Source organism: Pseudomonas sp. A25(2017), assembly GCF_002001065.1.
Taxonomy (GTDB): Bacteria; Pseudomonadota; Gammaproteobacteria; order Pseudomonadales; family Pseudomonadaceae; genus Aquipseudomonas; species Aquipseudomonas kilonensis.
In genome coordinates this window covers 1-91,410 of sequence record NZ_MUOA01000054.1, presented here as the reverse complement: position 1 = coordinate 91,410, position 91,410 = coordinate 1, and the positions used below count along the sequence as shown (strand labels likewise).

The window sequence follows — 91,410 nt, the reverse complement described above, 5'->3', positions numbered from 1 at the left end:
GTCTAGGCTAGGCGCTAGCCGTTTACCGAGGATGCCTGCATGTCCACTCCCAGCATGACGCTGTTCCACAACCCCGCTTCGCCCTTCGTTCGCAAGGTCCTGGTGCTGCTGCACGAAACCGGCCAGCAGGACCGCGTGGCGTTGCAGCTCAGCCAGCTCTCGCCGGTCAAGCCGGACCGGGCGCTGATCGATGACAACCCGTTGAGCAAGATCCCGGCCCTGCGCCTGGCCAACGGGACGGTGATCCACGACAGCCGCGTCATCCTCGACTACCTCGATCACCAGCACGTCGGCAACCCGCTGATCCCCCGGGACGGCGCGGCCCGCTGGCGGCGCCTGACCCTGGCCTCCCTGGCCGATGGGATCATGGATGCGGCCGTGATGATCCGCTACGAAACCGCGCTGCGCCCTGTGGAAAAGCACTGGGACGAATGGCTCGATGCGCAGCGGGACAAAATTCGCCGGGCCCTGGGCATGCTCGAAGCCGAAGCGATTGCCGAGCTGGCCTGCCACTTCGACGTGGCCTCCATCAGCGTGGCCTGCGCCTTGGGCTACCTCGACCTGCGCCATCCCGACCTGGAATGGCGCAAGGCCAATCCGCAACTGGCGGCGTGGTTTGCCGAGGTCAGTCTGCGGCCTTCGATGGTCGAGACGGTGCCCAGGGTTTAGCTTTGCGTTAGCCGTGCCGGCCTTATCGCGGGCAAGCCTTGCTCCCACATAGACCCCGCTCAACCTTGGGAGCAGGTTAGCCCCCACATAGACCCGCTCAACCTGTGGGAGCAGGTTAGCCCCCACATAGACCCGCTCAACCTTGGGAGCAGGTTAGCCCCCACATAGACCCGCTCAACCTGTGGGAGCAGGTTAGCCCCCACATAGACCTGCTCAATCTTGGGAGCAGGTTAGCCCCCACATAGACCCGCTCAACCTGTGGGAGCAGGTTAGCCCCCACATAGACCCGCTCAACCTGTGGGAGCAGGTTAGCCCCCACATAGACCCGCTCAACCTGTGGGAGCAAGGCTTGCCCGCGATGGCAGTGCACCGGATCCAGCGGAAACAACCCAGCAATCTGCATCACCAACACCTCCCGCACCCGCTGGTCCTCACGCAACCCCAGCGACCGGCTCATTTCACCTCTCCCAGATCAAAGCTCATCGCCGCCGCCGGCTTCGACCCGACCCCGTACCAGTCCAGCTTGCGGGTCAGCACCATGAACACGCCCAGCAGGCCGAACAGCAACAGCGAGCCCATCAACAGCGCGTAGTCCTCGGCGCTCAACAGGCCGTAGAGCAAACCGTACAAGCCCGCCAGCCCCACCGAGAATCCCAGGCCGTGGCTCACGCTGCGCAACACATGGCAGACATAGAACCCGATCAGCAATACACAGGCGCTGGCCGACACCAAGTACGCCAGGGTGAAGCCGATGTGCTCCGACAGCGACAACAGCAGCAGGTAAAAGAACGCCAGCGCCACGCCCACCAAGGCGTACTGGACCGGGTGCACCGCCAGGCTCTTGAGTACCTCGAAGAGGAAGAAACCGGCGAAGGTCAGGGCGACAAACAGCAGCGCATATTTGATCGCCCGGTCGCTCTTGAGGTACTGGTCCACCGGGTCGATGAAGCTCACCCCGAAGGCCCGGCTGCGGAACGCTTCACAGCTATCGCTCGGTTCGCAGGCTTGCAGTGTTTCCAGGAGGTTGGTGGAGAAAAACGACGTCTGCCAGTCGGCACTGAAACCCTGCTCATTGATTTCACGATTGGTCGGCAGGTAGTTGCCGATAAAGCTCGGATGCGGCCAGTCAGCCGACAGGTGCACCTTGGTGGATTTGCCCACTGGCAGAATCTGGAACTCGCCAGTGCCTTGCAGGCGCAGGTCGAAACCGAAGGTCAACTCAGGGCCGCCCTGGGCGGTGATCATCGGCAGCGGCACATGCACACCCTGCCCCAGCCAACCGAGCCGCGAGCCAGGCAGGAAGTCGACGGTCTGTTGGTTGAGCGTCAGGGTCAGCGCATTCTCGATGCCGCGAATGTCGCTGATGCCGACGCTCAGGTACGGCTCATCGAAGCGGTAATCGGCAAAATCCTTGGCGGCTACACCGTAGCGCTCAGGCACCTTGAAACGGCCATCGATCCGGTTATCGGCATGGAACAAGCGCGCTTCGTAGATGCCCCGGGCACGGGTTTCGGTGCGGATCTGGCCGTCGAGTTCAAACTGCTCCGGTAAAAAATACAACTCGCCCGCTCGCTCGACGGTTTCCAGGAAACGCACGCCGGTCTTCTCGTTGGTATTCCAGACCTTCACGCTCTTGCGAAACGGCACCACGATCATCGGCCCGATCAGTTGCTGGTTGTAGCTGGAGCTGCGGGCGATGTCCTGCAGCACACCGTCACGCAGTTCCTGGCGCTCATCAATGAGCCCGTTGATCATCAACAACGGGATCATCAACAAGAGAATCAAGAGGGCGATCATGCCCAGTTTTATGGCGAGGCTGCGGTTCATGTGGGGCTCTCCCTGTTCGAATGAGGGAGAGTCTGGGGTGGCTGTGTGTTGGGCTTATGGAGCGATTGTGGAGATTGTGTGGAGACTGCCATCGTCGTGTCGAGCACGAACGCCGGCATCCGCCACGTCCACGGCCTGGAAAGCTTCGCGCAGGGAGTCCTCCATCAGCTGCCAGGCCTCCTCGGCCGACTCGTCCGGTCCCAGGTGGGTGAACATATGGTCGCAGCCTTCAAACATTCGCTGGCGCACCGGCACGCCGGCCTGGCGTAACTTCTCGGCGTAGGCCTCGCCTTCGGCACGCAAGATATCGTATTGCGCCGTGATCACCGTGGCAGCCGGCATCCCCGCCAGCGCCTCGACCGGCGCCAACAGGGGTGAGGCCAACGGATCGAGCGCCTGTGCCGGATCGCTCAGGTAGCAGCTATTGAAGAAGCGCATCAGGCCGGCATTGAGCAGTGGCCGGGCACTGGTGGACGTCTTCAAGGCTGGGTCCTGGTGCAGATCCAGCGCCGCATAGTCGATCAACTGATGCACCACCTTCAACGCCTGATGCCCTCGCGCCAGGCCCGCCACGGCGGCGGCCAGATTGCCGCCGGCGCTATGGCCGCCGACGGCGAAACGCTGAGGATCGATGCCCAGCGTTTCGGCTTCGCTGGCCAGCCATTCGAGCACCGCGAAGCACTGCCGCGGGCCTGCGGGGAAGGCGTGCTCCGGCGCCAGCACATAGTCCAGATTGACCACCAGGCAGTTCAGGTTATGGGCCAGTCGACGGCAATAGCTGTCGTCGTGTTCGGGCGTCCCCGCGACAAAGCCACCGCCATGGAAATTCAGGTACACCGGCAGATTTGCCGAGGACTGCGAATGGGGCCAGTAAAACAGCGCCCGCGCAGGCCCCCAAGGCGTCGGAATGGTTTGCTCGACAACGGCGCGCAACGGAAACAACGCAGCGTCGTAGGTAAACTTCGCCTTCATTCTCTTGGCGAAGGCGCGCAACAACTTGGCCTGCAGTTTTTGCCAGAGGCTCACCATGCTCATGCTCCCGGTTGTGTATCCACGAATAGGACCAGCCGACCGAAAGTCATCTCGCCGTAAGGCATGGCTTGCTGACAGGTCTACAAAATTGTTCGCCGGTGCTGAGGGGAAATTAAACCTAAAAAATGGTTATGTAAATTAATCAATAATAAGATTAACCAAGTTCCCTCAAGGCAACCTCAGCACCACCTCAACCCCACCCACGATATTGCCAATACTGAATTGCCCCCCATGCAACTGCACCACCTCCTCCACGAAGTTGAGCCCCAGGCCAGTGCTCTTGCGGCCGCTGTCCGGGCGCGGCAGGGAGTAGAAGCGCTCGCTCAGGCGTGGCAGCGCGTAGTCGGGAATCGGCGCGGCCTGATTGAACAAACGGATCTCGACGCGGTTCCCGTTGCGCTCGGCGCTGATACGTAGCCGACCGTTGACGGGGGTGAAGTCCAGGGCGTTTTCCAGCAGATTGCCCAAGGCCTGGCGCAACAGGAACGGCTCACCGGTCAGCGTCAGGTCGGCAGCGATATGCTGTTCAACCGTCAACTGGCGACTTTCAATCCAGCCGCCACGCGCTTCCAGCAGCTCGTCCATCAACGCTGCCAGCGGCACCGCGACTTCTTCTTCCAACCCCTGGCGCTGCTCGATCTGGGCCAGGTTGAGCAACCGTTCGATCAACTGCTGCATGCGCACACTTTCGTTGTCGATGTTATTGACGAAGCGTTGGTGCTGGGCGGCGGGCATGTCGCTTTGCAGCAGCTCGGCGGCCCCGCGAATCGCCGCCAGCGGGCTCTTGAGCTCGTGGGTCAGCGTATGCACATAACGCTCGACGTAAGCCTTGCCTTCCAGTTGCGTGCGCATGTGCTCCACAGCGCCCGCCAGTTGCTCGAACTCGCCCCCACGATAATGCGGCACTTCCACCCGACGCCCCTGGCTGACCGCCTGGGCATAGCTCGTCAAACGCCGCAATGCCGCGCTGAGCCACCAGGACAACAAGCCGCCCAGCAACAAGCCCAGGGCCACCAACCCGGCGCCATAGATCAACAGGCGCCGCTCGGTGCGATCGACATAAGGCTGCAAGGAACTGTTGGGTTTGGCGACGGTGACGACCCCAATGATGCGGCCGTTGTCGCGGATCGGCGCGCCGACGTGCATCACCGAAGACGTCGGATCATCGGCAACGCTGCGGGTCGAGCGGGCGCCGTAGTGGCCGCGCAGGGTCAGGTAAACGTCGTTCCAGCGCGAATAATCCTGGCCCACCGCCACGCCACTGGAGTCGAGCACCACGATGCCGTTGGCATCGGTGACATAGATGCGATGGCTGACCTGGTTTTTCGGCAAGCCCCAGATCGTCGCCGCCGGCTGGCGCTCGCCGTAGGCCTTGAGCAACTGCGGCCAGCGATTCTGGTTGAGGGTGCCGGCCTTGAAATCGTCCCGCAGGATCTCGGCCATCAGGTTGGCCGTGTCCACCAGGGTTTCTTCGGTGGACTGGCGCACGCCGGGGCGGATTTCCTCCATGACCGTGTTGAGCACGAAGTAACCGGTCAAGGCGATAAACAGCACATACACCAGGAAAATCCGGATCCCCAGCGACATCAGCTGTGCCCCGGGCTGTAGCTGTAGCCCAGGCCCCGATGCGTCTGGATCGGCTCGGCCTCGGCCCGGACCAGGCGCAGCTTGGCGCGCACGCTCTTGATGTGGCTGTCGATGCTGCGCTCGTAGCCGGCATCGCTGGCCACGCCCAGGGCATCGAGCAGTTGCTCACGGCTGAAGACCCGCTCAGGTTGCTCCAGCAGACAATTGAGCAGGCGGAACTCGTGACGGGTGAGGTTAAGCGGTGTGCCGCGATAGTTGATCTGCACACGGTCGGCATCGACCTGAAACAACGCCGTGCCCACCTCCGCCGCCGGACGCGGCGCCACGCGTTTGAGAATCGCCCGGACCCTGGCCGCCACCTCGCGGGGGCTGAAGGGTTTGACCACGTAATCGTCGGCACCGATTTCCAGGCCCACGATCCGGTCGATCTCGCCATCCCGAGCTGTAAGAAAGATGACCGGAACGTCGCTGAAACGTCTGATTTTTTTACAAGTCTCGAATCCACTGATATCCGGCAGGCCCACATCGAGAATGATCAGGTCCGCCGGGGTGTTTTTCTGGTGTTCGAGGGCGGCTGCGCCAAGGCTCAACCAGGTGGTGTCAAACCCCTCCCCTTGCAGGGCAAACACCAGTGTATCGGCGATGGCGGCTTCGTCTTCGACAATCAGGATATGAGGCATGGCTTGCGGGCCCGGCAGTAAAGTTGCCGGAACGGTGCCGCAAGGTTTGGGGTACGTCAATCGGCAGTCGAGTTGGTCGGTGGTTGGCGGTCACGACTAACAGTTCTGATAGTTGGCAAGCGCTGGAAAACGGCTGATGCTGAAGACCGGTTTTTTTTGGACTTCAGATGGAGCTCAGTCGATGCCGGCCTCCCCTCGCGAAACCGTATTGTGCCGCTACCGCTACGACCCGCTGGATCGCCTGGTCGACTGCGCACCTTCCGCTGAGGCGGGTATTCAGCGCTTTTATTGCAAGAGCCGATTGGCGACGGAGATACAGGGGGCGGTGCAGCGTAGCGTGTTTCAGCACGACGATCAGTTGCTGGCGCAACGTCGGCGCGAGGATGCGAAGGTGAAGACCGCCCTGCTGGCGACTGATCAGCAGCGGTCGGTGTTGAATGTGCTTGATGCGAACCGGGTTCATCCACTTGCCTATAGCCCTTACGGACATCGTCCGGCGGAAAGCGGGCTGCTCAGTTTGCTTGGGTTTAACGGCGAACGACCGGATCCGGTGACGGGGCATTATTTGTTGGGGAATGGGTATCGGGCATTCAATCCGGTGTTGATGCGGTTTAATAGTCCGGACAGTTTGAGTCCGTTTGGGGAGGGTGGGTTGAATGCTTACGGGTATAGCGTAGGAGATCCGATTAATTGGACGGACCCTACAGGACATATAAATCTCCCAATAAACATGTCACTCATCACACCTCAGATCGATGATTTCCTTAAGAGTTTGATTGCACCTCCAGGGGCGATATCAAGATCAGCTAAAAATCATAGCAGGCTTATGACACATCGGGCCAGGCAAAGAGAATATCTTACTTCATTAAAAAATAGAAAAAACACCATAACCGCCAACGAAAAACTATTAAAAAATCAAAACAGCTACACCATAAACAACAACATAACCGATCTAGAGCAAAGCTCAAAGGCATACGAACTCGCAAAACAAGGCTATGGCTTTGAAACATATCCGGACCCAAGCGTTAAACATGAAATCCAGATCAACGGAAGCACACTACTCGACACGTCCCATTTTGACGCAACCATAGCCCACTTTAAAAATGCAAACAGTAGTCACAAGATCAAAAAATTTAACCTCAAAAACCCAAGTACGCCGATCAAAAAAACACACTACGATTACGTTTATCGAGCCAATATCAAGCGTGCCGAATATATAAAAAACTTTACCGGCATTGATTTACTCAAGGAAATCCGCCAATAACGTCCCTCGCACTAAAACATCAACATCAGGTCGCCCAAGCCCCGAAATATCTATCATTTCTCAGGGCCTCGCTCGCATTCTGACTACCCCATCAGCAGTCCGGCTTATCTGCCGTAAACCGCCGCGCCGGGTTCACCGCCGCGCCAAACTCACGCAGCGCCTTGGCCCCGATCAACAGCGGATAATTGAAACTGCTGCGGTCGGTCAGGTTGACCTCGACCGTGCGCTTGACATTACCCAGGCACAACTCCAGATCGACCACCGGGCGCTTGGTGGGGGCGATCTTTTCGTCGTCGTCCTCATCCTCTTCGGAACGGGTCTTGATCTTGCTGATGCGGGCGATCTTGTGTTCGTAGACCTTGTTGCTCGCGCCCTTGGTCGCCAGGCGGAACCGCACCCAGTCATCGCCGTCGCGGGTGAAGGTCTCGATGTCCTTGGCCGACAACGAGGCGGTCAGGGCGCCGGTGTCCATCTTGGCCTTGAGCACTTCACCGCCGATTTCCGGCAGCGCGATGTATTCATAGCGCCCGTACAGGGTCGGCTCGGCGGCCAGCACTGGAAGGGCCACCAGGGAAAGCAGGGCTAGAACTGATTTCATGTAGTTAGGGCTTCCATTGTGGGAGTGGGGTTTTAGACCGTTGCTGATGAATTCGTTCGGTTGACTTCGATAGCAATGGCTAAGAGAAACTCCAGCCAAGCGCTACCTCTGTGGCGAGGGGATTTATCCCCGCTGGGGTGCGAAGCAACCCCAAAACAGTCAGCTCAATCAGTCTGGCGCACCGAGATATCAGGTTTCAGGGGCGCTTCGCACCCCAGCGGGGATAAATCCCCTCGCCACAAAAGCCCATCCAGTTTAGCCAAGCCCAAGTGAAACTTTCGTCCACACCGATTTGGCCTGCCGCCCGAAGCCTGCTTATCATGGCCCGCCCACCTGTTTGCAAGAGTCATCTATGCGCCGCCTGCTCACCGGCTGTTTCGTCACGCTGCTGTTATTGCTCAACACCCTGGTGCTGTTCGGGCCGCTTCTGGTGTTCGCCGTGCTCAAACTGATCCTGCCCGGGCGCTTTCGCGACTATGCCTCGTGGGCGGTGATGTGGATCGCCGAGACCTGGGCCGAAATCGACAAGCTGATCTTCGCCCTGTGCATCCCCACCCACTGGGACATCCGCGGCGGCGCGAACCTGCGCGGCGATACGTCTTACCTGGTGATCAGCAATCACCAATCCTGGGTGGACATCCCCGCCCTCGTCCAGACCCTCAACCGGCGCACGCCGTTTTTCAAGTTCTTCCTCAAGAAAGAGCTGATCTGGGTGCCGTTCCTGGGGTTGGCCTGGTGGGCGCTGGACTACCCGTTCATGAAGCGCTACACCAAGGCGTTCCTGGCGAAAAACCCGGAACTGGCCGGCAAGGACCTGGAAATCACCAAGGCCGCCTGCGAGCTGTTCAAGCGCCAACCGGTCACGGTGGTCAACTACCTCGAAGGCACCCGCTTCACCGCCGCCAAAAGCCAACAACAGCAATCCCCCTTCACCCACCTGCTCAAGCCCAAGGCCGGTGGCGTGGCGTTCGTGCTGGCGGCCATGGGCGAACAGCTGGACGCGGTGCTGGACGTGACAGTGGTCTATCCGCAGCAACGCATCCCCGGGTTCTGGGACTTGATCAGCGGCGCGGTGCCCAGGGTCATCATCGACATCCAGACCCGCGAACTGGACCCGACGCTGTGGCAGGGCGACTACGAAAACGACCCGGTGTTTCGCCAGCAAGTGCAGGATTGGGTTAATCGGCTCTGGACTGAAAAGGACCGACGCATCGCCGAATTGCGCAACGAAAGGAGTGGAACCTAACAGTTCTGATAGTAGGCAGCGGCTGAAAAAGCTCCGATGCTGGAGGTCCGGATGTTTGGACCTTGCACGGAGTTCGGAGCATGCCTGCTGCCCCTCGTGAGACCGTATTGTGCCGCTACCGCTACGACCCGCTGGATCGGCTGGTCGATTGTGCGCCTTCTGCTGAGGCTGGAATTCAGCGGTTTTATTGCAAAAGCCGATTGGCGACAGAGATACAGGGCGCGGTGCAGCGCAGCGTATTTCAGCATGAAGACCAGTTGTTGGCGCAACGTCGGCGCGAGGATACGAAGGTTGATACCGCCCTGCTGGCGACCGATCAGCAGCGGTCGGTGTTGAATGTGCTCGATGCGAACCGGCTTCATCCCCTTGCCTATAGCCCTTACGGCCATCGCCCGGTAGCGAACGGTCTGCTCAGTTTGCTCGGGTTTAACGGCGAACGGCCGGATCCGGTGACGGGGCATTATTTGTTGGGGAATGGGTATCGGGCATTTAATCCGGTGTTGATGCGGTTTAATAGTCCGGATAGTTTGAGTCCGTTTGGGGAGGGAGGAATAAACTACTATATGTATTGTGGAGCTGACCCAATAAACCGAACAGATCCAACTGGGCATATACTCACGAAATTCACTCAATTCTTCAAAGGATTCTGGCAAACTTCTCCAGCGAGCAAAACGCAGCTCACTGATTTGAATTTCGACACCTTTCAGGAAATATCAAAGCATCTATCAAGCACGGACATGAACAACTTAAGACTCGCATCCAAACAAACAAAACACATGGCCGACCAAGCCTCAGGCCACAACTTTAACTCTTACTTAAACGAACAAATCTCTCATTTTCCCGACGGCCCTCCAAAGACCCAGCTAGACAAACTAATAGCGGTCGGTCTAGGTCGACAATCTGGAATCAGCAGCTCCGAAGCTAGCAAGTTAATGACCCTTAACAAGGCCCAACAGCTTTTTCCTAAGCATTCATCAGTTGGCTATTCATATATGACTCCCGACTTCATAACTGGCAGATGGGTACAATTCGAGAGGAGGCCGGGTCATGGGCTGGGGAATACAATAGTGCGTCGTCATTCCTTCAGCCTAGGCGATAAATTAGGCAAATTAGGCCCATTACCTTTAGACATACGCAACATCCGCCGTGAAAGTTTATAACGCACAACCAAAAAATAACTAGCAACAATAATCATAAAGAATAAAAACCTTAGCAATAATTCCAAATAAGCATAAAAAACTGTCAACCCTGACAGTACCCCTCACCAGCCCCAGCCGTAACCATGTCGCCGGGACATCATACGGAAGCACACCCATGCGAAACTTCATGACGGGCGGCGGCGGAATAATTCTGCTGATGATCGGCCATGTCCACGCTGGAGAAGTCACTTGTCCAGCCGTGACACAACTCCATGACCACACTGAAACGGTAGAAATGCAGGATGACCCCGAATGGCAAAGCCAGAGCCCCGTGCAGGAGCTCAACCCGGCGGTGCTGCCCTTCAACGACGCCGAGTTCGCGATCCATGAACCCGACGAAGATGAGCAGGTAACGAGGAGGGTGAGCATCACCTGCAATTACGGCGAGAACAATCTCACGCTGGATTATCAGCCGATGTCTTTACCCTCGGCCGCCGACCATTGCGCCAGCCGGGACACCAACACCTGCAGACGAGTGAACACCGACTACTTCAGCTTGAGGTTCTGATGGTTGCGTGGCGGATTTTCGATGTCGCCACACCCTCATCAAACACCCGCACTACTCCCCCAAATCCCCCCCAGATTCTGCAGCAACGAACCCGCCACGCCCTGTTGACCGAGGTACTGCAAGATGATCGGGGCAAACTGGCCGATCATGCCACTGTCCATGCCCAGCGCACTGAAGGCGTTGTTCAGGTCGCCGGTGTCCTTGACGTTGCCCAGCAAGCCGTCGAGCAGTGCATTCTTGTCCGACCCGCCCCCGAGCAAACCGCCCAGGCCATTGAGCCCGCCGATGGCACTGTTCCCAGCGATCTGATCCAGGCCCGGGACACTTTTGCTCAACTCGGAAAACTGCGGCTCACTGAGTCGGTTCTTCGCCAGCCCCAGCATCGCACCGGCACCACCGATGGCCTGTTCCGGCGTGATCTTGAGTTCCGATCCCAAGGTGTTGAGCAGGCCGGCGGCTTTCGGCGCGGCGGCCACGGCGCCCTCGCCCTGCTCGCCTTGGTTGCCCTGCATCGCCGACACCACATTGGCTGCATCACTGAGGCTGAACTGCGCGAAGGCTGGGCTGGCAGCCAGCGTCAACAGGCAAGACAGAGCAAAACCACGTGAAACCTTCATCCGGGACATCCTCTAGACCATGAAAAAGCCGCTCATGAAGAGCGGCGTAAAGCGAGCGTTGGACTGGCGCGGACGCAGATTGTTCCTAAACGTATTACATAAATGGCCGATAGCCATTACAGAAAATTCTCCAAAGGCCGTCAGAAGTGTCTGATTCAACGAAAACTGCGCTTTTTAATATATCTAAAAGTTACCAAACATCCATATACAGTTCTAAATTGACATAAATAACTGCCTACATTGACAGTAGCCCGCCCGACCAAAGCCGTGAATCGTTGAACGGAGACTTTTGGAGCCTGGCAGATGAAAAAAATACTGGCTGGACGCACGGTGTTACTTTTACTGATTGTCGGCCACGCCCATGCCGGTGAAATAACCTGCCCTGCCGTCACTGACATCCATAGAAACATTGAATCGGTAGAGGATATTTTCTTCGTCGAGATACAGGACGACCACGAATGGGAGAGCGAAAGCCTCGTGGACGTGGTCGACCCGGCATCGTTGCAGTTCGAAGGTGCCGAGTACGTTATCCATGAAGCCGACGAGGAAATACAGGCAGCCACAAGGGCGACCATCACGTGCCGGTACGGGGACATAAATCTGAATATGGAGTATCAGCAGATCCTGGAACCGGCCTTTTCAGGGTGGGTGAACAATCGCTGCGAAAGCCCGAACACCAGAATGTGCAGGTTAATGGACGGCGACTACTTCAACCTGTTTCTTTGATCGGGAATGGCAACCGCGTCACTGTTCCTGCACAGCGTTTCAAGGCGCCCTGCCATCGCCTGCACCGTTACCGTACAGTGCGGCTTCCTCCAGCAGAGTTTGCCCATGAACGTAAAAATCGGCGGCGCGACCCTCGCCGTTATCCTGACGGGCATGCTCATTGTCCTGGGCGTCAACGAATGCCAGCGCGGCCCGCTGAATCCGGAACTGGCCGACGGCACCAGCGAAGAACAAAAGACCTGGCTGACCATCGAACACCGCATCAAGCGCTCCGACCCGACGCTTACCGATGTGACCCGCGACCAGCAAACGCTGACGGTGCTTTACCGTCCAGGTGCTTGCGCGGATGACTGCGAGCCCTGGGTCCCGCATCTGCTGCGCGTTGTCGGCCATGGCCTGGCAGCGCTCAACGGCGCGCCAGGGGGCAAGCAGTACACACAAGTGACGGTCAAGGCGCGGATCCTTGCCGATGATGATGTGGAACTGGTCTATGACATGCCAGGGTTCGACGCCATCAAGACCCAACAAGGCGGCTACGAAACCTTTGCCGGCATGCCCCGCAGCCTGAAATTCAGCAGCGACGCCCTGGCCCAGGCGCAGGACTATTGCCAAGGCCCTAGCGCCAAAGGGTTCTACCCTGAATTCTGCGAACGGGTCGAGACTGCAACGGCCCATCGCTAACCGTGGCGAGGGCACTTGGACCCTGTAGGAGCTTGGCGAAGCCTGCGATCTTTTGATCTTTCGCTTGAGACTCAAGTGTCTGGGGAAAGATCGCAGCCTCGTTTCACTCGGCAGCTCCTACACAGTGTCCACAACCCGACGCGTGCAATTTCTGGCCACAACCGGCGCTCGATCACCGTCGACTAAAAATCTTACAACTACTTGGGAAATCACCCGCAACAGCGAGCCTTGCCCAAGCCAATCCGCGATGCCTATAGTTTGTCCCGTCGTCCACATGGCGACTCGGGTTTGGCGACTCGGAACACTGCGGTCAGAAGTCCCAATTTAACTAAATGAGGCTCCACCCAATGAACCGATACATGCCCCTCACCGGCGTCGACTGCTCCCCCGCCGCCCTGCTCATCGATACCCAAGCCCCCCTCGACGTCCTCCACGAAACCGCCGCCTACCGCATCCGCGCCGTGACCCAACTGTTGGAAAACATCGCCTTTCGCGAAGAGCTCAGTTCCGACGCCGTCGTCCTCCACGATTTCGCCCTGCTCCTGGCGATTCCGTTGCGCGATGGCTGCGATGTGCTGGACGTGATCGGCCGGCGCTTGCAGGCACACGCCATGGCCTGACCGCGGCGCCAGTCATCCGACTATCAACGCGCAAGCCGTTATTTCCTCTCGGTATTGCCTACTGTCAACGTTGACAGTAGGCAGCTGTTCGTTCGGGTTCTAACCTGCAGCCGTGACAACGACAAACAAGGCTCTGGGCAAACCACAGTCCCTGTGCCTTGCTTCATTCGGGCAAGCAGGAAGAATAAAAATGAGCGACCGAATCAAAGGAACCGTGAAGTGGTTTAACGATGCAAAGGGCTATGGCTTCATCACTTGCGGCAAAGGAGGCGAGGAATTGTTCGTTCATTACTCGGCCATCGCCGGCGAGGGTTATAAAACATTGAAACAGAAGCAAACGGTCTTTTTTGAAATCGAAAAGGGCGACAAAGGCATGCAGGCCACGAGAGTGACGCCGGAGTAACCCTCGGCTCACGCAGGAGTCAATTCATGTCGGCAAACCGCAAAACGCTGCTCTGCCGCTACCACTACGACCCACTGGATCGCCTAGCCGACTGCACACCCTCGGCCCAGGCCCACACCCAGCGCTTCTACCTGAAAGAGCGCCTGACCAGCGAAATCCAGGGCTCGGTACAGCGCTCGATTTTCCAGCAGGACGGCCGACTCCTGGCGCAACAACAGCGCCAGGATGGCGGCGTCGAAACCACCTTGCTCGCCACCGATCAGCAACGCTCGGTGCTGCACGCGCTCGATGCCACACAGCCTCATCCCCTCGCCTACACACCCTACGGCTACCGCCCTGCGGAAAACGGTTTACTCAGCCTCCTCGGCTTCAACGGCGAACGGCCGGACCCGGTGACGGGGCATTATTTGTTGGGCAATGGGTATCGGGCGTTCAACCCGGTGTTGATGCGGTTTAACAGCCCGGACAGTTGGAGTCCGTTTGGGGAGGGTGGGTTGAATGCTTATGCCTATTGTGAGGGGGATCCAGTGAATCGAAGTGATCCGAAGGGGCACACTTGGCAATGGATAAAGGCTTTCCTGAGGTCACTTAATGTCATGAAGCCGTCAGCTGGCGGAGTTACAAGTGCAAGCTCCTTGAACTCTGCGCTGAAGGTGAACGCTGTAAAAACCGGTTCTCTATCTCATCCATTCCGAAGGTCTATTTCCTCGCAGTCCTCCACCGCTACTATCGCTTCAATTCATTCTCAGGATTCAATTTACGCTGACATCTCAAACAGTGCCGCAGCTGGACAAAGACCTCCACGAATTGGACCTTTACCAGCACCGCCACCTAATGCACGACTTCATACCGAATGGTCATTTCCTCAAGTGAAGGTCCGTCCCCACAATATTTACCACTTACCTCAAGGTCAGGTTTATAAACCCCGGCTCGTCAAAACAGCACCGGGAAGGGTTGAACCTGTTCTGTCAGGCGATCTCCCTATGGACACTATTTATGAGCTTCCAAGACAAAGCCTCCGGTATCTGGCTGCCCAAAAAATCATTGAAAGAGGCAAATCGATTCGATACACATAAAAAAGGGCGACATCAAGTCGCCCTTCTTGTTTTCCGAACCGCCCTTACGCCGCACTAAACAACTTATGCGGATCAATCACAAACTTCTTCGGCACGCCCGCATCGAACTCGCCATACCCCTTCGGCGCGTCATCCAGGCTGATCACCTGTACGCCAACGATTTCAGCAATGTTGATACGGTCCCACATGATCGCCTGCATCAACTGGCGGTTGTACTTCATCACTGGCGTCTGGCCGGTGTGGAAGCTGTGGGATTTGGCCCAGCCCAGGCCGAAGCGGATGCTCAGGCTGCCCATTTTCGCCGCTGCATCGACAGCGCCCGGGTCTTCGGTGACGTAGAGGCCGGGGATGCCGATTTTGCCGGCCACGCGGACCACGCCCATCAATGAGTTGAGCACGGTGGCCGGGGCTTCGTGCTTGACGCCGTCATGGCCGTGGCCGCGGGCTTCGAAGCCGACGCAGTCGACGGCGCAATCTACCTCTGGCTCGCCCAACAGTGCGGCGATTTGCTCGTGCAGCGGGGTGTCGGTGGACAGGTCGACAATTTCGAAGCCTTGAGCCTTGGCGTGGGCCAGGCGGATGGAGTTGACGTCACCAATGATCACCACGGCCGCGCCCAGCAGACGGGCGGAAGCGGCGGCCGCCAGGCCAACCGGGCCGGCACCGGCGATGTAGACGGTGCTGCCAGGGCCAACACCAGCCGTCACGGCGCCGTGGTAACCGGTGGGCAGGATGTCGGACAGGCAGGTCAGGTCGCGGATTTTCTCCATGGCCTTGTCGCGGTCCGGCAGTTTCAGCAGGTTGAAGTCGGCGTACGGCACCAGTACGTATTCAGCCTGGCCGCCAGTCCAGTCGCCCATGTCCACGTAACCGTAGGCACCGCCGGCACGGGCCGGGTTGACGGTCAGGCAGACACCGGTGTGTTGCTCTTTGCAGGAACGGCAGCGCCCGCAAGCCACGTTGAACGGCACCGACACCAGATCACCGATTTTCAGGTTCTCGACGTCGCTGCCCTTTTCGATCACTTCACCGGTGATTTCGTGACCCAGGACCAGACCGGTCTGGGCGGTGGTACGGCCGCGCACCATGTGCTGGTCGGAGCCGCAGATGTTGGTGGAGACCACGCGCAGGATGACACCGTGCTCAATCTTCCTGCCGCGCGGGTCCTGCATTTTTGGATAGTCGATTTTCTGTACTTCGACCTTGCCGTTGCCGAGATACACGACACCACGATTACCAGACATGCTTTCACCTCGCTGTTGTTTTTGTGGAACTGCGTTGCCCAGGCAGGCAGCGCGTTGATTGCTCGGGTTAGTGCTTGTGTCTTGCTTCTGTGTTGTTTGGGAGGGCCTCATCGCGAGCAGGCTCGCTCCCACATTGGAATCTGTGTGCTCCCGTATTTTGTGGGAGCGAGCTTGCTCGCGATGTCGGCCTAAAGAACGACAGTGCGATTGGCGTTCAAGAACACCCTTCGCTCGATGTGATACCCCACGGCCCGGGCCAGGGTGAGCCCTTCGATGTCCCGGCCCTTGGCGATCAGGTCTTCGGGATAGTGGCTGTGGTCCACCACTTCCACGCCCTGGGCGATGATCGGACCTTCATCCAGGTCGTTGTTGATGTAGTGCGCCGTGGCGCCCACCAGTTTCACGCCTTTGTTGTAGGCCTGGTGATACGGCTTGGCGCCCTTGAAGCCCGGCAGCAGCGAGTGATGGATGTTGATCGCCTTGCCGTCGAGCTTGCGGCACAACTCCGGCGACAGCACTTGCATGTAGCGGGCAAGGATCACCAGCTCAGCACCGGTGTCTTCGATCACCTGCCACACCTGCCGCTCCTGGGAGGGCTTGTCGTTCGGGTCCAGGGGGAAATGGTAGTAGGGAATCTGGTGCCAGTCGGCCAGCGGCTTGAGATCAGGGTGGTTGGACACCACGGCCACCACGTCCATGGACAACTGGCCGATGCGCTGGCGGTAGAGCAAGTCGTTGAGGCAGTGATCGGCCTTGGAGACCATGATCACCACTTTGGGCCGGTAGTTGGGCGGCGTCAGTTCGAACACCATGCCGAAGGCTTGCGCGCGTTCGGCCAGGCCGGAACGGAAATTCTGCTCGTCAAAACCGTCGGGTTGACGAAACTCCACGCGAATGAAGAAGCGCCCCGAGAGTCGGTCGTCGAAGGAGTGGTGCTCGGTGACGTAGCAGCCCTGCTCGAACAGAAAGCGGGTCACCGCGTCCACCGTGCCGAGCACGCTGGGGCAGTCGGCAGTCAAGATCCATGTGTCTGGGGCGCGGCTCATTGCGGTGACTCCTGTTTGTTATGGATACCCCCGCCGGACACAGAACCTGTGGCGGAGGATTTATCTGTGGGAGCAAAGCTTGCTCGCGATAAAAACAACGCGGTCTATCTGGAACTCAAGCGCCTGCATCGCGAGCAAGCTTTGCTCCCACAGTCTTTCTTCCACTGTCTTGCTTCCACAGTCTGGCTGCATCAAGGACTGCGGTGTTTCAGGCCTGCACGCTCAACCCATACTCAGCCGCGGCATCCTGCAACCACAGCCACCAGTAATCCGAGAAGCTGCGGCGGATCACCAGTTCCCAGGTGTCTTCGCCCGTGTGGCGGATCACCAGTTGCGACTTGGCGAACACCGTGCCCACGGCCTTGCCCACCGGGAAGTTGCTTGGGTGAACGTCATAGCTGGTGGACTTCATCAGCACGTCGCGCACGTTCGGGCCGGACAGTTCGAGGATCTGCTGGCCACCGCTGACGTTGACGATCTGGATGTGCAGGTCGCCCAGGGCTTCACGCAGTTTCTGCTCGGCGGCAAACTCTTCGCCCGTGGGCACCACCAGCAGCCATTCGTCCGGGCCGAGCCATTGCAGGCTGGTTTCACCCTTGACGATGACGGTCAGGGCGCCCGGCAATTCCAGGCCCAAGGCCTTGTGCACGCCGGCGGCGAACGCCGGGTCGTGACCGTCGCCACGAAGGGTCAGGTGGCCCAGGAGTTTTTTCTCGCGCACGGTCACACCGGCGTTCTTGCGGCCCTTGCCCACCAGGCTGGCGAGGTCGGCATGGTGCAGCGACGACTCGGCCTTGGCCCCGGTGGTTGGGCGTTGTGGGTACACGTTGACTGCGGTCATATGGAGCACCTGTCTGAATGCTTGTTCGACCTGCCGGTGGGTGGCGCTGTGGGAGCAAGGCTTGCCCGCGATGAACGATAACTCGGTCTGATGGCTACCGTGTCGCCTGCATCGCGAGCAAGCTTTGCTCCCACACGCCCCCACCACAGGGCTTAAATGTTAGATATTCTGCCGATCCCCCTTCGGATCGAAGAACACCGAAGAAACAATCTCTGCCTCGATCACGCTGCCGTCGGCCAATGGCGCGAACACGCGCTCGCCCATCCGCTTGAGGCCGCCCTTGACCACGCCCATGGCAAATGAATAACCCAGGGAGTTGTGGGCATAGCTGGAGGTCACGTGACCAACCATGGTCATCGGGATCGCCTGCTTGGTGTTGAACACCAGTTGCGCACCCTCCGGCAGCCAGACATTCGGGTCGATCGGCTTGAGGCCCACCAGTTGCTTGCGCTCTTCACGCACGCAATCTTCGCGATTCATGCCGCGCCAGCCGATCCACGAGAACGGTTTGGTCCGGCCTACGCACCAGCCCATGTTCAGGTCGTCCGGGGTCATCGAGCTGTCAGTGTCCTGACCGACGATGATGAAGCCCTTCTCGGCCCGCAGTACGTGCATGGTCTCGGTGCCATACGGGGTCAGGTTGTACTTTTTGCCGGCCTCGACGATCTGCTCGAGCACGCCCATGGCGTAGTCGGCCTGCACGTTGATTTCGTACGACAGCTCACCGGTGAACGAGATGCGGAACACCCGCGCCGGTACGCCGCCCACCAGGCCTTCCTTCCAGGTCATGAACGGGAAAGCGTCCTTGTCCAGGTCGATGTCGGTGACGTCGCTCAGCAGCTTGCGGCTGTTGGGTCCCGACAGGGTCATGGTTGCCCAGTGGTCGGTGACCGAGGTGAAGTACACCTTCAGGTCCGGCCATTCGGTCTGGTGATAGATTTCCAGCCATTGCAGCACGCGCGCCGCGCCGCCGGTGGTGGTGGTCATCAGGAAGTGGTTGTCCGCCAGACAGGCCGTTACGCCGTCGTCGAAGACCATGCCGTCTTCCTTGCACATCAGGCCGTAGCGGGCCTTGCCCACGTCGAGCTTGGTCCAGGCGTTGGTGTAGACGCGGTTGAGGAACTCGCGAGCATCCGGACCCTGGATGTCGATCTTGCCCAGGGTCGAGGCGTCCAGCAGGCCAACGCTGTCACGCACGGCCTTGCATTCGCGCTTGACCGCGGCATGCATGTCTTCGCCGTTCTTCGGGAAGTACCAAGGACGCTTCCACTGGCCGACGTCTTCGAACTCGGCGCCGCTTTTCACATGCCAGGCATGCAGCGCGGTGAAGCGCACTGGCTCGAAGATGTGCCCGCAATGCCGGCCCGCCACCGCGCCGAAGGTCACCGGCGTGTAGTTCGGACGGAACATGGTGGTGCCCATCTGCGGGATGCTCACGTTCAGCGAGCGGGCCGCGATGGCCAGGCCGTTGACGTTGCCCAGCTTGCCCTGGTCGGTACCGAAGCCCAGTGCGGTGTAGCGCTTGACGTGTTCCACCGACTCGAAGCCTTCGCGGGTGGCGAGCTCGATGGCGGCGGCAGTGACGTCGTTCTGCAGGTCGACGAATTGCTTCGGCGCCCGTGCAGTGGATTTTTCGTGGGGCACCTGGAACAGCGCCAGGGTTGGCTCTTCATGACGGCTCAGGGCTTTGGGCAACACACCCTCCACCGCTTTGAAGCCGGCTTCGTTGGCCGCGCGCACGCCGCCTTCAAAACCGTCAGCCAAGGTATCACCGAGGCTGTAGACACCGTTCACACCACCGACGCAGACACGCTTTTGCGGTGCTTCGCCCGGTACGAAACCGAGGATGTCTTCACGCCAGATCGGCTTGCCACCCAGGTGCGAAGCCAGGTGAACCACCGGGCTGTAGCCGCCGGAGCTGGCCACCAGGTCGCAGTCCAGCCATTCGCCGGGGCTGGTGACTTTGTGGGCACGGACGTCGATCGCGGCAACACGTGCCCCGCTGACGCGCTTGCTGCCACGGGCCTCGATCACGGCGCTGCCGGTGAGGATGCGAATGCCCTTGGCGCGGGCTTCTTCCACCAGCGCACCACGCGGGTTGCTGCGCGCATCGGCGACAGCCACCACTTGCAGGCCGGCGTCGAACCAGTCCAGGGCCACGCGATAGGCGTGGTCGTTGTTGGTGCTCAGCACCAGTTTCTTGCCCGGTGCCACGCCGTAGCGACGCACGTAGGTGGACACCGCACCCGCCAGCATGTTGCCCGGCACGTCGTTGTTGCCATAGACCAGCGGGCGCTCGCAGGCGCCGGTCGCCAGGACCACGCGCTTGGCGCGGACGCGGTTGATGCGCTGGCGGACCTGGCCGATCGGTGCGCGGTCGCCGAGGTGGTCGGTGAGGCGCTCGTGGATGGTCAGGAAGTTATGGTCGTGGTAACCGTTCACCGTGGCGCGAGGCAACAGCAACACTTGCGGCATCGATTGCAGTTCAGCCACCGCAGCAGCGACCCACTCGGTCGCCGGCTTGCCGTCCAGGCTCTCGCGGGATTCGAGTAGGCTACCGCCGAACTCTTCCTGCTCATCGGCCAGGATAACGCGCGCCCCGCTGCGGGCCGCGGCCAGTGCGGCGGCCAGGCCAGCGGGGCCTGCGCCGACGATCAGCACGTCGCAGTGACGGTTCATGTAGTCGTAGGTGTCCGGATCGTTCTCGGTCGGCGAGCGACCTAGCCCTGCGGCCTTGCGGATGTACTTCTCGTAGGTCATCCAGAACGATTGCGGGTACATGAAGGTTTTGTAGTAGAAGCCCGGCGGCATCAGCTTGCCGCCGACCTTGCCGAGAATGCCCATCATGTCGTTGTTCACGTTCGGCCAGCCGTTGGTGCTGGTGGCGACCAAACCCTGGTACAGCGCCTGTTGCGTGGCGCGCACGTTCGGAATTTGCGTGGCTTCGGTGGCACCGATCTGCAGCACCGCGTTCGGCTCTTCGGCACCGGCGGCGAAGATGCCGCGCGGACGCGAATACTTGAAGCTGCGGCCGATGATGTCGACACCGTTGGCCAGCAACGCGGCGGCCAGGGAATCGCCCTCGAAGCCTTTGTAGGTCTGGCCGTTGAAGGTGAAGCTCAGCGCTTTGTTGCGGTCGATCCGTCCGCCGTTGGACAGGCGATTGATCTGGCTCATACCTTCTCTCCCAGAGCCTGCGCGGCCGCTTTCGGACTGTCAGCCTTGTCGGTGAATTGCGGCTTTTGGCCGATCTTGTAGGTTTCGAGAATCTCGTAGGTCACGGTGTCGCGGGTCACGTTGAAGTACTGGCGGCAACCGGCGACGTGATCCCACAGCTCGTGGTGCAACCCGCGTGGGTTGTCACGGAAGAACATGTAGTCGCCCCACTGTTCGTCGGTGCAGGCATTCGGATCCAGTGGACGCGGGATATGCGCCTGGCCGGATGCATGGAATTCCTCTTCGGAGCGCAGTTCGCCGCAGTGAGGACAGAAGATGTGCAACATAGGGATTTCTCCTGTTAGTGGGCGACGGCAGCAGCGCCGTGTTCGTCGATCAGTGCGCCGTTGTGGAAACGGTCGATGGAAAACGGTGCGGCCAGCGGGTGCATTTCACCCTTGGCCAGGCTTGCAGCGAAGACGTTGCCCGAGCCCGGGGTGGCCTTGAAGCCACCGGTGCCCCAACCGCAGTTGAAGAACATGTTCGGCACCGGGGTCTTGGAGATGATCGGGCAGGCGTCCGGCGTGGTGTCGACGATGCCGCCCCACTGGCGGTTCATGCGTACGCGGGACAACACCGGGAACATCTCGACGATGGCCTGGACCGTGTGTTCGATCACCGGGTACGAGCCACGCTGGCCATAGCCGTTGTAGCCGTCGATACCGGCACCGATCACCAGGTCACCCTTGTCGGACTGGCTGATGTAGCCGTGCACGGCGTTGGACATGATCACGCTGTCGATGATCGGCTTGATCGGCTCGGACACCAGCGCTTGCAGCGGGTGGGATTCGATCGGCAGGCGGAAGCCCGCGAGCTTGGCCATGTGCCCGGAGTTACCGGCGGTCACCACGCCGACGCGCTTGGCACCGATGAAACCCTTGTTGGTTTCCACGCCGATGCACACGCCGTTTTCCTTGCGGAAACCGATCACTTCGGTCTGCTGGATCAGGTCCACGCCCAACGCGTCCGCCGCCCGGGCAAAGCCCCAGGCCACGGCATCGTGACGGGCCACGCCGCCGCGACGCTGGACGGTGGCGCCCATCACCGGGTAGCGGGTGTTTTTCGAGCAATCCAGGTACGGGATCTCGTCGGCCACTTGCTTGGCGTTGAGCAGCTCGCCGTCCACGCCGTTGAGACGGTTGGCGCTGACGCGACGCTCGGAATCACGGATGTCCTGCAGGGTGTGGCACAGGTTGTAGACGCCACGCTGGGAGAACATCACGTTGTAGTTCAAGTCCTGGGACAGGCCTTCCCACAATTTCATCGCGTGTTCGTACAGGTGGGCCGATTCGTCCCACAGGTAGTTGGAGCGCACGATGGTGGTGTTGCGCGCGGTGTTACCGCCGCCCAGCCAGCCCTTCTCGACCACGGCCACGTTGGTGATGCCGTGTTCCTTGGCCAGGTAGTAGGCGGTCGCCAGGCCGTGCCCGCCACCGCCGACGATGACCACGTCATAGACCTTTTTCGGGGTCGGCGTGCGCCACATCCGCTGCCAGTTTTCGTGATGGCTGAGAGAGTGTTTGAAGAGGCCGAAGCCCGAATAGCGTTGCATAGTCATTACTCCAAAACCGACTCAGCGATAAACCGGGAAGTCCGCGCACAGGGCCGCCACTTGCTGCGCGACATTGGCCTCGACATCGGCATCGCCGAGGTTGTCGAGAATGTCGCAGATCCAGCCGGCCAGCGTGACGCACTGGGTCACCTTGAAACCACGCGTGGTCACCGCCGGGGTGCCAATGCGCAGGCCCGAGGTCACGAACGGCGATTGCGGGTCGTTCGGCACGGCGTTCTTGTTGACGGTGATGTGGGCGCGGCCCAGGGCAGCATCGGCGTCCTTGCCGGTCAGGCCCTGACGGATCAGGCTGACCAGGAACAGGTGGTTATCGGTGCCGCCGGACACTACATCGTAGCCGCGCTTGATGAACACGCCAGCCATGGCCTGGGCGTTATCGATCACTTGCTGCTGATAAGCCTTGAAGCCAGGCTCCGCCGCTTCCTTGAAGCACACCGCCTTGCCGGCGATCACGTGCATCAACGGGCCGCCCTGGGCGCCGGGGAATACGGCGGCGTTGAGCTTTTTCTCGATCTCTTCGTTGGCCTTGGCCAGGATCAGGCCGCCACGTGGACCACGCAGGGTCTTGTGGGTGGTGGTGGTGACCACGTCGGCGTAAGGCAGTGGATTAGGGTACAGACCCGCGGCGACCAGACCGGCAACGTGGGCCATGTCAACGAACAGCAGGGCACCGACCTTGTCGGCGATCTGGCGGAAACGTGGGAAGTCCAGGGTCTTGGAGTAAGCGGAGAAACCGGCAACGATCATCTTCGGCTTGTGCTCGACCGCCAGGCGCTCGACTTCGTCGTAGTCGATCAGGCCGGTGGTGGTGTCGATGCCGTATTGCACCGCGTTGTAGAGCTTGCCCGAGGACGACACCTTGGCACCGTGGGTCAGGTGACCGCCGTGGGCCAGGCTCATGCCCAGGATGGTGTCGCCAGCCTGCAGCAGGGCCAGGTACACGGCGCTGTTGGCCGAAGAACCGGAATGCGGCTGGACGTTGGCGTAATCGGCACCGAACAACTGCTTGGCGCGCTCGATGGCCAGGGCTTCGACTTTGTCGACGTGCTCGCAGCCACCGTAGTAGCGCTTGCCTGGATAGCCTTCGGCGTACTTGTTGGTCAGGCCGCTGCCCTGGGCCTCCATCACGCGCTTGCTGGTGTAGTTCTCTGACGCGATCAGCTCGATGTGATCTTCCTGGCGTTGCTCTTCGGCGTTCATCGCCGCCAGCAGTGCATCATCGTAGCCTTGGATTTGGTCTTGCTTGCTGAACATCGCGTCTCTCCCAGCGGCGGCGGTGCGCCTTTCGTCTCGGTGAGGCACGGACCATTCGGTCGTGCCCTTTGGATGCGATGGTATGGCTGGCGCAGGCATGTCAAATGCCTATGGACGCCACGCAAAGGTGCGTTTACGACATGGGACCAAAGAGTCGGAGAGCAAGGCCTGCGCGATAGCACTGTGGGAACTGAGATTTGTGGGAGCAAAGCTTGCTCGCGATCCAGGCGCCTCGGTCCACGGGAGACCGCGGCGTTTTCATCGCGGGCAAGCCTTGCTCCCACAGGCCTTGCTCCCACAGGTATTGTTCCCACAGCTTGGCTCCAAAAATGCTGCTCCCACAGGGCTATGCGGCGATCTGGCGAACCGCGAGCAACAGTAGAAAATGCGCGGGATAAAGGCCATACGCCCAGCGCCGCATCGCCGGTGGATGAAAACGACCCGCCTGTCGCAAAAGCATCAGCCCAAGCCATGGCGCGATCAGGCAAGCCACCAACCCGCCGATCGCCACTGGCTCCCCCAGCCACGCCGCGCCATACAGCACCCGCCATTGATTGGCCGCCACGCAGACCAATCCCGGCAACAAGGCCATGTACAAGGGACGCTTGAATACCAGCAACATCGCCAGCGGCAGCAGCACACCAAAGAACCCGAACATCAGTTGCGATGAAAACAGCGCCGCCAACAACAACGCCACCGCGGCCAGACATCGCGCCTCCAGGGTGGGCGTCTGCCAACAGCGCGCCACCAACAAGCCCAGCATCAGGGTTGGCATCACATTCAGGGTGGCGGGGACGGGAATGAACAAGCGGTAGGGGATTTCGCTGACGGCGCTGAATAGCAGCAGCCAGCCCAGGTAACGCCAGGGGGCGGTGCTGGCGTCGTTGCGCGACAGGTTCGCCGCCATCGCCAGGCAGAACCACGGAAACGCCAGGCGTCCCGGCACATATAGCCAATCGACGGAGAAACCGACATATCGCAGATGATCGAGCACCATCGCCAACAGAGCCAGCCACTTGAGCAGGTCCAGCGCCCCGTCACGCCGGCTCATGTGTAAAACGACTCGATGAGTTTGATACTTTCCGACAGAAACATCCGGTGTGTTCCCCCGCTAATCTTGGGTAAAGTGCGCACCAGTATCGATCACGGCGTTGCGGACTCAAGCGCGCGAACCATGATCGACCACGGCGCTGTGGACCCAAACACGCCGAACCATGGAACGCCCCACCCGGGCATTCCGCCAGGGATCTCTTTACCCAGGACTCTCTATTCAAGGAGCAAGGCCATGACCGACAAGAGTCAACAGTTTGCCAGCGACAACTATTCCGGCATTTGCCCCGAAGCCTGGGCGGCCATGGAAGAAGCCAACCAGGGTCACCAACGCGCCTACGGCGACGACGAGTGGACCCACCGCGCGGCGGACGATTTCCGGGCCTTGTTCGAAACCGACTGCGAAGTGTTCTTCGCGTTCAACGGCACGGCGGCCAACTCGTTGGCGCTGTCCTCACTGTGCCAGAGTTACCACAGCGTGATCTGCTCGGAAACCGCCCACGTCGAAACCGACGAATGCGGCGCACCGGAGTTCTTCTCCAACGGTTCCAAGCTGCTGGTGGCGCGCACTGAAAACGGCAAGCTGACCCCCGAGTCGATCCGTGAGATCGCCCTCAAGCGCCAGGATATCCACTACCCCAAGCCCCGGGTCGTGACCCTGACCCAAGCCACGGAAGTCGGCAGCGTCTACACCCCGGAAGAAATCCGCGCCATCAGCGTCACCTGCAAGGAACTGGGGCTGAACCTGCACATGGACGGCGCGCGTTTTTCCAACGCCTGCGCCTTCCTCGGCTGCTCCCCGGCCGACCTGACCTGGAAGGCCGGCGTGGACGTGTTGTGCTTTGGCGGCACGAAAAACGGCATGGCGGTGGGTGAAGCGATCCTGTTCTTCAACCATGACCTGGCCGAAGACTTCGACTATCGCTGCAAACAGGCCGGGCAACTGGCCTCGAAGATGCGCTTCCTCTCCGCGCCCTGGGTCGGTTTGCTGCAAAACCAGGCCTGGCTCAAGCACGCCCGCCACGCCAACCACTGCGCCCAATTGCTGGCAGAGCTGGTCAGCGACATTCCCGACGTGGAACTGATGTTCCCGGTCCAGGCCAACGGCGTGTTCCTGCAACTCTCGGAACCGGCCATCGCCGCGCTGACCGCCAAGGGCTGGCGTTTCTACACATTCATTGGCAAAGGCGGCGCACGCTTCATGTGCTCGTGGGATACCGAAGAAGCGCGAGTGCGGGAATTGGCGGCGGATATTCGGGAAGTGATGGCGAGCTAGGAAAGCCGCCCCGGCCTGTCATGCCCGCCGTGGTGAAAGAGGCTTACTGTGGGAGCAAAGCTTGCTCGCGATGCAGACGGCTCGGTCCATGGGAGACCCCGTCGCTTTCATCGCGAGCAAGCCTTGCTCCCACAGGCTTTGCTCCCACAGCAAGCTTTGCTCCCACAGGCCTTGATCCCACAGGGGGCGGCTCACCGCCACTAGGATGGGCAGATCAGAAATCGATCCGCACATCCCCCTTCGGCACGCTGCAGCACGACAGGATATACCCCTCGGCCTCGTCGTCCTCGGTGATCCCGCCGTTGTGGTCCATTTCCACTTCCCCGCCCAGCTTCAGCACCTTGCAGGTGCCGCAGATACCCATACCGCAGGCCTTGGGGATCATCATGCCGAGCTTGGCAGCCGCGGCGTGCACGGTTTCGCCCGGCCCCACGCGAATGCTCTTGCCCGAGGAGGTGAACTCCACCAGGTGCAGGTCCGCCGCATCGACTTGCGGGGCGTCGGCCGCTTGTTCGGCCTGTTCCACGGCGTCGGCGCGGGCTTCCGGTGGCGTGGCGCCGAAGGATTCCTCGTGGTAACGCTTCATGTCGTAACCAGCCGCTTCCAGCAGGCGCTTGACCGCGGTCATGTACGGGGTCGGGCCGCAGCAGAACACCTCGCGCTCGAGGAAGTCGGGCACCATCAGTTCCAGCATCTTGTGGTTCAGATAACCGCGATAGCCGGCCCAAGGCTCGCCCAGGCCGTGTTTTTCGCAGATCAGGTGCAAGCTGAAGTTGTCGATCCGCGACGCCATGTGCTCCAGCTCGCGGTGGTAGATGATGTCCTTGGGCGAGCGGGCGCTGTGGATAAAGGTCATGTCGACATTGGCGTTGGTGTCGTAGAACCAGCGCGCCATGGACATGCACGGCGTGATCCCCACGCCACCGCTCAGGTACAGGACTTTCGGGCTCGGGAAATCGATGGCGTTGAACAACCCCACCGGCCCGTGCACCGCCAGCTCCTGGCCTTCATGCAGGGTGTCGTGCAGCCAGTTGGAAACCTTGCCCCCCGGCACGCGCTTGATGGTCACCGAGAAACTGTAGGGCACCGACGGCGAGCTGGAGATGGTGTAGGAGCGCATGATCGGCTGGCCTTCGATTTCCAGCTCCAGGGTGACGAACTGCCCAGGCTTGAAAAAGAACAGGATCGGCTGGTCGGCCATGAAGCAGAAGGTGCGCACATCCCAGGTTTCCTGGATGACTTTGACGCAACGTACGATATGTCGGCCATTGGCCCAGGTCTGGGTCGTGACCGGGTTCAGGAAGTTATTGGACATGCTGATCTCCACGGCCGACTGTCGGCCTTCATGAGGGCGATTGTGCGCAGGCGCCTGGGTGACCATTTACCTATCTGCGACATTCACATACTTATCGCGACCAGCCCCCAACTACCGGGGCTAGCGCGTCGGGAACAGATTGGGCCATGTCGCCCATGGATAAGGTTGCGCCCCTGCGCGGCCCCACACTCGCCCCAACAGATAAACAAAGTTTTCTGCCTTGCGTAGCACAACCGATTAGTCATTTTCACCGGCTCCGCTTAGAGGGCCACGAGGATAAAACGATGGACACCACCACCCTGAGCCTGGGCGATCCGCTGGAACCCGCACGCAAGGCCACCGCGCAAATGCTGCAAGAGCGCGAGCGCACCTTTTCGCTGCCGCAGCCGTTCTACTCCGATGAGCGCCTGTTTGATATCGATATGCAGGAAATCTTCCAGAAAGAATGGTTGATCGCCGGCATGACCTGCGAGATCCCGGCCAAGGGCAATTACCTGACCCTGCAAGTCGGCAAGAACCCGATCATCGTGATTCGCGGTGCCGAGGGCGTGGTGCACGCGTTCCATAACGTCTGCCGCCACCGTGGTTCGCGGCTGTGCACCAGCGACAAGGGCAAGGTCGCCAAACTGGTCTGCCACTACCACCAGTGGACCTACGAGCTGGACGGTCGCCTGTTGTTCGCCGGCACCGAGATGGGCGCCGACTTCGACATGAAGCAGTACGGCCTCAAGCCTGTGAACGTGAAGACCGCGGGTGGCTACATCTTCATCAGCCTGGCCGAGAACCCGCCGGCCATCGATGACTTCCTGTCGACGCTGAACCATTACATGGAACCGTACGACATGGAGAACACCAAGGTGGCGGTGCAAACCACCTTGATGGAAAAGGCCAACTGGAAACTGGTGCTGGAAAACAACCGCGAGTGCTACCACTGCAACGCCTCGCACCCTGAACTGCTCAAGACCCTGCTGGAATGGGACGACGTCACCGACCCGCGGGCCGACCAGGCCTTCAAGGACCACGTGGCTGCCTCCGCCGCCGCCTGGGATGCCGAGAAGATCCCTTACGCCCACGCCAGCTTCGGCCTGCGTAACCGTATCGTGCGCATGCCGCTGCTCAAGGGCACCGTGTCGATGACCATGGACGGCAAGCAAGGCTGCGCCAAGCTGATGGGCCGCATCAAAAATCCGGACCTGGGCTCGATGCGCATCCTGCACCTGCCGCACTCGTGGAACCACTGCATGGGCGACCACATCATCGTGTTCACCGTGTGGCCGATCAGCGCCCAGGAAACCATGGTCACCACCAAGTGGCTGGTGCACAAGGACGCGGTCGAAGGCGTGGACTACGACGTGGCGCGCATGCGCGAAGTCTGGGACGCCACCAACGACCAGGACCGTCGCCTGGCCGAAGAAAACCAGCGCGGCATCAACTCCACCGCCTACCAGCCAGGCCCGTACTCCAAGACCTATGAGTTCGGCGTGGTGAACTTCGTCGACTGGTACAGCGAGCGCATGCTCAACAACCTGGGGGCCGAGCCGGCGCCGTACCTCAAAGGCGTTCCGGTCCAGGGCTAAAATCCAAAGCATCGCGAGCAGGCTCGCTCCCACATTTGATCTTCGGTGCGCCAAAGATCCCTTGTGGGAGCGAGCCTGCTCGCGATAGCAGTCTCCCATTCACCCAATTACTGCGAAGACCACCGCACCGACCCATCCTCCCCATAAAACGTCTCGACAATCTCCTCCCCCTTCAGCCGCACCTTCACATACCCGTTCAACACCCGCAGCGGATACGCCTCGTCACCCGCCAATTGGGTCTCCGACCACAATACCCCGGCATGCCCGTTCAATTCGCTGGTGGTGCCATAGGGGATCGCCCCGTGCCCGGCGCAGCGCGCATGCAATCCGCCTTGCGGTGCGTAGCAGATGCCGTTGTGCAAATGCCCCCAGTACCAGTAGTCCGGTTCACGCCCCAAGGCATCGCACACCGGTTGGTAAAGCGCCGTCTTGTTGTGCCCGGAAATATCAAAACCCTGGTGATGACTGAGCACCATGAGTTTCTTGCGCTTGGGCAGGGTTTTCATCCACTCGATCTGCTGGGTGTTGAGGGTGCCGTCCATGTACAGGTTCATGGCGTCCGAGGCGTAGGCGCTGTCGAGGCCAACCACCAGCCAGTCGTCGTTGTACAAGGCAAAGTAACTGGTGCCCTGCTGCACCGGGAAACGCTTGGACAGTTCCTTGAAATAGCCGTGGGCACCGCTGTACATCTCGTGGTTGGAGTTGAGGGTGAACGCGCCGTGCTTGCCCTGGGGCCAGCCAACCATGTCGACGTCTTCCTGGGAATGGGTGCCGGCGTAATACACGTCGCCCAGATGGATGGTGAAATCGGCCAGGGCCAGTTGCATCTGGTTGGCCACCGCCACCGCCGGGGCATGACTGTCGAACGGCCCGGTGCCCCAGTCGCCAGCGATGGCCAGCACCACGTCGCTGTCCATTTTCACCAGCGCCGGGTTGGTGGCGAACGGCGCGTGGTGGCGCAGGTTCTCGATCCACTTGAGCAGCGCCTCGCTCCACAACAGATCCAGCAGTTCCCATTTGCGGCAGCCGAGCAAGGTGCCGTCCTTGAGTACCCGGGTGGGCATCTCGTCGACAGTTTGCGGCAAGGGGCTGGGATTGCCGATTTTAAGGATCGACAGGCCGTGGGCCAACTCCCACGGCACGGCCGGTTCGTCGTCCGGCGGTTCGCCATGTTTGATCGTATATTGTGCCTGGTCGTGACCTCGCTGCAGCAGCTTGACGATGGCCTGGAACTCCTCGGGCTCCAACTCGTTGACGAGTTTCTGCCAGGACATTTCCAGCCGCGTGACCAACCCATGCAGGCGGACCTTGACCTTGTCGAACTCATGTTCCCAATGGTGCAGTAATGACATGTGAACGCTCCTTCGCAGTTCCCTGGGCTACAGGGTCTTCATGAATTCGATCAGGGCCCGTTTATCGACGTCCGACAGCTGCGTGCCATACAGGTGACCACCGTTGTGGTTGCCTTCCAGGCGGGTGTCGTATTTGAAATCCGCCGACGCCTTCATCTGCGCGCCGCGGGTGATGAAGCCGACCTTCTCCTGGTCGTAGATGTCGGAGCCGGTGTAGAACACTTGCGGACGTTGCTCTGGCGGTTGCAGCAAATCCCACAGGGTCGGCACCGAACCGTTGTGCAGGTACGGCGCGCGCAGCCAGATACCGTCGGTGGGGGTGTTGCTGTAGCTCTGGGTCTTGCGGTAGGCGCCAAAGTCGAACGGCGGTTTCTTGAAGCCGTGGAACGCCGTCACCAGGCCGGTGGTGAAGGAATTCAAGCGATGGGGATCGGTGCCCAACTGGTCGATGTTGGTGGTGACCTGACCGGTGTCGCTGCGGCCAAAATCGTGGCAGCTGGCGCAGTTTTTCTCCCAGATCGGTTTGCCTTGGGCGACTTTCGCCTGGTCCAGGGCGAACGGCCAGGCCGGCGCCTTGTGGCCCAGCAGCCAGTTCGTGACGCGATTGAAACTCGGTGGCAGCACCGATTGCGGCGTCGCGCCCACGGCCATGGCCGCTGCGTAGTTGCGTTCGTGGATCTTGTTGTTATTGCCGTCCCAATGCAGGTACATGGACTCGCGCGGTTTCTGGTTCCAGACCTGCGGCAGATCCACGGTGCCGATGGTGGAGTCATCCGGGAAGCCGAACACCACCATTTTGGTCGGATTGAAGGTGTCGGTCCGCCCTGGCCCCTGGGCCGGACGCAGTTTCTGCCAGGCATACGCCTGCTTCTGCTTGAGCAGCGCACTCTTGGCCATCGGAATGATCAGGTAACGGTTGTACAGCTTCTCGAAAAAACCCAGTTGGAACTTGCCATTGATCGCCGCCATCACCGCGTCGGGGGTGAATTTCGGGTCGCTGGCGCACTCGTAGGCGAACCACTGGAAGGCCTGCAGTTGCAGGGTATTGGCCGGCGCGCTAGCGACCGGAACCGCTACGTCACTGGCATTGGCCCGATAGGAGCCGGTGTGACACAGGGCACAGTTGGGTTCCACCGTGGGGTAACCGAGCTGCCGCTTGGCCATGCCGATGGGCAGGTCTTTGCCGTTTTCATAGAGAAAACCGAACACCTCGTAGCCGCCCGGCTTGGGCAGTTTTTCCGGGCACATCTGCGGCAGCACGGCGAACAGGTAGTAGGGAATCCGCGCCTCGATGCCCAGGCCGATGGCGGCGTATTTGTAATGGTCTTCGTCGGAGGCGAAGTCCGGTTGCGGGACTTCCCGGATCATCTGGTACCAGGTCTGGTAGCCGATGAAGCCCAGCACCAGCAGCACCACCAGCGTGCCGACCTTGAAACCGTGGCTCCGCCAGCGCAGCGCCCAGCCGGCGCGCCATTCCCGCCAACCGGCGCAGAGCAAGGCCAGCGGACGATTGGCCACCGGGCTGCCCAGGTACAGCAGCACGCCCAGGATCAGGAACATGCTCAGGTCGCCCATCAGCATCGGCACGAACAGCTGGCCCTGGTTGTTGGTGTTGATCAGGTAGATCCAGAACACCACCGCCACCAGCCGCGACAGCACGCACAACCATGAATGCACCACGAAACGCGGCGCGTTGAACCCCGAGGGCATGTAGAACAGGCTGATCCCCACCAGCAACATGCCGGCGTTCTCCAGCCAGGGATCGGACAATACGGGGGGCAGGCCGATCATGGACGTCAGCAACGCCGGCGCGAACAGCGCCGGGATCGCGAAGAACATGTTCATGACAATCCCGACCCAGATGATGCGTTGGAACCAGCGGATGTAAGTGTTCATGGCATCCTTTTTCCTTTGATCGTTCCCACGCTCTGCGTGGGCATGCATCCCGTGACGCTCTGCGTCACAACAGCGGACGCAGAGCGTCCATGGCGGCATTCCCACGCGGAGCGTGGGAACGATCAGCTAGCCCAACGCCGTCTTCTCCAGGTGCTCAAGGATGATCGGATACACATCCACCACCGCATCCTTGCCGAACATGCAGTCGATGTGGCCGTACCCCGGTACTTCGTGGCGGCTGAACAACTGCGGGCCGTGCATCTCGCACAGTCGCTCATAGGTCTTGAGGGTGCTTTGTGGCAGGTAGCACTGGTTGTCGGCGCCGCTGATGAAGCAGATCGGCAATTTCAACCGATCGAAATGCGGCATGTAGACGTCGTTGCCCTTGAAGTCCACCAAGTGCCCCTTGCGCACGATCAGCGCCAGGTGCTCGAAGGTCTGGATGTTCGACTCGCCGAACAACTCATGCAGGTTGTCGTGCAGGGTTTCGTTGAGGGTGTCGTGGCGGTACAGCGACGCATACATGAACGTGATGCGATGGCAGACCGGGTTGGTGCAATAGCCCTGGGCCTCGATCCGGGCATAGCCGTTAAGGGCCTTGTCGTAGAGTTTGTTGAACCAGCTTTCCTTGGTGTCGGCGTAGGCCGTGAGGGACTTGATGCCAATGGCATCGAGCATCCCCGGCAAGTGCAAACCGGCCTTCAGCCCAGTAGCAGTGGCAACCACCGTGTCGGCGGCGATCTGCGAGCAGACCACCGAACGCACGCCCTGCAAGCCCGCCAGCATCGACATGAAGAACGTCGTCGCGCCGTAGCAATGCACCACGCACTGCACGTCACGGGCCAGGGTCGCTTGCTGGATCTGCTCGATGGCGGCCTTGAAATCGTACTGGGCCACCTGGTCGCCGTTCCATTCATTTTTGCTGGCCGGCAGCAGGATGCTCACCCGCAGATCCAACAGCCAGACGTCATATTCGTGCTTGCAGAGGTATTCCAGCAGGTTGGTGTGAATGGTGTCAGTGGAGAAGATATTCGAGCCCACGCCCAGGCCATGGACCAACATCACCGGGCCTTTGGTGCCGGCCTGGTAACGGGTCAGGCGCAACTCGACGTTGTCTTCGGTCTGGAAGAAATGCACGGCCGGCGCCGGTGCATCCAGTGGCCGTTTCAACCGGGGCGGTGCGTCCGGGTTGAAGTAGACATCGCCGGCGAAGACACCGCCGTAGCTCTCCCACAAGATACCGGCAAAGAACTTGCCGAACCGCGCCAGCGCCTCCACGCGCTCACGCTCGTTGCGGGCGTTGAGCACTTTCATGGTGGTCATCTGCTTGGCGAAGTCCGCCGGCAGGATGTGCATCACCCCGGAGCCGATCACCGCGCCGGTCTTGTCCGGCCCGCGATAGAGGGTGACGTACAGGGTGCTGGTGTCAGGCCAGATGTTCAGCACACCGTTGTCCTCGGGCACGGTCTTGAAGGCGCTGAAGTAATAGTCGCTGCCGTCTTCGGCGGTCAGCTTCATGTCGTAGTTCATGTGCCGCACGCCAACCTGTTCCTGGTACTGCTCGAACAGGTTGAACACCCCATTGCTGGCGACCAGCGGCTGCGGCGAGAGCAGCGGTGCATCGAGGGTGCCCACCAGGGTTGCCGCATGTTCCGGCTCCTTGATCAGCCGGTTGAGGTCGGCGGCGGTGATGGTCAGCGTGAACTCGATGGGCGAGTTGTCAGCCTTGCCCCGCTTGGCCGCCGCTTCGTACAGGCTGAGGTCGGTGCCCTGGGGTTGGGTGAAGGCTGTGGAAAAGTAGCCCTTCATGGTTTCGGTGAACTGCACGCCGAGGGTCGGCGCCGCCACGGCTTTGCGCGGGGCGGAGGGCAGCGTGTAGTCGATGATCCAGCCGCGGTCGGCCGCCAGCAGCCCCATGTTGCGCTCGCTCACCGCCGAGATGGTCAGCAGCGGGTTGACCGCCAGCGACGTCGGGATCACCGCGCCGTCGGTCACGTACAGGCCCGGGTAGACATCGGTGCCGCTGGCGCCACTGAACACCTGGCCCTTGTGATTGACCACGCCTTGGGTCGCGTCCTCGCCCATCACGCAACCGCCCAGGGGATGGACCGAGACGATGCTGTGCTTGAGCAACTTGGTCCAGATCGGGTTCTCGACCCAGATCCCGCCCAAGGCCTTGGTACTCTGGTGCAGCCGCTCGTTGCCGAGGGTGACGTTCTCCTGTTCGCCGACGCCGGGCCAGTCGATGCGCAACTGATCCTTGCTGTCGAGCAGCATGCGCCCCTTGGCGTTGTCATGGCTCATGATCAGGTAGGTCTGCATGTTGTGCAGCGCGCCGTGATACGGCCCGCGCAGGAAGCTCTCGGCTTCGCGCCCCTTGTACTTGAGGCTGGCGCCGAAGCCGGTGTCGGTGGGTACGCCAATCATCCCGGCGAACGCCGCCATGCTTGGCACCATGGCCTGGCCGAGGGCGCCGGGAATCGAACCCTCCTCGATGACCATGCGGCTGCGCCAGTCGCCCTCGGTGCGCATGTCGATGATCGAGGTGATGCACGGCCCCACCGGTTCCAGTTCCTTGGCTGAATGGGCGCCGAAGCCGATGCCGTTGATGACCTGGTCACAGTTGTGGCCGAAGCCGAGGATGTCACCGTTGCCGCTCATGTGCTCGCCCAATTGGCTGGACATCGACAGGCCCTTGTCCCGCGAGCGCAACATGATTTCGGTGGAGCCCAGGGTGCCGGCAGACACCACCACGATGTCGGCGCGCACGAACAGGGTCGGTGCGGAGAACATTTCGCGGCCGCTGTCCAGGTATTGGAAGTGCACGATCCAGCCATCGCCGTCGCGCTCCAGGTGCCGCACCTCGGCCTGGCAGAAAATTTCCGCGCCGTGGTTCCAGGCATCCGGCAGGTAGTTCATCAGCGTGGTGTTCTTGGCCTTGTTGTTACAGCCCGAGACGCAATCGCCACAACCATTGCACGGCAGCTGTTCGACGCCGACGTGGTTGAGGTTGTTGGGCAGCTTGTCGAACGTCACGTTGATCGGTGGTTTGTAGAAATGCGCGCCTTGCTTGAGGTAATCGGCGGACTTCTTGTGGGCGTCGAGCTTGGGCAGGTTCGGTTCCGACGCGGGGTAAGGGTTGGGCTTGAGCATCTCCCGGGCCCGGGCGTAGCCGTCCTTGAGCAGCGTGTCCTGGTGCTCACGGACTGCCTGGGGCCAGCGCGGGTCCTCGAACACGCCAGGCTCCGGCTCCAGCGCAACGTTGGCATTGATCAGCGACGTGCCGCCCAGGCCACAACCGACCACCACGTTCTGCTGGGCGTTGACGTGCAGGTCGAACAGCCCGGTGCGCGAGCCGATGTGGCCGTCCGGGTCGTGGACTTGCAGTTCCTCGGTGGCTGCGAGCAGGGTATTGGGGTATTCGCCGGGCTGGATCTCCCGGCCACGCTCCAGCAGGCACACCTTGCGCCCGGCCCGGGACAGACGCGAGGCAGCAATGCCGCCCCCGTAGCCCGAACCGATGACGATCACGTCGTAGTGCTCCTGGATATCACTGATGGGGGTCGAGATCCGTGTCATGTTCAAGTCCTCTCAGGCAGAAGGGGCAACTCTGCGGTTGCCTGCAAATCGACAGGCGCACGAACGCCTGGCCACCGTCCCTTGCAGGGTCCGGCGACAGTCAGCGGTGCTACAGGGGAAACCCGGGCGCTATAGACGCGCACGCTGATTGACGGCGCGACGATGAATGCGTTTATGCAACGAGGTGGGAGGTGTCGGGACGCAGGTCACCGATGATTGCGGGTGTGAGCGGGGTTCCTTGCTATCCATCATGTGTTCTCCCTGAACCTGATGTGGATAAAGTGGCGATGTCCTTGTGCCATGGAGTGAAGACAGCCCACAGACCCTCGTCAAGGGTGTGACTTAGAACTGTATGAAATTTGATCTATCGCCATTTGCGCTATGCCCGCTGTGGCTTGCAGCGTTTGGCGAACAAGTTATCCACATGACCACCCACAGCAAATGGGGACAAGTACGTGTATGCCCGGCATTTTTCCACCGGCAAAGTGAATAAAAACCGTGACTTATGAACAATGACGGTTTTACCGGCCTATCGGTTGTTTTTTGATCAAACCCCTGTAAGCCGTGCCCGACAAGGCGTGTGGCGGTAAGCGAACACCTTATCCACAGAAGCACCAACAGTGTTTGGGGGTAAATTTGACGATTCTGTGGAAAACCCTTTGGACGGCTTGTAAATCGAGGTTTTCCGAAGGTTTTCCTGATAAAAAAGGCTATTTGATCAGTTTATGATCAACTCGATGAACGCCCCGGTTCGTATGGGTTGCAGCGTAGAGCGAACATCTTATCCACAGAAGCGCCAACAGAGATTGGGGGCAAGTTTTGGCTGGAGCGAATAACTACTCACAGGCAAAAGCCAATAAAAACCGTGAGTTAGACTGATTGTTTTTTGAACGCAGGGCTGGAGGGCCTGATTTGCATGGGGTGCAGAGAGGGGCGAACAGGTTATCCACAGAAGCGCGCACAGGGATTGTGGGTAACCCACCATGCCCATTCTTTGTGGGAGCTAGCCCTGTGGGAGCAAAGCTTGCTCGCGATGAAAACGCCTCGGTCTCTTAAGTGCCGAGGCGCCTGGATCGCGAGCAAGCTTTGCTCCCACAAGGGGTTAGGGGGTACTTGAGGTCAGCGAACCACCCCTTCCTCCACCAACAGCTTGAGAATCGCCTCGGCCCCCGCCTCCGGGCTCACGCCCTTGAGCACCTGCCCGCCTCCACCACTGGCCTTGGCCGTGGCAGCTTTCATGCGGTCGGCGCCGCTCTTGGCCTTGATCACTTTCAAGCGTTTGGGCCGTGGCTTGGCCGGTTGCAGGGTTGCCACCGCCAGCAAGGTGTCGTCGATCACTTCGACCTCCTCGGTATGCAATGCCCCCCGCCGGGCCGGGCCGTAGGCGCTTTGCCGAGGTTTTGGCGCAGCGTTATCCACAGTGGCCAGGAACGGCAGGCGCACTTTGAGACGTCGCCGTTGGCCGCGAGGCAAGGCTTGCAGCACCAGGGCCACACCCTTGTCGATGGACTCGACCTGGGCCAACCCCACCACCAGCGGCCAACCGAGACTCTCGGCCAGCAGGAACGGCAGCATGCCCGAGCCTTCACCGGTTTCCGCCTGGCTACCGGTGAGCACCACTTGGGCGCCGGCATCACGCAGGTAATCGGTCAGGGCCGGTAGGGCGTCGGCGCCGACGGGGTTTTCCAGCACGTGCAATTCATCCAGGCCCATGCCCAGATAGGCGCGCAGGGCCGGTTCGGCCACGTCGCCAGCGTGCAGCACTTGCAGGTCGCTGCCGGCCAGTTGCAAGCCCAGCTCCACGGCCCGGGCGTCCTGTTCGGCGCGCCGAGGCCGACCGGAAGTGGGGTGGGCGCCGATGGACACGAGGCTGATCACTTGGGTACTCATCAACTTATCCTTCTTAAGCCGCATCGCGCTTGGCTTCGTTGCGGTAAGCCTCTACCGCCGCGATCAAGGCCTGGAGAATCGCCGCGCTGTCACCGATCACCGACAGGTCCGCCCGTTTGATCATGTCGCAACCCGGATCGAGGTTGATCGCCACCACCTTGTCGCAGGCGCCAATGCCCTGCAGGTGCTGGATCGCCCCGGAAATCCCCACGGCCACGTAAACCCGCGCCGTAACCCAGGTGCCGGACGCACCGACCTGGCGATCGCGGGCCATGAAGCCGTCGTCCACCGCCACCCGCGACGCGCCTTCGGTAGCGCCCAGGGCCGCTGCGGTCTGGTGGAACAGTGCCCAGTCCTTGACCCCGTTGCCGCCGGAGAAAATGAATTCGGCCTCGGCCATCGGGATCGCGCCCGGGTCCACCGCCACCGCGCCGAGGTCTTCGATGCGCGACAAGCTGCGGGCCACGCTTGTGGATAACTCCACCGGCAAGGCTTCGTGGCGGGTTTCGCTGACCGGTTCAGCGCATTCGGCCGCTGCCAGGATCAAGCGCGCCAATGGCCGGGCCAGGTCTTGCAGGCCCGCACCAGCGCGGCCGATGCACTCTTCGCCCTTGACCTGCCAGACCCGCGTGGCCGGACGTTCGCCCAAGGCCGCGGCCAAACGCCGGCCCAGTTCGCCGCCACCAGTGCGGCTGTCAGGCAATAGCCAATGGCGTGGGCTGAACTGGTTATCCACAGCCCGCAGGCCTTGCACCCGTTGTTCCGGTGCATAACCGCTGAATTCCTCGCCATCGAGCACCAGCAAGCGGTCGACACCGGCCGTGGCGAAGGCGTTTTCCTTATGCTCGCCGAAGACCACCGCCAGCACTGCGCCTTCACTGCCGGCAAGCTGATGGGCCAGGCCCAGCAGATCGCGGTCGTGGCTGCTCAAGCGGCCACCGACCATGTCCGGCACCACACTGATGTAGAACGCCGGTTGCGGCACCTGATGCAGCGGCAATTGCACTTCAACGGCAGCGCTGCGTTTGCTCGCGCCACCCTGCTGGGCACCGCTGCGGTCGATCCGCTTGATGCCATTGGGGCCGATGAAACCGACACCATGAACGTTCTTGCGAATGACGCCGTTGGGCCCCATCCAGCTGTGCTGCACCGGTTGCATGGCCGCGTGAAGCGGGTGCAGGCGGTTGCGGGCGATCCACTCGGCGCGAGGGTCGCGGCGGATGATTGTGCTCATGAATGCACCTGCGCAGGTTCACGTTTGGCCGGGGCTACAGGCTTGCTCGGGGCCGCGTCTTCCAGCAGCGCGTCGGCCACCAGTTCGGCAATGTCCTTGATCATCGGCCGCGGCTCGACCACGCCTTCCAGCATCGCGGTGCACTGTGGACAACCCACGGCCACCAGTTCGGCGCCGGTTTCGCGGATGTCTTCCATGCGCATGTCAGGAATCCGCTGCTTGCCCGGAATGTCGGTGATCGGCGCGCCGCCACCACCGCCGCAGCAACGCGAACGGAAACCGGAACGCTGCATCTCCTTGACCTCGATACCCAGCGCACGCAGTACCTGGCGCGGCGCCTCGTATTCGCCGTTGTAGCGGCCCAGGTAGCACGGGTCGTGATAAGTCACGCTGTCGCCCTTGTGCTGGCCGAGGTTCAACGCCCCGGCGTCGATGATTTCCGCCATATAGGTGCTGTGGTGCTGCACCAAGTAGTTGCCATCGAAGGCACCGTATTCGTTTTTCAGCACATGGAAACTGTGGGGGTCGCAGGTGACGATGCGGTTGAAGCTGTATTTGGCCAGGGTCTGGATGTTGCGCTTGGCCAACAGCTGGAACGTCGCCTCATCGCCCAGGCGCCGGGCCACGTCGCCGCTGTCGCGTTCTTCGAGGCCGAGCACGGCGAAGTCGATTTTCGCCGCCTTGAGTACTTTGACGAAGGCGCGCAAGGTGCGCTGGTTGCGCATGTCGAAAGCACCGTCGCCGACCCAGAACAGCACGTCGGTGGATTTCTTCTCGCTGAGCAGGTTCAGGTTCAAGTCCGCCGCCCAGTTCATCCGCCCGCCCGGGGCGAAGCCGCCAGGGTTGTCGGTGGCGATGAGGTTTTCCAGCACTTCGGCGCCCTTGTTCGGCGTGGCGCCTTTTTCCAAGGTCAGGTGGCGGCGCATGTCGACGATGGCGTCGACGTGCTCGATCATCATCGGGCACTCCTCGACGCACGCCCGGCAGGTGGTGCAGGACCACAGGGTCTCAGCGTCTACCAGGCCGTTGACGATTGGCTGATGGGGATTACCAGCATGTTCGCCCACCGGTTTACCCGGATACGGGCTGCCGGCGAATTTCGCATCGGTGCCGCCGGCCAGGCCGACGACCATGTCCTGGATGAGTTTTTTCGGGTTCAGCGGCTGGCCGGCAGCGAACGCCGGGCAAGCAGCCTCACACTTGCCGCACTGCACGCAGGCATCGAAGCCCAGCAGTTGGTTCCAGGTGAAGTCCTTGGGTTTTTCCACACCCAGCGGTGCGCTAGGGTCGTTCAAGTCCAACGGCTTCAGACCGGTGGAACGACCGCCACCAAAGCGCTCCGCTCGGCGGTGCCAGGCCAGGTGCAGGGCACCGGCGAAGGCATGTTTCATCGGCCCGCCCCAGGTCATGCCGAAAAACAATTCCGACACACCCCACAGCACGCCGACACCCAGGATCGCCGCCACCAGCCAACCGCCGAAGTTTTCCGGGAGGATGCCCGCCACCGGCAGGGTCACCAGGAAGAACGACGCCGAGAAGGCCAGCAGGCTTTTCGGCAGGCGCATCCAGGGACCCTTGGACAAACGGGCCGGCGGATTGCGCCGACGCAGGTAGACGAAGATCGCACCGACGAACATCACCGCCGACATCAACAGCAACGCATAGCCGAGGAAGCGGTTGTGCAGGCCAAACCCGTGGACCAGGATCGCCAGCACCACCGACGCCACCGCACCACCGGCCGTGGCGACGTGGGTATTGGCAATGTATTTGTCCCGCGCCACCACATGGTGCAAATCCACCATATAGCGCTTGGGCATGGCGAAGAGACCGCCGATCAGGTCGACCTTGGCCGGTCGTCCGCGGCGCCACATGTTCACCCGCCGCAAGGCGCCAAGGACCGCGAGGCCCAGGGCAGCAAACAGCAGGATGGGAAGAAGGGTGTTCAACATAGGTGTTGCTCCCAAAGACCTCAGGTCTTGCAGGCCAAACTAACTGGATGCCTTGCCCGATTCCTGTGGGAGCAAGGCTTGCCCGCGATGCGATCGACTCGGTCCGTCAGATGCTCCGTGTCGCATTTATCGCGGGCAAGCCTTGCTCCCACAGGGTTATCCACAAGCCGTTAGAAATCCTTGCACAACCGCAGGGCGTCGTAGATGGCCGCGTGGGTATTACGCTGGGCCACGCAGTCGCCGATGCGGAACAGCAGGTAGCCATCGCCGCTCTGCTCCAGGCACGGCTGGGGCTTGATCGCGAACAGGGCTTCGACGTCGATCTGGCCCTTGTTGCGCGAACCTTCCTTGAGCGCGTAGTAGATTTCCTCGTCCGGCCGCACGCCGTTTTCCACCACCACCTGGTCCACCACGCGTTCTTCCTTGGCGCCGGTGTATTCGTTCTCCAGCACCGCCACCAGCTTGTCGCCTTCGCGGTAGACTTTCTCCAGCATCATGTCCCCGGTCATGATCACTTCCTTGGGGTACATGCTGCGGTAGTAGGTGGGGAACGACGTCCCGCCAATGGCCACGCCCGGCTTGATGTCGTCGGTGACGATCTCGACCTGGCTGCCCTTGTCAGCGAGGAAGTCGGCCACCGACATGCCGGTGAACTCGCAAATGGTGTCGTAGACCAATACGTTCTTGCCCGGTGCAACCTTGCCGTCGAGCACGTCCCAGCTGCTGACCACCAGCCCTTCGGCAGCGCCCCAGTGTTCGTTCTGCTCCAGGAACGGATGGCCGCCGACGGCCAGCACGACGACGTCCGGACGCAGGTCCATGATGGTCGCCGCATCAGCCGCCACGCCCAGGCGCAGGTCGACTTTCAACCGCGCCAGCTCCAGTTGGAACCAGCGGGTGATACCGGCGATCTGGTCCCGTTGCGGGGCTTTCGAGGCGGTGGTGATCTGCCCGCCGATGAATTCTTTCTTCTCGAACAGGGTCACGTCGTGCCCACGTTCGGCGGCCACACGCGCCGCTTCCATCCCGGCCGGGCCGGCACCCACGACGACCACCTTGCGTTTCGGCCCGGTGGACTTCTCGATGATGTGCGGCACGCCCATGTATTCACGGGACGTCGCGGCGTTCTGGATGCACAGCACGTCCAGGCCTTGGTACTGACGGTCGATGCAGTAGTTGGCGCCGACGCACTGCTTGATCTGGTCGATCTGGCCCATCTTGATCTTGGCGATCAGGTGCGGGTCAGCGATGTGGGCGCGGGTCATGCCGACCATGTCGACGTAACCGCCCTCCAGAATCCGCGTAGCCTGGTTCGGGTCCTTGATGTTTTGCGCGTGCAACACCGGAACCTTGACCACTTCCTTGATACCGGCGGCCAGGTGCAGGAACGGCTCCGGTGGATAACTCATGTTCGGGATGACGTTGGCCAGGGTGTTGTGGGTGTCGCAACCCGAGCCCACCACGCCGATGAAATCCAGCATGCCGGTGTCATCATAGTACTTGGCGATCTGCTTCATGTCCTCGTGGGACAAGCCGTCCGGGTGGAATTCGTCACCGCACAGGCGCATGCCCACGCAGAAATCGTCGCCCACTTCGGCGCGCACGGCTTTCAACACTTCCAGGCCGAACTTCATGCGGCCTTCGAAGGTGCCGCCCCATTCGTCGGTACGCTTGTTGACTCGCGGGCTCCAGAACTGGTCGATCATGTGCTGGTGCACGGCGGACAGTTCGACGCCGTCCAGGCCACCGGCCTTGGCGCGTTTAGCGGCGCTGGCGTAGTTGCCGATCACCCGCCAGATCTCTTCCGGCTCGATGGTCTTGCAGGTGGCGCGGTGCACCGGCTCACGTACGCCGGACGGCGACATCAGGGTCGGCCAGTTGAAACCGTCCCAACGCGAGCGACGGCCCATGTGGGTAATCTGGATCATGATCTTGGCGCCATGCTTGTGCATGGCGTCGGCCAGGTTCTGGAAGTGCGGAATGATGCGGTCGGTGGACAGGTTCACCGAACTCCACCACTCCTGCGGGCTGTCGATGGCGACCACGGACGAGCCACCGCAGATCGCCAGGCCGATGCCGCCCTTGGCCTTCTCTTCGTAATACTTCACGTACCGGTCGGTGGTCATGCCGCCGTCGGTGGCGTAGACCTCGGCGTGCGCGGTGCTGAGCACGCGGTTGCGGATGGTCAGCTTGCCGATCTGGATCGGCTGGAACATTGCTTCAAAAGCCATGGCGCGATCCTCGACTTACAACGGCTTGACGATGAACAGGCCGTCGTCGTGGCCTTCTTCGGAACCGCCGTAGACCTGCTCGGCCACGGTGCGGATCTGGCTGCCGCGAGCGGCGAGGATCTGGTCCATGGCGCCGGCGAACCAGCCAGTGAACATGTAGTCGACCTTGCGCCCGACCTTGCCGTACACATAGACGAACGCCGAGTGTTCGAGCTTGACGCTGGCGGTGCCTTTGTCCAGGTCGATGTCCTGGATCTTGAACAGGCCCCAACCACGCTGCGACAAACGCTTCATGTAATGCTCGAACACCGCGACGCCTTCCAGGCCATGGCATTCGGCTTCTTTTTCACACCAGTGCCAGGCGGATTTGTAGCCGGCCTTGTAGAGAATCTCCGCGTAGGCGTCGGCGCCCAGCACTTCTTCGATGCCCATGTGGTTGTTGACGAAAAAGTGCCGTGGCACGTACAGCATCGGCAGGGCGTCGGAGGTCCAGACACCGGTTTCGCTGTCGACTTCGATAGGCAGTTGCGGGGCGATCTTGGCCATGAAAACTTGACTCCGGAAATTCGTGATGTGCCTGCGGCGCGAGTGGCCGCAGGTAAGGATTCAGTGATGCAGCGGGGTTTACTCGCCCCAGACGTCCTTGAGGACGTTCACCCAGTTCTCGCCCATGATCTTGCGCACTACCCGCTCAGGATGGCCGCGCTTGAGCAGCGTCTCGGTGAGGTTCGGGAACTCGCCCACGGTGCGGATGCCCAGGGGGTTGATGATCTTGCCGAAGCTGGTCAGACGACGGGCGTAGCCCTTGTCGTGGGTCAGCATTTCGAAGAAGTCCTGGCCGTGGCCCTGGGTGAAGTCGGTGCCGATGCCGATGGCGTCTTCACCGACGATGTTCATGGTGTATTCGATGGCTTCGGCGTAGTCGTCGATGGTCGAATCGATGCCCTTGGCCAGGAACGGCGCGAACATGGTCACGCCGACGAAACCGCCGTGGTCGGCGATGAACTTCAGCTCTTCATCGGACTTGTTGCGCGGGTGTTCTTTCAGGCCGGACGGCAGGCAGTGGGAATAGCACACTGGCTTCTTCGATTCGAGGATGACCTCTTCGGAGGTCTTGGAACCGACGTGGGACAGGTCGCACATGATGCCGACCCGGTTCATCTCGGCGACGATTTCGCGACCGAAGCCCGACAGGCCGCCGTCACGCTCGTAGCAACCGGTGCCGACCAGATTCTGGGTGTTGTAGCACATCTGCACCACACCCACGCCCAGCTGCTTGAAGATCTCGACGTAGCCGAGCTGGTCTTCGAAGGCATGGGCGTTCTGGAAACCGAAGATGATGCCGGTCTTGCCCTGCTCCTTGGCGCGACGGATGTCGGCGGTGGTTTTCACCGGGATCACCAGGTCGCTGTTCTCGCGGATCAGTTTCTGGCTGGCGGCGATGTTGTTGATGGTGGCCTGGAAGCCTTCCCACACCGACACGGTGCAGTTGGCTGCGGTCAGGCCGCCCTTGCGCATGTCTTCGAACAGGTCGCGGTTCCACTTGGCAATGATCAGCCCGTCGATAACGATGCTGTCGGCGTGCAATTCGGCTGGGCTCATCAGGCAGTCCCCTTTTATCAGCGATTCATGCGCCGAATCGTGTGCCGGCGCTTTGGGGCCAGCATATGCCTGAGGGCCGCGACGACCCGGTGCAAAAACGACAGGGGAATTGCCGAAAGCGTCAATCCACGACAAAGGGGTACACCAGGCCCACCCTACCCGTCTGTTCTTTACCCGACGCTTGCGCCAGAATCCGCCGCATCACTGGTTTTCACTGGACTTGAGCGGCAACGCAATGAAATCACTCTTCCTGGCTTTGGCACTGATCAGCACCGTCGCGCATGCGACCGAAGACACCGAACCCAATCCCTGCGACGAAGTTGAAAACGACGTCCAGACCCTGGCCTGCTCGGCCTACGGCAAAACCGCCGCCGAACAATTGCTGGGCGAAAACCTGCAAAGCCTCAACGAGCGCCTGCAAACCCGCTACGCCAGCGACAAGGCCCAGCTCAACGACATCACCGCCAAGATCAAGGCCGCCCAGCAACTGTGGCAAAGGCAGCGCGACGCCGACTGCGCCATCGCCGCCTTCCCGGCCAAACCCGGCAGCGACGCCTACAAAATCGCCGAAAACGACTGCATGGCCCAGGTGAGCGATGATCGGTCGGAGTTTTTGGAGTCGATTGGGCAGGAGTAACTCTTCTATGAATAACAACTTGATTCCCCATGAAGTCGTCAGCCGTATCGTCGACGGCGCCACACCCATCCGCGCCTGGCGCGAACGCCTGAACCTGACTCAAGATGAAGTCGCCAGGCGCCTGGGTATTTCTCAACCGGCGTTTGCCCAGCAAGAGTCGGTCGCCAAGCCTCGCCGAGCCACCCGCGAAAAAATTGCAGCGGCCTTTGGTATCCATGCTGACCAGTTGGAGCTGTAAGCTGCACGCCACCCTCCAGCAAAAGGATTCACATGAAAACGTGCGGCATCGAAATCAAAGGCAGCGAAGCGATCATCGCCGTTGCCTCGCTGGATCAACAGGCGTTGAGTCACGTTGCGCTGAACACCAAGAAAATCGCCCTGGACGACGATGACGAAGCCGCCAACGTCAAGGCTTTCGCTGCCCAGGTGCGGGCGTTCGTGACGGACAACGGTATCGAACGCATCGCCATCAAGAAGCGCAGCAAGAAAGGCGAGTTCGCCGGTGGCCCGACCACGTTCAAGATCGAAGGGGTCTTCCAGTTGCTGGACGGTTGTGAGGTGACGCTGCTGTCGCCGCAGACCATCAATGCGCAGAGCAAGAAACATGACTTCGCCCTGCCGGCGACGCTGAACAAGTATCAGCATGAGGCGTACAAGGCGGCGTGTTCGGCGTTGGTGAAGAAATAGACCTTTCCCAGCCGAACGGGCACCTGTGTAGAGTTTTTTGTGGGAGCAAAGCTTGCTCGCGATGGAGGCGATGCGGTCCTTCAGAAACCGAGTCGACTGTTTCGCGAGCAAGCTTTGCTCCCACAAAATCCCCTCTCCACACAGGTCACTATGCTCGACCGCTAATCGGGTCAGGACCGACTCTGTCGCTTACGATACCCCTTCAACCACTCCGCAAACGCCTTGTCCTCCAGCGCATAACCACCGCGGTTGGACTTCCACACCAATTCCTTTTCACGCAGCGCGTCGATGCAGGATTGGATGGTCTGGGTACCGGGCACGACTTCGCTTCCCATAGTCCTCAGCGCCTTGCCCACCGCCTCCAGCGTTGAATCGGTGAAGGGCGCGAAGGGTTCGTTATTTTGCGAACGCTCGGCCATGACCTGCAGCACCGCGCGTTGCGGCACCGTCAGGGCGTTCCAGGCGCTCTCGAACTCGGTCCAGACGCCGGCGCGCAGCATTTCAGCGCTGTTGCGCAGCAAGTCACCCAACTGGCTCGCCTCACCCAGCTCCAGGGCAATTTCGCCGATGACGCTGCGCAACATCTCGGGACGGCGCCCCACCAACTCAAACGCCTGGTCGAGGTCATCGGCGTTGAACTGGTTGGTTTGAGCCAAGTGTGCGTTCAAATGGGCGGTGTAGGCCTGGGTGAAGGCTTTGCCCAGCAAAGGGAACGGCGTGATGCTGGACCCGTAGAACGGTTGGTTGCGGCTGAGTACCAAGTGGGCGAGCTTGTCGCGATTGGAGCCGGTGAACACCAGCCGCAGGCCGCTGGTATCGCCCTCACGCCCCTGGTTGAGCTGGTCACGGGCGGCCTTGAGGCCGAACATCGCGTTGACCCCGGCCTCGGTGGTCAAGGCATGCTGGGCTTCGTCGATCACCAGCACCACGGTTTTACCCGCGGCACGGTGCAACAGCTCCAACGCCTGGGTCAGCGTCGCCCCTTCGGGCAGTTGCGGCTGGCTGAAATCCCAGGACAGCGTGCGCAAGAAGCTGAGTTTGTCGATGCCCATGGATTTGGCGAGCTTGCGGATGCCCTTTTCATAAGGCACCAGTGCCCCGGCGATGGCCGAGGCGATCAGGTCGGCAGGGTCCTTCTCCTTGTTGGCCCAAAGGTCGACGTAGACCGCGAGCCAACCTCGCGTCTCGCATTCGGGAATCAAGTCTTCGCGCAGGAATGTACTTTTTCCGGTACGCCTTGGCGCGGCCAGGAACAGGCCTGAGGTGTAATCCTGGATCCCGGCGCCGGCCAGCCCATCGACAATATTGCGGGCCAGATCGGGGCGCCGGAAGACAAAACCGGGGTGCTTGGACATGGTTTTATACTCAATTATGGCGACAGGTATAATTTATAGTCGCGAGTATAATTGAGTATAAAAGCCTGTCAAACCAACTCCCGCCCATCCCCCTGCCGTCGCCGATCCTCCCGCGGGCAGCGCTCGAACCGTGCCCGATAGCTGCGGGTGAAGTACGACGGTGACTCAAAGCCGCAGGCGATGCTTACTTCCAGCACACTCATGTCGGTCTGGCGCAGCAATTGCCGGGCCTTTTCCAGGCGCAGGCGCAGGTAGAAGTTGCTCGGGGTGTCGTTCAGGTGCAGGCGGAACAGCCGTTCGAGCTGGCGACGGGTGACGTTGATCGACTCGGCCAGCGCCAAGGTGCTCAGTGGCGGTTCGCTATGGGTTTCCATCTCGCCGATGACGTGCACCAGCTTCTTGTTGCGAATGCCGTAGCGGTTGGCGATTTCCATGCGCTGGTGGTCTTTGCGCGGGCGGATGCGGCCGAGCACGAACTGCTCGCTGACCTGGATCGCCAGTTCCGAACCGTGGGCCTGGCCGATCAGGTCCAGCATCAGGTCGATGGACGCAGTGCCGCCCGCACAGGTGATGCGGCGACGGTCGATTTCGAACAGTTCCTGGGTCACGCTGAGTTGCGGATAAGACTCCTTGAACGCCTCGATCGCTTCCCAATGCAAGGTCACGCGGTGCCCTTCCAACAGTCCCGCCTCGGCCAACACCACACTGCCGGTGTCGATGCCCCCCAGGGTCACGCCTTCGTTGTCCAGCCGATGCAGCCAGCGCTCCAGTGCCGGGGTGGCGAATTTCAGCGGTTCGAACCCGGCCACCACCCAGAGGGTCGCGCCCTTCTTCAGCGGTTCCAGTGCGGCATCGGCGTTGACCGACATGCCATTGCTCGCCAGCACCGGCCCGCCATCGACACTCAGCACATGCCAGCGGTACAGCTCGCCACGAAAACGATTGGCGACCCGCAAGGGCTCGATGGCCGAAATGAAACCGATGGCCGAAAAACCCGGCATCAACAAGAAGTAGAAATCCTGGGACATGGAGCGCACTCGGTTGGCGGGTAGCGTGCGGACCTTGATACGCCAGTTGCAACGCCCGTTCAAGAGTCGCTGCAGTGCAAGAGCACGTCGCCGCTGTGCGCTTTGCCAGGCGTTGGGCTGCGTAACTTGGCATCACCGGTGCGCAGATGCCGGAACCCATAACAATAAGCTGCCGAGGAACCCGACATGAAACGACTGATCAGCTCCTGTGTACTTGCACTTTGCGGCACCACCTTCCTCAATGGCGCCGTCATGGCTGCCGAGCCCGCCGCATGCCAGAACGTGCGCCTGGGCGTGGTCAACTGGACCGACGTCATCGCCACCAGCGCCCTGACCCAAGTGATGCTCGACGGCCTCGGCTACAAGACCAAGCAAACCAGCGCCTCCCAGCAAATCATCTTCGCCGGCATCCGCGACCAGCGCCTGGACCTGTTCCTGGGCTACTGGAACCCGTTGATGACCCAGACCATCACTCCGTTCGTCGAGGCCAAGCAAATCAAGGTGCTGGAGCAGCCCAGCCTCAAGGACGCCCGCGCCACCCTGGCCGTGCCGGCGTACCTGGCCGACAAGGGCCTGAAGACCTTCGCCGACATCGCCAAATTCGAAAAAGAACTGGGCGGCAAGATCTACGGCATTGAGCCTGGCTCCGGCGCCAACACCCAGATCAAGGCGATGATCGCCAAGAACCAGTTCGGCCTGGGCAAATTCCAACTGGTGGAGTCCAGCGAAGCCGGCATGCTCGCCGCCGTGGACCGCGCCGTGCGGCGCAAGGAAGCCGTGGTGTTCTTCGGCTGGGCGCCGCACCCGATGAACGTCAACGTGCAAATGACCTACCTCACCGGCAGCGACGACGCCCTCGGCCCGAACGAAGGCATGGCCACCGTGTGGACCGTCACCGCGCCGGACTACGCCCAACAATGCCCGAACGTCGGTCGCTTGCTGAGCAACCTGACCTTCACCGCCGAAGACGAGAGCCGGATGATGCAGCCGTTGCTCGATCACAAGGACCCGCTCGAATCGGCCCGGCAATGGCTCAAGGATCATCCGCAAGACAAGCAGCGCTGGCTCGAAGGCGTCACCACCTTCGACGGCAAGCCCGCCGCCGACAACCTGAAACTGACCAATAACTGAACAACCGTTATCCATCTGCGCAGCGCCAAACGGCTGCGCGGTGACTCACCACGCCTGAAGGAAGCCGCACCATGAACCACGACGTCATCATCACCTGCGCACTCACCGGTGCTGGCGACACGACCGCCAAGAGCCCCCACGTGCCGGTCACCCCGAAACAGATCGCCGCCGCTGCCGTCGAGGCGGCGAAGGCCGGGGCCACGGTGGTCCATTGCCACGTCCGCGACCCGCAGACCGGCAAGTTCAGCCGCGACGTGGCGCTGTACCGCGAAGTGATGGAGCGCATCCGTGAGGCGGACGTGGACATCATCGTCAACCTCACCGCCGGCATGGGCGGCGACCTGGAGATCGGCGCGGGCGAACGGCCGATGGAGTTCGGTCCCAACACCGACCTGGTCGGTCCGCTGACCCGCCTGGCCCACGTCGAAGCGCTGTTGCCGGAAATCTGCACGCTGGATTGCGGCACCCTGAACTTCGGCGACGGCGACACCATTTACGTCTCTACCCCGGCGCAACTGCGGGCCGGCGCCAAGCGCATCACCGAACTGGGGGTCAAGGCCGAGCTGGAGATCTTCGACACCGGTCACCTCTGGTTCGCCAAGCAACTGATCAAGGAAGGCCTGCTGGACAACCCGCTGTTCCAACTCTGCCTGGGCATCCCGTGGGGCGCACCGGCCGACACCACCACCATGAAAGCCATGGTCGACAACCTGCCGGCGGACGCGGTGTGGGCCGGCTTCGGCATCGGCCGCATGCAAATGCCGATGGCCGCCCAGGCGGTGCTGCTGGGGGGCAACGTGCGGGTCGGCCTGGAAGACAACCTCTGGCTGGACAAAGGCGTGCTTGCCACCAACGGCCAACTGGTGGAGCGGGCCGGCGAAATCCTCAGCCGCCTCGGTGCGCGGGTGCTCACCCCGGCTGAAGGTCGCAAGAAAATGGGCCTGACCCAGCGCGGCTAAACCGACATCCACCTTCCCCTATTGGGGGGCACAACCTGTGGGAGCAAGGCTTGCCCGCGATAACGGTATGTCAGTCGACATCCCCGTTGAATCTACTGCCGCCATCGCGGGCAAGCCTTGCTCCCACAGGAGATCACCGAACTATTTTTTCAGGAAATCACCATGAGTTTTATCACCGACATCAAGACCTTCGCCGCCCTGGGCAGTGGTGTAATCGGCAGCGGCTGGGTCAGCCGGGCCCTGGCCCACGGCCTCGACGTCGTCGCCTGGGACCCGGCGCCGGGTGCCGAAGCAGCGTTGCGCAAGCGCGTCGCCAATGCCTGGGGCGCCCTGGAGAAACAAGGCCTGGCCCCTGGCGCTTCGCAGGATCGGCTGCGCTTTGTCACCACCATCGAAGAATGCGTGCGCGACGCCGATTTCATTCAGGAAAGCGCCCCCGAGCGCCTGGCGTTGAAACTCGAATTGCACGGCCAGATCAGCGCCGCCGCCAAGCCGAACGCATTGATCGGCTCCAGTACCTCGGGGCTGCTGCCGAGCGAATTCTACGAAGGCGCCACCCATCCGGAACGCTGTGTGGTCGGGCACCCGTTCAACCCGGTCTACCTGTTGCCGCTGGTGGAAGTGGTCGGCGGCAAAAACACCGCGCCCGAAGCCGTGCAGGCGGCGATGCAGGTGTACGAATCCCTGGGCATGCGGCCGCTGCACGTGCGCAAGGAAGTGCCCGGTTTCATCGCCGACCGCCTGCTCGAAGCGCTCTGGCGCGAAGCCCTGCACCTGGTCAACGACGGGGTGGCGACCACCGGGGAAATCGACGACGCGATCCGCTTTGGCGCTGGCTTGCGCTGGTCGTTCATGGGCACGTTCCTGACCTACACCCTGGCCGGCGGCGATGCCGGGATGCGGCACTTCATGGCCCAGTTCGGCCCGGCGCTGCAACTGCCATGGACCTACCTGCCGGCGCCAGAGCTGACCGAGAAGCTGATCGACGATGTGGTGGACGGCACGAGCGCGCAATTGGGCAGCCACAGCATTTCGGCCCTGGAGCGCTATCGTGATGATTGTCTGCTGGCGGTGCTGGAGGCGGTGAAGACCACCAAGGCCAAGCACGGTATGTCTTTCACTGAATAACCCCCTGTGGGAGCGGGCTTGCTCGCGAAGAGGCCGGTACATCCGCCAAATATCGTGCGGTAGATACACCGCCTTCGCGAGCAAGCCCGCTCCCACATGAATCCCACTCTTCTGTTGGATCATCATCATGCCCACCCTCACCACCTACCAAACCCGCATCCTCCCCGAATGGGTCGATTACAACGGCCACCTGCGCGATGCCTTCTACCTGCTGATCTTCAGCTACGCCACCGACGCGCTGATGGACCGGCTCGGCCTGGACAGCCAGAACCGCGAAGCCAGCGGCCACTCGCTGTTCACCCTCGAACTTCATCTCAATTATCTGCACGAAGTGAAACTCGGGGCCGACGTGCAAGTGCACACGCAGATCATCGGCCACGACGCCAAACGCCTGCACCTCTACCACAGCCTGCAGCTGGTAGGCGGTGATAAAGAGCTGGCCGGCAATGAACAGATGCTACTGCACGTCGACCTGGCCGGCCCGCGCTCGGCGCCTTTCAGCGAACAGACCCTGGGCCGGCTCAGCGCCCTGCTCGACGAACAATCCGACCTGCCGCCGCCGCTGTACATCGGCCGGATCATCGCTCTGCCTCTGCCCCGATAAGCCGCGAACAGGAGATCGCCATGAACACCGCCGCCGCCTTTGCCGACTTCCGCCGTTATCCCCTGATCTCCCCATTGACCGCCGCCACACCGTTGGTCGACCGGATCCAAGTGACGTGGGCCGACGGCCGGACCAGCCCCTTTCATCACCCGTGGCTGCGGGACAACTGCCCGTGCGCCCAATGCGTCTACAGCGTCACCCGCGAACAGGTGCTGGAGATCGTCGACGTCCCTGAAGACATGACTCCCAGTGCGACCCGCCTCGACGACGAAGGCTGCCTGTGCGTGGACTGGCAGGACGGTCACCAGAGCCGTTTCGACCCCGGCTGGCTGCGCGCCCACGCCTACGATGACCAATCACGCGCCGAGCGCCTGGCGAACAAGCCCTGCCGCCAACTGTGGCGACGCGACCTGCAATTGCCAGTGTTCGACTACCCGGCGCTGATGGACGATGACGATACGTTGTTGCAATGGTTGCTGGCGGTCCGCGACATCGGCCTGACCCAGGTGTGCGGCGTGCCCACCGAACCCGGTTCGCTGAAACGGGTTGCCCAGCGCATTTCCTTCATTCGCGAGAGCAACTTCGGTGTGCTGTTCAACGTGCAGTCCAAGGCCGATGCCGACAGCAACGCCTACACCGCTTTCAACCTGCCGTTGCACAGTGATTTGCCGACCCGGGAATTGCAGCCGGGGCTGCAATTCCTGCATTGCCTGGTGAATGACGCCGACGGTGGCGAGAGCATTTTTGTCGACGGTTTTGCCATTGCCGAAACCCTGCGCCAGGAAGACCCCGAGGCCTTCGACGCGCTGTGCCGGATCCCAGTGGAATTTCGCAACAAGGACCGTCGCAGCGACTACCGCTGCCTGGCGCCGATCATCGCGCTGGACACCCTGGGGCAGGTTTCGGAAATCCGCATGGCGAACTTCCTGCGTGGGCCGTTCGACACCACGGTCGAGCAGATGCCCAGGCTTTATCGCGCCTACCGCCGCTTCATCGCCCTGACCCGCGAGCCACAATTTCGTCTGGTACAGCGCCTCGAACCCGGCCAGCTCTGGTGCTTCGACAACCGCCGCACCCTCCACGCCCGCAATGCCTTCGACCCGGCTTCCGGGGCCCGGCATTTCCAGGGGTGCTATGTGGATCGGGATGAGTTGCTGTCGCGGATTCTGGTGTTGCAGAGGTAAACCGCGTCATCGTTCATCGCGAGCAGGCTCGCTCCCACAGTGGTTCTGTGTCGCTCACAAAACCTGTGGGAGCGAGCCTGCTCGCGATAGCGGTCTGTCCTGCAACCCATCTATCCCAGATTCACCGAGGCAAAAAAATCCCCGATCAAGCCGTGACAGGATCGGGGCAGGAGCGTTACTGGAGGAGCTGTCGCGCGAGGGTGACCAAACCATCGTGATTCAGCTTGAGGCCAGTGTGCCCAGTCCAGGTCCGTGCAAGTTAGCCGAAAACGACGCCTCCATAGTCATTCATGACATTACGACCATTTGCCCTTGCCGCCGCTTCGGGTGGCTACCAGAATCGAGACACGACCCCAATCCCTGAACAAGGAAAAGCGTCATGATGTACGCCGATTTGATCGACCAGGAAGACCTGCTGGGCCATCTCAAGGCCCTGGGCCTGCAAATACCCAGTGGTTCCACTGCCGAGCAGGCGTGCGAGTGCGCCGTGCGGGGGCTGGACACCGTCCGTGCCAATGATTTGCGGCGGATGGTCAAGGAGATGTACACCAGCAGCGCCACCATCCTGCCGGCCGTGCGCCAGGCGATCGATAAGCAGCTGTTGCCGGCGTTGATGCAATACCAGCAGAACCATAGCGCCTGACAAAACCAATGGTTCCCACAGGATTTGTGTCGTTCACGAAACCTGTGGGAGCGAGCTTGCTCGCGATGGCGGCCTGATTGAGTACATATCCATTGCTGCGGTAACGGCGGCTAATGGTTCCGCCCTGACGGCGGCTCACTTTTGAAAAGCGCAAAAGTAAGCAAAACGCTCATGCCCCACCACTCGGTGCCTCGCCTAGGCTCGGCATGCCCGAACGCAGGCATTGCTCCGTGGGCCCGCCGCGAAGGGCCATCCATGGCCCAGCGCGGCTATCCCGGCATCCATGCCGGGATGCCCACTCCACAATGCCTGCGTTCGGCCAGCGTGGTTAACGGGGCGCCGAGATCAACGTCCACCGCGAGGCGGCCTAGTAGCCGACCTGGTTCTCCCCGTCGTACACCCATCAGATCTGTTTGAGCAGGACCTGTGGGAGCAAAGCTTGCTCGCGAGGCGGCCTGACCGCCGACCTGGCTCTCCTGGTCGTACACCCATCAGATCTGTGGGAGCAAAGCTTGCTCGCGAGGCGGCCTGACCGCCGGCCTACTCTCCAGCCGTACCCCAATCCAACTGTGGGAGCGAGCTTGCTCGCGATAAAGGCGCTACGGTCTCAGAGCCTCACACTCGCAAACGTCGACTCATTACGCGCCTGGCTCAACGCCGACAGCGGCCCGGACAATGGCGACAGCACCAGCGCCTGTGGCAGCGGCATCATCGCCACCTGTTGCGTGGTGTTGGAACCGACGCGTTCGTCGCGCGGCGGAATGCCGAAGTATTCGCGGTAGCACTTGGAGAAGTGCGGGGTGGAGACGAAGCCGCACACCGAGGCCACTTCGATGATCGACATCGGCGTCTGCTTGAGCAACTGCCGCGCACGAATCAGCCGCAGCTTAAGGTAATAGCGCGACGGCGAGCAGTGCAGGTACTTCTGGAACAACCGCTCCAGCTGACGCCGGGACACGGCGACGTATACCGCCAGTTCGTCCAGGTCGATCGGTTCTTCGAGGTTGGCCTCCATCAGCGCGACGATTTCCTGCAGCTTCGGCTGGTTGGTGCCAAGCATGTGCTTGAGCGGCACACGCTGGTGATCCTGTTCGTTGCGGATACGCTCGTAGACAAACATTTCCGAGATCGCTGCCGACAGTTCACGGCCATGATCGCGGCTGATCAGGTGCAGCATCATGTCCAGCGGCGCGGTGCCGCCGGAGCTGGTGAAGCGGTTACGGTCGAGGGTGAACAAGCGGGTGCTCATCGATACCCGCGGAAAAGCTTCCTGCATTGCCGCCAGGCATTCCCAGTGCACGCTGCAATCGAAGCCGTCCAGCAGGCCGGCGCAGGCCAGGGCCCAACTGCCGGTGCAGACCGCGCCGAGGCGACGGGATTGGCGGGCCTGGCCTTGCAGCCAAGACACGTGTTCGCGGGTCACGGTACGCTGGATGCCGATGCCGCCACAGACGATGACAGTATCCAGGGCCGGCGCCTTGTGCATGGAGGCGTCAGGAGTGATTTGCAAACCGTCGCTGGCCCAGACCTGGCCGCCATCGACCGTAAGGGTGGTCCAGCGATACAGCTCGCGACCGGACAATTGGTTGGCCATGCGTAGCGGTTCTACCGCGGACGCCAGGGAAATCAGCGTGAAATTGTCCAGCAGCAAAAAGCCGATGGATTGAGGCGCACGGTTCTGGGGTTGGGCCCCGGAGTTGGACGTCGTCATCGCGGTATCTCCTCACACAAAGCGGGTGATGGCCTCAGGCGGAGGCTCTTGTTATTGCCATCGTTCTCGTACCGAGACGGGGCTTTATCGGGATAGAGCAATTGCCATGCCTAAAATTGAATGCGCGTTCAATAAATCCTGAAAACGACATCGCGGCCTGTCTATATAAGGCGTGTGTCGAGTACGGGTTATAAGCGCCATCCAGGGCGGCAGGCACCTGTCATAGCGGGCCGTGAGCAGTTCGGTAGCACTTGTGGGAACTGGGCTGCGCCGCTTGCGCAACGAGTATCACCACAGGTGCGGATGACGGACGGTCGAGGCCGATTCAGCGGCTGGCTCGACAACAGGGGTCTTGTCTGTTTGCGACGCGCTAAAAGGTGGCGTGTTTGCAGATTGGTGTTCATTTTGTGAGCGGTTTTCGCTCTTGTGGATAAAGGGAATCATCTGTGGGAGCAAAGCTTGCTCGCGATGGCGGTATGCCAGTCGACATCCATGTTGAATCTACTGACGCTATCGCGGGCAAGCCTTGCTCCCACAGAAAACCCTCTTGCCACAGAGCGTTGTGCAAACAAGGTTTCAGCACTCCACCGCACTGACCGCCAAGCCGCCGCGCGAGGTTTCCTTATATTTGTCATGCATGTCGGCACCGGTATCACGCATGGTGCGGATCACCCGGTCCAGGGAGATGAAATGCTGGCCATCCCCGCGCAAGGCCATTTGGGCGGCGTTGATGGCCTTGACCGCGGCGATCGCATTACGCTCGATGCACGGCACCTGCACCAGGCCGCCCACCGGGTCGCAGGTCAGGCCGAGGTTGTGTTCCAGGCCGATTTCCGCCGCGTTGCACAGTTGTTCCGGCGTGGCCCCGAGGATTTCCGCCAGACCGGCCGCCGCCATGGCGCAAGCCGATCCCACCTCGCCCTGGCAACCGACTTCGGCGCCGGAAATCGATGCGTTCTTTTTGCACAGGATCCCGACGGCCGCCGCACCGAGGAAATAATCCACGACGTTGGCGTCGGTGACCGCTTCGCTGAACTTCATGAAGTAATGCAGCACCGCCGGAATGATCCCCGCCGCGCCATTGGTCGGCGCCGTGACCATGCGCCCGCCGGCAGCGTTCTCCTCGTTGACCGCCAAGGCGAACAGGTTGACCCACTCCATGGCGCTGAGGGTCGAGCCGATGACATTGGGTTTGTTCAACTCTTGCAGGCTGCGATGCAACTTGGCCGCACGTCGACGCACATTCAAACCGCCCGGCAGGATGCCTTCGTGCTTGAGACCCTGCTCGACGCAATCCTGCATGGCCCGCCAGAGCTTCATCAGGCCGCTGCGGATCTCTTCTTCGGAACGCCAGACCTTTTCGTTGGCCATCATCAACTCGGCCACCCGCAGGTTGTGGCTGCGGCACAGCTGGAGCAACTCTTCGGCGCTGGAAAAATCGTAAGGCAGTTCGGTGCGGTCCAGGTCCACTACACCGCTGGTGGCCTGGGCCTGATCGACAACGAAACCACCGCCGACCGAGTAATAGGTGTCACGGTGCAGCTCGCCGTCGGCGCCCTCGGCCACCAGCGTCATCGCATTGGGATGGAACGGCAGGTTCTCGTCGATCAGGCGCATGTCCCGGGACCAGATGAACGGCACCGACAGGCGACCGTCGAGCAGCAGGGTCTGGGTTTCGCGCAGCCGCTCGATGCGCGGGCCGATCTGCGACGGGTCGATTGCGTCCGGCCACTCGCCCATCAAGCCCATGATCACGGCGTTGTCGCTGCCGTGGCCGATGCCAGTGGCCGAAAGCGAACCGTAGAGCTGAACTTCCACCCGCGCGACTTGTTCCAAAAGTCCTCGCTCACGCAAACCTTGCACGAACAATGCGGCGGCCCGCATCGGGCCCACGGTGTGTGAACTGGACGGGCCAATACCGATTTTGAACAGGTCGAAAACGCTGATTGCCATTGCCGAAAACCTCCAGAACAGGCACATCCGGGCGCAGGAGCGTCCGGTGACGGAGCTGCTACGCTCAACGCCGGGATGGCCGCATCATCCGGTTTTTGCCATGGCGTGCGACGTCTGACACCGACGCAATCATGCCCAGCAGCGCCGCCCCGTCCTGCCCCCGGTTTTGCGGCGTTTTTCTGCGTATCAGGGGCCCATCAGGGGCGGAAAAAATCTGTAAACGACGTCACCAACACTGGATGCGACCCTCCCTGTACTGGATACGACCCACCCTGTAGGCGTCAGATTTGCACTGGTACATGATCGGTTACGGCTCGTTTGCAAGGCCGCGTGTCAGAGAGTGCCCACGCGCCACCAACCGCAACATCCCATAAGCGCGGCGTCCTGACCGGACACCGCCGATAAAACACCAGGAGTCCACCCATGAAAGGTTCCACATCGTTGTTGTTGGCCGCCATGCTGAGTCTTCCGATGCTGGCCAACGCTGCTGAACCCGAACAGTGCAGCACCGTCAACTTCTCCGATGTCGGTTGGACCGACATCACCGTGACCACCGCCACCACCAGCGTGGTGCTCGACGCCCTCGGCTACAAGACCAAGACCACCATGATTTCCGTGCCCGTGACCTACAAGTCCCTGGCCGACGGCAAGAACATGGACGTGTTCCTCGGCAACTGGATGCCGACCATGGAAAACGACATCAAGTCGTACCGCGAAGCCGGCACCGTGGAAACCGTGCGCACCAACCTCAAGGGCGCCAAGTACACCCTAGCCGTGCCCCAGGGTTTGTATGACAAAGGCCTGCACGACTTCGCCGACATCCCCAAATTCAAGAAAGAACTGGACGGCAAGATCTACGGGATCGAGCCCGGCAACGACGGCAACCGCCTGATCCAGAGCATGATCGAAAAGAACGCCTTCGGCCTGAAGGACGCGGGTTTCAAAGTCGTCGAGTCGAGTGAAGCCGGCATGCTCTCGCAGGTCGACCGCGCCGCCAAGCGCGGCACCGATGTGGTGTTCCTCGGCTGGGCGCCACACCCGATGAACACCCGCTTCAAAATCCAGTACCTGACCGGCGGCGACGACTTCTTCGGTCCCGACTTCGGTGCCGCCACCGTGGCAACCAACACCCGCAAGGGCTACAGCCAGGAATGCAGCAACGTTGGCCAGTTGTTGAAAAACCTGGAGTTCACCGTCGACATGGAAAGCACACTGATGGGCAACGTGCTCGACGACAAAATGAAGCCTGAGGCCGCCGCCAAGGCCTGGCTGAAGAAAAACCCACAGGTACTCGATACCTGGCTGGCTGGCGTGACCACCATTGACGGTAAACCAGGCCTGGAAGCCGTGAAAGCCAAGCTCGCGCAATAACTGTTCATGTTATGCCGGGCGGGTTCGCTCGCCCGGGCTGTTTATCCCTTGCATGCGGACGTTCACTACCATGCTCATTGATCAGAAAATACCCTTGGGCCAGTACATCGCGGGCTTTGTCGAATGGTTGACGCAAAACGGCGCCAACACCTTCGACGCAATCGCGCTGTTCCTGGAAACGATGATTCACGGCGTGACGTTTGCGCTGACCTGGTTCAACCCCCTGGCCCTGATCGGCCTCATTGCGCTATTGGCGCACTTCATCCAGCGCAAATGGGGCCTGACCGTATTCGTCATCGCGTCCTTCCTGCTGATTCTTAATTTGGGTTACTGGCAGGAGACCATGGAAACCCTCGCCCAGGTGCTGTTCGCGACCCTGGTTTGCGTATTGATCGGCGTGCCGCTGGGCATTGTTGCCGCGCACAAGCCGATGTTCTACACAATGATGCGTCCGGTGCTCGATCTGATGCAGACCGTACCGACCTTCGTCTACCTCATTCCTACCCTGACCCTTTTCGGTCTGGGTGTGGTCCCGGGCCTGATCTCCACGGTGGTGTTCGCGATTGCCGCGCCCATCCGCCTGACCTACCTGGGCATCCGCGACGTACCGGACGAACTGATGGACGCCGGCAAAGCCTTCGGCTGCTCCCGTCGCCAGCTCCTGTCGCGCATAGAACTGCCCCATGCGATGCCGAGCATCGCGGCCGGTATCACCCAGTGCATCATGCTGTCGTTGTCGATGGTGGTGATCGCCGCGCTGGTGGGTGCCGATGGCCTGGGCAAACCCGTGGTCAACGCACTGAACACCGCCGATATCGCCCTGGGCTTCGAAGCCGGCCTGGCGATCGTCCTGCTGGCAATCATGCTCGACCGAATCTGCAAACAACCCGACGCCAAAGTAGGGGGTGACGCATGAGCATAATTCGTTTTGAAGACGTCGACGTGATCTTCACCAGGGATCCACGCGAAGCGCTCAAGCTGCTCGACCAGGGCATGACCCGCAACGAAATCCTGAAGAAAACCGGGCAAATCGTCGGCGTGGAAAAAGCCACCCTGGACATCGAGAGAGGTGAAATCTGTGTCTTGATGGGCCTGTCCGGCTCCGGCAAGTCCAGCCTGCTGCGCTGCATCAACGGCTTGAACACCGTCAGCCGTGGCAAGCTGTTCGTCGAGCATGAAGGCCGGCAGATCGATATCGCTTCCTGCACCCCCGCCGAACTGAAGATGATGCGTACCAAGCGCATCGCCATGGTGTTCCAGAAATTCGCCCTGATGCCCTGGCTGACGGTGCGCGAGAACATCAGCTTCGGCCTGGAAATGCAGGGCCGTCCGGAAAAAGAACGCAAGAAGCTGGTGGATGAGAAGCTTGAGCTGGTGGGCCTGACCCAATGGCGCAACAAGAAGCCCGACGAGTTGTCCGGCGGCATGCAGCAACGGGTCGGCCTGGCCCGCGCCCTGGCAATGGACGCCGACATCCTGCTGATGGACGAACCCTTCTCGGCCCTCGACCCGTTGATCCGCCAAGGCCTGCAAGACGAGTTGCTGGAGCTGCAACGCAAACTGAGCAAGACCATCGTGTTCGTCAGCCACGACCTTGACGAGGCCCTGAAGCTGGGCAGCCGGATCGCGATCATGAAAGACGGCCGGATCATCCAGTACAGCAAGCCGGAACAAATCGTGCTGAACCCGGCGGACGAATATGTGCGCACCTTCGTCGCCCATACCAACCCGCTCAACGTCCTGTGCGGTCGCAGCCTGATGCGCACCCTGGACAACTGCAAGCGTATCAACGGTTCGGTATGTCTGGACCCGGGCGGCGACTCCTGGCTCGACCTGGCCGAAGGCAACACCATCAAGGGCGCCCGGCAGAACGGCGCGGCACTGGACCTGCAAAACTGGGTACCGGGCCAAGCGGTGGAAGACCTGGGCCGGCGTCCGACCCTGGTGGACTCCAACATCGGCATGCGCGACGCGCTGCAGATTCGCTACCAGACCGGCAACAAACTGGTGCTTCACGATAACCAGCAAGTCGTCGGGATCCTGGGCGACAGCGAGCTGTACCACGCACTGCTGGGCAAGAACCTGGGCTAAGCCCACGCCAGCAAAAACGCCGCGAGATGAACGCGGCGTTTTTGTTTGAGTGGTTCTGAACGGTATTCCAGCTATCAAGCGCATTTGGCCTACATGCCAACCGACGAGTGTTATAAAGACATCCCCAAAAGTCCTCGCCCCGGCAAATAGCGACGACTTGTCATAGAACTTATTTTTTGTTGATTGAACGTTCAATCAAAACAAAATAGACTGGCTTTCGTTCCGGCAGACGACATTCGTGCGCCGGATGGCCTAAGGAGATGTGCTAGATGCCCAAGGTCGGTATGCAACCCATCCGCCGCCAACAATTGATCGAAGCCACGCTGCAAGCGGTCGATCAGGTCGGCATGGGGGACGCCAGCATTGCGCTGATCGCCCGTTTGGCCGGTGTCTCCAACGGCATCATCAGTCACTACTTTCAGGACAAGAATGGCCTGATCGCGGCCACGGCCCAGTACCTGATGACTGTCCTGAGCGAGAACGTCACCGCGCGCCGCCAGGCGCTGGAGGACACAAGCCCCCGGGCTCACCTCAAGGTGATCATCGAAGGCAACTTCGACGCCAGCCAGGTCAATGGCCCGGCAATGAAAACCTGGCTGGCCTTCTGGGCCACCAGCATGCACCACCCGTCTTTGCACAGGTTGCAGCGGATCAACGATCACCGTCTGTATTCCAACCTGTGTAGCCAGTTCCGCCGCGTGTTGCCCGTCGATCAGGCGCGCAGCGCAGCACGGGGCCTGGCCGCGCTGATTGACGGTTTGTGGCTGCGCGGAGCGCTGTCGGGAGACGCGTTCGATACCGCCCAGGCGCACCAGATCGCTTACGAATACATGGATTTTCAACTGGCCAAAGCAGGGGCACCAGAGCACACAGAACCGCTCGACTCCTGAACCGCCGCCGAACCGCGTAGTCAGCTATAAACGACACGCTCCGGTGGTCAGCCAACCACTTATGTACTTGCGAGGACTTTATGGCCCGTTTCGAACTGCAAAAACTCTACATCGATGGCGCGTACAGCGATGCCAGCGGCGACGCCACTTTCGAAGCCATCAACCCTGCCAACGGTGAAGTCCTTGCCCAAGTGCAGCGTGCGACGTTCGAGGACGTCGAGCGCGCCGTGGTCAGTGCCGAAAAGGGCCAGAAGGTCTGGGCCGCCATGACCGCCATGCAGCGTTCGCGCATCCTGCGTCGCGCCGTGGACATCCTGCGCGAGCGCAACGATGAACTGGCCGCCCTGGAAACCCTGGACACCGGCAAGGCCTACTCCGAAACCCGCTACGTCGACATCGTCACCGGCGCCGACGTGCTGGAATACTACGCCGGCCTGGTGCCGGCCATCGAAGGCGAGCAGGTTCCGCTGCGCACCACTTCATTCGTCTACACCCGTCGCGAGCCCCTGGGCGTGGTGGCCGGTATCGGCGCCTGGAACTACCCGATCCAGATCGCCCTGTGGAAATCCGCCCCGGCCCTGGCGGCCGGTAACGCGATGATCTTCAAGCCGAGCGAAGTCACCTCGCTGACCACCCTGAAACTGGCCGAGATCTACACCGAGGCCGGCGTTCCAGCGGGTGTGTTCAACGTACTGACCGGCAGCGGCCGTGAAGTCGGCACCTGGCTGACCGAGCACCCGCGCATCGAGAAAATCTCCTTCACCGGCGGCACCGACACCGGCAAGAAAGTCATGGCCAGCGCCTCGAGTTCTTCGCTCAAGGACGTGACCATGGAACTGGGCGGCAAGTCGCCGCTGATCATCTTCGACGACGCCGATCTGGATCGTGCCGCCGACACCGCGATGATGGCCAACTTCTACAGCTCCGGCCAGGTCTGCACCAACGGCACCCGCGTGTTCGTGCCGAGCCACCTCAAGGCGGCCTTCGAAGCCAAGATCGCCGAGCGCGTGGCGCGCATCCGCATCGGTAATCCTCAGGACGAAAACACCAATTTCGGTCCGCTGGTGAGCTTCGCCCACATGGAAAGCGTGCTGGGCTACATCGAGAAAGGCAAAGCCGAAGGCGCGCGCCTGCTGTGCGGCGGCAGTCGCCTGACCGACGGCGAATTGGCCAAGGGCGCGTTCGTCGCCCCGACCGTGTTCACCGATTGCACCGACGAGATGACCATCGTGCGTGAAGAAATCTTCGGCCCGGTGATGAGCATCCTCACCTACGACACCGAAGAAGAAGTGATCCGCCGCGCCAACGACACCGACTTCGGCCTGGCCGCCGGCGTCGTCACCCGCGACCTGAACCGTGCCCACCGCGTGATCCACCAGCTCGAAGCCGGCATCTGCTGGATCAACGCCTGGGGCGAATCGGCGGCTGAAATGCCGGTCGGTGGCTACAAGCAATCGGGCGTGGGCCGGGAGAACGGCATCAGCTCGCTGAACAACTTCACCCGCATCAAATCGGTACAGGTCGAGTTGGGCGATTACACGTCGGTGTTCTGATCCAGTGTCGTCTCTGAGACCGCCATCGCGAGCAGGCTCGCTCCCACAGGAGCCCCCATTCCAATGTGGGAGCGAGCCTGCTCGCGATCGAGTGCGAAGCACTCGCAAGGTCTGACCTGAACCCATTCAAAAGAGGGTGCATTTCATGTCCCAAGAATTCGATTACATCATCATCGGCGCCGGTTCGGCCGGTAACACCCTGGCCACCCGCCTGACCGAAGACGAAGGCGTCACCGTCCTGCTGCTCGAAGCCGGCGGCCCGGACTATCGCCTGGACTTCCGCACGCAAATGCCCGCCGCCCTGGCGTTCCCGCTGCAAGGCCGACGCTACAACTGGGCCTACGAGACCGACCCGGAGCCACACATGGATGGCCGCCGCATGGAATGCGGTCGCGGCAAGGGCTTGGGTGGTTCTTCGCTGATCAACGGCATGTGCTACATCCGCGGCAACGCCCTGGACTATGACAACTGGGCCAAGCTGCCGGGCCTGGAGGACTGGACCTACCTCGATTGCCTGCCGTATTTCCGTAAAGCCGAAACCCGCGACATCGGCCCGAACGACTACCACGGCGGCGACGGCCCGGTCAGCGTGACCACGCCCAAGGCCGGCAACAACCCGCTGTTCCACGCCATGGTCGAAGCCGGCGTACAGGCCGGTTACCCGCGTACAGAAGACCTCAACGGCTACCAGCAGGAAGGTTTCGGCCCGATGGACCGGACCGTCACGCCCAACGGCCGTCGCGCCAGCACCGCGCGCGGTTACCTGGACGTCGCCAAGAAGCGCTCGACCCTGACCATCGTCACCCACGCCCTGACCGACAAGATCCTGTTCGAAGGCAAACGTGCAGTCGGTGTGCGTTACCTGGTGGGCGCCGCTGAAGAGCGCGTCGAGGCCCGGGCACGCAAGGAAGTGCTGCTGTGCTCCGGCGCCATCGCCTCGCCGCAGATCCTCCAGCGTTCCGGCGTCGGCCCGGCCCAGTTGCTGGAAAGCCTCGACATCCCGGTGGTCCACGACCTGCCGGGTGTCGGTGAAAACCTGCAAGATCACCTGGAGCTGTACCTGCAATACGCCTGCACCCAACCGGTTTCCCTGTACCCATCGCTGCTCTGGTACAACCAGCCGGCCATCGGTGCCGAGTGGCTGTTCAACGGCACCGGGATCGGCGCCAGCAACCAGTTCGAGGCCGGCGGTTTCATCCGCACCCGTCCGGAATTCGATTGGCCGAACATCCAGTATCACTTCCTGCCGGTGGCGATTAACTACAACGGCAGCAACGGCGTGAAGGAACACGGTTTCCAGGCGCACATGGGCTCCATGCGCTCGCCAAGCCGTGGCCGGATCCAGGCCAAGTCCAAGGACCCACGCCAGTACCCGAGCATCCTGTTCAACTACATGGCGACCGAGCAGGACTGGCAGGAATTTCGCGACGGCATCCGCCTGACCCGCGAGATCATGCAGCAGCCGGCGCTCGACCCGTTCCGTGGCCGCGAGATCAGCCCGGGCATCGAGGTGCAGACGGACGAGCAGTTGGACCAGTTCATCCGCGAACATGCCGAAACCGCGTTCCACCCGTCCTGCTCGTGCAAGATGGGCACCGATGACATGGCGGTGGTGGACGGCGAAGGCCGTGTGCACGGCATGCAAGGGTTACGCGTGGTGGATGCCTCGATCATGCCGATCATCACCACCGGCAACCTGAACGCGCCGACGATCATGATCGCCGAGAAAATCGCCGACAAGATCCGCGGCCGCAACCCCCTGCCACGCAGCACCGCGCCGTACTTCGTGGCCGGCGATGCGCCGGTGCGCAATAAGCCACTGCGCGAAGTGGGGCCTGGCGCCCAGTAAGACTCAGGACCGCGGCGCGACCTTCGCGAGCAGGCTCGCTCCCACATTTGGATCTGCAGCGGACACACATTTTGTGACCACTAAGATCCCTTGTGGGAGCGAGCCTGCTCGCGAAGGGGTCAGACCATTCAACATCTTCGCTGACTGCCACACCGCCATCGCGAGCAAGCTCGCTCCCACAGGGATTGGTGGTGAACACAGATTTTGTGACCACCAAAGATCCACTGTGGGAGCGAGCTTGCTCGCGATTGCGTCCAACCTGACACCCCAAACGCCCATCTGCCTTGATCCCTCCCCCACCCCAGGCCTACTCTAGAGCCACCGCGTCAACACGCCGCACCTCGCAGCATCGCCACTCCAGACAAGGAGGTTCCATGTTCGACTTCCACCCCCAGCTCAAGCAGCGTTTTGCGGCCTTGCGCACGGGCGCCGAATTCTTTTCCCTGCGTTACGTGCGCGAGTCCGGCCAGCACTTGTCGGTGCGCAAGAATGTCGCCGAACCGCCAAGCCTGGGCCGTGATGAAGGGGCGATGCTCACCGTGCGGGTCAACGGGGTCGAGGCGTATGCCGCTACCAACGACCTGTCCCAGGCCGGCCTGCAAGCGGCACTGGAACGCGCCGAGCAACATGCGCGCGGGCTCAAGCCCCATGCCCTGCTGGACCTGCGCGAGCAAGCGGTGTCCAGCGACCGCGCCGATTACTTCTCGCCAAATTTCGACCAGGCCTTCCCGCCACTGAGCGATTGCTACCAATTGCTCGGCGACGAGTCAGCCGCAGTGCCCCAGGACGAGCGCCTGGTGAACTGGCAAGCCAGCATCGGCCTGACCCAGGTCGAGCAGATCTACCTCAACAGTGCCGGCGCTGAACTGCGCCAGGCTCAACGCTTCATCTACCCGGCCCTGGAAGTCACCGCCTTCGACGGCAACGACAGCCAGACCCGTACCCTGGGCCGGGAAAATTTCGGCCAGCAAGGCGGCTTCGATGTAATCAGCCGCAGCGGCTTGATCGGTGCCGGGCGGAAAATCGCCGACCAGGCCCTGCAACTGCTGCTGGCGCCAAACACACCACAAGGCCCCCGCGACCTGCTGCTGATGCCCGACCAGATGATGCTGCAGATCCACGAGTCCATCGGTCATCCGCTGGAACTGGACCGCATTCTCGGGGACGAGCGCAATTACGCCGGCACCAGCTTCGTCAAGGCCAGCGATTTCGGCCACCTGCAATATGGCTCCAGCCTGTTGAACGTGACCTTCGACCCGGACATTCCCGAAGAACTGGCGAGCTACAGCCATGACGACGACGGCAGCGCCGCCAGCAAGCAGTTCCTGATTCGTGAAGGCCTGTTGCTGCGTCCACTGGGCGGCGCACTGTCACAGTTCCGTGCGGGCCTGGACGGTGTCGCCAACAGCCGCGCCTGCGGCTGGAATCGCCCGCCCATCGACCGCATGGCAAACCTGAACATCGAACCTGGCGACCAGTCCCTGGAACAGCTGATCCAAGGCACCGAGCACGGCGTGCTGATGCGCACCAACCGCTCCTGGTCCATTGACGACGCCCGCAACAAATTCCAATTCGGCTGCGAGTGGGGCCAGTTGATCGAGAACGGCGAGCTCAAGGGCGTGGTGAAGAACCCCAACTACCGGGGTATTTCCGCGCAATTCTGGAAGAGCCTGCGCGCCGTGGGCGATGCCAGTACCTCCCGGGTCCTGGGCACGCCGAACTGTGGCAAGGGCGAACCGAACCAGGTCATCCGCGTCGGCCATGCGTCGCCGGCCTGTGTGTTCAGCAACGTTGATGTGTTTGGGGGGGATGCCTGATATGAGCACCGTCAATAATCAGGCCGAGGCATTCAAGGTGTTGGTCGACTGGCTGCGCGATGCGCTGCATGAGCAGGAACAGTTCACCTTGGGTTATGCCGCCGAGTCCTCGGCTTTCGTGCGTTTCAACCACGCCAAGGTGCGCCAGGCCGGGCAGGTGCAGCAGGCCAATGTCAGTTTCAAATTGATCGACGACGGACGCCACGCCGACTTGCAGATCACCTTGTCCGGCGACACCGAGACCGACCTGCTACGCCTGTCCGAGGGCCTGCAACAGCTGCGCGAAACCTTGCCGCTGCTGCCTCGCGATCCGTATCTGTTGCTCAACCCCGACCATTGGCAGAGCCATAACGTGCAGGACCATCCGCTGCCGGACACCGAGCAGGCCGTGGCTGAAATCACCCGCGCCGCCGAGGGCCTGGACCTGGTGGGGTTCTATGCGGCCGGGCCCATCAGTCGGGGTTTCGCCAGTTCGTCGGGAGCGTTCGGCTGGCATCAGGCCAACAGCTTCAACTTCGATTTCAGCCTGTTCCATGAAAACGGCCAGGCGGTAAAAGCCAGCTACGCCGGGCATGCGTGGAGCAGCGAAGGATTTGCCCGGCGCTTCGAGCAGGCTCGCGAGCAACTGGCGTTTCTCGGCCGCCCGCTGCGCACATTGCCACCCGGCGAATACCGCGCCTACCTGGCGCCGGCCGCCCTGGAAGAGATCATGGGCATGCTCAGTTGGGGCGGGTTCTCGGCCCGGGCGATTGCCAGCAAACAGAGCCCGTTGCAGAAGTTCTACGCCAACGAAGCCAGCCTGAGCCCCAACGTGTGGCTGAGCGAGCAGGTCAGCGGCTCCTTGAGCCCGGCGTTTTCCGACGAAGGTTATCCCCGCGATGACCTGGCGCTGATCGCTAAAGGCACGGCCAATGCGCAGTTGGTCAACTCCCGCAGCGCCGCCGAATACGGCCTCGCCGCCAACGGCGCCAGCAGCTACGAATACCCCACGGCGCTGGACATGCAGGGCGGACAACTGGAGCAGAAATACATCCTCGAGCAACTTGGCACCGGGCTGTACATCAGCAACCTCTGGTACCTGAACTACTCGGACCAACCGGCCGCCCGCCTGACCGGCATGACCCGCTTCGCCACGTTCTGGGTCGAGGACGGCCAGATCGTGGCGCCGGTCAGCACCATGCGTTTCGACGACAGCGTCTACAGCCTGCTCGGCTCGCAACTCGAAGCCCTGACCCGAGAGCGGGAACTGCTGCTCTCGGCCAGCACCTACAGCCAGCGGGCCACGGCCTCGATGTTGTTGCCGGGTGCGCTGGTCAAGCGGTTGACCTTGACGCTGTAAAAAAGCATCGCGGGCAAGCCTTGCTCCCACAGGATGTGCGCCGTACATGTGGGAGCAAGGCTTGCCCGCGATGAAGCCAACAGACACCCGAACACAAACAAGAGGTCCCATGCCCAACCGCGCACCGCTCGACGCCGTCACCGCCCGCTGGCTTCCGTGGGTGGTGGCGATTGCCTTCTTCATGCAGTCCCTGGACGGAACCATCCTCAACACCGCCCTGCCCGCCATGGCCAGTGACCTGGCGGAAAACCCGTTGCGCATGCAGGGCGTGATCATTGCCTACATGCTCACCGTGGCGTTGCTGATCCCGGCCTCGGGCTGGATCGCCGACCGCTTCGGCACCAAGAAGATTTTCTTCGGGGCGATCCTGCTGTTCAGCTTCGGCTCGTTGCTGTGCGCCTTGTCCAGTTCGTTGAGCATGCTGATCGGCGCTCGGGTCGTCCAGGGACTGGGCGGTGCGCTGATGCTGCCGGTGGGCAGGCTGGTGGTGCTGCGGGCGTATCCGCGCTCGGAACTGGTGCGGATCATGGGCTTCATCACCATTCCCGGCCTGCTCGGCCCGCTGATCGGGCCGACCATGGGTGGCTGGATGGTCGAGTACCTGACCTGGCACTGGATCTTCATCATCAACCTGCCGGTGGGCGTGATCGGCTGTTATGCCGTGTGGAAGTTCATCCCCGACCTGCGGGGCAGCGAGCGCACGCGGTTCGACGGGTTGGGGTTCCTGCTGTTCGGCGCGGCGATGGTGCTGATCACCATCGCCATGGAAGGCCTGGGTGAACTGCACCTGCCGCACCTGCGCGTGATGTTGCTGCTGTTCGGCGGCATGGCCTGCCTGGCGGCCTATTGGCTGCGGGCCGGGCATGTCGAAAACGCGCTGTTCCCGCCGTCACTGTTCAAGACCCGAACCTTCGCCGTGGGCATTCTTGGCAACCTGTTCGCGCGCCTGGGCAGCGGCGCCCTGCCGTTCCTGGTGCCGTTGCTGCTGCAAGTCGCCCTGGGCTATTCACCGTCCCAGGCCGGGATGAGCATGCTGCCCCTGGCGGCGGCGGCCATGGTCGCCAAGTCCGTGGCCCGGCCGCTGATCGAGCGCTTTGGCTACCGCGCCGTGTTGACCAGCAACACCCTGGCCCTGGGCCTGATGCTGGCAAGCATGGGCCTGGTCAGCGAACAGACGCCGTACTGGCTGCTGCTGGCGCAACTGGCGGTGCTGGGCGCGATCAACTCGCTGCAATTCACCGCGATGAACACCGTGACCCTGATCGACCTGGACGACGCCAGCGCCAGCAGCGGCAACAGCCTGCTGTCGGTGGTGGCGCAGTTGTCCCTGAGCCTCGGCGTGGCCTGCGCCGGCGCCCTGCTCGGCGGCTTTACCGCCCAGGTGGGTAACGATGGGGTGGAGACAGTACTGGGGGCGTTCCAACTGACGTTCGTGACGGTGGGGATCATGGCGATGCTGGCGGCGACGATTTTCTCGCAGTTGTCACGCGAAGACGGGCGACGGGTGAAACGGCCGGATGAGCATATCGAGCATTAGACCGTAGCCTCTGTGGTGAGCAAGACACTTGTGGGAGCAAGGCTTGCCCGCGATCCAGGCGACTCGGTGTTTCTGGGGAAAATGCATCGCCTGGATCGCGAGCAAGCTTTGCTCCCACAGCTCCAGAGCTCCAGAGTTCCCAAGGCTTCTGGAATTGCCAGCCCCCCCGGGCAGGCCCTGCCCTCACAGCTCGTCCAGAACTTTCGAAGAAAGTGGCACGAGGCTGCTACACTGCGCGACATTTTGTTTTGCAGGCCAGTCCCGTGACCACCATTGCCACCGCTTTTAATACTTTGCCGCTGTCCGCCGCCATGCTGGCTAACCTCGAATCACTCGGTTATGCCCAGATGACGCCGATCCAGGCGCAAAGCTTGCCGGTGATCCTCAAGGGCATGGACCTGATCGCCCAGGCCAAGACCGGCAGCGGCAAGACCGCCGCCTTCGGCATCGGCCTGCTGAACCCGATCAACCCACGCTTCTTCGGCTGCCAGGCGCTGGTGATGTGCCCGACCCGTGAGCTGGCCGACCAGGTCGCCAAGGAAATCCGTCGCCTGGCCCGCGCCGAAGACAACATCAAGGTCCTGACCCTGTGCGGCGGCGTGTCCTTCGGCCCGCAGATCGCCTCCCTGGAACACGGCGCCCACATCATCGTCGGCACCCCTGGACGCATCCAGCAGCACCTGCGCAAGGGCTCGCTGGTTCTGGACGGCCTCAACACGCTGATCCTCGACGAAGCCGACCGCATGCTCGACATGGGTTTCTACGACGCCATCGAAGACATCATCCAGCAGACCCCGGAACGCCGCCAGACGCTGCTGTTCTCCGCCACCTACCCGGTGGGCATCAAGCAGCTGTCGTCCAAGTTCATGCGTAACCCGCAGCAAGTGAAGGCCGAGGCGTTCCACTCCGACGCGCAGATCGAGCAGCGCTTCTACGAGATCTCCCCCGAGGAGCGCATGGACGCAGTGGTCAAGGTCCTGGCGCATTTCCGCCCGGCCTCCTGCGTGGCGTTCTGCTTCACCAAGCAGCAGGTCCAGGAAACCGTCGACCACCTGACGTCCAAGGGCATCTCGGCCGTCGGCCTGCACGGCGACCTGGAACAGCGCGACCGCGACCAGGTACTGGCCATGTTCGCCAACCGCAGCACCTCGGTGCTGGTGGCCACTGACGTGGCAGCCCGCGGCCTGGACATCGATGCCCTGGACATGGTGATCAACGTCGAACTGGCCCGGGACTCGGAAATCCACATCCACCGCGTCGGCCGCACTGGCCGCGCCGGTGAGAAAGGCATCGCCATCAGCCTGGTGGCGCCGTCCGAAGCCCACCGCGCCCAGGCCATCGAGCAACTGCAGAAGTCGCCGCTGAGCTGGGACCAACTGGACAACCTCAAGTCCCAAGGCGGCGGCCCGCTGTTGCCGGCCATGAGCACCCTGTGCATCGGTGCCGGTCGCAAGGACAAGGTCCGCCCCGGCGACATCCTCGGCGCCCTGACCGGCGAGGCCGGTATCCCCGGCGCCCAGGTCGGCAAGATCGCGATCTTCGATTTCCAGGCCTACGTGGCCGTGGAACGCGGCATCGCCAAACAGGCCCTGCAACGCCTGAACGATGGCAAGATCAAGGGCCGGTCGTTGCGGGTGCGGATCCTGTAACCGATCGCCTGACGAACAGAGATCAAACTGTGGGAGCGAGCTGTGTGGGAGCAAGGCTTGCCCGCGATGAAAACGCCGCGATCTCCTGAGGACCGCAGCGCCTGGATCGCGAGCAAGCTTTGCTCCCACACAGCTCGCTCCCACATTCAGTTATGTGGGAAAGCCGAGAGGACACCGTTTTGCGCTCTACCGAAGTCGTGATCATTGGCGCTGGCGCCGCGGGGTTGATGTGCGCGCTGACTGCAGCCGCGCGCGGGCGGCAGGTAATGTTGCTGGACCACGCCAACAAGGCCGGCAAGAAGATCCTCATGTCGGGCGGTGGGCGCTGCAATTTCACCAACATGTACACCGAGCCAGGCAATTTTCTCTCGCAGAACCCGCACTTCTGCAAATCGGCCCTGGCCCGCTACACCCAGTGGGATTTCATCGCCCTGGTGGCCAAGCACGGCGTGCCCTATCACGAGAAAAAGCTCGGCCAGTTGTTCTGCGATAACAAATCCAGCGACATCCTCGGCCTGCTCTTGGATGAATGCGACCAGGCCGGCGTCAGCCTGCACCTGGACACCTCGATTACGCAGATCGAAAAAGCCGACGGCGGCTACCTGCTGCAAACCACCCTCGGCGCCATCGCCTGCCAGTCCCTGGTGATCGCCACGGGCGGGCTGTCGATCCCGACCCTGGGGGCAACCGGCTTCGGTTATCAGGTGGCAAAACAGTTTGGCCATGAACTGCTGCCGACCCGCGCTGGCCTGGTGCCGTTCACCATCACCGACCAGCTCAAGACCCTCTGCACCGAACTCTCGGGCACCTCGGTGGATTGCCTGGTGAGCTGCAACGACCAGAGCTTTCGCGAGAACATCCTGTTCACCCACCGCGGCCTGAGCGGTCCGGCGATCCTGCAGATCTCCTCGTTCTGGGAATCGGGGGACACGGTGCAGATCAACCTATTGCCCGACCACGACGTGCCGCAATGGCTGCAACAACAGCAGGCCGAACGCCCCAACAGCGAGCTCAAGACGTTGCTGGGCGAGTTGTTCACCAAGAAAATGGCCAACCTGCTGGCCGACACCTGGTTCGTCTCCAAACCCATGAAGCAGTACACCCACGCGGAGCTGGCAGACATCGCCGAGAAACTGGCGAGCTGGAACGTCGTCCCCGCCGGCACCGAAGGCTACCGCACCGCTGAAGTCACCCTGGGCGGCGTCGATACCCGGGAAGTCTCGTCCAAGACCATGGAATCGCTGAAAAGCCCCGGGCTGTATTTCATCGGCGAAGTGCTCGACGTCACCGGGCACCTGGGCGGGTTCAACTTCCAGTGGGCGTGGGCGTCGGGGTATGCGGCGGCGCAGTACGTCTGACCCCACCTATGTTGAGCCTGCTTTTGTGGCGAGGGGATTTATCCCCGCTGGGCTGCGAAGCGGCCCCCAAGCCAGACAACTCAGTGTGTCAGTAAGATTGAGTTCACTGCTTTAGGGCTGCTGCGCAGCCCAGCGGGGATAAATCCCCTCGCCACAGAGGTGGAGGTGCTCTTCGCATGCCGGAACACTTTTTGCGGTCAGATGTGATCGCCGCCATTGCGTCGGCGTCATTACTGCCTCAATTTAGCGTCATTGCCCGTCAGGCCTGTGCACTTCATGTCAGCGAACTCGTTTAGTCAGTCTTTGCGTCGCCTTTGGGCGTTGGATAAGTTCAGTTATAGCGTGCGGGTCTTCATCGCCCTGACCGGCAGCATGGGGCTGTGCTGGTACCTGGATGAAATGGCGCTGCTGATTCCCTTGTTCCTGGGCATCATCGCCAGCGCCCTGGCCGAGACCGACGACAGTTGGCAGGGCCGCCTCACCGCGCTGGCCGTGACCCTGGTGTGCTTCACCGTCGCGGCGTTGTCGGTGGAGCTGCTGTTCCCCTACCCCATCCTGTTCATCATCGCCCTGGCCCTGGCAGCCTTTGGCCTGACCATGCTTGGCGCCCTGGGTGAGCGCTATGGCGCCATCGCCTCGGCTACGCTGATTCTGTCGGTCTACACCATGATCGGCGTGGACCAGCGCGGCGGCGCCGTCAACGATTTCTGGCATGAACCCCTGCTGCTGGTCGCCGGTGCCGCGTGGTACGGCTTGCTGTCGGTGTTGTGGCAGGCGTTGTTTTCCAACCAACCAGTGCAACAAAGCCTGGCGCGGCTGTTTCGCGAACTGGGGCGCTACCTGAAACTCAAATCGTCGCTCCTGGAGCCGATCCACCAACTGGACGTCGAAGCCCGCCGCCTGGAACTGGCCCAGCAAAACGGCCGGGTGGTCGCTGCGCTCAACAGCGCCAAGGAAATCATCCTGCACCGTGTGGGCAATGGCCGCCCCGGCTCGAAAGTCAGCCGGTACCTGAAGCTGTACTTCCTGGCCCAGGACATCCACGAACGCGCCAGCTCTTCTCACTACCCCTACAACGCCCTGGCCGAGGCCTTCTTCCACAGCGACGTGCTGTTCCGCTGCCAGCGCCTGCTGCGTCAGCAAGGCAAGGCCTGCCAGGCACTGGCCGAGTCAATCCAGCTGCGCCAGCCATTCGTCTACGACGCCACCTTTGCCGAAGCCCTCAACGACCTACACGCGTCCCTCGAACACCTGCGCATCCAGAGCAACCCGGCCTGGCGCGGCTTGCTGCGTTCGTTGCGGGCACTGTCGGTGAACCTTGCCACCATGGACCGCCTGCTCAGCGACGCGAGCAACCCCGACGCCCTGGCCGACGCCACCGACAGCAGCCTGCTCGACCGTTCGCCGCGCAACCTCAAGGATGTCTGGCTGCGCTTGCGCACCCAGCTCACGCCCACCTCGCTGCTGTTCCGGCATGCCCTGCGCTTGCCCCTGGCCCTGAGCGTCGGCTACGCCATGGTGCATCTGATCCACCCGTCCCAGGGCTATTGGATCATCCTCACCACACTGTTCGTGTGCCAACCCAACTACGGCGCCACCCGGCGCAAGCTCGGCCAGCGGATCATCGGCACCGCCATCGGCCTGACGGTGGCCTGGGCATTGTTCGATCTGTTTCCCAACCCGCTGGTGCAATCGAGCTTCGCCATTGCCGCCGGGGTGGTGTTCTTTACCAACCGCACCACCCGCTACACCCTGGCGACGGCGGGCATCACCATCATGGTGCTGTTCTGCTTCAACCAGGTGGGCGACGGCTACGGGCTGCTGTTGCCACGGCTGCTCGATACCTTGCTCGGGAGCCTGATTGCCGGGCTTGCGGTCTTCCTGTTCCTGCCTGACTGGCAAGGTCGTCGGCTGAACAAAGTGCTGGCCAATACGCTGACCTGCAACAGCATCTACCTGCGCCAGATCATGCAGCAGTACGCCGCCGGCAAAAGCGACGACCTGGCCTATCGCCTGGCCCGACGCAACGCCCACAACGCCGATGCCGCGTTGTCCACCACGCTGGCGAACATGCTGATGGAGCCGGGGCATTTCCGGAAGGAGGCCGATGTGGGCTTCCGCTTCCTGGTGTTGTCCCACACCCTGCTCAGCTACCTGTCAGGCCTGGGTGCCCACCGGGGCACCGAACTGCCGGCGCAGGTGCGCGAGCAACTGATCGATGGCGCGGGAGTGAAGCTGGCGACAAGCATCGACGAAATCGCCCAGGGCCTGGCGAGTAAAACGCCGATAGTGGTTCAAAGCGACGAGGAGGAGGCCCTGGCCAATGAGCTTGAGCAGATGCCCGATGAAATCGACGAAGGACAGCGGCTGGTGCAGACGCAATTGGGCTTGATCTGCCGCCAGCTCGGTCCGTTGCGGACCTTGGCGGCGCATTTGGTCAAGGACACCAGCGAGGCTTGAGGGTTGTGGTGAATGGGCCGACCCCTTCGCGAGCAAGCCCGCTCCCACAGGAGTACGCATTCCAAATGTGGGAGCGGGCTTGCTCGCGAAGAGGCCTGTCCAGGCAACTCAACCTTTAAATAAGCTCACATCCCATGTTGCTTGAGCAACCGCGCATAACTCCCATCCGCCTTCATCGCCGCGATCTCCCGGTCAAACCCCGCCACGATCCGCTCATGCTCCGGGTTCTTCAAGCTGACCAGGATGTGCAGGCTGTTTTCACTCAATGCCTTGGGCATGAATTCCACGGCGTTGCGCACCTTGGCCGATTCGCGGGCCAGGTAATAGCGGGCGACGTACTCGTCTTCCAGGGTCAACTTCACACGATCGGCAGCCAGCATGCGCACTGCCATCGCGAAGTTATGCACAGGGACTTTCTGCATTAGCAGGTCTTCGTCGAAGTCCTTGGAGTAGGCATAGCCGCGAACCACGGCGATGGGATAGGCACGCAGCTGTTGCAGGCTGTCAAACTGGATCGCTTCGTCCTTGCGCTTGATGAAACGCACACGGTTGAGCAAATACTCAGCCGAGAACTGGCCGATGTGAGTGCGCTCCTCGCTGTACCAGGCGTTGACCAGCACGTCATAGCGACCCTCGCCGATGCCCAGCATCGCCCGGGCCCAGGGCACTTGTTCGAAGTCCGTGGCATAGCCGGCCCGCGCCAGGGCCGTGCTGACGATATCGGTCGCCAGGCCACCATTGATCAAGGTGGAATCGGTAAAGGGCGGCCAGCCATCGGCGACCAGACGCAGCTTTTGCGCGCAGGCCTCATAGCTCAATAACAGCAACCCGATCAATGCAAGAGCTCGATGCAATCGCGGCATGCCAAACGTCCTTGACGGGTTCAAAGCCCGGTTTGTTTTTAGCCGACACTCAACAGGCATTCTCAGACACCCGGTCCTAACATTAGCTCATTGGAACCGCTGCGCAGCGCTGTCACGAAGATTACACAAAGACGACAACGCCGCGACAGAGGAATGATGGCATTTTGGCCTTTATCGCAGATTTTCCAGTCGACCGAGAAAGAGACTTCCGGGCCAAGCACGCTTAATATCGGCATCAGGTTCTTCAGGAAATTCAAAAAAATGGATATCGAGTGGGTCTGCAAACATCACAGTGACCTGAGCAAGGAACAGCTGTATGCCATCCTCAAATTGCGTGCCGACGTGTTCGTTGTCGAGCAGAACTGCGCCTACCCGGATGTTGACGGCCTGGACCTTGAAGGCGACACCTGCCATTTGATGGCCTGGCAGGACAACCACCTGGTGGCCTACCTGCGCCTGCTCGATCCGCACTCGCAAAACAGTGACGTGGTGATCGGGCGCGTGGTCATCGCGCCCCACGCACGCGGCCAGGGGCTGGGCCACACCTTGATGGAACAGGCGCTCAAGCAGGCCGAGAAGCATTGGCCCGGTACGTCGATCTCATTGTCGGCCCAGGCGCATTTGCAGGGGTACTACGGGCGGTATGGGTTTGAAGTGGTGGGGGTGGAATATATGGAGGATGGGATTGCGCATATTGGTATGCATCGGCCGTAGGAGCTGCCGCAGGCTGCGATCTTTTGATCTTGATCTTTCGTTTGAGATTCAAGTGTCTGGGGGAAGATCAAGATCAAAAGATCGCAGCCTCGTTGCACTCGTCAGCTCCTACGCAGCTCCTACGGATACTCCAGCACCGCCTTGATCCGCGGCAAATTCCCCTCGATCCACCCCCGATCGATCGCCCCCCAATCGCGAATCCGATAACGCCCGGCATGATTGCGCGCGCCGTCCTCTTGCTCGAACTCACACACGATATCCAGGTCAGCCAGCGCGGCAATGGTGTCCTGGGCCGTACGCCGGGGCATGCCGGTGGCTTCGGTGAGCGCCGGGACGTTGCTGGCGGCACCGCTGTCGATCAGGTAAGCCACGTACAAGCGACGGTAGAAGCTGGTCTTGGTCTTGCTGACATCCATTCGGTCATTCCTTGTGGGGTTGCAGGTCCCGCCAGGTCAGGTACACCCGCAGGTCGAATTCCAACTGGTGATACCCCGGCAGCATGTGCTCGCAGAGTTGGTAGAACGCCTTGTTGTGGTCCGACTCCTTGAAGTGCGCCAGTTCGTGCACCACGATCATGTTCAGGAACTCGGGCGCCGCGTCCTTGAACAGCGCAGCGATGCGAATTTCCTTCTTGGCCTTGAGCTTGCCGCCCTGGACCCGCGACACCGCGGTGTGCAGGCCGAGGGCGCGGTGGGTCAGGTCCAGGCGACTGTCGAACAGCACCTTGTCGATGGCGGGCGCGTTACGCAGGTATTGCTGCTTGAGGTCCAGCGCATAACCGTACAGGGCCTTGTCGCTCTGGATCGGATGCCGGCCCGGGTAGCGCTGCTGCAGGTAATCGCCCAGTCGGTCCTGGGCGATCAATTGCTGCACTTGGGCTTGCAGGGCGGCGGGGTAGGCCTGGAGGTATTTGAGCGCGGTCATCAAGGGGCAACACTGTCACAAGAGGCCGCCAGTGTAGCGAATTCAAGCCTGCACCGCGCTCCAGTCGAACGGCGTGGCGAAGGCATTGGTGTCTTCGGCCATCAAGGGCCGCGCCACGAGGAACCCCTGCACGTACTCACAGCCATGGGCCTGCAGCCACTCATATTGCTCGCGGGTTTCCACCCCTTCGGCAATCACCCGCAAGCCCAATTGCGTACACAGGTCGATCACCGAGGCGGCCAACGCGGCATCCCGGGGCGACCCCGGCAGGCGGGCGATCAAATGCCGATCGAGCTTGAGGGTATCGAGCTCAAGGTCGCGCAGATGCGTCAGCGAACAGGGCCCCGAACCGAAGTCATCCAATGCAACCCGCACCCCGAGGTGACGCAGCAGGCGCAATTGCTTTTGGGTTTCATCGGGATTGCGCATCAGCGCATCCTCGGTCACCTCGACCTCCAGCTGCCGAGGCTTCAAGGCATGGCGCTCCAGGACCTGGCGCAACTCGGTCACCAGGTTGGGCATGCCGAACTGGGTGCTGCTCAGGCTCACCCCCAACACCAGATCGTCAGCGAACAAGCGCTCCCAGACTTTGCGCTGAGCCGCGCTGCGATGATAAATCCAGCTGCCCAGGCGACTGATCAACCGCGCCTCCTCCAGCAAGGGCAGGAACAGGCCCGGCGGAACATCACCGACGCTGGGGTGCTGCCAGCGCAACAGCGCTTCGAACCCGCGGATCCGCCCGTCGACGATGCTCACCTGCGGCTGGTAGACCATATTGAAATCGCGGTTCTCGATGGCCGAGCGCACGCTCTCTTCCAGCATCAGCCGTGAACGGGCTCGACCGTTCATTTCATGATCGTAAAAACGGTATTGCTGACGGCCGGCACGCTTGGCTTCGTACATGGCGATGTCGGACGCCCGCAGCAACCCATCGAGATTGGCGCCGCAGTCCGGGTACGTCGCGATGCCGATGCTGGCCCCAAGGGCCACGTCCATGCCTTCGATCTGCTGGCAGATGGCGACGCGCTCGATCAGTTTCTCGGCGATCTTGGCCGCCTGCTCGGGAAATTCCAGGTCCAGCAGCGCCGTGAACTCGTCCCCGCCCAACCGCGCCAGGATATCGAATGGGCGCAGGCAGGCCTTCAACTGTTCCGACACCCAGCGCAACACCCGATCCCCGGCATCATGCCCCAGCGAGTCATTGACCCGCTTGAAGCCATCGAGGTCCAGGTACAGCAACACCCAGTTGCTTTCCAGTCGCTCGCTGCGCATCAACAGGTTTTCCGCGGTCTGGTAGAACCCCCGGCGGTTGAGCAACCCGGTCAGCGGGTCCGTGACGGCCTGGTATTCGAGTTGTTGGTGCAAATGACGAACCACGGACATGTCCTGGAGCGTCACCACCATCGCCTTCTGCTCCGACGGCAACGGCGCGCAGGACAAGGCCACCGACACCTGCTGGCCGGGCGCCGTGCGCAGGACCGCGTCATGCAATCGCCAGGTTTCACCGCGACGATAGGCGTTGTGGATATCGGAATCGAGCCACTCGGGGATGTGCGGTTTCTGCAGGAAATCCAGGAACGGCATGCCCTGCAATTGCTCGGCGGTGGCATTGAGCAAACGGCAGGTAGAGGGGTTGGCGAAACGGATACAGCCATTCTCATCCACCACCAGGATGCCCTCGGCGGCGTTGTCCAGCACCGAGGCATTGAAGGCCCTGGCCGCTTCGAGATCCTGGCTCAGGCGCTGCAAGGCCCGGCGATTGCGCTGGTGCTCGAGCAACGCCTGGACCTTGGGCTTGAGGATCTGCGGATCGAAGGGCTTGAACAGGTAATCCACGGCGCCACTGGCGTAGCCCTTGATGACCGCATCCTGGGATTGCTCGTTGGCCGTCAGGAAAATGATCGGCGTGAGCCGCGTGCGCTGGCTGCCGCGCATCAGGCGCGCCACTTCGAAACCGTCCATGTCGGGCATCTGCACATCCAGCAGAACCAGGTCGATGTCGTGTTCGAGCAGCAGGTTTAGCGCCTCGACCCCCGAGGACGCGGTCATGACTCGCCAATCCTGACGCTGCAGCAAGGCACGCATGCTGAGCAGGTTTTCAGGGTAATCATCAACAATCAAAAGGACAGAGCTGTCTTCGCCGAGCGGTGGTTGCGCGCATTCCATGCTGCTTCTCTTATCGGGCGCCACGTCCGTTTTTACGTAGCAAAGCGGACAAATACTGTCCCCTCACTCTAGACCGGGATTATCAAAAGCAGTAGGTGTCAACGCGCCATCATCCAGACAAAGCCCGAAATAGCCGACTAACGGTCACCCTCCTCAGGCACAGAAACTGCACTGACACCCTCGACGGACAATTGACGTCAAACATCCGCCGAACGGTCAACAAAAAAAGCCCCTGTCCAGCGTTCCGAAACGCTTCAAAAGGGCGGTTTAAAGCCTCCCGCTACGGCATCCACCTTTACATCTCGATACGCAGGACCTGGACATGATCGATCTCGCAACCTGGAATTTGAGCATCCCCGAGGGCGCCCCACCGGCAACCATTGAAACCTCACAATTGGTTCAGGGCTTCAAGAACCAGTACTTCAACTCTGAAACCGGCACGGTGTTTTTCTGGGCCCCCGTGACAGGCGCCACGACGGCCAATGCTATTTACCCACGCAGTGAACTGCGCGAAACCAACAGCGACGGCACCTTGCGCAATTGGCTTTACCCGTCGGCGGACAACACCCTGCGCGCGACCGTCACCGTCAACCAGGTGCCCAGCACCGGCAAGATCGTGATCGGCCAGATTCATACCAAGGACAGCACCAGTCCGATGGTGAAACTGGAATACCAATACAAAGCCTACAGCTCCACCGGAAATATCGTCGCCAAGGTGCGCATTCGTCCTGATGACGCGACGGGCCAGGTCATTACCATCGCCACGGGCGTGACCCTCAACCGCAGCTTCTCCTACATGATCCACTTGAGCCCGAAGGGCGCGCTGGGCATTACTGCGGCGGGCTACAACTGGCGGACCACCGTTGATCCGAGCTGGAAAGTCAAACCGCTCTATTTCAAAGCGGGGGTGTATGTGCAGGACAACACCGGCTACGTCACCGAAGGCGGGAAAGTGACGTTCAGCCTGCTGGAAATCAAACACACCACTCTTTAACCACTGTCGCACCTTTGAAGGCATCCGTTTCCGGGTGCCTTTTTTTTGCCCCGTGTACGACGAAAGAACCAAATAGCCATTAGCCAATGGTTCCGAGAAAAATCGAGCTAGCCGACCAATGGTCGTTTGTCTCGGGCACCAAAGCGGCAAACGCAACTCTGACGGACTGTTGACGCCAACCCTCCGCCGGACGACCGCGCCAAATACTCGTCCGCGCACCCTTCTGGCCTCAGCAAAAGCGCGTCTTAGAGCCTCCGGCTGTGGCGTAAATCATTTCTTCTTCTCAGAAAGGATCCGAACATGGTCGATCTTGCAACCTGGAACCTGAGCATCCCCGAAGGCAGTCCGCCGAAAACCATCGAAACCCCTCGGCTGGTGGATGGGTTCCAGGACAAATATTTCAACTCCGAAGGCAGCACGGTGTATTTCTGGTCACCGGTGACCGGCACCAAGACTGAAAACGCGATCTATCCGCGCAGCGAATTGCGTGAGACCTACAAGGACGGCACCTTGCGCAACTGGGTCTATCCCGACGCCGACAACCAGTTACGGGCAAGCCTCGTTGTCAACCAGGTGCCCAGCAGCGGCAAGATCGTGATCGGACAGATCCATGCCAAGGACAGCAGCAAGCCCATGGTCAAGCTGGAATACCAATACAAGGAAGACAGCGCCACCGGGAACATCGTCGCCAAGGTCCGCATGCGGCCTGATGACAGCGAAGGCAGGGTGATTACCGTTGCTACGGGGGTGAAGCTCAATCGGTCCTTCTCTTACCGAATTCATCTTGATCGTACGGGCGATCTTGGCATTACCGCTGCCGGTCATAGTTGGTACACCACCGTCGGTGCCGCCTGGCGCGACAAGCCGTTGTATTTCAAGGCTGGGGTGTATGTGCAGGACAACAGCGGTTACACCAGCGAAGGTGGAAAAGTGACGTTCAGCGTGCTGGATATCGATCACAACACCTGAAATTTCACTTCCGATAATCTCGTAGGAAATCCCCTCTTGTGGCGAGGGGATTTATCCCCGTTGGGCTGCGAAGCAGCCCCTCTTTTCGTCAGACCCACCGCATGTGCCGACTTTACGGCGGCTGCGCCCCCGAGCGGGAGCAAGCTCCCTCGCCACAGGGGGGCGGTGCGTCCTACAGGTCGATTTTGGTCTCGAAAATCTCCTCTATAGTTCGGCTTGTCTGCTGGCTTTGGTCAGTGGGCAGGGGTTTCGCAGCCCACCGACAGAACAGAGACCTTGCACCGTCAAATGAAAATTCAGGCAAACTCGCCTGCGTTCATTTTATGGCGGTTGCGCGTGGGAGACCTTCGGGTCTGCCGGGTTTGGTCTCTATCTCGGTCTGCGAACCCGCGCGCAACTGCCACCCACTTGTTTCGCAGCAAGAAGGTGGCGATCAATTTTTATTAATAGAGCCCAAACCTTATGACGACGACTCAATCACTTAGCCGCTTCACCCCTCTCACTCCAATCGCCACCACCCAACCTGTGCTGTTCATCGACAAAACCGCCCCGCTAACAGAGCTTCACGCCTGCGCTAGCGAACGCCTGCACGCTACCCTCGACTACCTGACGCTCATGGCCTGCGCCACCCTGCGCGATTCGGCCGCCAGCGACTTCAATACCCTCACCAACGTCGCCCGGATCCTGGTTCAGGATGTCACCGATGTGTTTGGTGTCATTGAACAGCGCGGGCTCGAAGACCAATAAAGCCCTCCCGGTGGGAGATGATCCCCTGTGGGAGCGAGCTTGCTCGCGATAGCGCTGGGTCAGTGATAGGGATGTCGGTTGACACAGCGCTATCAGGATCTGTGTGTATATCCGTTTTTTTGTAACGGCCACTTATGGTTTCGCCCTTACGGCGAGTCACTTTCGAAAAGCGCGAAAGTAACCAAAGCGCTCCTGCCCCACCACTCGGTGCCTCGCCTAGGCTCGGCATGCCCTCACTCCGGCATTGCTCCGTGGGCCCGCCGCGAAGGGCCATCCATGGCCCAGCGCGGCTAACCCGGCATCCATGCCGGGTTGCCCACTCCACAATGCCTGCGTTCGGCCAGCGTGGTTAACGGGGCGCCGAGATCAACGTCCACCGCGAGGCGGCCTAGTAGCCGACCTGGCTCTCCCGGTCGTACACCCATCAGCTCTGTTTGAGCAGGACCTGTGGGAGCAAAGCTTGCTCGCGAGGCGCGCCTGACAGCCGACCTGGCTCTCCCGGTCGTACACCCATCAGCTCTGTTTGAGCAGGACCTGTGCGAGCAAGCTTTGCTCCCACACACACCTGCTCCCACAGGGGAAACGCGGTCCCCATTAAGAGCCAGGTCGGCTATAAGGCCGCCTCGGCGTGGACGTTGATCTCGGGCGCCCCGTTAACCACGATGGCCGAACGCAGGCATTGCGCAGTGGGCATCCCGGCATGGATGCCGGGATAGCCGCGCTGGGCCATGGATGGCCCTTCGCGGCGGGCCCACGGAGCAATGCCGGAGTGAGGGCATGCCGAGCCTAAGCGAGGCACCGAGTGGTGGGGCAGAAGCGCTTTGGTTACTTTCGCGCTTTTCGAAAGTGACCCGCTGTAAGAGCGGAACCATAAGCCGCCGCCACCCAAAAAACGGATATACACACAAACCCCACCCATAAAAAAACCCGCATCACTGCGGGTTTTCTCACAACGCTAAAACATCAATTAACCTTAGCGTTCAACTCACCTTTCAAATACCGCTGATACATAGCCTCCAGAGAGATCGGCTTGATCTTGGAAGCATTACCCGCCGTACCAAACGCCTCATAACGCGCAATACACACATCACGCATCGCCGTCACGGTCGCACCGAAGAACTTACGCGGATCAAACTCACTCGGATTGGTCGCCATCAAACGACGCATCGCACCAGTAGAAGCCAGGCGCAAATCGGTATCGATGTTGACCTTGCGCACACCGTACTTGATGCCTTCGACGATTTCCTCAACCGGCACGCCGTAGGTTTCCTTGATGTCGCCACCGTACTGGTTGATGATCGCCAGCCACTCCTGTGGAACCGAGGAAGAACCGTGCATCACCAGGTGGGTGTTCGGGATGCGCTTGTGGATTTCCTTGATGCGGTCGATCGCCAGCACGTCGCCAGTTGGCGGCTTGGTGAACTTGTAGGCGCCGTGGCTGGTGCCGATGGCGATGGCCAGGGCGTCGACCTGGGTCTTCTTGACGAAGTCCGCCGCTTCTTCCGGATCGGTCAGCATCTGGCTGTGGTCCAGCACGCCTTCGGCGCCGATGCCGTCTTCTTCACCGGCCATGCCGGTTTCCAACGAACCCAGGCAACCCAGTTCGCCTTCCACCGATACGCCGCAGGCGTGGGCCATGGCGACGGTCTGCTGGGTGACGCGTACGTTGTACTCGTAGTCGGTCGGGGTCTTGCCGTCTTCGCCGAGGGAACCGTCCATCATCACCGAGCTGAAGCCCAGCTGGATGGAGCGCTGGCAGACGTCCGGGCTGGTGCCGTGGTCCTGGTGCATGCACACCGGGATATGCGGGAACTCTTCGATCGCAGCCAGGATCAGGTGACGCAGGAACGGCGCGCCAGCGTATTTGCGGGCACCGGCCGAAGCCTGGACGATCACCGGAGAGTCAGTCTTGTCAGCGGCTTCCATGATGGCGCGCATCTGCTCAAGGTTGTTGACGTTAAAGGCTGGAACGCCGTAGCCGAACTCGGCTGCGTGGTCCAGCATCTGACGCATGCTGATAAGTGCCATTGTGTCTCTCTCCCGGTCGAGGGTCGTTAATCGTGCCAGCCTGCCGGAGCGGCGGCGGCTATTCAAGTCATTGCGGATCAGGGGTCGGTCCCGGTCTGCGTGTTCCGTGCAGCAAAATCTCAAATCGTATAGAGACCCCTGTGGGAGCGGGCTTGCTCGCGAATGCGGTTTCACATTCAACAAAGATGCAAGCTGAGCCGCCGCATTCGCGAGCAAGCCCGCTCCCACATTGGATCTCAGTGGATCACTCGGCCTTGCAGCCACGCCCAATCAAGTCATTGGTGGCGACCCAATACACCAGGCCTTCCTCACCCTTGACGTGAAACGCCAGCATGTCATCGCTGTACAGTGAACCTTCAGCACCCGGCTCAAGCTTGAGACGATAAACCTTATCGGCGCCGCCCAGGCGTACATCGACTTCCTTGTGGGCGGTGTCGGTGTAGCGCCAGAGCACCTTGGCCTCGCTGTCGCAGGTCCAGCTCGTCCAGCCTTCAACAGGTTCGGACGTGTGCAAAAAGTCCAACTGCGCACAACCGCCCAGCAATGCCAACGCCACGACGGCGATCAAGCCTTTCATCCGTGTTCCTCGACGAACGGCACACGCCGCCCGCCATGAGTTAAGAGTCAGACCCGTCAAGGACAACCATGTTCCTTGACCGGGGTTTGCGTCTCGTATTTGTCCAGGCCGTCCGGTCCGGAACGCTTGTTCAGCACCGGGTTGGTCTCGGCCTGCCAGTCGGCCTGGTAACAGCCGTCTTCGGGCGCCGGCGTGCCGGGTTGCGGGGCCGGAGCCTGCGGGCTGCTTGAGCAGGCCACCAGCATCGTCGCCGCCAACAGCAACGGGATCGTCTTGACCATCAGAACACTCCTTTGCCTGGTCAATGCAGCTTCAGGCCTTGGCCCGGCTTTCCAGGACTTCCACGGCTGGCAACACTTTGCCTTCGACGAACTCGAGGAATGCGCCGCCGCCAGTAGAAATGTAGGAGATCTGCGAGGCCACGCCATATTTGTCGATGGCCGCCAGGGTGTCACCGCCACCGGCGATGGAGAACGCAGCGCTGTCGGCGATGGCCTGGGCCAGCACCTTGGTGCCGTTGCCGAACTGGTCGAACTCGAACACACCGACCGGACCGTTCCACAGGATGGTCTTGGAAGATTTCAGCAGTTCGGCGAAGTTGGCTGCGGTTTGCGGGCCGATATCGAGAATCATGTCGTCCTCGGCTACGTCAGCGATCAGCTTGACGGTGGCGGTGGCGCTTTCTGCGAATTCCTTGGCCACAACCACGTCCACCGGCAACGGTACGCTGACCTTGGCGGCGATTTCCCGGGCGGTGTCCAGCAAGTCTGGTTCGTACAGGGATTTGCCGACCGGGTGACCGGCAGCAGCGAGGAAGGTGTTGGCGATGCCGCCACCGACGATCAACTGGTTGCAGACCTGGCTCAGGCTATTGAGCACGTCCAGCTTGGTGGAGACCTTGGAGCCAGCAACGATGGCAGCCATCGGCTGGGCCGGGGAGCCCAGGGCCTTGCCCAGCGCGTCCAGCTCGGCAGCCAGCAACGGGCCTGCGGCGGCGACTTTGGCGAACTTCGCCACGCCGTGGGTCGAACCCTCGGCGCGGTGGGCGGTGCCGAACGCGTCCATCACGAACACGTCGCACAGGGCAGCGTATTGCTGGGCCAGTTCGTCGGCGTTCTTTTTCTCGCCCTTGTTGAAGCGCACGTTTTCAAACAGCACGACATCGCCGGCCTTCACGTCCAAGCCGCCCAGGTAGTCAGCGACCAATGGCACGTCACGGCCCAAGGCCTTGCTCAGGTAATCGGCCACAGGCTTGAGGCTGTTTTCCGCCGAGAACTCGCCTTCGGTCGGACGGCCCAGGTGGGAGCAGACCATCACGGCCGCACCTTTTTCCAGGGCCAGCTTGATGGTCGGCAGCGAGGCCAGGATGCGCGCGTCGCTGGTGACAACACCGTCCTTGACGGGGACGTTGAGGTCTTCGCGGATCAGTACGCGCTTACCTTGCAGATCGAGGTCGGACATCTTCAACACGGTCATGGGTCGCAATTCCTGGGTAACTGTTTAGAAAGCAGGTTTTTTAGAAGCGGTTTGCAGGTAATGCTCGGCAACGTCCAGCATTCGGTTGGCAAACCCCCATTCGTTGTCGAACCAGGCCAGGATGTTCACAAGCCGCGGCCCGGAAACACGGGTCTGGCTGGCATCGACGATGGCCGAATGTGGGTCATGGTTAAAATCACAACTGGCATGAGGCAACTCGGTGTAGGCCAGAAGGCCTTTGAGCGGACCGCTGGTGGCGGCTTCGCGCAGGATCCGGTTGACTTCAGTGGCGTCGGTATCGCTCACGGTCTGCATCGTAATGTCGAGGCAGGACACGTTGACCGTCGGCACCCGCACGGCTTTGGCCTGAATTCGCCCCGCAAGTTCCGGCAGCAGCCGTTCGATGCCGCGCGCCAGACCAGTGGACACCGGAATCACCGATTGGAACGCCGAACGGGTGCGGCGCAAGTCCTCATGGTGGTAGGCGTCGATCACCGGCTGGTCGTTCATCGCCGAGTGGATGGTGGTGATCGACACGTATTCCAGGCCAATGGCCTGGTCCAGCAGGCGCAACAGCGGCACGCCGCAGTTGGTGGTGCAGGACGCGTTGGACACCAGCAGCTCTTCGCCAGTCAGGCAATCCTGGTTCACGCCGTAGACGATGGTGGCGTCGACATCCGCTTCACTGGCCATCGGCTGGGAGAACAGCACCCGTGGCGCGCCGGCAGCGAGAAAACGCTGGCCGTCTTCGCGGGTGTGGTAGGCGCCGGAGCACTCGAGCACCAGATCGACATCCAGGGACGCCCAATCGATGCCTTCGGGGGTGGCGCTGCGCAAGACCTTCACGCAGTCGCCATTAATATGCAGACAATCGCCCTCGACCCGCACTTCGCCGGGAAACCGGCCGTGGGTGGAGTCGAAGCGTGTCAGGTATTCGATACTGGCCATGTCGGCCAGGTCATTGATCGCCACAATCTCGAAACCGGCCTTGGCCCCCCGTTCGAACAACGCACGCAGGACGCAACGACCTATCCGGCCGTAGCCGTTGAGTGCAACTTTGTAGGGACGCGGTTGGGGCATGGGGGTTCTCTGAACAGGGTGAATCCATGGAGTACAGCGCCGAATGTTCCGCAGTCATCGCGGGCAAGCCTTGCTCCCACAGGCTGGCATTTTCCCAGTAGGGGTATGCACATCCTGTGGGAGGAAGCCTTGCTCTCACAAACTGGCATTTCCCAGTGGGGGTATGCACATCCTGTGGGAGGAAGCCTTGCTCTCACAAACGGGCATTTCCCAGTGGGGGTATGCACATCCTGTGGGAGGAAGCCTTGCTCTCACAAACTGGCATTTCCCAGTGGGGGTATGCACATCCTGTGGGAGGAAGCCTTGCTCTCACAAACGGGCATTTCCCAGTGGGGGTATGCACATCCTGTGGGAGGAAGCCTTGCTCTCACAAACTGGCATTTCCCAGTAGGGGTATGCACATCCTGTGGGAGGAAGCCTTGCTCTCACAAACGGGCATTTCCCAGTGGGGGTATGCACATCCTGTGGGAGGAAGCCTTGCTCTCACAAACTGGCATTTCCCAGTGGGGGTATGCACATCCTGTGGGAGGAAGCCTTGCTCTCACAAACGGGCATTTCCCAGTGGGGGTATGCACATCCTGTGGGAGGAAGCCTTGCTCTCACAAACTGGCATTTCCCAGTAGGGGTATGCACATCCTGTGGGAGGAAGCCTTGCTCTCACAAACTGGCATTTCCCAGTAGGGGTATGCACATCCTGTGGGAGGAAGCCTTGCTCTCACAAACTGGCATTTCCCAGTGGGGGTATGCACATCCTGTGGGAGGAAGCCTTGCTCTCACAAACTGGCATTTCCCAGTAAGGGTATGCACATCCTGTGGGAGGAAGCCTTGCTCTCACAAACTGGCATTTCCCAGTAGGGGTATGCACATCCTGTGGGAGGAAGCCTTGCTCTCACAAACTGGCATTTCCCAGTAGGGGTATGCACATCCTGTGGGAGGAAGCCTTGCTCTCACAAACTGGCATTTTCCCAGTAGGGGTATGCACATCCTGTGGGAGCAAGGCTTGCCCGCGATAGCGTCAGAACAGGCACTACATGCCTGGACTTAGTCTTCCAGCAGCTCTTCCGCCTGACCCAGGATGTTTTCCAGGGTGAAGCCGAATTCCTCGAACAGTGCCGGCGCAGGCGCCGATTCGCCGTAGGTGGTCATGCCGATCACGCGGCCTTCCAGGCCCACGTACTTGTACCAGTAATCGGCGTGGGCAGCCTCGATGGCGATCCGCGCACTGACCTGCAGCGGCAACACCGCTTGCTTGTAACCGGCATCCTGGGCGTCGAACACGCTGGTGCACGGCATGGACACTACGCGCACGTTGCGGCCCTGCTCGGTCAGCTTGTCGTAGGCCTGAACGGCCAGGCCGACTTCGGAACCGGTGGCGATCAGGATCAGCTCCGGCTCGCCGATGCAGTCCTTGAGCACGTAGCCGCCGCGAGCGATATCGCCGATCTGGTCGACATCGCGGTTCTGGTGCTGCAGGTTCTGGCGGGAGAAGATCAGCGCCGATGGACCGTCGTTGCGCTCGATGGCGTGTTTCCAGGCCACTGCCGACTCCACGGCATCGCAAGGGCGCCAGGTGTCCAGGTTCGGCGTGCAACGCAGGCTCGCCAATTGCTCGATCGGCTGGTGAGTCGGGCCGTCTTCGCCCAGGCCGATGGAATCGTGGGTGAACACATACAGGATGCGTTTTTTCATCAGCGCCGACATGCGCACGGCGTTGCGGGCATATTCCATGAACATCAGGAAGGTCGCGCCGTAAGGCACCAGGCCGCCGTGCAGCGCCACGCCGTTCATGATCGCGCTCATGCCGAACTCGCGAACGCCGTAGTACATGTAGTTGCCGCTGGCATCTTCAGCGCTGACGCCTTTACAGCCTTTCCACAGGGTCAGGTTGGAACCGGCCAGGTCGGCCGAACCGCCCAGCAGTTCCGGCAGCAATGGGCCGAAGGCGTTCAAGGTGTTCTGGCTGGCCTTGCGGCTGGCGATGGTTTCGCCCTTGGCGGCGACTTCAGCGATGTACGCCGAGGCTTTTTCGGCGAAGTCGGCCGGCAGCTCGCCACTGAGGCGACGCACCAGCTCGTTGGCCAGCTCAGGGAATTCGGCGGAATACGCAGCGAAACGCTGATCCCATTCGGCTTCGAGCGCGCGGCCTTTTTCCTTGGCATCCCACTCGGCGTAAATGTCGGCCGGGATTTCGAACGGGCCATGGTTCCACTTCAACGCGGCGCGGGTCAGGGCGATTTCCTCGGCACCCAGTGGCGCGCCGTGGCAGTCTTCCTTGCCTTGCTTGTTCGGCGAGCCGAAACCGATGGTGGTCTTGCAGCAGATCAGGGTCGGCTGGGCGCTTTTGCGGGCCGTCTCGATGGCAGTCTTGATCTCTTCCGGATCGTGACCGTCGACATTGCGGATCACCAGCCAGTTGTAGGCTTCGAAGCGCTTGGGAGTGTCATCGGTGAACCAGCCTTCGACTTCGCCATCGATGGAGATGCCGTTGTCGTCATAGAAAGCAATCAGCTTGTCCAGGCCCAGGGTGCCGGCCAGGGAGGCGACTTCGTGGGAAATGCCTTCCATCATGCAGCCATCACCCAGGAATACGTAGGTGTGGTGATCGACGACGTTATGACCTGGGCGGTTGAACTGCGCGGCCAGGACTTTTTCTGCCAATGCAAAACCTACGGCGTTGGCCAGGCCCTGCCCCAATGGACCGGTGGTGGTTTCCACGCCTGGGGTGTAGCCGTATTCCGGGTGGCCCGGGGTGCGGCTGTGCAGTTGACGGAAGCTCTTCAGGTCATCGATCGACAAGTCGTAGCCGGTCAGGTGCAGCAGCGAGTAGATCAACATCGAGCCGTGACCATTGGACAGCACGAAGCGGTCACGGTCGGCGAAGGCTGGGTTGCTCGGGCTGTGCTTGAGGTAGTCGCGCCAAAGCACCTCGGCGATATCCGCCATACCCATAGGGGCACCGGGATGGCCGCTGTTGGCTTTCTGCACGGCATCCATGCTGAGGGCACGAATGGCATTGGCACGCTCACGACGGCTGGGCATCGCTGTTCTCCTGCGGGTATTGAATCGAGAATGAATAAAAT

The 91,410-nt window shown here is 61.3% G+C and carries 74 protein-coding genes and 1 pseudogene; 37 read left to right on the top strand and 38 right to left on the bottom strand.

Annotated features, from left to right (window positions below; all coding sequences use genetic code 11):
* Positions 1-39: 39 nt before the first annotated feature.
* Complete coding sequence (locus tag B0E42_RS11065) at positions 40-669, top strand: glutathione S-transferase (RefSeq protein ID WP_053182580.1); 630 nt, start codon at positions 40-42, stop codon at positions 667-669.
* Positions 670-1,122: 453 nt separating this feature from the next.
* Here B0E42_RS11065 and creD read toward each other — a convergent pair whose 3' ends face one another.
* The 4 genes from creD to creB all read right to left on the bottom strand — a co-directional run bounded on the left by creD (position 1,123) and on the right by creB (position 5,795).
* Positions 1,123-2,496 (bottom strand): cell envelope integrity protein CreD, encoded by a 1,374-nt coding sequence (creD, locus tag B0E42_RS11055; protein ID WP_018603535.1) that lies wholly within the window; start codon positions 2,494-2,496, stop codon positions 1,123-1,125.
* A gap of 54 nt (positions 2,497-2,550) precedes the next feature.
* Entirely contained in the window at positions 2,551-3,525 is a 975-nt protein-coding gene (locus tag B0E42_RS11050) for an alpha/beta hydrolase (RefSeq protein WP_172681184.1), read from the bottom strand.
* 171 nt (positions 3,526-3,696) lie between these two features.
* Positions 3,697-5,115 (bottom strand): two-component system sensor histidine kinase CreC, encoded by a 1,419-nt coding sequence (gene creC, locus B0E42_RS11045; RefSeq protein ID WP_018603539.1) that lies wholly within the window; start codon positions 5,113-5,115, stop codon positions 3,697-3,699.
* Positions 5,115-5,795 (bottom strand): two-component system response regulator CreB, encoded by a 681-nt coding sequence (gene creB / locus B0E42_RS11040; RefSeq protein ID WP_018603542.1) that lies wholly within the window; start codon positions 5,793-5,795, stop codon positions 5,115-5,117. The genes creC and creB overlap by 1 nt, the downstream gene beginning before the upstream one ends.
* Positions 5,796-5,976: 181 nt before the next feature.
* On the opposite strand from creB, the gene B0E42_RS31465 reads away from it, so the two are divergent.
* On the top strand, positions 5,977-7,059 hold the full coding sequence (locus B0E42_RS31465) for an RHS repeat-associated core domain-containing protein (RefSeq protein ID WP_256578286.1): 1,083 nt from the start codon (positions 5,977-5,979) through the stop codon (positions 7,057-7,059).
* Positions 7,060-7,150: 91 nt separating this feature from the next.
* Here the strand turns inward: B0E42_RS31465 and B0E42_RS11030 are convergent, their stop codons facing one another.
* Positions 7,151-7,657 carry an ATP-dependent zinc protease gene (locus tag B0E42_RS11030; RefSeq protein ID WP_053189979.1) on the bottom strand — a complete coding sequence of 169 codons (507 nt, stop codon included), beginning with the start codon at positions 7,655-7,657 and terminating at the stop codon, positions 7,151-7,153.
* A gap of 352 nt (positions 7,658-8,009) precedes the next feature.
* Here B0E42_RS11030 and B0E42_RS11025 point away from each other — a divergent pair, with 352 nt between their 5' ends.
* The 3 genes from B0E42_RS11025 (at position 8,010) to B0E42_RS11015 (ending at position 10,610) form a co-directional block, all read left to right on the top strand.
* Positions 8,010-8,903, top strand: coding sequence for an acyltransferase (locus B0E42_RS11025; protein ID WP_077506377.1), 894 nt, complete (start codon positions 8,010-8,012; stop codon positions 8,901-8,903).
* Positions 8,904-8,983: 80 nt separating this feature from the next.
* Positions 8,984-10,063, top strand: a complete 1,080-nt coding sequence (locus B0E42_RS31460; RefSeq protein ID WP_253278569.1) for an RHS repeat-associated core domain-containing protein — start codon at positions 8,984-8,986, stop codon at positions 10,061-10,063.
* A 154-nt stretch (positions 10,064-10,217) separates the two neighbouring features.
* Positions 10,218-10,610, top strand: coding sequence for a DUF3757 domain-containing protein (locus B0E42_RS11015; protein WP_172681185.1), 393 nt, complete (start codon positions 10,218-10,220; stop codon positions 10,608-10,610).
* A 38-nt stretch (positions 10,611-10,648) separates the two neighbouring features.
* Here B0E42_RS11015 and B0E42_RS11010 read toward each other — a convergent pair whose 3' ends face one another.
* A complete protein-coding gene (locus B0E42_RS11010) occupies positions 10,649-11,227 on the bottom strand; it encodes a DUF2780 domain-containing protein (RefSeq protein WP_053182592.1) in 579 nt (192 codons plus the stop codon).
* Positions 11,228-11,530: 303 nt separating this feature from the next.
* Between B0E42_RS11010 and B0E42_RS11005 the strand changes: the two genes are divergently transcribed.
* The 5 genes from B0E42_RS11005 to B0E42_RS31455 all read left to right on the top strand — a co-directional run bounded on the left by B0E42_RS11005 (position 11,531) and on the right by B0E42_RS31455 (position 14,733).
* Positions 11,531-11,953 (top strand): DUF3757 domain-containing protein, encoded by a 423-nt coding sequence (locus tag B0E42_RS11005; RefSeq protein WP_053182594.1) that lies wholly within the window; start codon positions 11,531-11,533, stop codon positions 11,951-11,953.
* Between the two features lie 105 nt (positions 11,954-12,058).
* Entirely contained in the window at positions 12,059-12,634 is a 576-nt protein-coding gene (locus B0E42_RS11000) for a hypothetical protein (protein WP_018603558.1), read from the top strand.
* 347 nt (positions 12,635-12,981) lie between these two features.
* Positions 12,982-13,254, top strand: a complete 273-nt coding sequence (locus tag B0E42_RS10995; RefSeq protein WP_053182600.1) for a hypothetical protein — start codon at positions 12,982-12,984, stop codon at positions 13,252-13,254.
* Between the two features lie 190 nt (positions 13,255-13,444).
* Positions 13,445-13,657, top strand: a complete 213-nt coding sequence (locus B0E42_RS10990) for a cold-shock protein (RefSeq protein ID WP_053182603.1) — start codon at positions 13,445-13,447, stop codon at positions 13,655-13,657.
* Positions 13,658-13,683: 26 nt separating this feature from the next.
* Positions 13,684-14,733, top strand: a complete 1,050-nt coding sequence (locus tag B0E42_RS31455; protein WP_256578285.1) for an RHS repeat-associated core domain-containing protein — start codon at positions 13,684-13,686, stop codon at positions 14,731-14,733.
* Between the two features lie 44 nt (positions 14,734-14,777).
* Here B0E42_RS31455 and fdhA read toward each other — a convergent pair whose 3' ends face one another.
* The 8 genes from fdhA to B0E42_RS10945 form a co-directional block, all read right to left on the bottom strand.
* The gene (fdhA, locus tag B0E42_RS10980) at positions 14,778-15,977 is read right to left on the bottom strand and encodes a formaldehyde dehydrogenase, glutathione-independent (RefSeq protein WP_003177608.1); all 1,200 of its coding nucleotides are present in this window, start codon (positions 15,975-15,977) and stop codon (positions 14,778-14,780) included.
* Positions 15,978-16,165: 188 nt separating this feature from the next.
* Positions 16,166-17,023 (bottom strand): formyltetrahydrofolate deformylase, encoded by an 858-nt coding sequence (gene purU, locus B0E42_RS10975; protein WP_018610503.1) that lies wholly within the window; start codon positions 17,021-17,023, stop codon positions 16,166-16,168.
* Positions 17,024-17,231: 208 nt separating this feature from the next.
* Positions 17,232-17,864, bottom strand: a complete 633-nt coding sequence (locus tag B0E42_RS10970; protein WP_018610499.1) for a sarcosine oxidase subunit gamma — start codon at positions 17,862-17,864, stop codon at positions 17,232-17,234.
* A gap of 159 nt (positions 17,865-18,023) precedes the next feature.
* Positions 18,024-21,041, bottom strand: coding sequence for a sarcosine oxidase subunit alpha (locus B0E42_RS10965; RefSeq protein ID WP_077506375.1), 3,018 nt, complete (start codon positions 21,039-21,041; stop codon positions 18,024-18,026).
* Positions 21,038-21,367, bottom strand: a complete 330-nt coding sequence (locus B0E42_RS10960) for a sarcosine oxidase subunit delta (protein ID WP_003206305.1) — start codon at positions 21,365-21,367, stop codon at positions 21,038-21,040. The genes B0E42_RS10965 and B0E42_RS10960 overlap by 4 nt, the downstream gene beginning before the upstream one ends.
* A 14-nt stretch (positions 21,368-21,381) precedes the next feature.
* Positions 21,382-22,632: a sarcosine oxidase subunit beta gene (locus tag B0E42_RS10955; protein WP_003177603.1), complete on the bottom strand. Its 1,251-nt coding sequence runs from the start codon at positions 22,630-22,632 to the stop codon at positions 21,382-21,384.
* Between the two features lie 21 nt (positions 22,633-22,653).
* Entirely contained in the window at positions 22,654-23,907 is a 1,254-nt protein-coding gene (glyA, locus tag B0E42_RS10950) for a serine hydroxymethyltransferase (RefSeq protein WP_003206308.1), read from the bottom strand.
* A 346-nt stretch (positions 23,908-24,253) separates the two neighbouring features.
* The gene (locus tag B0E42_RS10945) at positions 24,254-24,958 is read right to left on the bottom strand and encodes a TraX family protein (protein WP_077506374.1); all 705 of its coding nucleotides are present in this window, start codon (positions 24,956-24,958) and stop codon (positions 24,254-24,256) included.
* A 234-nt stretch (positions 24,959-25,192) separates the two neighbouring features.
* On the opposite strand from B0E42_RS10945, the gene B0E42_RS10940 reads away from it, so the two are divergent.
* Complete coding sequence (locus tag B0E42_RS10940) at positions 25,193-26,233, top strand: low specificity L-threonine aldolase (protein ID WP_018612398.1); 1,041 nt, start codon at positions 25,193-25,195, stop codon at positions 26,231-26,233.
* A gap of 214 nt (positions 26,234-26,447) precedes the next feature.
* Here B0E42_RS10940 and gbcB read toward each other — a convergent pair whose 3' ends face one another.
* Positions 26,448-27,548, bottom strand: a complete 1,101-nt coding sequence (gene gbcB, locus B0E42_RS10935) for a glycine-betaine demethylase subunit GbcB (protein WP_018612396.1) — start codon at positions 27,546-27,548, stop codon at positions 26,448-26,450.
* A gap of 284 nt (positions 27,549-27,832) precedes the next feature.
* Between gbcB and gbcA the strand changes: the two genes are divergently transcribed.
* Complete coding sequence (gene gbcA, locus B0E42_RS10925) at positions 27,833-29,125, top strand: glycine-betaine demethylase subunit GbcA (RefSeq protein ID WP_018612395.1); 1,293 nt, start codon at positions 27,833-27,835, stop codon at positions 29,123-29,125.
* A 107-nt stretch (positions 29,126-29,232) separates the two neighbouring features.
* Here gbcA and B0E42_RS10920 read toward each other — a convergent pair whose 3' ends face one another.
* The 9 genes from B0E42_RS10920 to B0E42_RS10880 all read right to left on the bottom strand — a co-directional run bounded on the left by B0E42_RS10920 (position 29,233) and on the right by B0E42_RS10880 (position 44,858).
* Positions 29,233-30,477, bottom strand: coding sequence for a metallophosphoesterase (locus B0E42_RS10920; protein ID WP_077506373.1), 1,245 nt, complete (start codon positions 30,475-30,477; stop codon positions 29,233-29,235).
* Positions 30,478-30,504: 27 nt separating this feature from the next.
* Positions 30,505-32,373, bottom strand: coding sequence for a cytochrome c (locus tag B0E42_RS10915; protein WP_077506372.1), 1,869 nt, complete (start codon positions 32,371-32,373; stop codon positions 30,505-30,507).
* Positions 32,374-32,499: 126 nt separating this feature from the next.
* Positions 32,500-35,952, bottom strand: a complete 3,453-nt coding sequence (locus B0E42_RS10910; protein ID WP_018612387.1) for a GMC oxidoreductase — start codon at positions 35,950-35,952, stop codon at positions 32,500-32,502.
* 1,119 nt (positions 35,953-37,071) lie between these two features.
* On the bottom strand, positions 37,072-37,842 hold the full coding sequence (locus B0E42_RS10905) for an electron transfer flavoprotein subunit beta (RefSeq protein WP_053189988.1): 771 nt from the start codon (positions 37,840-37,842) through the stop codon (positions 37,072-37,074).
* Between the two features lie 13 nt (positions 37,843-37,855).
* Complete coding sequence (locus B0E42_RS10900) at positions 37,856-39,076, bottom strand: electron transfer flavoprotein subunit alpha/FixB family protein (protein ID WP_077506371.1); 1,221 nt, start codon at positions 39,074-39,076, stop codon at positions 37,856-37,858.
* Positions 39,073-41,025 (bottom strand): dimethylglycine demethylation protein DgcB, encoded by a 1,953-nt coding sequence (gene dgcB, locus B0E42_RS10895; RefSeq protein ID WP_077506370.1) that lies wholly within the window; start codon positions 41,023-41,025, stop codon positions 39,073-39,075. Before dgcB ends, B0E42_RS10900 begins: the two co-directional genes overlap by 4 nt.
* A 170-nt stretch (positions 41,026-41,195) precedes the next feature.
* Complete coding sequence (dgcA, locus tag B0E42_RS10890) at positions 41,196-43,256, bottom strand: dimethylglycine demethylation protein DgcA (protein WP_014340592.1); 2,061 nt, start codon at positions 43,254-43,256, stop codon at positions 41,196-41,198.
* 15 nt (positions 43,257-43,271) lie between these two features.
* Complete coding sequence (locus tag B0E42_RS10885) at positions 43,272-43,802, bottom strand: DUF5943 domain-containing protein (RefSeq protein ID WP_018612374.1); 531 nt, start codon at positions 43,800-43,802, stop codon at positions 43,272-43,274.
* Between the two features lie 78 nt (positions 43,803-43,880).
* Positions 43,881-44,858 carry a dipeptidase gene (locus B0E42_RS10880; protein ID WP_014340593.1) on the bottom strand — a complete coding sequence of 326 codons (978 nt, stop codon included), beginning with the start codon at positions 44,856-44,858 and terminating at the stop codon, positions 43,881-43,883.
* A 235-nt stretch (positions 44,859-45,093) separates the two neighbouring features.
* Between B0E42_RS10880 and B0E42_RS10870 the strand changes: the two genes are divergently transcribed.
* The 3 genes and pseudogenes from B0E42_RS10870 (at position 45,094) to B0E42_RS10860 (ending at position 46,182) form a co-directional block, all read left to right on the top strand.
* Positions 45,094-45,495 carry a lysozyme inhibitor LprI family protein gene (locus tag B0E42_RS10870; protein WP_077506368.1) on the top strand — a complete coding sequence of 134 codons (402 nt, stop codon included), beginning with the start codon at positions 45,094-45,096 and terminating at the stop codon, positions 45,493-45,495.
* A 16-nt stretch (positions 45,496-45,511) separates the two neighbouring features.
* Positions 45,512-45,733 (top strand): annotated as a pseudogene (locus B0E42_RS10865) (helix-turn-helix domain-containing protein); the annotation flags it as partial.
* Positions 45,734-45,765: 32 nt separating this feature from the next.
* Positions 45,766-46,182 (top strand): DUF3010 family protein, encoded by a 417-nt coding sequence (locus B0E42_RS10860; protein WP_018612370.1) that lies wholly within the window; start codon positions 45,766-45,768, stop codon positions 46,180-46,182.
* A 170-nt stretch (positions 46,183-46,352) separates the two neighbouring features.
* On the opposite strand, the gene B0E42_RS10855 is transcribed toward B0E42_RS10860, so the two are convergent.
* On the bottom strand, positions 46,353-47,537 hold the full coding sequence (locus B0E42_RS10855) for a hypothetical protein (protein ID WP_077506366.1): 1,185 nt from the start codon (positions 47,535-47,537) through the stop codon (positions 46,353-46,355).
* A gap of 68 nt (positions 47,538-47,605) precedes the next feature.
* Positions 47,606-48,565 (bottom strand): GlxA family transcriptional regulator, encoded by a 960-nt coding sequence (locus tag B0E42_RS10850; protein WP_046063292.1) that lies wholly within the window; start codon positions 48,563-48,565, stop codon positions 47,606-47,608.
* Between the two features lie 186 nt (positions 48,566-48,751).
* Here B0E42_RS10850 and B0E42_RS10845 point away from each other — a divergent pair, with 186 nt between their 5' ends.
* The 6 genes from B0E42_RS10845 to B0E42_RS10820 all read left to right on the top strand — a co-directional run bounded on the left by B0E42_RS10845 (position 48,752) and on the right by B0E42_RS10820 (position 54,214).
* On the top strand, positions 48,752-49,696 hold the full coding sequence (locus tag B0E42_RS10845) for a choline ABC transporter substrate-binding protein (RefSeq protein ID WP_077506365.1): 945 nt from the start codon (positions 48,752-48,754) through the stop codon (positions 49,694-49,696).
* 71 nt (positions 49,697-49,767) lie between these two features.
* The gene (locus B0E42_RS10840; protein ID WP_077506364.1) at positions 49,768-50,655 is read left to right on the top strand and encodes a 3-keto-5-aminohexanoate cleavage protein; all 888 of its coding nucleotides are present in this window, start codon (positions 49,768-49,770) and stop codon (positions 50,653-50,655) included.
* A gap of 162 nt (positions 50,656-50,817) precedes the next feature.
* Positions 50,818-51,783 (top strand): L-carnitine dehydrogenase, encoded by a 966-nt coding sequence (locus tag B0E42_RS10835; RefSeq protein WP_053182635.1) that lies wholly within the window; start codon positions 50,818-50,820, stop codon positions 51,781-51,783.
* A 127-nt stretch (positions 51,784-51,910) separates the two neighbouring features.
* Positions 51,911-52,387: a thioesterase family protein gene (locus tag B0E42_RS10830; protein WP_053182638.1), complete on the top strand. Its 477-nt coding sequence runs from the start codon at positions 51,911-51,913 to the stop codon at positions 52,385-52,387.
* Between the two features lie 20 nt (positions 52,388-52,407).
* Positions 52,408-53,571, top strand: coding sequence for a gamma-butyrobetaine dioxygenase (locus B0E42_RS10825; RefSeq protein ID WP_077506363.1), 1,164 nt, complete (start codon positions 52,408-52,410; stop codon positions 53,569-53,571).
* Between the two features lie 379 nt (positions 53,572-53,950).
* Positions 53,951-54,214, top strand: coding sequence for a hypothetical protein (locus B0E42_RS10820; protein WP_018612353.1), 264 nt, complete (start codon positions 53,951-53,953; stop codon positions 54,212-54,214).
* Positions 54,215-54,821: 607 nt separating this feature from the next.
* Here the strand turns inward: B0E42_RS10820 and B0E42_RS10815 are convergent.
* The gene (locus B0E42_RS10815; protein ID WP_013694424.1) at positions 54,822-55,925 is read right to left on the bottom strand and encodes a GlxA family transcriptional regulator; all 1,104 of its coding nucleotides are present in this window, start codon (positions 55,923-55,925) and stop codon (positions 54,822-54,824) included.
* 576 nt (positions 55,926-56,501) lie between these two features.
* On the bottom strand, positions 56,502-57,878 hold the full coding sequence (locus B0E42_RS10810; protein WP_018612349.1) for an L-serine ammonia-lyase: 1,377 nt from the start codon (positions 57,876-57,878) through the stop codon (positions 56,502-56,504).
* Between the two features lie 423 nt (positions 57,879-58,301).
* On the opposite strand from B0E42_RS10810, the gene B0E42_RS10805 reads away from it, so the two are divergent.
* The 12 genes from B0E42_RS10805 (at position 58,302) to yccS (ending at position 75,792) form a co-directional block, all read left to right on the top strand.
* Positions 58,302-59,249, top strand: a complete 948-nt coding sequence (locus B0E42_RS10805) for a choline ABC transporter substrate-binding protein (protein ID WP_018612347.1) — start codon at positions 58,302-58,304, stop codon at positions 59,247-59,249.
* 70 nt (positions 59,250-59,319) lie between these two features.
* A complete protein-coding gene (choW, locus tag B0E42_RS10800; RefSeq protein ID WP_014340605.1) occupies positions 59,320-60,165 on the top strand; it encodes a choline ABC transporter permease subunit in 846 nt (281 codons plus the stop codon).
* Complete coding sequence (gene choV, locus B0E42_RS10795; protein WP_018612345.1) at positions 60,162-61,340, top strand: choline ABC transporter ATP-binding protein; 1,179 nt, start codon at positions 60,162-60,164, stop codon at positions 61,338-61,340. Before choW ends, choV begins: the two co-directional genes overlap by 4 nt.
* A 269-nt stretch (positions 61,341-61,609) precedes the next feature.
* Positions 61,610-62,230: a transcriptional regulator BetI gene (betI, locus tag B0E42_RS10790; protein WP_003206359.1), complete on the top strand. Its 621-nt coding sequence runs from the start codon at positions 61,610-61,612 to the stop codon at positions 62,228-62,230.
* 80 nt (positions 62,231-62,310) lie between these two features.
* Positions 62,311-63,783 (top strand): betaine-aldehyde dehydrogenase, encoded by a 1,473-nt coding sequence (gene betB / locus B0E42_RS10785; protein WP_024619087.1) that lies wholly within the window; start codon positions 62,311-62,313, stop codon positions 63,781-63,783.
* 145 nt (positions 63,784-63,928) lie between these two features.
* On the top strand, positions 63,929-65,632 hold the full coding sequence (gene betA / locus B0E42_RS10780) for a choline dehydrogenase (RefSeq protein ID WP_053189997.1): 1,704 nt from the start codon (positions 63,929-63,931) through the stop codon (positions 65,630-65,632).
* A gap of 374 nt (positions 65,633-66,006) precedes the next feature.
* On the top strand, positions 66,007-67,449 hold the full coding sequence (locus tag B0E42_RS10775; protein ID WP_018612338.1) for a TldD/PmbA family protein: 1,443 nt from the start codon (positions 66,007-66,009) through the stop codon (positions 67,447-67,449).
* 1 nt (position 67,450) lies between these two features.
* Positions 67,451-68,788 carry a TldD/PmbA family protein gene (locus B0E42_RS10770; protein ID WP_077506362.1) on the top strand — a complete coding sequence of 446 codons (1,338 nt, stop codon included), beginning with the start codon at positions 67,451-67,453 and terminating at the stop codon, positions 68,786-68,788.
* Positions 68,789-68,858: 70 nt separating this feature from the next.
* The gene (gene mdtD, locus B0E42_RS10765; protein ID WP_074849757.1) at positions 68,859-70,325 is read left to right on the top strand and encodes a multidrug transporter subunit MdtD; all 1,467 of its coding nucleotides are present in this window, start codon (positions 68,859-68,861) and stop codon (positions 70,323-70,325) included.
* A gap of 311 nt (positions 70,326-70,636) precedes the next feature.
* Positions 70,637-71,974 carry an ATP-dependent RNA helicase DbpA gene (gene dbpA / locus B0E42_RS10760; RefSeq protein WP_232199893.1) on the top strand — a complete coding sequence of 446 codons (1,338 nt, stop codon included), beginning with the start codon at positions 70,637-70,639 and terminating at the stop codon, positions 71,972-71,974.
* A 179-nt stretch (positions 71,975-72,153) separates the two neighbouring features.
* On the top strand, positions 72,154-73,332 hold the full coding sequence (locus tag B0E42_RS10755; RefSeq protein WP_018612331.1) for an NAD(P)/FAD-dependent oxidoreductase: 1,179 nt from the start codon (positions 72,154-72,156) through the stop codon (positions 73,330-73,332).
* A 276-nt stretch (positions 73,333-73,608) separates the two neighbouring features.
* A complete protein-coding gene (yccS, locus tag B0E42_RS10750) occupies positions 73,609-75,792 on the top strand; it encodes a YccS family putative transporter (RefSeq protein WP_077506361.1) in 2,184 nt (727 codons plus the stop codon).
* Between the two features lie 125 nt (positions 75,793-75,917).
* Here the strand turns inward: yccS and B0E42_RS10745 are convergent, their stop codons facing one another.
* Positions 75,918-76,655 carry an ABC transporter substrate-binding protein gene (locus B0E42_RS10745; RefSeq protein WP_018612326.1) on the bottom strand — a complete coding sequence of 246 codons (738 nt, stop codon included), beginning with the start codon at positions 76,653-76,655 and terminating at the stop codon, positions 75,918-75,920.
* A 261-nt stretch (positions 76,656-76,916) separates the two neighbouring features.
* Between B0E42_RS10745 and B0E42_RS10740 the strand changes: the two genes are divergently transcribed.
* Complete coding sequence (locus B0E42_RS10740; protein WP_018612323.1) at positions 76,917-77,369, top strand: GNAT family N-acetyltransferase; 453 nt, start codon at positions 76,917-76,919, stop codon at positions 77,367-77,369.
* 119 nt (positions 77,370-77,488) lie between these two features.
* Here B0E42_RS10740 and B0E42_RS10735 read toward each other — a convergent pair whose 3' ends face one another.
* Genes B0E42_RS10735 through B0E42_RS10725 form a run of 3 tightly spaced genes read right to left on the bottom strand, consistent with a single transcriptional unit; the run spans position 77,489 to position 80,459 of the window.
* Positions 77,489-77,785 carry a helix-turn-helix domain-containing protein gene (locus tag B0E42_RS10735; RefSeq protein ID WP_018612322.1) on the bottom strand — a complete coding sequence of 99 codons (297 nt, stop codon included), beginning with the start codon at positions 77,783-77,785 and terminating at the stop codon, positions 77,489-77,491.
* Positions 77,786-77,789: 4 nt separating this feature from the next.
* Positions 77,790-78,293: a M48 family metallopeptidase gene (locus B0E42_RS10730; protein ID WP_024619094.1), complete on the bottom strand. Its 504-nt coding sequence runs from the start codon at positions 78,291-78,293 to the stop codon at positions 77,790-77,792.
* A gap of 42 nt (positions 78,294-78,335) precedes the next feature.
* Positions 78,336-80,459, bottom strand: a complete 2,124-nt coding sequence (locus B0E42_RS10725; protein WP_077506360.1) for a bifunctional diguanylate cyclase/phosphodiesterase — start codon at positions 80,457-80,459, stop codon at positions 78,336-78,338.
* A gap of 322 nt (positions 80,460-80,781) precedes the next feature.
* Between B0E42_RS10725 and B0E42_RS10720 the strand changes: the two genes are divergently transcribed.
* The 3 genes from B0E42_RS10720 to B0E42_RS10710 all read left to right on the top strand — a co-directional run bounded on the left by B0E42_RS10720 (position 80,782) and on the right by B0E42_RS10710 (position 83,169).
* A complete protein-coding gene (locus B0E42_RS10720) occupies positions 80,782-81,453 on the top strand; it encodes a polysaccharide lyase family 7 protein (RefSeq protein WP_018612317.1) in 672 nt (223 codons plus the stop codon).
* A 300-nt stretch (positions 81,454-81,753) separates the two neighbouring features.
* A complete protein-coding gene (locus tag B0E42_RS10715; RefSeq protein WP_053182662.1) occupies positions 81,754-82,422 on the top strand; it encodes a polysaccharide lyase family 7 protein in 669 nt (222 codons plus the stop codon).
* Positions 82,423-82,884: 462 nt separating this feature from the next.
* A complete protein-coding gene (locus tag B0E42_RS10710; protein WP_077506359.1) occupies positions 82,885-83,169 on the top strand; it encodes a fructose-bisphosphate aldolase in 285 nt (94 codons plus the stop codon).
* Between the two features lie 963 nt (positions 83,170-84,132).
* Here the strand turns inward: B0E42_RS10710 and fba are convergent.
* The 6 genes from fba to tkt all read right to left on the bottom strand — a co-directional run bounded on the left by fba (position 84,133) and on the right by tkt (position 91,369).
* Positions 84,133-85,197: a class II fructose-bisphosphate aldolase gene (fba, locus tag B0E42_RS10705; protein ID WP_003177554.1), complete on the bottom strand. Its 1,065-nt coding sequence runs from the start codon at positions 85,195-85,197 to the stop codon at positions 84,133-84,135.
* Positions 85,198-85,441: 244 nt separating this feature from the next.
* Positions 85,442-85,774, bottom strand: a complete 333-nt coding sequence (locus B0E42_RS10700) for an MliC family protein (protein WP_077506358.1) — start codon at positions 85,772-85,774, stop codon at positions 85,442-85,444.
* A gap of 56 nt (positions 85,775-85,830) precedes the next feature.
* The gene (locus B0E42_RS10695) at positions 85,831-86,055 is read right to left on the bottom strand and encodes a hypothetical protein (RefSeq protein WP_077506357.1); all 225 of its coding nucleotides are present in this window, start codon (positions 86,053-86,055) and stop codon (positions 85,831-85,833) included.
* A 31-nt stretch (positions 86,056-86,086) separates the two neighbouring features.
* On the bottom strand, positions 86,087-87,250 hold the full coding sequence (locus B0E42_RS10690; RefSeq protein WP_018605052.1) for a phosphoglycerate kinase: 1,164 nt from the start codon (positions 87,248-87,250) through the stop codon (positions 86,087-86,089).
* A gap of 24 nt (positions 87,251-87,274) precedes the next feature.
* The gene (gene epd / locus B0E42_RS10685; protein WP_077506356.1) at positions 87,275-88,330 is read right to left on the bottom strand and encodes an erythrose-4-phosphate dehydrogenase; all 1,056 of its coding nucleotides are present in this window, start codon (positions 88,328-88,330) and stop codon (positions 87,275-87,277) included.
* A 1,041-nt stretch (positions 88,331-89,371) separates the two neighbouring features.
* Positions 89,372-91,369, bottom strand: a complete 1,998-nt coding sequence (gene tkt, locus B0E42_RS10680) for a transketolase (protein WP_018605049.1) — start codon at positions 91,367-91,369, stop codon at positions 89,372-89,374.
* Between the last annotated feature and the right edge of the window lie 41 nt (positions 91,370-91,410).

Bases quoted from the DNA above. Each gene is read 5' to 3' on its own strand.
- B0E42_RS10725 (WP_077506360.1), bottom strand. From the start codon at position 80,459: ATGGAATGCGCGCAACCACCGCTCGGCGAAGACAGCTCTGTCCTTTTG.
- betI (WP_003206359.1), top strand. From the start codon at position 61,610: ATGCCCAAGGTCGGTATGCAACCCATCCGCCGCCAACAATTGATCGAA.
- B0E42_RS10735 (WP_018612322.1), bottom strand. From the start codon at position 77,785: ATGGATGTCAGCAAGACCAAGACCAGCTTCTACCGTCGCTTGTACGTG.
- B0E42_RS10870 (WP_077506368.1), top strand. From the start codon at position 45,094: ATGAAATCACTCTTCCTGGCTTTGGCACTGATCAGCACCGTCGCGCAT.
- glyA (WP_003206308.1), bottom strand. From the start codon at position 23,907: ATGTTCAGCAAGCAAGACCAAATCCAAGGCTACGATGATGCACTGCTG.
- B0E42_RS10955 (WP_003177603.1), bottom strand. From the start codon at position 22,632: ATGCAACGCTATTCGGGCTTCGGCCTCTTCAAACACTCTCTCAGCCAT.
- choV (WP_018612345.1), top strand. From the start codon at position 60,162: ATGAGCATAATTCGTTTTGAAGACGTCGACGTGATCTTCACCAGGGAT.
- fba (WP_003177554.1), bottom strand. From the start codon at position 85,197: ATGGCACTTATCAGCATGCGTCAGATGCTGGACCACGCAGCCGAGTTC.
- gbcB (WP_018612396.1), bottom strand. From the start codon at position 27,548: ATGTCCAATAACTTCCTGAACCCGGTCACGACCCAGACCTGGGCCAAT.
- B0E42_RS10770 (WP_077506362.1), top strand. From the start codon at position 67,451: ATGAGCACCGTCAATAATCAGGCCGAGGCATTCAAGGTGTTGGTCGAC.
- B0E42_RS10920 (WP_077506373.1), bottom strand. From the start codon at position 30,477: ATGTCATTACTGCACCATTGGGAACATGAGTTCGACAAGGTCAAGGTC.
- creB (WP_018603542.1), bottom strand. From the start codon at position 5,795: ATGCCTCATATCCTGATTGTCGAAGACGAAGCCGCCATCGCCGATACA.
- B0E42_RS10710 (WP_077506359.1), top strand. From the start codon at position 82,885: ATGACGACGACTCAATCACTTAGCCGCTTCACCCCTCTCACTCCAATC.
- B0E42_RS10940 (WP_018612398.1), top strand. From the start codon at position 25,193: ATGACCGACAAGAGTCAACAGTTTGCCAGCGACAACTATTCCGGCATT.
- B0E42_RS31460 (WP_253278569.1), top strand. From the start codon at position 8,984: ATGCCTGCTGCCCCTCGTGAGACCGTATTGTGCCGCTACCGCTACGAC.
- B0E42_RS10715 (WP_053182662.1), top strand. From the start codon at position 81,754: ATGGTCGATCTTGCAACCTGGAACCTGAGCATCCCCGAAGGCAGTCCG.
- B0E42_RS10990 (WP_053182603.1), top strand. From the start codon at position 13,445: ATGAGCGACCGAATCAAAGGAACCGTGAAGTGGTTTAACGATGCAAAG.
- B0E42_RS10730 (WP_024619094.1), bottom strand. From the start codon at position 78,293: ATGACCGCGCTCAAATACCTCCAGGCCTACCCCGCCGCCCTGCAAGCC.
- B0E42_RS10810 (WP_018612349.1), bottom strand. From the start codon at position 57,878: ATGGCAATCAGCGTTTTCGACCTGTTCAAAATCGGTATTGGCCCGTCC.
- B0E42_RS10690 (WP_018605052.1), bottom strand. From the start codon at position 87,250: ATGACCGTGTTGAAGATGTCCGACCTCGATCTGCAAGGTAAGCGCGTA.
- B0E42_RS10850 (WP_046063292.1), bottom strand. From the start codon at position 48,565: ATGTCCCAGGATTTCTACTTCTTGTTGATGCCGGGTTTTTCGGCCATC.
- B0E42_RS10835 (WP_053182635.1), top strand. From the start codon at position 50,818: ATGAGTTTTATCACCGACATCAAGACCTTCGCCGCCCTGGGCAGTGGT.
- betA (WP_053189997.1), top strand. From the start codon at position 63,929: ATGTCCCAAGAATTCGATTACATCATCATCGGCGCCGGTTCGGCCGGT.
- B0E42_RS10945 (WP_077506374.1), bottom strand. From the start codon at position 24,958: ATGAGCCGGCGTGACGGGGCGCTGGACCTGCTCAAGTGGCTGGCTCTG.
- yccS (WP_077506361.1), top strand. From the start codon at position 73,609: ATGTCAGCGAACTCGTTTAGTCAGTCTTTGCGTCGCCTTTGGGCGTTG.
- B0E42_RS10915 (WP_077506372.1), bottom strand. From the start codon at position 32,373: ATGAACACTTACATCCGCTGGTTCCAACGCATCATCTGGGTCGGGATT.
- B0E42_RS10900 (WP_077506371.1), bottom strand. From the start codon at position 39,076: ATGAGCACAATCATCCGCCGCGACCCTCGCGCCGAGTGGATCGCCCGC.
- B0E42_RS10830 (WP_053182638.1), top strand. From the start codon at position 51,911: ATGCCCACCCTCACCACCTACCAAACCCGCATCCTCCCCGAATGGGTC.
- choW (WP_014340605.1), top strand. From the start codon at position 59,320: ATGCTCATTGATCAGAAAATACCCTTGGGCCAGTACATCGCGGGCTTT.
- B0E42_RS10910 (WP_018612387.1), bottom strand. From the start codon at position 35,952: ATGACACGGATCTCGACCCCCATCAGTGATATCCAGGAGCACTACGAC.
- creD (WP_018603535.1), bottom strand. From the start codon at position 2,496: ATGAACCGCAGCCTCGCCATAAAACTGGGCATGATCGCCCTCTTGATT.
- B0E42_RS10745 (WP_018612326.1), bottom strand. From the start codon at position 76,655: ATGCCGCGATTGCATCGAGCTCTTGCATTGATCGGGTTGCTGTTATTG.
- B0E42_RS10720 (WP_018612317.1), top strand. From the start codon at position 80,782: ATGATCGATCTCGCAACCTGGAATTTGAGCATCCCCGAGGGCGCCCCA.
- B0E42_RS10880 (WP_014340593.1), bottom strand. From the start codon at position 44,858: ATGAGCCCAGCCGAATTGCACGCCGACAGCATCGTTATCGACGGGCTG.
- B0E42_RS11065 (WP_053182580.1), top strand. From the start codon at position 40: ATGTCCACTCCCAGCATGACGCTGTTCCACAACCCCGCTTCGCCCTTC.
- B0E42_RS10860 (WP_018612370.1), top strand. From the start codon at position 45,766: ATGAAAACGTGCGGCATCGAAATCAAAGGCAGCGAAGCGATCATCGCC.
- purU (WP_018610503.1), bottom strand. From the start codon at position 17,023: ATGAGCCGCGCCCCAGACACATGGATCTTGACTGCCGACTGCCCCAGC.
- B0E42_RS11010 (WP_053182592.1), bottom strand. From the start codon at position 11,227: ATGAAGGTTTCACGTGGTTTTGCTCTGTCTTGCCTGTTGACGCTGGCT.
- B0E42_RS10820 (WP_018612353.1), top strand. From the start codon at position 53,951: ATGATGTACGCCGATTTGATCGACCAGGAAGACCTGCTGGGCCATCTC.
- B0E42_RS11030 (WP_053189979.1), bottom strand. From the start codon at position 7,657: ATGAAATCAGTTCTAGCCCTGCTTTCCCTGGTGGCCCTTCCAGTGCTG.
- B0E42_RS10965 (WP_077506375.1), bottom strand. From the start codon at position 21,041: ATGAGCCAGATCAATCGCCTGTCCAACGGCGGACGGATCGACCGCAAC.
- epd (WP_077506356.1), bottom strand. From the start codon at position 88,330: ATGCCCCAACCGCGTCCCTACAAAGTTGCACTCAACGGCTACGGCCGG.
- B0E42_RS11000 (WP_018603558.1), top strand. From the start codon at position 12,059: ATGAACGTAAAAATCGGCGGCGCGACCCTCGCCGTTATCCTGACGGGC.
- B0E42_RS31465 (WP_256578286.1), top strand. From the start codon at position 5,977: ATGCCGGCCTCCCCTCGCGAAACCGTATTGTGCCGCTACCGCTACGAC.
- dgcB (WP_077506370.1), bottom strand. From the start codon at position 41,025: ATGTTGAACACCCTTCTTCCCATCCTGCTGTTTGCTGCCCTGGGCCTC.
- B0E42_RS10885 (WP_018612374.1), bottom strand. From the start codon at position 43,802: ATGGCCAAGATCGCCCCGCAACTGCCTATCGAAGTCGACAGCGAAACC.
- B0E42_RS10960 (WP_003206305.1), bottom strand. From the start codon at position 21,367: ATGTTGCACATCTTCTGTCCTCACTGCGGCGAACTGCGCTCCGAAGAG.
- B0E42_RS10995 (WP_053182600.1), top strand. From the start codon at position 12,982: ATGAACCGATACATGCCCCTCACCGGCGTCGACTGCTCCCCCGCCGCC.
- mdtD (WP_074849757.1), top strand. From the start codon at position 68,859: ATGAAGCCAACAGACACCCGAACACAAACAAGAGGTCCCATGCCCAAC.
- B0E42_RS10845 (WP_077506365.1), top strand. From the start codon at position 48,752: ATGAAACGACTGATCAGCTCCTGTGTACTTGCACTTTGCGGCACCACC.
- B0E42_RS10775 (WP_018612338.1), top strand. From the start codon at position 66,007: ATGTTCGACTTCCACCCCCAGCTCAAGCAGCGTTTTGCGGCCTTGCGC.
- gbcA (WP_018612395.1), top strand. From the start codon at position 27,833: ATGGACACCACCACCCTGAGCCTGGGCGATCCGCTGGAACCCGCACGC.
- creC (WP_018603539.1), bottom strand. From the start codon at position 5,115: ATGTCGCTGGGGATCCGGATTTTCCTGGTGTATGTGCTGTTTATCGCC.
- tkt (WP_018605049.1), bottom strand. From the start codon at position 91,369: ATGCCCAGCCGTCGTGAGCGTGCCAATGCCATTCGTGCCCTCAGCATG.
- fdhA (WP_003177608.1), bottom strand. From the start codon at position 15,977: ATGTCTGGTAATCGTGGTGTCGTGTATCTCGGCAACGGCAAGGTCGAA.
- B0E42_RS10840 (WP_077506364.1), top strand. From the start codon at position 49,768: ATGAACCACGACGTCATCATCACCTGCGCACTCACCGGTGCTGGCGAC.
- dgcA (WP_014340592.1), bottom strand. From the start codon at position 43,256: ATGGCTTTTGAAGCAATGTTCCAGCCGATCCAGATCGGCAAGCTGACC.
- B0E42_RS10700 (WP_077506358.1), bottom strand. From the start codon at position 85,774: ATGAAAGGCTTGATCGCCGTCGTGGCGTTGGCATTGCTGGGCGGTTGT.
- B0E42_RS10695 (WP_077506357.1), bottom strand. From the start codon at position 86,055: ATGGTCAAGACGATCCCGTTGCTGTTGGCGGCGACGATGCTGGTGGCC.
- betB (WP_024619087.1), top strand. From the start codon at position 62,311: ATGGCCCGTTTCGAACTGCAAAAACTCTACATCGATGGCGCGTACAGC.
- B0E42_RS10825 (WP_077506363.1), top strand. From the start codon at position 52,408: ATGAACACCGCCGCCGCCTTTGCCGACTTCCGCCGTTATCCCCTGATC.
- B0E42_RS10970 (WP_018610499.1), bottom strand. From the start codon at position 17,864: ATGACCGCAGTCAACGTGTACCCACAACGCCCAACCACCGGGGCCAAG.
- B0E42_RS11050 (WP_172681184.1), bottom strand. From the start codon at position 3,525: ATGGTGAGCCTCTGGCAAAAACTGCAGGCCAAGTTGTTGCGCGCCTTC.
- B0E42_RS10905 (WP_053189988.1), bottom strand. From the start codon at position 37,842: ATGAGTACCCAAGTGATCAGCCTCGTGTCCATCGGCGCCCACCCCACT.
- B0E42_RS11025 (WP_077506377.1), top strand. From the start codon at position 8,010: ATGCGCCGCCTGCTCACCGGCTGTTTCGTCACGCTGCTGTTATTGCTC.
- B0E42_RS11015 (WP_172681185.1), top strand. From the start codon at position 10,218: ATGCGAAACTTCATGACGGGCGGCGGCGGAATAATTCTGCTGATGATC.
- B0E42_RS10805 (WP_018612347.1), top strand. From the start codon at position 58,302: ATGAAAGGTTCCACATCGTTGTTGTTGGCCGCCATGCTGAGTCTTCCG.
- B0E42_RS10740 (WP_018612323.1), top strand. From the start codon at position 76,917: ATGGATATCGAGTGGGTCTGCAAACATCACAGTGACCTGAGCAAGGAA.
- B0E42_RS10855 (WP_077506366.1), bottom strand. From the start codon at position 47,537: ATGTCCAAGCACCCCGGTTTTGTCTTCCGGCGCCCCGATCTGGCCCGC.
- B0E42_RS11005 (WP_053182594.1), top strand. From the start codon at position 11,531: ATGAAAAAAATACTGGCTGGACGCACGGTGTTACTTTTACTGATTGTC.
- B0E42_RS10815 (WP_013694424.1), bottom strand. From the start codon at position 55,925: ATGACGACGTCCAACTCCGGGGCCCAACCCCAGAACCGTGCGCCTCAA.
- B0E42_RS31455 (WP_256578285.1), top strand. From the start codon at position 13,684: ATGTCGGCAAACCGCAAAACGCTGCTCTGCCGCTACCACTACGACCCA.
- dbpA (WP_232199893.1), top strand. From the start codon at position 70,637: ATGCTGGCTAACCTCGAATCACTCGGTTATGCCCAGATGACGCCGATC.